This window comes from uncultured Aquimarina sp., assembly GCF_947492965.1.
In the GTDB taxonomy this organism is placed as follows: Bacteria; Bacteroidota; Bacteroidia; order Flavobacteriales; family Flavobacteriaceae; genus Aquimarina.
On record NZ_CANLOZ010000002.1, the window covers coordinates 288358 to 403700 of the forward strand.

Genomic DNA, 115343 nt, shown 5'->3' on the forward strand with positions numbered 1-115343 from the left:
TAATTCAGAGTTTGTTTATCTTATTTATAGGGATCATGAATCAGTAGACGGAGATTTAGTACGAATCTTTTTGAACGATGATGTTATCCGTTCTAGTGTTTATTTAGATGCTGTTTTTCAGGGTTTTAAAATTGATCTTATAAAAGGTTTTAATAAAATTGATATTCAAGCTTTAAATCAAGGTACTTCTGGTCCAAATACCGCAGAATTCCAACTTCATGATGACCAGGGTAATATCATTACCGCTAATGAATGGAACCTTACAACAGGTGTAAAAGCTACTTTAATAGTAGTAAAGGAATAATTTTTTCATCCATTTTTATTCGACGATCTACCGTTTTTTTAAGTGGTTTCCACTACTTTTTATAACTTCATATAAAAGTTTTTACAATTTTTTTTAGAAATAATGTGATTTTTTAATCATAAGGTATACTTATATAGAAAATAGAATCTAAAAATGAGTAAGGAAGAAGAATTTACTCGCATTATTAAACAAAATGAAGGTGTTATTTTCAAAATAACAACCGTGTATACAGATCAATCTGAAGACCAACAGGATTTGTATCAGGAAATAGTGTATCAATTATGGAAAGCCTATGATAGTTTTAGAGGTGATGCCAAAATTAGTACCTGGATGTATAGAGTTGCCTTAAATACTGCAATAACTAGACTAAGAAAGGAAAAAAGAAAAGGAAGCAAAGTCGGGATTGATCAGGTAGTATTGAAACAGACAGAGAATTACGACACGGAATTCGAAGAGAAATTAAAGGTTGTATATGCTCATATAAAAATGCTTAATGATCTCGAAAAAGGTTTGATTTTATTACTATTAGAGGGAAAAAAGTACGAAGAGATAGCTACAATTACTGGATTAAGTGCTACGAATGTTGGAACACGTATTTCTAGAATAAAGCAAAAATTGAAGACGCAAATAATTAAAAAATAAATGGGGATGGAATTAGAGGAAATGCAAACAGTATGGTCTGATATAAGTGACCAATTAGAAAAACAAAAAAAATTAACCGATAAAATGATTATTATGATGACACAGGAACGATACAGAAAAAAATGGAACAAAATTGCCTATCCAGAGATTTTAGGAACTATTATTTGTTATGCAATGGCTATTTTAATAATTGTAAAGTTAAACACCCTTGATACTTGGTATAATGCAGTATTTGGAGTTAGTTGTGCCATTATATTATTAGTACTGCCAGTTTTGTCATTGCGATCCATTAATAAAATGAGTAGTATTAATTTTTATGAAAATACATATAAGGATACATTAATTACCTATACAAAACACAAAAAACAATTCCAATCACTTCAAAAAGCTTCATATTATTTGAGTTTTTTATTGATATTTTTAATTCTTCCGGTTACCTCAAAAATAATAGGAGGGAAGGACTTGTTTGATGATGTAGATAAACTTTGGTCAATAGCATTTTTTATACCTTTTGGGATTATCTTTTTCATATTCTTCGCAAAGTGGGTAAAAAAGATATATGGTAAAAACATGGAAGCAGCAGAGAATATCCTTAAAGATCTAGAGGAATAAGATGTAGATAGCTTTATACAAAACAAAAGCAGTATTAATTTAAATACTGCTTTTGTTTAAAAGGAATTATAGGTTTTATGAAATCCATCCTTTATTGTTTGCATATGTAGAGAACCAAATTAAGAATGCTCCAAATACCACAATACAAATAGGCATATAAATTCGTTGACCAGTTAATGCTACAAAATCCTGAATAAAGAAATTATAAAATTGTTGGGCAAGTACAGTTACTAAGGAAATGATAAACAATATGATAGCCCATTTTTTCTTTATTAGTAATGCAATAGATCCAAGAGTTCCAGAAAACACAGCTATTGCAAAAACGGCAGTTACCCAAGCGGGAATATTGTTATAAAAGTTTTGATCTGCTTCTGGCATCGTTTTTAAGATCTCATCAGTCATGTATGCCTGTGCCAAATAGGCCATCACTCCCATAAGATTCCATAATAATGCAATAACGCTTATAATCCAGAACCATATGGGGATTTTGATATTTGTATTCATAATTGATTGGTTATTAAGTTGTTTTGTAAAAACAATGTAGTTATAAACATTGTAATACCAAAATTATGTATTACGTCTATAGAATTATTACTCGTTTAATCTTTTATTTTATGTAAACAACAGTTAGTTTTTGTAAATTTAAAAACTAACTAATTTTTATAATATGAATCTCTTAAGGCAATGGAACAAAGTATATCGTGTATGCTGTTTATTATTGATTAGTGTAATGATTTTATCAGTATCGTCTTGCAATAATAGAGAAGAGGTATTTGACAAGCATTTTGTTCATTCAGTATATATTTGGCTTAAAAATCCAAATAATCCAGACGATAGAAAGAAATTTGAAGTTGCGTTAGATAAATTTTTAAAAACCTCTAAATACGCAAAAACCAATTTTGTGGGAACTCCGGCAGGAACAGATAGGGAAGTAGTAGATAATACCTATACCTATAATATTGTTGTAACTTTTTCTTCTAAAGAAGAACAGGATTTATACCAAAAAGAAGATGCTCATCTTTTATTTATTGAAGAAGCTTCTTCTCTTTGGAATAAGGTACAAATATATGATGCTATTGGCTTGAATTAGATCTTATGCTATTAAGAACTTTGATCTAAATAAGATCCTAAATTGTCTAGGGAGTCATCCCAGAATTTTTCATAGAATTTTAGCCATTTGCTAACTTCTATTAGTGGTTTGGTATCCGCACTACAAAAGCGTTCTCTCCCTCTTGTACTTATAGTAATCAGACCGGCATCTTCAAGCGTTTTTAAATGTTTAGTAACTCCCTGTCGACTGATGTCGAATTGACTAGATACCTGAGTGATAGGAAGCGCGGTTGCTGTAACAACAAGAGCGTGAAAAATTTCGCGTCTTGTGGGATCTGCAATAGCCTTCAATATACGAGTGATTTTATCCTGCATGAACTTCTTGAATTAAATAATTTAAAAGACCAGTTAAGCAGTTATCCCATCCACCATTAAAACTGGTATACATCTCAATAGCTGTTGTACCAGCATAATTAGAAATCCCAGAATGTTCTAATACCAATTTAGTGCCTTCAGAAGTTTCAGTAAGTTCCCATTTCACTATGGTATCTACGTCGGTACCTTCAATTTTCCAAGTATAGATAAGGGTGTAAGGGGTTGCTTGTTTAATAATACCAATAATAGGTTCGCAATTTTCTTTATCTGGTGAGTTAAAGGTATAATGGTAACCTATTTCAGCATTGAAATCAGCAGGTAGAAACCAATTGGATATTTCTTCTTGTTTGGTAATAGCATTCCATATTTTGTCAATTGGATGTTTAAGAATACGTTCTTTGATAATTCGATCTTTCATGATGTTCGTTTTTTAAATGATTAATATTACGCAACTTTATGGTTGCTAATTTAATCAAAATTCTGCAATGCGCAACATTTTGGTTGCATTTATTTTAAATAGTACTCAAGTATTATCTATATTGATATGGTGTAAGTTAGCTTTATATCTCTGTAGTTACTCTTTACCAGTTGTTCCATACCATTTAGCAATAGTATTTTCTGCGGGTTTAAATCTTGGAGAAAAATCTAAATTGGTAGGCGCATTATCTTTTTTAGATTGTATGTTCCATTGCCAAATATATGATCCTGCAAACCAATCTTTGTCCCAAAATTCTTCAAAAAGCGCTTGGTAGGCGAGTTGTTGTGTTTTGTCAGACTTTTGCTTAGATAAGATACTAAATGCTGATCCCCATTCCCAAGGTTTAATGGTAGCAGAAACTTCGCTTTTATAACCTACTTCAGTAAACAAGATTGGTTTATCATGTTTTTTAGATAAACTTGATAGCGTTTTTGTATATCTTTCCCAACCCTTTTTGATTACATCTAGATCCGGTGATGAGACTTCAGTTAAAGGAAAATACGCCTGGATACCAATGTAATCTAATTCATCCCAAAATTCAACATTCTCAAACTCACCATCCCAATTCGCCGCATACGTTAGCTTACCTTGATATACATTTTTAATTTCTTTAACTAATTCGATCCATTTTTTTGGTTGATTTTCCAATGAACTTCTCAATTCTGTGCCAATACAAAATAATTCAACATTTGTATCTGCTGCCATTTTAGCGTAATGCAGCATATTTTTACGATAAGACTCAAACCAAATATCCCAGTTCTCTTTCTTAGTATGGTTTATATTGGATCTCCAACCAGTACCTAACCACAGGTGTGGTTTTAGCATGACGTGTATGTTATTCTCTCGGAGTGCTGTTATGGTTCTTAGATGAAGACTATCTCTTCTTGACCATTTACCAATTTCTTTAGGAATCCGCATTTCCAAGGATTCTTCGTCTTCTTGATCTAAAAATGGGACTACTGCTACCCATTCTATGTTCGTTTTAATAAGATCATCAATTGCATCAAAATCTTCATTAAACCAACCAAAAACACTCATACCGCGATGTTTTCCATCCTTTTGATACAAATCTTTAGAGATTCCTGTATTGTTTTCAACCGTTTGTATCCAATTGTAATCAAAATTCTCAAAACTGTTTTTAAAGATTAAGAGTTTATAAATTCCAAAAATTAAAACTAAAGGCATCAGAAGTCGTACTGAAAATTGTTTAGACATTATTTTGAAACCTCTTTTTTTGTAAACTCTTATAAAATATCTTAAGACTAAATAGATTAGAAATAATATCACAAAGAAAATGTGTATTACAATGGCAAACCTTGTTTTAACCAAAGCATTTCCAAATATTTCGAAAGATTCTGAAAATGTAAGCCCTTGATTCATAGCGCCAATTATAACAAGTGTTAGGCTAAGAAACCAAGTGAATATATATACCAATAATGCAGGAAAAATTTCTTTTTTTATATTATTTATTTTCTTCATTTATTTAAATGCAACCAGGTAATAATTATTTGTTTTTATGACTAATGTAGGATATAGTTCTCTTCATTATGTTATATAAGAAGCTTTAGATCATAAATTGTTACAGTTCATAATGTAAAAGTATTTTCCCATAAAAATTCATCAACTTTAATCGTCTCAATTTTCTTTTCATTTATCTTTGCAAAAGATATGAGATTTTTTTGTGTCCTTTTATCGATTTTCATAGTTGGTTTAACAATAAAACCATGCGAAGATGCTTTTGAGATAAATGAAGAGGGTAAATTTTCATTTTATGGAGATCATGATCATTCTCATGATGAGGAAGATTCTTGTTCGGAGCTTTGCATATGTCTATGTTGTGGGGTAACCATTACCTATGAATTACAAAAACAATATGTTTTAGAAATAAAACCTGAAATTATTTCTAAAGATGATTTCACAATTCAACCACAATATATATATCACTTTCTTTCTGATATATGGCAGCCGCCACGGTTTATGTCCTAATTTTTAATTGAATTCATTCGAATTCTATTTATAGATACATAAACTAATTTTAATTTTTATTTCATAATGAAAAATACAATATGGAGTATCATACTCCTTGTTTTCTCATTTGCATATGTAAATGGGCAAACACATAGTATTACGATAAAGGTATTATCAGAAGATACAAATGAACCACTAATTGGTGCAACAGTTTATTTAAAAGATATAGATAAAGGTAGTATCACTGACTTAGATGGTATTGCGGTAATAAATGATATTCCAAAAGGAACATACGCGTATAAAGTGTCTTTTTTGGGTTTTAAATCTATTGAAAACACAATTGAAATACCTTATCCAGAGATCTTAACAGTTTATCTTCATGAGGATGGAGAAGCGCTAGAAGAAGTAATTTTGGAATCTAATCGTAGCACAAGAACTTTTAAAAGAATTCCTACTAGAATTGAATTTATTGGAGGAGAAGAGTTAAGCGAAAAGAATGCAATGAATGCTACAAATATTTCTATGGTATTGAGAGAAAGTACAGGAATACAAATGCAACAAACTTCATTAAGTAGTGGCAATGCTAATATTAGAATTCAAGGTCTTGATGGAAGATATACACAACTTCTAAGAGATGGTTTTCCTTTGTATTCAGGTTTTTCTAGAGGTTTAAGTATTCTACATATTCCTCCTTTAGATCTAAAGCAGTTTGAGATTATTAAAGGAAGTTCTTCTACACTTTATGGTGGTGGTGCCATCGCTGGTTTGGTAAATTTAATTTCTAAAACACCAGAAGAAGAGCCAGATATGGATATTATGTTAACACAGACTCATGCTTTAGGAACTACAGGAAATGTGTTTTATAGTAAAAGGAATGAAAAGTTTGGAGTCACTTTATACGGATCTGGTCATTACCAAAAGGCTTTTGATCCAGATGATGATGAGTTTAGTAATCTTCCTGAAACAAAATCAATTGCTATTAACCCAAAGTTTTTTTATTATCCATCGGATAAAACAACCTTTTGGTTCGGAGTCAATGCCACCTATGATGATAGGTTGGGAGGTAATTTAGATGCTATAGAAAATAATGCAGATAATCTATATACTGAAGAAAATATTTCAAGACGTTTAAGTACACAAACCTTATACAAAAGTAACATTGATGCTGAAAAATCATTTTATATCAAAAATAGTTTTTCCTATTTCGATAGGGATTTAACTGTACCTACCATTAATTTTAAAGGAAACCAGTTAAACTCATTTACAGAGGCTGTTTATAAGAATATAGGAGAAAGAACAGACTGGGTTTTTGGAGCTAATTTGTATACTACTGATTTTGACGAAGAGTCAATAGGTCTGCAGCGTGATCAAAGTGATCTTACTGCTGGATTATTTGTAAATAATATCTATGATTTTACTGATGATTGGATATTAGAAACAGGTTTTAGAGCAGATTATGCTCAGGATTGGGGCTTTTTTCCACTACCAAAAATTTCATTACTATATAAGGCTAATCAGTCATTCTCCAGTAGAATTGGTGGAGGATTAGGATATAAAATCCCAGATATATTTACCGAAGAAGCAGAATTTATCAATTTTAATAATATACTAGGTATTGCTAAGGATAATTTAGAGGCTGAAAGATCTTATGGCGTAAATCTTGATTTTAACTACGAAACTTATCTAACTGATGAGATAAATTTTTCGGTAAATCAACTGTTCTACATTACTGCTATTCAGAAGGGATTGTTACTTACAAATACGGGTACTGGATTTTTTCAATATGAAAATGCTGATGATAATATTGTAAGTAGGGGAGCTGAAACTAATATAAAGTTCAGTTATAGAGATTTTAGATGGTTTCTGAACTACGCATTTATTGATACTAGGTTAAATTATCTAGATGGTAATCCACAAAAGCCTTTGACTGCAAGACATAACGCTGGTAGTGTTATCATGTATGAAAATGAAAAATGGAGATTAGGTTTTGAATCGTATTATATTGGAAGACAATTATTATCTGATGGAACTGAAACTACCGATTTTATTAAAATGGGGCTTTTAGGAATGCGTAATTTTAATTGGGCCACCGTTTTTGTGAATTTTGAAAATTTTACCGATCGAAGACAGAGTAGATTTTCTCCATTAGTTTCAGGATCAAATGATAATCCAACTTTTGCAGAAATTTATGCGCCAACCGATGGTTTTATCCTAAGTGTTGGTATTATTATTAAACCATTTGGTCAAAAACATCATCATTAATATATTCTAGAACATAGAACATCTTAGTTGTGGTTATAGTAAGATGTTCTATGTTTTTGAGTATTCACTTGTTTTTTTACTCCTAACGAGATAAAGGAGTCTAGTTTTTAGTAGTTACTTCTAACTTATACCCAACACCATGAATGTTTACAATCTTAACTTCAGCATTGTTAGTTAATTTTTTACGCAATTTAGAAATAAACATATCCAAACTTCTACCAACGATAACTCCATTATCTTCCCAAACTTCTTTGATAAGTTGTTCTCTTTTTACAATCTGATTCGGTTGACGGGCAAGTAGGTTTAAAATTTCACTTTCTTTAGTTGTTAAACTAATTTCGGTTTCATCTTTAACTAGCTTTTGTTGGTCCGGAAAAAATAGAAATTCTCCAATAATCCTGTGATTAGAGTTCACTTCTGTAGTGTTATTTTGTTCTTTTCTTTTGAAAAATGTCAAGCTAGACATTGCAATCAAAAGTAAAACTAATAGAGAAAAAGTATATACATTACCTACACTACCATATAAAGAGTGATCGGTATCATCTAGCATCATTACTTTGATGGTATAGCAGCTTTCTGGAAGATTTCTACCGATACAAGAAATACTATTTTCTTCAATAGGTCTTAACACTTCATAGCTGTAAGACACTTCTTTAGTAGTACAATCTATTAGTTCTGTAATGTAATTTTGTGGAAGTTTCGTTTTTTTCAATTCTACATCTATAATCTCTACCAATTCTTCAGGGTTAATGGCAATTTCCTTTTGAAAAGATATTTCATATGTTTTATCAGATACTCTTTTTATTGGTAATACCAAGGAAGTAGTATCATTATTTTTTAGCAGCAATTGATTTCCAACTGACCTCAAAGCTACTTTTACTTTTTCTGGATAGAATGATATTTTTTTTGAGGAGAAACTAAATACCGTTATACAGCCAACTAATACAATAAGAAGAATAGCTACAACTTTTACCTTTTTTTTCATGAATATGGCTTATTACTCTAATATTTACATATTATTTACAATTGTGATACACTTTTTTACAACTCATTTATATAGGTAAGCGTATACCAAAACTACTTTAGCTTAAAGTAATCAAAAAATAATATCTATGAAGACTAAAGTAAGAATTCAAGCGAATAAATTGAGTGATTTATTTGTTAAAATCTATCTATCCATAATTACAATTACATCGCTATATGCTTGTTCGGAATCAAATGATTATATAACAACAGACTCAGGATTGAAATATAAAATTACAAAAGCGGGCAATGGGCCTAAAGTAATTGCTGGTCAGGAAGTGCTAATCCACGAGACAACGAGATATATGAATGATTCTCTTGTATATACTTCTAGAAGTAGACAAAATCCATTAAAAATTTTAGTAGGGGGAAATCAGGTGATTAAAGGAGTAGAAGAAGGTTTACTTGGAATGCAAAAAGGTGAAATTAAGGAATTAATAGTTCCTCCAGCTTTAAGTAAAAGAACAGGTAATATAACATTTCCCCATCCAGACTCTACATTACACTATGATATTGAATTAATAGATATTATAGATCAAAATCCAACATCATTATTAGATTCGATCACTGTAATGAAAATATCAGTGGATAGTAGCTCACTCAGATGGGAAGGATTTAATAAACTACATACAGGTGGTCATTATGGTACTGTTAAATTTTCAAGTGGCGAATTTTATAAAAAGGACGATAAAATTGTAGGAGGAGAGTTTATTGTAGATATGAATACTATTGTAAATATAGATGGTGGTTATAATGAGGGATTAGTAGATCATTTAAAAAATGAAGACTTCTTTGATACAGAGAAATATCCAATCGCTAGGCTTTATATCAGAGAAGTACTGTACAAGACTAATTCTGAAGTAACAATACAAGCAGATTTAATGATAAAAGACATCAATAACACGATATCATTTGATGCCAATATCGATGAAAATGATAGTAGAGTAAAGTTTCAAACAAAGTTTGCAATTGATAGAACAAAATGGGGTATAACGCATGCTTCAGGAAGTATTTTTGGTGGTGTAGCGGATAATCTTTTATCTGATGAAGTACAATTTGACGTGGTAATTTTAACAGAATAAAATCTCTAAAAATCAAATAGATTCTGTGTAATTGACAAACCATAAAAAAATCCTGACATATTTTATGATAAATAATCTGCATAAATCCATAAAAGGAGTTAGTTTTGCAGCCCTAGAAATAAGAAAATATGTCGGATTCAACTACGGAATTACAGGAAAAAAAGACTGGTAAGGATTTATATAGTTATCAAAAAGGTGCTATAAATAAAATTTTTAAGTGTTTTGAAGATGCTAGAGAGGATTATCATTTGTTGTACCAATTACCTACAGGTGGAGGAAAAACAGTTATTTTTTCCGAGATTGTTAGGCAATATCTAAAACACCATAATAAGAAGGTATTGGTGATGACCCACCGTATAGAGCTATGTAAACAAACATCTAGTATGCTTACTGGTTTTGGAGTGGTGAATAAAGTAGTTGATAGTAAAGCGAATTTAGATGATCAAGCTAATTATAGCTGTTTTGTAGCAATGGTGGAAACCTTAAATAATAGGTTGAATGAAGACAAATTAGATATTTCTGATATAGGATTAGTGATTATTGATGAGGCCCATTATAATTCATTTACCAAATTATTTAAGTTTTTTGAAAGATCTTTCATCTTAGGAGTAACGGCAACTCCATTGAGTTCTAATGTAAAACTACCAATGAAAGATAATTATGATGAATTAATTGTTGGTGAAACGATAGAATCTCTAATAGAGAATGAGTTTTTGGCTAGAGCAGAAGTGTTTGCCTATAATATGGGACTTACCTCTTTAGAGGTTGGATCCAATGGAGATTATACGGTGAAATCTTCTGAAGATTTATATACCAATAGTTCTATGCTGGGTCAATTAGTACAGGCATATGAAAAACATTCTAAAGGTAAAAAGACCTTAATCTTTAATAATGGAATTAACACATCCTTGCATGTATATGATACGTTTAGGTCTGCTGGATATGCTATTGCTCATTTAGATAATACAGCAACAAAAAAACAGCGTAAACAAATATTGAAATGGTTTAAAGAAACTCCCGATGCTATTCTTACGTCTGTAAGTATTCTTACTACAGGTTTTGATGAGCCTACAGTAGATACTATTATTTTAAATCGGGCGACCAAATCCTTGACTTTATATTATCAAATGATCGGAAGAGGATCACGTATACTCAAAAATAAATCAACATTTAATGTGATTGATTTAGGAAATAACTATCATAGGTTTGGACCTTGGGGAGCAGATTTAGATTGGCAAAAAATATTCAATTCTCCTGATTATTATATGGATAAACTTCTTAATGATGAGGAAATTGAAAGTAAGTTTAAACATGAAATGCCAGAAGAGTTAAGAGCAGAATTTGCAAACTCTAAGGAAGTATATTTCGATATTAAAGAAACTTATAAAGATTCTGTACGAAACGGAGAGTCATCAAAGGTTGTACTGGAAAGATCTATTGCTCAGCATGCCAAAATATGCATAGAGAATAGCGAAGATGTGTATGATGCTATTGCACTTGCAAAAATGTTAGGTGATGATATAGATCACAGAATTCAGAGTTATGCAAAATGTATAAGCAGAAGCACCCATAATTTTTTATCTTGGTTAAAAGATGATTATAGAAAAAAATTGAATGCTTATTTACGTGAAAACTTCGATGAAAAATTTGAAGAAATACACGGAAGACCACCAGAATAGGGGTGGTTTAAATTTCTGGGAATTTCCAGGCGATAAACCGACTTATTTTGTTTCCAATGGGCATGTCAACAGTTTTGTAGTTTGCTTTTAGTTTATCGAGTTGTTTATGAATTTTTTTTAAGTTTTCTTTTTTCGAAACCAATGATGTGAACCATCCTACTTGATTTCTATAGGATACGCTTTGTTTAATCATTCGTTTTGTAAAGAGTGCTTCGCCACCATTACACCATAATTCGTTTGCTTGCCCGCCGAAATTAAGATTAGACTTTCTGATCTTTAGGTTTTTAAGTTTCATAAGAGTGCCTTTGGTTGCTTCTTGTTCTGAAGAATGAAAAGGAGGATTGCACATCGTAAAATGATAGTACTCATTTGTTTTTATGATGTTTTCAAAAATAAATGCATTATCCGTTTGATGTCTAATCTCAATTTTTTTATCCAGATTAGGTGTTAGTTGAATATTATTTCTTGCACTCGATATGGCAGTAGGGTTTATATCTGAACCTACCATTTTCCAATTATATATTTGAGATCCCAGAATTGGATAAATACAGTTAGCTCCAACTCCTATGTCTAAACCTTTAATAGGAGCGTTGATATTTTTATATTCGATTAAATCAGCAATATGATGAATATACTCAGCTCGACCTGGTATTGGAGGACATAGATACCCTTCTGGGATATCCCAATCTTTCAGATTATAATGATGAATTAATATAGCTCTATTTAATTCTTTTACAGATTTTGGATCTGAAAAATCGATAGTCCGAGAACCTTTAGGGTTAAAAATAACATATTTTTTCAGTCCGTTATTAGCTATACAGAGTTTATCAAAGTTATAAGGTGAATTATGAATGTTATTTGAGTGCATAATTTGACTAAAGCTTTTTCAAAGCTAAAATATTTATATACGTTACAATAATAACGATAAATAAAGTTATTATCGTTTTTAAATCAACAGGTGGAATAAAGAAAGACGTTAAACCAAACATCATTATGAAGCATAATTTGGTTTGTTTTAAACTTTTTAGAGGAATTTTAATACAATTGTTAGGTGAAAAACATAAAAAATTCGTTGAAATACCATTTAATATCGTTGAAATACCATGTTAATTTTGTTAAAATTACTGTTTTATTGTGTTAAAATTGTGTTTTCAACCAATTTCAATACGATTTATTTAAACTGTAGCTTATTTACGGTCTAGCCGTAATAGTAAAATTTTAACATTTTAGTGTTAAAGCATCGGATCTATTATATTTAAAAGGCTTAACCAAAAAATACTAAGCAAATATTAACATTTTTCATTAACACATGATATTTGTTAAAAAAGTAATTAACAGTTTGAAAGTCAATGTTATTAAAACTTTGTATAGGGGAAAATACCCTATTTTGTGTTTGTATAATTTTCTACCTTTGGATTGATCGATCGACACAATCATTATTACACAAATCAATATCAGATTTTAAAAGTTCTTTTTAATAACTGAAATAATCTTAACGAAGGCTTATTTAAATAGGGATCATATTCCTTAATTAAAACCATAAAGAATAAGTAGGTTTTTTCCTTCTGTTCTTATGAATTTAGTATCAATCAACAACAACAACAACAACGAAGGCCATGAAATTTTTAAGAGTATTATTAGTGTTATCGATTTTTGCATCTTGTGCTACAGAAGATGATTATGTACCATATGAAATAGAACAAGTGTTTTCTGAAAATCTAGATAAAGTAATTAAAGTAGATATTATATATGTACAACCATCAAACAAATCCAGTAAAGTTTCTTATGGTCTAAATGAAAATCATTTTATTACTAATTTAAATGGAAGCTTTTTTCATAGATATGGAATTGGGTTAGAGATGGGAGAAGTAAAAACACTATATAACGATGAGTTATATGACTTAAAAGACAATAGAGGTGAGGAATCTAGAGTGTTTTTAAGAGAAACTCAGGACTTTTATAATACCAATAGAATAAATATATATGTTATGAAAAGATCCAATACAGTTGCAATTGCAGGTATAGGAAAAGATAAGAGAGCTTTAATAACAGATGAGTTTTTATACACATCTACAGCTCCACATGAAATAGGACATGCACTTGGGTTACATCATTATCCAGAGGAAGGAAATATTATGAGTCAAATTAGACCATATTTGAGAAAGGATTTCACAAATGCGCAAGTGGATACTTTGAAAGAAACATTAGATAAAATATCAGAATAAAAGAATTTATATTAAATCTTAAACAACAACAAGCCCCAATCAAGGCCCCAATTCTTTCGAACTAACCCTTTAGTGAATGTGCACCATTCAGAACAATTTTACGACAATTATCAAGTAAGTTTGTTCAGAGCAAATCAAACGAATTGTATGAAAAATTCAGTTCGTTTGATTTTTTAGTAAAAAAAGTTAAATATTATAAAAAGTCTGTGTTTACCGGTAGAAGTACCATATTTATTCAATTATTAAAAATACCCTACATGGGTATTTTTTATTTTTGGCATTTCCATTTCAAAAGTTCTAATCTCGAACTCGTTTCGCTTCAAACGTCTTGAATAATATACCCTTATAAGCTCTTATAAAACAGATGTCTTTATTATCGGGGTCTATCCAAACTTTTACATCATACGTTTTTCCGCTATCAGCATTATAAATGGTCCCTCCAGTTAATTCCCCTTCATTATATGTGAGATTATTTAGAATATCCATTCCAATAAGTTGGCGCTTCCTTAAAGAGGGGTTAGGATTTTTGTTATCTAATCCATTAAAATTAGATATAGGATTTTTTGCTCTTGTTTTTATTTTCCCAAAAAAAGTGTTCCCATCCTTATAAATCTCGATAATTGAGCCCCCTTCTATTTGCCACATATCGATATAAGCGTCAGGTGTAATGATAGGCTGGGTGGGTAAACAAGCAATAAGTAAACAGAACAAAAACCTCATTAAAGAAAATATAACTAGTCAATTTATTTTTCCTAATATAAGTATAATTCCTGAAACCTATTTTTAAAGAGGTGAAATAGGCATATCACAAATCTAGGAAATACTTTATTTTCCTATTAAAAATATAGAATGGATATCAAACTTTTAATGAAAGTGTCTTAGATTATTTCTTATCTAAATCTAAAATATCCTTTATTTCTACCTCCATATAGTCAGCTATCTTTTGTAGTCTTTCAAAATCTTTAGCAAGGTTTTTACGCTTTACTACATAATCTCCTGCCTGCGGGCTAACTCCTAATGTCTTAGAAATACCGTATACCGTTTTGGCTCCTTTACTTTTCTTAAGGAGTTTTTTCAAATTCTTATTTACCATAATTCAAATATACAAGGGAATTTTTAATATACAAATAAAATTTTATTAAAAATATATTTGATTAATAAAAATATATATGTATATTAGCTCCAAGCTAAACCAAAAATCATCACCTATGAAACGCTCACTTATTGCTGCACTTTTAATTGTTTCCGTGGGATATTCTGCAACGAATCCCATAAATGAAAATGATAAAAACAAAAAGGGAAAAGAGTCTAAAAAAGAAGAAAAGTCTGTAAGTTCTAAGAACTTTCACTCTGTTAAAAAATGGAAGATTACCATCGAATATGTAAATGGAGCTGTAATTTCTAAGACCATTACTTTGAATAATGATATATCAAGAAGTCCTTTGGAAAATGCTTTTCAGGAAGCTGAGAAATATATGAAGACACTGAAAAATGTTAAGAGTTATAACGTATCACCAGTATCTAAAAATAACTTCGTGTTATTGGCAGGAGGAAAATAAATTACAATATTAGTAGCCTCAAAACTACTACGGAGATTACATTACCTACTTATGAAGAGACAGCTTTTTTAGCTGTCTTTTTTATTAATATATTGAGAATTCTAAGATGTGTTCTTGATTTGTAGCGTTGACATCTTCAGTATTATCAATCTCATTATCAAAAAGACGAGAAAGATTGTTACCTGCCAGATCTTCTATAGTTTTATTGAAGTTTATTTGGTAGTTTCCTAATTTCCATTTCTTTTTAGGTAGGAACTGAATTATCCTTTCATTATTTGATAACTCCCATGTACCTCTGATTATCTGGTTTTTATAACTAATGTTAATATTTTCTAGAACACTTCCATAATCTAAGGGTTCATAGCATTTAATAATTAGGGGAGATAGTGATTCTTTTTTTGGATGCTCTATATGCCATTGCGATATGTTTGGTTTAGAACGATCGGCATCTATGATAGAAAAACTTTTTATATAATCCTTTTGCATCGATACACCATTACTATCTTTTATATTTTTTGAAATTATTATCCTATAATTTTCTCGAGGTGTAAAGACTGAGCCTAATAATTGGTTAGGTATCAGTTTTCGTTTTTGTCTTCCCGGTTCGATCCATAACGTTACCAGAGTTTTATCCCTATTAATTAATATATTTTCTAGTGGTAATATAGCTCTAGATAGGGTGTCTCCTTTAGCGTTTATAAAATGAAAATAATCATATACGTTATTTCTATTTATTGGGTTTGAAAACTTAATGTACCATTTTAAAATATTCGACGGTAGTTTGGAAGATGTTGGATATATCTCTTCTACAGATAATTTTTTGTAGTTTTTTGGTATAGGTATTTTGAAATAAGTAATAGAATGGTTGTAAACCAAGGTGTAAATCCGATCCCATCCTAGCGGTACTACAGGAGTAAAATGTAATGAATCTTCTTGAAAAAAAGTCTTGCCAAGGATTGGAGTAGTACTAGTGATCAAATCTTCTTCTATTTCTCCATTATATAAGTATAGCTTCTTTTCTAAAGAATCATCATGATTAAGTATTGTGATTTTATCTTTGGTAAAAATGAAATCATATTTTTTCTGACTTAAAAGATCAGATGATAAGATGAGTAAAAAAATAAAAGTGTACTTCAAAGCCTAAACTATTAAGTGTACTAATAGCAATAAGAAACTAAGTTATTTTACCCACCAACTATTCCCTGTTTTTAAAGCAAGGTTTCCATTGGATTCACGTTGAACAATAATGAAACCATTATCACCCATTTTATCCAGTTGTTGAACATTTACATACGGTAAGTTTACATAGTCAACACCTTCGGCAGCTCCTTTTTTTACTACAGGTTTAGTTAATTCTCCCTGAAACGATTCTAAATCTTTAAAATCCATTTTCATAAGAGGTCTATTGGTATTAGCTATTAGCAAATAACGATTCCCTTCGCTAGCAATTTCTATCATATCTACTGGAGAATTTCCACTTCCTAATTCTGCCACAGTTTTCCCTTTATGATGCTTACCTTGTTTTATTTTGTCTATCGGAAATACAACTAAAGGAGTACAAGTATAACTAGCTACAATCTGTGAAGTTCCGTTAACAGTTGTTGGAATAAATGTTTTAATAGGCGCATGAGTTTCATATTTACCATGAGCAGCGTGATAAATTTCTAAAGAGCTAGATTCTTGTTTTTCATTAAAAGGAAAATCAATAGCACTAAAGGTGGAGGCAAATTCTTGGTTACTTAGACCAGATAACAGTAGTTTCCCGTCTGTATATTTAATATCTGCAATCGCCCATTTTCTTAAACTACGACCACGTCTATCTTTAGCTTCTTTATCTATTGGGTTTGTCAGTGACACCTTACTAAACGATACATTATCTAACGGTACTTGCTTTAATACATTTTCTTCAACTCTTAATAATATTGGAATACCTGAACTATGATTAATAGATAAGTATATATTATTGTTGTTCGGATTAACAACCATATCCGTGATTTGTACCTGATCTATCGTTGTCCCCATCATGTCGGCTATAAGCTTGTCTATATTATCTAATTTAACTTTAGAATTATCTAATTTAGGATGTTCACTAAGATCTACAGCTATAATTTGTGCTGCATCACTATCACCAATAAATAATATACCTTCTGGACCAAAAGTCATTTTGTGAATTGAAGAAATTTCTGGATTTCCTGTCTTAAAATTGGATTTCAAATATGTGTTCGCTTGTGCTTTTTGAAGAAAAAAAGAAAATAGTAATGAGATGATAAAAGTGATGAGTGTTTTCATGAGAAGTGATTTGTGTGTTTACCGTACATTGCTCTAAAAGTACTAAAAATCAAGTGTGTGAAGCGTTAAAGATATCCCAATACTATTATGGGATAACATATTCGAATCAAAAAGCTTTAACTATTTCGTGTCATTAAACATAAACAAATAACTAACTGAATAAGGTTTCTTTTACAGATTCATAGTATGTAGAACTTACAGGTATTTTAGTATTATGTATTAAAAGATCTTTTCCTTTTAGAGCACTCACATAATTTTTGTTAATAATAAAAGAACGATGAACTCTCATAAAAAAGTGAGGTAATTTTTCTTCTAATGATTTTAATGTTTGATGGCTCATTATCTTTTTATTATCTATATGATATATTACATATTCACTATCACTTTCTATAAATAAAATGTCCTTATATTTTATTTTATGCAAATCATATCCTGATTTTATAGTAATGGTGGCGTCTGTTTCTTGTGAATGGCTTTCTTTTTTAACTTTATTGATTGCTGTAAGAAATCTATTGAAAGTAATAGGTTTTAGTAAATAATCTAGCGCATTTAATTCAAAACCTTCTAAAGCATATTCTGAATATGCAGTGGTAAATATAATCTGGGTTTTAGAAGAAATCATTTTAGCTAAATCAGTACCTTTTAAATCAGGCATTTGAATATCTAAAAACAAGATATCAATGGTTTGACTTTTTAAAATTGGTATGGCATCCAATGGATTTTCCAAAGAAGCTACAATCTCTACATAATCCAAACGATCTATATATGTTTTTAAAAGCGTTCTTGCTAATTCTTCGTCATCGATTATAATACATTTAAGCATGATTTGGTAAATTTATACGTAATTCTACTTTAAATATTTGATCTTTAGTATCAATATGTAATGTATGTTTTTCAGCATACAGTATATTTAATCTTTTCTTCACATTTTCTAATCCAATTCCTCCAATTTTATCTTTTATCATGGTGTCTTTAGGAATACTATTTTCAACTTTAAAAACTACTACTTCTGCAGAGGAATATAAATAAATATCCATAAAAGAATTTTCAGGTTTCTCAATATTACTATGTTTAAATGCATTTTCTATAAACGGAATAAACAGCATAGGAGCAATCAATATTGAAGGATCAGAGACCTCGAATTCTGTATTAATATTATAAGGTTTACTGCTTTTTAAAGAAAACAATTGAATATAATTTTCAATATATGCTAGTTCTTTTTTGATAGTTACAAAAGGACGGTCACATTCATATAATACATAACGAAGCATTTCTGATAAATAACTGATACTCTGTTGTGTTTTATCGGAATCAATTACGGATAACGCATATATGTTATTAAGAGAATTAAATAAAAAATGTGGGTTGATCTGTGATTTTAACAATTTAAGTTCGGTTTGCAAATTTTCATTTTTGCTTATGATCATTTCCTCTTCTTTTCGTTGTGCAAATAAAAAAGTCTCTAAAAAGGTAGCTATTAAATATGCAATCATTAAACTCGAAAAGTGAACCATAAATATCGAAGGAGGATTTACTCTTTTTGGTGGATTTACTGGTCTATTTCTTCTAATTGGAGGTTTACGATTATCATTCGGAGTTTCGGATCTTCGAAATGGCATATGACTTTTTGATCCAGAGAATATAGATGATGATGTAAATGCAGAAACTGATATTAGAATTATGGATATGATGGTGAAGAGGATGTATTTTCTTTTAAACAAGAACTGTTTTGCTATATAAAAAATTAATAATCCTATTAGTGCAACTTGGAAACCAAAGACTACTGTATTCTCAAGAAGAAATTTATCATTCCTTTTCTGTAAAATCGATAAAAAAATCCAAACTGTAGCCCAGAGCCCTGCTTGGCATAAGAATCGTATAGATCTTGTCATATTACAAATTAAGTGAAAATAAAATATTTATTTTCTAAAGTAATATATTCTAAAGCTTCTGTAATAAACTGTTTATAGAATTAAATAGGGTATTCACTGAGTATATGATTAGATTCACAGAAAACACTGCTTTCGCATTATACTTTTGGCGAAATTTAAAGTCTATACAAGAAACTAAAACAGAAAAAATATGAAAAGTAGCTTGTTTAATTTAGGACTTATAATGACCGGTATTTTTGTTTTTACTTCTTGTCATTCAAATGCACAATCCAATGATAATAAAAGACAAAAAGAACGTCCTTCCGTAGAAGAAATTTTCAAAAAAATGGATGCTAATGAAGATGGAAAATTAGCTAAAGATGAGATAAAAGGACCATTAAAAAGAGATTTTGCAAAAATAGATCTTGACGAAGATGGGTTTATTACCAAAGAGGAATTAGAGAAAGCCCCAAAACCTGAAAGAAAAGGACCTCCTAGAGATAATCGATAATTCAGTCAATAATTTATTAACTAAAACCTGAAAAATGAAGAGTATATTTAAAAATGGATTCGCCAAAGTCTCTTTATTGGTGATTATTCTTATTTCTATTGGAATTATTGCTTGTAGCGGAGATGATAATAATACGTCCACAACAGATGATGATGGGATGGTAGCAGAACTTCATGATGCTTTCGCAGCGTTTGATACCGATAATGTAACAGTTATGCTGAGTGGTTCTAATGTAATTATAGAAACCAATGGAAGACCAAATCATACGTCTCCTTATTGGTCTAACACGACAGCAAGAAGTCTTATGGGACCCAATGGAGAAGTAATAGAAACTCCTGCCGCCTCCGAGGATCATCCTTTATTTATAGCTCCTACGGTTACTTCGTTTGAACAAATGGCACCAGGAAATATTGATAATTTTAATGGTTCTTACTCATTAACTGTTCCATCATCACCAGAGTTAGCAACAAGTTCCACAGCTACTGGATTAGGAGCTATTGGTATCGCAGTAAGCGGTGCAGTAATTTATAATGACGAAGAAGGACCTAACATTCCTCTGGATAATGCCGTTGGATCTTTAGATTATACTGCTGCTCATACGGGACCACAAAGCTATCATTATCATTTAGAACCAAAGGCATGGTCTAACGACGATGATAAGTTGATAGGTATTATGGCAGATGGTTTCTTTTTGTATGGTAGAAAAGAGCCTTCTGGAGAATATCCTTCGGATTTAGATGAATCTGGTGGACATACGGGTGCAACGCTATATTCGGATACAGAAGAATATCATTATCACATCCAGAACGAAGTATATCTTAACGAGTTTTATATTCTTTTTCCAGGAGATTATCAAGGAACACCTAATAACATTCAGTAATGAAGTTGCTTTCGTTCTTTCTGGTGATAGTTGTTATGGGTTCTTGTTATGATACCAAGGAAGACGTTAAAATAGTATCTGAAGACATTCCTGTGTTTAACGTGGTATCCAAGGACCATCTAAACTTGAAAAAGAATCTTGGGTTAGTATACTATAAAAATGAACCTTTTAACGGTATTTCAGAATCCTATTATACAGCTAATAATAAAGCAGAAATGGCAACATATAAAAAAGGGAAAAAGCATGGGATATATCGAAAATGGTTTGAAAATGGAACATTAAGTTTTGAAGCAAATTATGTCGAAGGTAAAAAAGATGGTATAGTTAAATCATGGTGGAGTAACGGGAATTTACGTTCCGAATCCAGATTTAATAATGGTATTGTAGATGGACTTCAAAAACAATGGTATAAAAGTGGAAACAAATTTAAAGAACTGACTATTGTAAATGGTAAAGAAAAAGGGCTGCAAAAAGCTTGGCGCGAAAATGGAAAAGTCTACAATAATTATGAAGCTAAAAATGGAAGAATCTTTGGCTTAAAACGAGCGAATTTATGTTATGAATTGGAGGATGAAATTATTCAATATAAAAAATAGATTTTACGTATTCATCATCTGTTGCTTTTGTGTAAGCTGTAAACAAGAAGAATGGAAGTCTAGTAGAGTAGAGGTGTTGCCCTATTATCAAGATGCTAGTTTTACGCCAAATTGGTTAACACCAAATGCTAAAGAATTAGAAGGTTTTCATAAGATACCTAACTTTTCTTTAGTGAATCAACTAGGTGAAAAAGTAACTGATGAAACATTTAAGGATAAGATTTATGTTACTGATTTTTTCTTTACCAGTTGTCCAGGAATTTGTCCTAAAATGACTACCAACATGTTAGTATTACAAAAAGAATTCGAAAATGATGAAGAAGTTTTGTTGTTATCACATTCGGTAACACCTGAAAGAGATTCTATAAATGTTCTTAAAGATTATGCAGATGCCAAAGGTGTGATGAATGATAAATGGCATCTGGTAACAGGTAAAAGAGATGATATTTATAATCTAGGTAGGAACTATTATTTTGTAGAAGAAGATTTAGGAGAAACCAAAGCAAATGATGATTTTCTGCATACAGAGAATTTTGTATTAGTAGATAAAAACAAACATATAAGAGGTATTTATAATGGATTGAATAAGACTTCAATTAAGCAACTTATCGCAGATATTCATACCTTAAAATCTGAAAAATATTTTTAAAATAGAAACTACCCCAGAACTTTAGAAACGTACCACATGGTTGTTTTTTGTATCTATAGATAGATTGTGTTCAAATTCCCGGTAACTGGAGAGTTACTGGGGATTTGTTTTTATTCTAGAACCAAAAAAAAGGCTGAATTTCATAAAAATCCAGCCTTCATAAACAACCAATTATCTAACATAAACCATTTATCATAGCAATTTTATCCCCTGTTTCTATAGTAATTAGTTCTGTTGAAAATTGATTAATAACTGACATTGATAATTTTATTTTTGTTCATCATTGCATTATCAAAATCAAGAAAATGTGTATTTGCCATAACACATAATTCATTATTCGAATTAAAAAATCGACTTTTCATTTCTATTTTTTTCAAGTTTTTATCCGAACAAATAAGCTCTAAGTTGATACAAAATTCTTGTAAAAACATTAGTGGCTTAATTAAAACTAATGAGTTTAATGATGTCACTGGTGTATAATCTATTTTTTTTGAGGTTTTGTTTTTAAGACCATTTTCAAAAAGGAAAGTTTTAAATATTGATGCAACATATTTTTGATAGGCAGAGGTTTCCATTACCATAAAATCGTCAACATCTTCTCCTTTTACTTTGTACTCTTTTTTAAAAATTTTAGTTTGTAATAACATAAATATCAGAGTTTTATTAGAAGCTGTTAAATACCAGAGTTTTTTATCTGCTTAAGTTTTTTCTTTTTCTTATTGCCCACTTGGAATGCTCTGGATATATTGAATCCTAAATGTATATCACCTTCGAAAAAATTATCCGTGGATTCCGTAATAAAGCTTTTTTCTATCATCGTTATAGAATTAGAAAGAATAATCTGGAAAACATGTCCACCTGTTTCGATATCCACACCAAATGCTAAAGAATTGGATGCGTCTATAGACTGTAGAGGATTCGCAGTATAATAGTATTCTCCGTTTATAGAAATTCTTTTAGTTATCTTGACTCTACTGCCTATCCCTACTGCAAAAATTCCGTGTGGATCATCATTAATCGCTACTGAGTTTCTATGTACATAAGTAGGCGTGATTTGTAATGAAAAAGCAGGACTGAACTTTCGTGCTATTAAAATTTGAGAAACATAAGATAATTTTTGGCTAAAAGTAGGTTCATCTTCAGGGTCAAAATCTTTTAATGTTCTGTAAGCAATACTAGAAAATATAGTAGCTGTGAAAGGAAAAGACTTTTTACCAGTACTTTGTTTTAAAAACTTATATTTTATAAATCCATCATACGTTTTATCAAAACTACTTCTTCCAACACCTAGCATTATATTATCAGTTAATCCATATTCGAATGCGAATCGAATATTGGATTGATCTAGTCCATATAATTCATCGGCCCCAAGATTAACTCTTCCAAATCGATGAGATATCAAAAACTCTAGAGTTCCTTTTTTTCTATTCTCTACCGAATGACCATTTAAAATTCTGGTTCCTTTAAATGTAGCAGTGGTATAGTTTTTTGCTTCTGTAGTCTCTTCTTCTAAAATATCCATTAGATCTTGAGCGAATGCTTGGATATTAATGGCTAGCAAAAAGACAATAACTGTCAATTTTTTCATGTTATTTTTGATAAGGTTTGTGATCAAATTCATACGTTACCTTTATAGTTTTAGCAATATTATTGGCTACTACAGAAGGTATTTTAATTCCAAAGTCTGCTACTTCGATTTCAAAATCTCCCTTTAGTGAGATATCTTTTTCTGTAGAATTGATATTACCTTGTATTTCCATCTTCTTAGTTACACCATGAATTGTTAGGTCACCTATAATATTAACTTTGGTTTCTTTGTTTGTTAAGGTTTCGAAGTCTAAGATTTTTCCTTTGAAAGTAGCTTTTGGATAACGATCTGATTCTACATAATTTTCATTAAAATGTTCTTGCATCAAGGCTTTTTCAAATGAAAAAGATTTCATTAAAATGGCTATAGCTATAGTACCCGAAGAAGTGTCAATAATGCTAAGTACTTGATTATTATCTGCTTTTATATCTTCTATTGGAGTGGAAGAATAAAAGGATGTATAGCCTTGTTTGGTTAAGAATTTACCTTGTCCTACTACAGTAATAGATGATAATAGGAAGGTGAATATTATAAGTATGGTTTTCATTTTGTTAGTGTTGTTTATGGTACGATTACACATTTTACGAGTATGACATCCATTAAATATCCTGTACAGATGCCTTTAATGCTTATTTCTTGACCTGTTTTTAAGTTTTTTTCATTTTTTGAAAGATGACAAATGATACTACCTATAGTATTTTCATTGCCTAGTGTTATAATATCATTACCATCTTTTCCTTTCTCTATTGCTGTAATAGTTCCATTAACTTGTATTAGTTCTTCTAAATACATTGTGTTTGCAGTACTTTCATCATTGATAAAGTCCGACAGTAGTGCTTCTGAAGCTAATGACAAACTAGGTTTGGATTCAGCAATATTTATAAATGGTTTGTTGTATATTTTTACAGTAATGATAGAAACTACCAGTATCGCTGCGAAAAAATAGAGTATTAAGAGTTTTTTTGTCTTTTTAGTCATATCGAACGATTTAGTTGTTTAAAGCTCCATTGTCTATCCAGCAACGTATAAGCTCAATTTCGTTGTTACTTAAACTACCTCCTAAAGGCATCGTTCTGTTTACAACTTCTCTTCGTACTCTGTTTGCATTATTACTAATATTTTCAAAAGTTGTTAAGTCTGGCGCCTGATTACCGCTACCTCCATGACATCGTATACAGTCGTTATTAATGATTGGTTTTATATCAGATGAAAAAGAGATTTCATCATCGCAGACTTCAATTGCTACAGTTTCTTCTTCAACATTTGTTTCGCAAGAGTAAAATATACTTACAGCTAGAAGACATATTAATTTGATTTTGGAAAATGATTTCATTGTTTTTTGTGAATTTAGAATAAGAGGAAGCTTAACTTCATAAGTAAAGTACCGTCTTCCTCTTATGACCAACTAACTACTTAATGATTATAAAAATGAATCAAACTAAAATGTTATAATGCTGTTGTATCGGTATTAACTATTGGCCAGATTCCAGGCGTAGGAACACTGATTCCGTAATTATCTCCTCTTTCTACATCTTGACCAAAATAATACAGAGGTCTTCCTTTGTAGGTTACTTGAGTTCTTCCGAATACATCTATAGTTCCAAAGTCGTTACGATCTAGGATACTTGGTATGTTATTAATATCTAGGCTTATGATTGGCCAGATTGGATCATTAGAGAAATCATCTGCTGTGTAATTGTTCGTGTCTTTAGTATCATTTACAAAAGCATAGATTGTTCTTCCAGTACTGTTAGTGATGTAAAATGTAAGTCCATCTCCTTCAGTATAATCACTAGTAAAGTTTAGATCGTTTCCATCAGCGTCTCTTCCTACCAATTGTGCTTCTGCATACATTAAAGAATAATCTGGTTTTGCGATATACCAGTTGTTTCCAACTTTATCCCCATTTGTGTCTCCTGCAGCATTGTCATTTACAAAATAATATAATGGCCAACCTTTGTATGTGTTTTGTCTTTCTCCATCAGCTCTGGTAATTACTCCAAAGTCTGCAGCATCTAATCCTGCATCAAGTGTTAAATCAGCTTCATAAAATATAGGCCACGCAGTTTTACAATCACCGTTACATTCAGATTGTCCTTTTGTATCTCTTGAAAAGAAATATAGAGACATTCCTTCAGAATCTGTAAGGATGTTTCCAAAGGTAGCATCGTTTGCAAGTTGTACTGCATTAGCTGTCGTTGGTGGATTAGGATCAATAATATTTTCTACGTCGTCGCTACTACAGCTAGTTAATATTGCTATTGATGTTAGTAATAGATAAAATGATTTTTTCATTGTAATAAGTTATTTATGATTTATGCCACAAATAACCGTCAACACTGGGCTCAGAAACAAAATAAAATGTATGAGAGGGAAAAAAAAGGGTTAAAAAGGAAAAAAAAGAGGGTGAAATAATTACGATTTTTGAATAAATTCAAGAATCACATCTGAGTTAAAATGAAATTAGAATTCATCTTATCTATAATATCAAAAAGTTAGTATGTAGATATTTTGGAATCTAAAAAACGAATAAAACTTTATTAAATATTTAGCCATTGTCTAAATTCTGATGCTTTGTTTTTACTAATAATAATTTCGACATCAGCGTTGTTAATTAAAATTTTAAGCTGGCTATTTCCGTATTTAATAATTTTTGCAATGGCACTTATGCTAATTATAAATTGTCTATTTGCTCTAAAAAATACCGAAGGATCTAAACTAGTGAGCATATCATCAAGACTCACGTTACTAGTTGATTTTTTTCCATCAAAACAAACTACATATGTTATACTATTCTCTGTATATATATATGCTATTTGATCGATTGAAACAGGAACTAATTCGTTTCGGATATAGGTAAGTATTCTTTTTTTACTCGGGTCATTAGCTAAATCGGAAGAAGAGTCATTTGGCTCGACTACTTCATCCTCAGTTTTATCTACAATCCTTTGTTGGTATGCAATGAGATCTGTATTCAATTTGGAAAGGTTGAGTAATTCACTTTCTAAGTCAGTGTTTTTCTGTTCCAATTGTTTTTCGTAGTAACTACCTATAATGCGAACTACAATAAATGAGGAGAGAATAATTAATCCACCCATTAATATAAATATGGTATAAAAACTAGTCTTTAATTTCCGGACTTGTCCTTTTACTTTATTAAGATTAATTTGTGCTGCAACAATAAGATCAGAATCTTTAACAGGAGCAATGTAAACAATCTCCGTCTCTAGCTCATTATTAGGAATACTATCATTTTGTTTCCTTTCGCCTAAAAGTAAATCATATAATTTATCAGAACTGTTTTCTTCGTTAAGTGAGGTTAGGAGAGATTGATCAGAATTTACTTTTTGTCCAACCTTTGTAATATCAGGATTACAAACTTCTTTACCAGACCAATCAAATACACAGACAAAAGAGGTCCCATTATGCGTGTTTTCAATTACTTTCTGAAGATTGCTTATTATTTTTTGTCTCTCAATACCATCATTGATTTGGTAATGCGTAAGTTTAGAAATTTCATCAGCTTCACGCTTACTGGATTCTAATTGTATTTCTATTAATTGATTAGCGCTTACTTTTACAAAATACTTTACTCCAAAAGAAGCAATAATTAGGAATATTACGGCAATAGAAACAAAAGTTAAAAAATATAATCTGTCTTTTCTCATTATTGCTTAGGGGTATCGTATCGTTTAGCCGGGTATTTCTCCAAATTTAAAACGAAAATACAATATTTTATAACTAGTTAGTTTTAGATAAAAGAATTATTGATATTTGGCTTACTGCCTTTTTTTTCCTTTTCAACTCCTATTTTTCTTTTTCAGAAACTTTTTCTTTTGATACTCTATGATTTCCTATTACTTTGTTTTTCAAATCTACAGTGTCCATAAACTTTGATATTCTAAGTGACTAAGAAAATTAAAATAGCAATGTTCCTTTTCATTTCCGTATGCTTCCTGAGTATATCTGTGTATTATCTGATTTTTGGTGGAGAATATATAAATGTTGTAGCAACTGAGCCAGAATTACATTTGAGCTCTACATCGCTAGTTGCATCGTTTAGTAGAGATGAGCAAACTGCCAACGATAATTATAAGAATAAAGTAGTAGAAGTAACTGGCAGCATCAAAGAAATTAGCTATTTAAATAATAGAAGCACATTGATATTAGAGGGAAATACAAAAAGCTCAAGTATCATATGTGATATACAACCAAACCACAAAATGAAATTAAAAAAACTTAAAGAAGGTGATACAATTACCATTAAAGGAGTCTGTAAAGGGTACCTTAAAGATGTTATTTTATTAAATTGCGTGCTTACTAATCAAAATACTAATGAATAAAATTCTTATTCAACTATTTTTCTTGCTCAATTTTGTGCCATCAGACAGTATATCTGAGCAAGTGATTACGCGTCAGGGACAAGTCTCGTTCTTTTCGTATACCTCTGTAGAGAATATAGAGGCTAAAAATAATCAAGTATTAAGTATTATCGATTTATCCAAACAAGAGATTGCCATTAGTATGCTAATGAATGCTTTTGTTTTTAAGAAATCTTTGATGCATGAACATTTTAATGAAAGTTATATCGAATCTGACTTGTATCCGAAAGCTACTTTTAAAGGTAACTTTATAGATTTTGATCCGAATATTGAAGGATCTCAAACCAAGTTTGTAAAAGGTACTCTCACGATAAGAAACATCTCCAAGGAAATGGAGATTAAAACTAATATAGAAAATATAGACGGTAAATTTATAATTACCGGAGATTTTGAACTAACCGTTAAAGATTTCGAAATTAAAATTCCACCCATTCTTAGACCTAACATAGCCAAAGTTATATCTGTTACATTTAGATTTGAATATCAGCCTTATGAAGAATAATATATTTTTTCTCTTATTAATTATATGTGTTGGTTTTAATAACATGGCACAAGCTCAGGATTTACTGGAAACCTTGGAAAAAGAATATCCGGATACTCCGCAATATGAAATAGCAACTTTTAAATCTACAAGAATTGCGATAGGACATTCAATAGAAAATAGAAAAAAGGGAGTTTTACAGATAATGGCAATGAATAGATGGTGGAATGTTCCTAATCATCAAGGACAAAGTTTTGTAGCTGATAAATGGAGTGCAAGACTTGCTTTAGAATATGGTATTTCGGATAGACTGTCTACTGGTTTTGGTTGGACAACTTTAGAAGATGTTTACGACGGATTTTTAAAATATAACCTAATTAGACAACGAAAAAAGTCTAAAAAGTCTTTTTTGAGTATCACATTATTTCAAAATGCTTCTTATCGAAGTGAATCTAACGGAAGATCGGCAATCTATGGAGGTTTTGAAGACACTTCGTTCCAGGATCGTTTGGCTTTTACAAGTCAGGTGTTAATTGCCCGTAAGTTTACACCACAGTTTTCGGCACAAATTTCTCCAACGTTTATTCATAGAGGATCATCATTATCTGATGAAGATCCAAATAATCATTTTGCTGTTGGTATTGGAGGAAGATATAAAGTAGGAGGGCATGTGTCTATAGTGTCAGAATATTATTATGTAGCAAATCCTATTCAATCTGTGGATACTTTTGGTGCTTTTGCTTTAGGAGTTAATTGGGAGTTAAGTGATTTAATGTTACAATTTCATATGACCAATGCATGGAGCACTGTAGAAGATGTGTTTATTACCCAAACTCCTAATAACTTTAATTTACAAGACGGTAATTTTACTTTTGGATTTACGGCTACTTTTGCATTGCATCTTAGCCAAAAAAAACCTTAAAATAAAAAAGAGGCTTGATGATGTTATTCAAGCCTCTTCTTTAAATTAAAACGTAAATTTTAATTGGTCTTTTCTACTGCTTTGTCAACAATGATACGATTTTCTCTATTAGCTAGTTCCCAAGCGGTATAGAATATTAATCGTGTTCTATTTTCTAATAAATCATATTCGATTTTATCTGGAGTATCACTTGGCTGGTGATAATCATCGTGAGTTCCATTAAAATAGAATATAACAGGGATATTGTTCTTTGCAAAATTATAATGATCTGACCTGTAATAAAAACGATTAGGATCATTTTCATCGTTGTAAGTATAATCCAATTCTACATTCGTGTATTTTTGATTTACTTCTTCTGATATAGTATGAAGTTCGGTACTTAATTTATCACTTCCGATTAAGTATATATAATTTCTTTTTCCTTCTTTTCTTTTAGGATCTGTTCTTCCTATCATGTCTATATTAAGATCGGCAACTGTATTTTCTAAAGGAAAAATAGGATCTATATCCGTATAATAGCGAGAACCCAAAAGACCTTTTTCCTCACCAGTAACATTTAAGAACACGATAGAGCGTTTAGGTCCATTGCCATCTTTCACTGCTTTGGAGAAAGCTTCGGCAATTTCAACGATAGCTACAGTACCAGATCCATCATCATCCGCACCATTGTATACCTTACCATCTTTTACACCTTCATGATCTAAATGAGCCGAGATTACGATAAACTCATCTGGTTTTTCAGAACCTTTAATGTAAGCTGCTACATTCTCGGATGTTATTTTTTCAGAAACATTTTTATAATCTACTGTTATATTGGTTTTCAACGTAGTAGATTTTTCATTAGATTCAATATCACCAACAAAAGCTTTGGCTAAATCTGTATTGATAAGAAAGAAATAAGGTTCTTCTTCATTTCCTACTAGTGACATTCTGCCAGATGAGCCGCTAAACTGAGCAACTGCCATTTGATATACTTCTGGGAAATAGAATAAAATAGCTTTTGCTCCCTTTTCTTGTGCAGCAGCACTTTTAGCAGCAAATTGTTGTCTCATATTAGACCATTTAGATCCTTCTGACGTGCCAGTAACGATATAAGTACCATCTGCATTTTTAGGTTCTCCAGACTTTATCAATACAAATTTGTCTTTTACATCAACATCTTTATAATTAGAGTATTTCTCATCATCTATACCATATCCTGCGTATACAATCTGATCTAAAGAAAATTTATCTGTTTTACCTGATGTAAGTGATATGAAATCATCTTTATACGAAAATGGTTTCTCATTTACTGTTATTGTCACCTTTGGAGTACTTGATACTTCTAAAGGAACTTCCTGGAAATAATTTCCATCGCTTTTAGCAGCTTGCACTCCATGTTTGATATATTGGTCCTTTAGATAATTTACAGCTAATTTTTGTCCAGGTTCGCCAGTTTCTCTTCCTTGAAATTCATCGGAAGCATAGGTGTATAGCGCGGTTTTTAGATCTTCGGAAGTAATAGTTTTTGCATAAATAGATGGATCATTAGCAACTTTAGTTGTACTCTTGGTAGTTGCTGTTTTTTTTGTTCCACATGCCACAACGAACAGCGCTATGGCTAAAACGGAAAATAACTTTTTCATAAAAGATGTGCGAATTTTAAATTTTTGATGTCCCAAAAATACAAGAAATTCTAAATGATTTTGTTAATGCAGTACCAAAATAACTGTACTATAGAAGGGTGTTTACGATTTTGATAATTTTGTTATGCTCGAAACTTTACTGGATTTAGAATTGAATTATATTCGTAAATTCGTCATATTGAGCTAAACATCCTTAATTCACACAATATAGGTTGTTTACTTAAAATTATAATATTTAGGGAAAAGTTCAGAAATCTTTAATTCTGGATAACTGATCAAAAAAAGGGGAGCATGTCTAAAACTACTCAGTGTAAAAATTGTGAAAAACACTTTGATGAATCATTCGATTACTGTCCGTATTGTGGTCAGGAATCTGCGGATAAATTAACTTTTGGTGTATTATTTAGCAACACTATTGGTAACTATTTTGCGGTAGATGCACGTTTTTTTAAGAGTTTTATTCCATTAATGGTTAAACCGGGTATTCTAGCTAGACGATTTGTAGATGGGAAACGTCTTTCTTATTTGCATCCTGCACAATTTTATTTATTCATATCTGTAGTTTTCTTTTTTATTTTTTCTTTTACCGTTAGAAAAGCCGATAATGATTTAACTCAAAAGTTTCAAAAAGAGTTTAGAGGAGAAATAGCGATAGACTCTTTAGATTTTAAAAAAGACTCAATCGGTATAGAAATTGCTAAAAAAGCGCTTAAAGAAAACGCTGTTCTTACCAATATTGCTAAAGAAGATCTTAATGTTATAGATTCTGTACTTACTGCAGAGCAAAAGAATCCAAAATCAACTTTTAGTTTTTCACAAAAAAAATTGGACTCTTTAATTAGATCTGGTGCTCCCTTAGAAGAGAAGCTTGCGCATATGGGATTGAATGAAGGAGATAGTTTAATTAAAAGGAAGTTTTTTACACAAATCCTAAAGCTTTATGAGCAAAAAGGTGGTGGAATCTTAAAAACTTTATATGATACGATTCCTATTACTATGTTTTTAATGCTTCCTTTATTCGCGTTTTTATTAAAGATATTTTATTGGAAAAAAGGAACTTTTGCTCATCATATGGTCTTTAGTTTCTACTTCTTTACTTTTATTTTCACCTCTTTATGTTTCCTGATTTTAGGAAATATGATATTCGAAATTCCTGTTTGGTTAAAACTACTCTTTTTCTTTTCGTTTATTATATATCTGATGATTGCGCTAAGAAATTTTTACAAGAGTAGTCGGATATCTACATTTTTCAAAGGAATCTTAGTTACCTATGTTTATGTTATGATTATTGTACCAATTGCTTTTACTGGAATTATTCTTGTTTCTATATTTTTATATTAATTATTTGGTTATATGGAGTTTACTATAAAAAATACTTTTTCAGAAGAACTACCAGCAGATCCTGTTCAGGAAAATTACCGTAGACAGGTCAGAAATGCCTGTTTCTCATATGTAACTCCTAAAAAGACAAGCAATCCAAAGATTCTACACGTTTCTGATGAAATGATGAAAGAATTAGGATTTTCTAAGGAAGATATAAAATCTGAGAAGTTTTTAAAGCTTATGACAGGTAATGAAATTTTGGAAAACTCAAGACCCTATTCCATGCATTATGGAGGGCATCAATTTGGTAACTGGGCTGGTCAGCTGGGTGATGGACGCGCCATTAATCTAGCAGAAATTGAATATAATTCTAAGCGTTGGGCAATACAATTAAAAGGAGCAGGAGAGACCCCTTATTCTAGAAATGCAGACGGATTAGCAGTTTTGCGTTCGTCTATCAGAGAGTATTTATGTAGTGAAGCAATGTTTCACCTTGGTGTTCCAACTACCAGAGCATTATCATTAGCAACAACTGGTGATCAGGTATTAAGAGACATCATGTATAATGGGAATGCTGCCTATGAGAAAGGAGCTATTGTATCTAGAGTTGCACCTTCTTTCATTCGTTTTGGAAATTTTGAAATTTTGGCAGCTCATAAAGATGAATCCACTTTAAAAGCGTTGACAGATTACACCATAAAGCACTTTTTTCCTGAAATAGAAGCTGGAACTAAGGATGGATATATCTCATTTTTAAAAGAGGTGAGTAATAGAAGTTTAAAAATGGTAATAGATTGGCAACGAGTAGGCTTTGTTCACGGAGTGATGAATACTGATAATATGTCAATCCTCGGTCTAACGATAGATTATGGGCCATATGGTTGGTTAGAAGGATATGATCATGGTTGGACTCCTAATACTACCGATAGGCAATTTAAACGATACCGATATGGAACACAGCCGGAAATTGTTCTCTGGAATCTGTATCAATTGGCAAATGCTATATATCCTTTAATAGAAGAAATAGAACCCATAGAAGAAATCTTACATGATTATCAATACACTTATAAAAAAGTATACCATGATATGATGTCTTCTAAAATAGGATTGTACAATCCACAAGCGGGAGATGAATTATTGATAAAAGATTTGGAAGAAATTTTACAGCTAACAGAAACGGATATGACTATTTTCTTTAGAAATATTGGTGATTATGCCAAAGGTGATGCTAATAATTATATGAAAGTTATAAAAGATGCTTTTTATAATATAGTAGAAGTAGAAGGAACTATTCTGGAACGTTGGAATGATTGGTTTTCGAGATATGATCAAAGACTAATTATAGAATCTTTGGATGATTCGGAAAGAAAAAATAAAATGAATGCCATAAATCCTAAATACGTTTTACGGAATTATATGGCTCAACTGGCTATTGATGATGCCGATAAAGGAAATTATGATTTGATAGAAGAGTTGTATCAAATGCTAAAAAAGCCCTATAGCGAACAACCTGAATATGAGAAATGGTTTGCCAAGCGTCCTGATTGGGCAAGAAATAAAGTAGGATGTTCTATGTTATCCTGTAGTTCATAGTTCGCGTATGTTGTTAGATGCTATTAACAGAATTCCAGAAGGATATTCAGAAGTTTTATATAAAAAGAAAAAATATAGCGTTACAAAAGATATCTATAATAATGGAAAATCTTTTAAGATCTACGCAAAAGAATTACAAGGAAATGATTTTATAAGTCTAAATTACTACATCACTTCAACAGCAGAATTATTAAAACCATGTGAAATGTCTGATCAAAAAGTAATTAGCTTTTTAATGCAATTGAAACCAGTATAAACATCTGTTTTATAATTTATTGTGTCTGTTAATGTAAACTTATACTTTATTTATTTTTCTCCTGGATGATAGGTTTTTTTAGCGCGTTTTAATACATCTTCTTTATAATAAGCAGCTTCTTTAAACTGTACATCTACATACGGTTGTATTTGATCATCGAAATGTACTGAAGTAGGATCACCGCTTTGTCCACCAGCTAAACTTGTTTTTGCTCTCACCTTATCACCAAATTCTACTACCGCTACAAAACTGTTACCTCTAGTACCGTATATTTTTTTTGTATTATTCGTATAACGAACTCCGTAGGCTGCCAAGGCACCCCAACGTCCAGAAGCAAAACCAACCGCAGTACTTGGTTTATTATCATCAAATGGTTGTCTTATATCTCCATTAATACGTTGAAAACGATTTACTTCGCCCCAGGGCAATATATCTCCAAAATCATTTTTAAGCTGCGCTACCGTTTCCTTAAATATGGCAATTCTTTCTTCCAAAGGAGATTTAGTACCAAAATAGGTGAGGAGTTGCATATCACTAATGCGTTCTTCCGGTCTTTTTCCGTGTCTTGCATAATTAGTCCCATAAAAATGTGCCAAAGTCATCGCTTTAGATTCTTTGGAAGTTTTGTAATCCCAATTTCTCAACATCTCTATATAGCTACCCAAATCTTTTGTTTTGTCAACTTTGTCATAAGCTTCTACAAGACCAGGAATCAACTTAGAAAAAGCTGGAAGGTAAGGATCATATGCTAATTTTATAAGACTATCAATAGTGTAATCTTTTTTATTTTTTAATAATTCAATAGCGTGTACTCCTCTAAAATTTTCACGATCGATTGACATATACCTTGGATAATCTTGTTTTTTAGGACTAAACTCTAAAGCAGCGGTATAAGGAGTAGAATTACAGTTTTGTAACCAACCATTTTTAGGATTAAGAAGTGTAATGGTTTCATCTACTGTATGTAAACCGTTCCAATCTGTTTTTGGATTACTACCATCCACAGGTTTCGTATAATCAAACGAAGTATCTCTAACTGGGATAAAATTACCATGGAAATATGCAATATTACCTTCAGCATCTGCATAGACAGTATTATTGGATGAATTGGTTCGTATATCCATCATGTCTCTAAAGCCTTTATACCCATCCTGTTTGGTTCTAATATATGACTGTTCTAATGCTTTGACAGGTTCCCACATTAATGCAGAAGCTACCCATTTACCGTCTTTCATATGGGTAATAGGTCCATGATGTGTACGATATGCAGGAAATACTTTTTCTACTAAAGAATCTCCTTCTTTATATTTTAGTGTAATATCATATTGTTCTACAGGTTTCCATTCTTCACCATATTTATAAACAGGTTTGCCATCTTTTTTATTGGTTGTTTCAACAAATTCATCGATTACATCTGTATACGTAGAAGTATGCATCCAACCAGTTTTTTCATTAAATCCTTGATACACAAAAAACTGCCCCCAAGTTACTGCGCCATAAGCGTTTAACCCTTCTTCGCTTACTACATGTACTTCTCCTCTAAAATAAAATGAGGTATGTGGATTAATTAAAAGCATTGCGTTGCCAGATTGTGTAAGTGCTCCAGAAATTGCAATACCATTGGATCCTTGCGGTTCCAACATTTCTTTTTCCTTCGCTATTTCAGTTTCTTCTGAAATTGGTATTTCTATACCTTTTTCATACATCGCCTTAATTTTGCGAGTAGAAACACGTTCGATATCACCACCGATAGATCCTTCACTAAAATACATAGGCATCCATGGTTCAAATTTCGTTAATAATCTAGGTTTAACCTCTGGATGGGTTTTGAGGTAGTAGTTGATACCATCTGCAAAAGCAATACACAACTCTTTTAACCATTCAGGGCTTCTTTCAAAATTAGCAATTGCTTCTTCCTCAGTCATGAACAATTTAGCTCTAATGTCACTATAAATTGCTTTTTCACCTTCTATCTCAGCAAGTCTTCCTGTTGCCCAGATATAATTTTGTTCTACACGATTAAAATCATCCTCGCACTGTGCATATAATAATCCAAAAACTGCATCTGCATCTGTTTTTCCATAAATATGTGGTACTCCAAAATCATCTCTCATGATTGTAGTATTTGTAGCATAGTTTTGCCAACGTTGCTCTTCTTCAGTGAGTTCTAAATTTGTATTTTTTGTTTCTGTTTTACAGGAAACTAATAAAAGTGTAAGACTAAAGATGACGAACTTAAATTGTCTCATTTTCGATGGTTTTATAAATATGTAGTAGGAAATTTTTTATTGTAAAAGCGTGTGTACACCATTTTCTAGACTAAAAAGAGCATCAATTTCTTTTTGGGTTAGATTTTTGTTAAAAATAGAAAGCTCATCCATAAGACCAATATAGCCTAATCCCAAATAAATGTTTGATTTTTCTAATTCCCAAGTAAATGGATCTGTAATTCCGTTTCTTTTACCTTGTAGTTTTCCATTCAGATATAAAGACGTCTGTCCATTATCAGAATTTAGATTTGTAAAATTGATGAAGACATGAGTCCAAGATCCAGTTGCAAAAGGAGGATTGGTCACTGGAACTAATTGACTTAAAAAGTCCCTGTCATCATTATCTGATAATGTCGTATCCTTTTTCCAGGAGGTTTTATCTCCAATTACTCCAAGTCTAAAGTCTCGCGGATTTTCTTTGGTAAAATCAACCCAGATAGAAGCATCATTATAACTTACATCTGTAATCTGAATTGGGTCGCAATATCCAGGTTTTAAGTCTGTTGCTGGATCTAATTGCAACCAAAATGAAATTGCTCCGCTCCAGTTTTTATTAGTAAAATTTATATTGTTTTTACTAGGGTAATAGATGTATCCTTTAGTTCTATCTTTATAAAGAAGAGCATTTCCTTTCAAACCTTTATTTTCTGCTATTGAAATTCCTTCTTTATGTATACCTGCCTGTGCAGAATCTATGGCTTTTCGAGAAGGTACTGTGTATAATTTAGGATCTCCTAAAGCAAAATCGGCATCTACACCATTATCAAAAGAAGCATAAAAGGTAAGTGCTTGCTTCAATACTATGTTAGTGCTATCTATTTTAACCTCTTCTTTTATAGATTCTTCCTTTTTGGAAGTGTTTTTCCCGCATGAAAAGAATATAAAAGATAAAACAAGAGTTATAATAGTACTGTAGCGAAGATTAGTCTTTAGAGTATTCATGAGATGATTTATGTATATGGTTCTAAATATATAAAATAATACCCATCAAATAAATTGATGGGTAGGGTAAGAGTACGTTTTATGGAAATTTTATGAAATTGAATTATAGGCAGAATTACAATAGTCGAAATGAATATTGATATGTCTATGTTAATCCACCTGTTTTAAAAGACACATTCTAATTCTATTAATTTCTTAATTGTTGTATTCTCATGATTAGTCCAATACTTCCAATTATTATTGAACTTATAATGAGCGTAAATATGTACAAAGAGTTATGCTGTAATCCTCCAAAGTAATCCATGAACGGGATTTGATTTATATTTCCATAAGTGATAATAAAAAATACAATTTCGAATAGTTTTTTCCCTTTCGTCAAAATACCAGATGTAATTGCTATTAAAACAATAAAAATTGCACCAATAATAAGATGTAGTACAGATTGTACGTCCAGTACTATCATATGCTTTATAAGTAAAGGAAGTGCTAATAGTATCATCATTAATGCTCCAGCCAATACTTGTGAAACCAGTAGTCTTTTTATGGGTTTATATGAAGTAAAGGCGAAATACTGTACATTATGATGCATTTCTTTAGATGATATTTCTGATAATCTATGTACTTGTAAAAACCAAAGAATAGGTAACACTATGGTATGTGCAATGGAAATAGGTAATACTGCAAGCAATGTTATACCGATTAAATTAAGTATCCATAACCATTTTTTGCCTTTGCGATATAGCAGTAGTAGTTCTGTTTTTATCAAAGAATAAATACCATAATTGCTTGTTGATTTTACTAATAATGTATGCTTTATTTCATGAGAATTATTTTCTTGTTTATATGAAGAAAATATAGCTTTCTTATTAATCTTATTAGTGGTACGAAATCTATCAAAAAATGGTGATATAATGCAAAGCACTAGAAATGCTAATGCACACCATCCGATTCTACTTATTATAAAGGTATTAGGAAATTCAATTCCGTTAAACTCGAATTTTTTATTTTCAGTTATGTTTCCTAAAACATAGCCTATATTTAGTTCGGTATCATGATCAACAGGTAATAACTCTCTAACGCTCATTTCCATTTGATCCATTACTATTTTGGTTCCAAAGGGATCTAATAAATATGTATAAGAAGAGCTATCCGAAAACGAAGGGAAAGCCAAATAAGAAAACAAAAAGAAGAATCCTATATTTTGGATTATAGAGTATTTCTTAAAAATAACTTCGAAAACTACCGCAATAACTGAAATGCAAAATATTGCTGGGATCGGAATCAATATATATGGAATTATAAATTGTAAGATTTCAAATGAATACCCTTCATTATATAGAATAAATAATAATATACTCATCAAAAATATAATCACAATAATCGTACTTAGAATTAGAAAATTACTTACGAACTTAGAAACTAAATATTTGAAATTAGTAATCGGTGTAGCAGCTGTAATATGCCCAATTTTGGTAATAGTGTCTGTTTTAATTGCACTATTGACCAAGTAAAATCCAATTAAGGATAAAAAAATACTGGTCATTATTGCAGTAACATATCCAAACCAAGCCGAATTATAAAATCCAACGTAATCTGCTATTCTAATTGTAGAATAAGAGGCATTTGGCTCAGGAACAAAAGTGTATGCTATTGCTAAACTAATACAAAGAGTAATTAGAAAGCTATAACTTCTAGTACGCTGTAAATAATCGTATTTTATAATATTAATAAATGTTTTCATGAGATACAATCTTAGTAAGCGTAATGAACTCCTATGTGTACGTTACTGAAAACGATAGACATAATTATGAGTATCATAATAGCTACAAGGGTTAATAGTATTGTTGTTTTTTTCTGTGATGATTTTTTCATTTTACTAAGTTCTTATTAAGTATAATTGTAGTTTTATAGATTAAGTATTCTAGGTATTTAATGTTAGTAAGCATAATATACTCCTACATGTACGTTCTTTAATATTATAGCGATGATGACTAGAATCATTATGGTTGTTATTATTATTGATTCGGTCTTTTTTTTGTTTGATGAATTTTTCATTTGCTTATGTGTATTAATTTTTAGTTGATTTTTGTTAAGTATAAATAGGCGTCTTCTAGATTTGGTGTTTGGGCTATAGAATCCTTGATAGGAATTTCAGAAATGTATCTAACAGCTATTTTTTGTTCTTTTCTAGCGGTGCTAACCACGATATTATTTTTCTTAAAGTTATCCAGTTGTTCTTTTGGAATAAGCACTTCAAAAACCTTTTGATCTACTAGTTGAATAAGCTTTTCTTGTGTGTCAAAAGACAACAATGATCCGTTTTTCATGATAGCAACCTGATCTGCTATAGTATCTATATCAGATACGATGTGTGATGACAGGATAACAATACATTCTTGTGATAAATCAGATATCAAATTTCTAAAACGTACTCTTTCTTCAGGATCTAGTCCAACTGTTGGTTCATCAAAAATGACAACTTTTGGATCATTCAATAAGGTTTGAGCGATTCCTATTCGTTGTTTCATACCTCCAGAGTAACTTCCAATGGGTTTTTTGGCAGCATCTAATAAGTTTAGACCATACAATAGTTGTTCTATTTTTAGCTTAATATTTTGATCCGAAATCCCTTTTAATGCAGCTATGTATTGCAAAAATTCAAAAGCATTTAGATTAGGGTATACTCCAAAATCTTGCGGTAAAAAACCTAGTTGCTTTCTCATATAATTTGCATCTTTTATAATGTTGTTTTTATTAAGTATGATCACACCTTCGGTAGGTTTGCTGGCAGTCGCAATCATTTTTAATAGGGTAGATTTTCCCGCTCCATTAGGTCCTAATAGCCCCAGTATTCCTTTTTCGATATTTATGGAGAAATCTTTTAACCCATATTTGTTTCTACCATATTTTTTGGAAACATTCTTTACTTCTAGTCTCATGATCTTTCCGTTTATTTGTTTAAACTTACTTTACTGATTGTAGTTGTAAAGCCATTTTGACTAAAAGACAAACTATCATGGTTATTCTCTATTTGGGTTAAAACAACTCCTACAGTAGTATCATAGAGTGATGTTTCATCCTTTTGTGATAGTTCGCTTGTAACCCCTTGTTCTTCGGATACCAAATACATTTTATTATCCTCCAATGTTATTTTTAAGGTTAAATTCGCTTCTTTAAGTAAATACGTACCTGTATATTTTTTGAAATTATCAAGATTGATACTTTTAAAATTTTCTATGGGAGTATCGTTTATATAAGCTAGTAAATCATTTGTTATCGCTTTTTTGAATGGAATTGTTTTACAATTAGTAAATGCTAAGTATAGATCTTTGGTATTCGGATTATATTGATTTCTAAATGCATATCCTATATTATTTCCTCCATGTCCGTAATAGGTAACGCCATCAACATTGAATTTAAATAATCCTAAACCATATTGTTCATTTCCAGATTCCATCATCATTTTCAGAGTTTCTTTTTTTAGTAATTTTTCTGTTTCAAAAAGAGATTCATAGAATATCTGCATATCGTTTAATGTTGAAGCAATACTACCAGCAGCATAGGCGATATTTGCAAAATAGCGATAGTCCAAATATTCGGTTACATCCTTGTCTTGAAAATATGGTGTTGCCAAATTTGGAAGATGTTTGTGTACATATGGATAGGAATTTTTCATCTGTAAAGGAGTGAAAATTCGCTCTCTTAATAAGTCAAAATAATTCTGGTCTGTTACTTTTTCTATAATTTTTCCTAATAAAAAATAATTCGTATTACAGTAATCAAACGAACCAATCATTTTTGGATCATTCTTTTCTACCTGATCTAGTAAATTTGCGTTGTATAATTCATCATTTTTTCCATAGAAAATATCTACAACGTTTTTGCCTATTACTTCATCTAAACCACTTTCATGAGTTAGTAAGGACTTTATTGTTAATGAACCATCTACATTTTTAATGGGAGTGAGATATGTTCCAATACTATCAGTAATTTTTAGATTTCCCTTCTCATATTCCTGAAGTATCAATATCGCAGTAAAGGTTTTGGTAGCACTACCAATATTAAAAACACTATTTGCAGTAAGGTTATAGTCACCAAGACTTAAGGTTTCAGTTTTATTCTTCTTATTGGTAAGAATTGCAATTCCTTTATGCTGTTCTTTTAAAATAGTATCATACTTTGTAGAAATTACCTTGATATCATTTGTTTGACTATATCCGATGTGTTTGATAAAGAAGAGAGCTAATAGAATTATTAAGTACTGTAAAGTTTTCATGTTTCTTAAATTTTATATTTGTTCACATCAAAACTCATTTAATTTGTGCTGATACTGAAAAAAGAATGATGAAAGGTCTTCGAAACGTGATCTTAGGAGAAAAGTCATCTCACCCTTAAAATGAGACAACTTAAACTGAAAATGATATATTACATCATGAAAATATGTTGTTTCAACCTTTAAAACATATTTTTGAGTACTAATTTTTAAAGGAATATGGTAACAAAATTTGATGCTTGGATAGACAATAAAATAATACAGAACATTATTATATGGTTGTTTTTATTGATCATCTTTATCATGGTCATTCAAGCAGATAATAGATTCTTAGTATCTATTGTACTTATTGGCTTTATAATGCCACCGATATATTTAAACAATCTAAAAATCTTACCTTTATTTTTTACTAAGAAACGTTCTTTAGGAATTACATTTTTTATATTAAATATTTTAGTTTTTACACTTTTGGGAGTATCCCTTTTAAGTGATTTCTTCGAAAAGTTTCAATGGAAAATGTTGTTGAATGTATTTGGTGCGGTTTTATTAATAATTCTGTTTGGTACCGCATTAAAACTGGCAAGAGATAGTTTTTATAGAAGACAAGAAGAAAAAGAAGCAGAATTAAAGTTATTAAAAGCACAACTAAACCCACATTTTTTATTCAATACACTTAACAATCTATATGGGTTGTCGGTAATAAAATCAGAAAAGCTTCCAGATTTAATGTTGCAACTTTCAGATTTATTACGATATAGTCTTTATGAAACTAAAGAGACCTTTGTTCCGTTAGACAAGGAGATTCAATATCTTAGAAATTACATATCACTAGAACAGATTAGATTAGAAGATAAGGCAGATATTCAATTAGATATAAAAGGATATGACTCGGCTAACAGAATAATTGCTCCGATGTTATTAATAGTTTTTGTAGAAAACGCATTTAAGCATTTAGGAGTATTAGAAGATACAAAGAGTATCGTTTCCGTTTCTATAGAAATAGAGGAGAACTCTATTGTTTTTAAATGTTCAAATACAATAGATACCATAATCGTTCCGGAAACCGATATAGAAAAAGGCAAAAGTGGTATTGGTTTACAGAATGCAAAAAAACGTTTAGATTTGATATATCCAGAAAAGCATGCATTACAAATTAAGCAGGATAACGGTTTTTATATTGTTGAATTAACCCTAGATGTATAGCGAAATCATCTGAATAAAGCTGTTAATTATAATTCGTAAGTGTTTCCGTAAAATGATTAAACAATAAATTGTAAAGAGAATAAAATAAATACATGAAAACATTACAATGTTTAATAGCAGATGATGAACCGATTGCGCGCCAGATAATAGAAAGCTATATCAAAGAAATACCCTATTTAGAGCTTGTTGCTACTTGCAAGAATGCTTTCGAAGTAATGAGCTATTTACAAAGTAATTCTGTAGATATATTGTTCTTAGATATCAATATGCCAAAACTTTCTGGTATTAGTCTGTTAAAGACAATGCAACAAAAACCTAATGTTATTATCACAACTGCTTATCCAGAATATGCTGTAGAAGGATTCACTCTTTCGGTTACTGATTATCTGCTAAAACCATTTTCATTAGAACGATTTTTACAAGCTGTTGGCAAAGTAGTGCAAGCTACACCTATTCAACAAGATACTATCGTAGTAGAGAAGGAGAAAAAAGCAAGTGTTGTTTATGTAAAAAGTGATAAAAAGATTATTAAATTAGATGTAGACAGTATCTATTATATTGAAGCTTACGGTAATTATATAAAGATCTATACGGATCAAATGATTTTAACACCAGTGACATTATCTGATTTTTTAGAAAAGTTGTCAGGTGATTTTGTAAGAACACATAAATCATTCGTAGTAAATTTTAACAAGTTAAAAATGATTGATGGGAATCAAATAATACTGCAGAATGATAGTAAATTACCGATTAGTAAGTCATATAGGAAATCGGTTTTAAGCAAAATTGATGAAGTATAATCCCAATATTACTTATTTTAAAGTATCCTAATTAGTAACCTTTTAGGGGAATTATATAAATTTAAAATATTACTAGTACATTTACTTTTTCAACTATAAATTCTCATTTAATGAAAACAAAAATCATCAATCTATTTCTTTTAAGTTCTGCGCTTTTTATAGGCTGTAAAACTGAACAGAAAGAAGAAACGAAATTAAAACCTCATGAATCTTTAACAGCTCCAACTGCTAAAAAAATCGCAGAAGAATTAACTGCACATGGCGATACTCGAATAGACCATTATTTTTGGATGCGTCTAAGTGATGAGCAGAAAAATGCAGAAACTCCTGATGCACAAACACAGGATGTTCTAGATTACCTGAATGCAGAGAATGATTACAAAGATGCTGCAATGAAACATACAGATAGCTTGCAGAAAACATTGTTTGATGAGATTGTGGGAAGAATTAAAAAAGATGATTCATCAGTTCCTTACAATGATAATGGGTATTCTTATTATACCAGATTTGAAAAAGGAATGGATTATGCCTTGTATTGTCGTAAAAAATTAGAAGATGATGCCAAAGAAGAAATTATGCTTAATGGTCCAGAAATGGCAAAAGGACTGGCATATTTTGCATTAGGAGGATTATCCGTCAGCCCAAATAATGAAATGATATCCTATGGAATTGATACAGTATCAAGACGTCGATATACTATTCATTTTAAAAGCTTAGTAGATGATCAAATCCTTTCAGATAAATTGGTAAACACTACAGGAAGTGTTGCTTGGGCTAATGATAATAAAACAGTATTCTATACTTCTAAAGATTCGATTACGCTACGAGCAAATAAAATTTACAAACATGTTTTAGGCACGGATCAATCTCAGGATGTATTGGTATTTGATGAAAAAGATGATACCTTCAGTACGTTTGTATATAAATCCAGATCAGACAAATATATTATCAGTGGTAGTTATCAAACTTTATCTACAGAATACAGATATTTAGATGCTGATACTCCGAATGGAGAGTGGAAAATAATACAGCCAAGAGAAAGAGATTTAGAATATGGTGTAGCACATTTTGGAGATCATTTTTATATAAGAACGAATTTAGATGCAAAAAACTTCAAGTTGGTAAAAACCCCAGTTAATGCCACTACAAAAGATAATTGGGTAGATGTGATTCCTCATAGAGATGATGTGCTGTTACAAGGTTTTACTCCTTTTAAAAACCATTTGGTACTAAGTGAACGTAAAAATGGTCTTAGTACTATTCGAATTAGAAAATGGGATGGAAATGACGATCATTATATCTCTTTTAATGATCCAGCTTACGTAGCATATCCATCTACAAATTTAGATTTTGATACCAATATTGTACGATATAGTTATACTTCTTTAACAACTCCTAGTAGTGTTATTGATTATAATATGGATACCAAAGAGCAAACTGTTTTAAAAGAGCAGGAAGTATTAGATCCTAATTTTTCAAAAGATAATTACGTATCCGAAAGACTATATGCCACAGCAAGAGATGGTGTAAAAGTGCCAATATCTTTGGTGTATAAAAAAGGAACACAAAAAAATGCTAGCACACCACTTTTACTGTATTCTTATGGTTCTTATGGAAGTAGTACGGAACCAAGGTTTAGTTCTACTAGATTAAGTTTATTAGATAGAGGTTTTGTATATGCGTTAGCTCACATTAGAGGAGGAGAAGAAATGGGACGCCATTGGTATGAGGACGGAAAATTACTTAAAAAGAAAAATACTTTTACCGATTTTATCGATGTTGGAGATTTCTTAGTAAAAGAAGGATACACTAGTGCTGATCATATGTATGCTTATGGAGGTAGTGCTGGTGGTCTATTAATGGGAGCAGTACTTAATATGAAACCAGAACTTTGGAATGGAGTAGTAGCTGCCGTACCATTTGTAGATGTGGTTTCTACTATGATGGATGAAACAATACCTTTAACCACATTTGAATTTGATGAGTGGGGAAATCCTAAGAATAAAGAATATTACGAATATATGAAGTCATATTCTCCATATGATAATGTAGAAGCAAAAGAATATCCAAATATTTTGATCACAACTGGGTATTGGGATAGTCAGGTGCAATACTGGGAACCAGCTAAATGGATCGCTAAATTAAGAGAGTTAAAAACGGATAACAATCTATTAATTATGGATTGCGATATGGAAACTGGTCATGGAGGAGCTTCAGGACGTTTTGAACGTTATAAACGTACCGCTTTAAACTATGCCTTTATGCTAGACTTAGAAGGAATTAATAAGTAGTATATTTGTTCATCTTTTTATAAAGAAACCAGCAGGGATATATTCTTGCTGGTTTTTTTATCAATTAATGATTTTGTCCAATAATAAACTATATTTTTTGAAACCATTCCAAACATCTAAAGAGTATACAAGATTTTTTACAAAGGTTTTATTGATAAATCTATTAGTATTATCGTTCCCTTCTTGTTTTAGTCAAACCAACGCTAAAGATTATCAAGGAAGCTTATCTAAGCGATGGTTCATACAAAGCGATAGTATTAAACGTTTTAAAATTGAACCGTACAAACCTGTGTATTTTTTGGGTGCAAATTATACAACAGATATCAATAACTTTCCTACTAGCGATAATCCGCTTAATATTGCGGAAGAACCATCCGATTTTTCTGATACTGAATTGAAATTTCAATTAAGTTTTAAGACAAGAGCTGTTAGAGATATATTAGGAAAGAAAATAGGTGGTGATGTGTGGATAGGATATACTCAATCGTCTAGATGGCAACTATATAGTGCCAATATTTCCAGGCCGTTCCGTGAAACAAATTATGAACCCGAAGTAATGTTGGTATTTCCTACCAAATATAGAATTTTTGGATTAAATGGTGTACTTGCAGGAGTTGGTATAAATCATCAGAGTAATGGAAGATCAAATCCTTTATCTAGAAGTTGGAACAGAATAATATTACAGTTTGGTTGGGAAACCCCTTCTTGGAGTTTTGTTTTAAGACCTTGGTGGCGCTTGCCCGAAAATGCTGCGGAAGATGATAATCCAGGTATAGAAAATTATGTAGGAAGAACGGAATTTTTAACTGTCTTCTCAAAAGGTAGACATGATCTAAGTATTTTGGCTAAACATTCGCTGAGAGGAGGTAGTAATAGTAGAGGTAGTATAAGACTTGATTATGCAATTAAAGTTTTGGGCCAATTACAGGTACACGCACAGATATTTCATGGGTATGGGGAAAGTTTAATAGATTTTAACCATAAACAGACTACTTTTGGAATAGGGTTGTCTCTTTTACAGTGGCGATGATATCATCAAGTTTTTAGATTTTCCAAATATATAAAAAGGCTGTTCACACTACATGAACAGCCTTTCAAACATACTTAATAGCTGACTAAATATATTTTTTACTTATTGATTACAAATCTCTTTGTGATCGCAAATCCGTTAGGACTCGTAAATCTTGCGAAATACATTCCGGATGCTAGTTGCGAAACATCGATAGATAAAGAATCTACATTTGGATTAATTTTCTTGGCTACTGCACCAGTAGAAGAGAAAATTTCTATTTGCGTAAAACTACCTCCCACAATTTCAATGTTTAATTGAGAACTTGCTGGATTTGGATATAAACTAATGTTGCTATCCGCCTCCTCAGTGAAGGTTAATAGCTGTTCACGACTGGATCCTAAAATCACTACATAATCTTCAACTTCTCCATATGTAAATGATTCGCAAGGATCAGGAATGTCATTATATTTCATGGATACACGCATACGAGTAGCACCAGAAGATGCGCTTGCAGGAACTGTAAAAGATCCAGTATTACTAGTATCTGTTGATGGCGCTTTACTAAATACCAACTCACCAGCATCATTAAAATCTCCATCTCTATTATAATCAATCCAAACAGCATAGGCTTCATTATAAATTGTTCCTGTCCATGTTGGAGTAATGGTAATTGTATTTGTACCGCTTAGGCTTGTAGTTAAAGAAGTATAATCTCCATATCCTCCAGATTCTGCACCTGTAGCATTATCAATACTTCCTATTTGTACTCTGGAAATAAACTCATCAGATGTAATTCTACCATTGGAATCACAATATCCTGTTGGAGGATCGGTATCTCCTGATCCTTCCGCTAGATTAATAGTGTAATCTTCAACTTCTCCATATGTGAATGTTTCACAAGAAGTAGGAATGTCATTATATTTCATAGAAACCCTCATTCTAACAGCAGTTAATGAAGTGCCAGTAGGAACAGTAAAAGATCCAGTATTCGTAGCATCTGTGGATGGTGCTTTGCTGAATACCAATTCTCCTGCATCATCAAAATCGCCATTATTATTATAATCTATCCAAACAGCATAGGCTTCTGCATATATAGTACCTGTCCAAGTAGGAACAATAGTAATATCATAGGATTGACCTTCATTTAAAGTGGTAGCTATACCAGTAAAATCTGAATAAAACTGTGCTCCAGATGTGTTATTAATAGTATTTAACTCTACTCGGCTGATAAATTCATCATTTACATTAGTACTTGCAGAGTCACAATAGGTAACACCACTTGAATCATTGGTAGTAAAGGTTGCTGTTGCGGCTCCAGATACATTTCCAGCAGCATCTTCTGCAGTAACGGAAGCATTGTAAGATGTTAATGGAGATAAACCAGTTACATCAAAACTTGTTGTGGTAGATGTTCCTATGGACGTACCATCAATCGAAATGTTATAACGTGCTACCGCTACATTATCAGTAGACGCTGTCCAGTTTAAAGTTGCTCCTGATGATGTAATATTAGAAGCTGTGAGATTCGTTGGATTTGATGGTGCTTGCGTGTCAGGAACTCCTGGTTCTATTTCGAATCTACCAACAACACCTCTTCGGCTATTATTAATATATTCATTAATAAACCAGAATGAAGAATCATCAGAAGGGTCAACATCGATTTTACTATAATCTCCATATCGGATACTTGTAGTAAAGTTTCCATTTCCATTAGCGATTAAACCTTCTGCACTAGTCATTGTTCCAAGTGGATCAGAGCTTAATCTTCCTGTAAAATAAGAGCTTACTCTTACTGTGGTTGGAGTAGTAGGTCCAGACATAGAAGTATATCCCATTCCAATATTTCCTTGACCATCCATTGCTAAACTAGCATTCCAAGCATGTCTACCATCTGGTGCTGTATAGGTACCTTCTTGGTACAGCGACCAAGGTTGATTATCACCACTTTGTCTAAATTCGTACCAACGAATACCAGCTAATTCTCCAGCACTAGCATCAGTATCTACTACAAAATTAAATACTGCCGAATTGTGTGTTGGGAACTTTCTAAATTGTGCCTGATTCATAATAGTAGCTTGTAACGCATCAATGGATATCCCACCGCCAGGCTGTGCTAAATTAGAAAAACTTCCTCCATCGAAAACACTAATAAAAGGAGTTGTAGTGATTTCTTGAGGACTGGATACAGTGGAGCTTCCAGGATTATTCCAGTTTACATCGGCTGTCCAAACTTTTATATGATCTACAGAAACCCCGCTCCAGGCGTTGTCTTGTAAATATACTATTGTTGCTCCACCAGGAGCTGGTAAGTCTCCGTTAGTTACATTTAATGCCTGAGGGCTAAAAAAACCACTAGTTACGATTCCAGGAAGATTAAAACCAATAATTTGTGCACCTGGATCACCTGCTAACATAGCATCTCTTTCTAAAGCCCATAATTTGTTAGTTCCTCCAGTATTTTCTGTGATATAATATCCATCACTCCAAACAGAAAGTTTTTGATAATCCTGAATTCCAGAAATATTGTAAACGAACCATCCAGCAGTAAGTGGATTTGGACCATCAGAAACAGCTACCTGAGCGCCAGATCCCAAGAAAGAAAGTACCCATCTATCCGCAGCATTGTCATAAGATACTGTTAGATCACAGCATCCTCCAGATGGAAATATAGCAGGATTCGGAGCTGTTTGTCCTAGTAGTTGATTACCTGATTTATCGAAAATCATAAATCCCGTATTATAAACTACAAATACATGATTAGGGCCAACTGCTAATGATGGATCTGTTGGATTAGATCCAGAAGTATAAGAGTCGAAAACTAAATTAGCAGGAGCTCTTTGTACACTCTGTTCTTGTTGGTGTTTGTTTAAAACAAAATAATCATTTTTGGATTGAGGATCTTTTCCTGCCACAATCTGATTGCCCAAAGATCTTTTGTCTTTTGCTTCTTTTACAGAATCGTCAGATGGACGTAAGTCTTGAGGTCTGGATTGCATGGGAGCTACGTATTCTACGGAGGAGACTTTTCCATGATAGAATGCTTTAGTTTTTCCTTGTTGCGCCTCGACAGTTACTGTGGCGACAACAAACATAATTACGAATGCAAGTTTTAATTTCATTTGTGTAAAATTTAAGTAGTTAATTACCCTAAAGTTAGCACAAAAGATATTGTTATTTTAACATTATTTTATCTTTTTTAAGTACCTAATGGTTAGACCATAAGGAGGTTGAGTAATAACCTTTTTTTTGCTTAACAAATTAATTTTGTAACCTTTTTTTAATTCGTTTTGTCCAATAATTGTGAATTCACAATCAAATAATTATTCATATTCAAAATCAAAAAAAATGAATCAATCAAAACGAACAATCAAAATATTATTAGTACTCTTTTTTGGATTCTATATGCATCTAAATTGGGCACAAAATGCAAAAGCATCTTTTAGGATTCCTGATGGTCGACGTATAAAAACTTCAATTTTAGATGCTCATATTCAGAAAGCTATAGATTCTATCAAACTTCCTGGGCTTTCTATTGCAATTGTAAATGACGGAAACATTGTATATCATAATGTTTTTGGAGTAAAAAGTTACAAAACGAATGAGCCAGTTACCAAACAAACTACTTTTGAAGGAGCTTCTCTTTCTAAACCATTATTCGCATATTTTATCATGAAAATGGTCGAAAAAGGAGAATTAGATTTGGATAAACCTATATATCCATATTTAAAACCTATTTTTCCAGAAGGAGTTATTGCAAAAGACTCTTTTGAAGCGTATAAAACATTGACCCCAAGGATTATATTGTCACATGGTACAGGGATTCCTAATTGGGTAAAAGGAAAACCTATCTCCATTGCATTTAAACCAGGAACTGATTTCTCTTATTCAGGAGAAGCCTATCAACATTTAGGAGCTGCTTTTGGAACAAAATTAGGAATTGGATGGGGAACTGAATTAGATTCTTTAATTATAAAAGAAGCTTTAGCCCCAATAGGAATAAATAGAAGTCTTTATACTTGGAATACAATCTATGATAAAGATGTGGCTTACGGACATATGAAAGGAAAAACCAATCCTGAAATTAATAGATATAAAAAGGTTGGACCAGGTTTTAGTCTACACTCTGATGCAAAGGATTATGCCATGTTTCTAATAGAAATGATGAACCCTAAAAATATAAGTACGAAAACCAGAGATGAGATGCTCAAAGAGCATAATCATTTTAAGTTAAATAATAAAATTTTAAAGGAGACTGGACAAACCGGATGGGGACTAGGTTTTTCACAAAAGCCTACTCCCAATGGGCTTATGCATTTACATACTGGAAATAATCAAGATTTTCAAGCATATGCTATGTTTATACCAAAACAAAATTATGGTTTCGTAATGTTTGGAAACTCGGATAATTTGTTTCCTTTATTAGAAACGATCGAAAAGATATTAGGAGAACATTTTTAAATTTAAAAATTATGAAAGATTTAAATGAAGTATTTGTGTTTATTACAATGATAGTTGCCATTGTAGTAATTGTATTTATAATCGCTAGATATACATATTTGGTCAAGAAAATACTTATTGAAAAAGGTGTCTACCAAGAACATAGAAATAATAAATTGAAGTATTTGGATCTAGGATGTATTGTTTTTGGATTAGGAATTGGACTCCTGATTTCATCAGTTTTTACAACTTTTGGATTGTCCGAGGATGCTACAGATTTATTGGTATGGGGGACTATTCTTGTTTTTGGCGCTACAGGCTTAGTTGTCGCACATTTTATAAGAAAGCGACTTGAAGAATAGTCAAATACAAAGAGATTATAATCTTATCCGCAAGGTTATCGATGGTGATACATCCGCTTTTAGACAACTTATTTTTGCCTACAAAGATGTATCACTATCACTTGCTATATCAATTCTAAAAGATGCTGTAGTTGCAGAAGATGTTTTACAAGAGGTTTTTATAAAGGTATATGATAAGTTACATACCTTTAAATTTAAAGCATCTTTTGCAACCTGGTTATATAGGATAGTAGTGAATACAAGCTACAATGAGTTGAAGAAAAGAAAAAATATGGTTAGTATTGATAATACGTCAGAAGTAGATTCAATGGTTCATCGTCAAAAAGAATATTTAAAAGATGCTGATCAAAAAAAGTATATTAATATGACGTTGGAAAAATTAAAACCTGATGAAGCATTGGTACTAAGACTTTTTTATTTATGCGAATATAAAATAAAGGAGATAGAAGAGATTACGGGGTTTAGGAGTTCTAAAATAAAAGTAAACCTGCATAGGGGAAGAGATAATTTTGAATTCCATTTAAAGCAAATACTAGGAGACGATTTAAACAATTTGTTATGAAAGAAGAAAAATTTAAAGAATTAATCAGTAAAAGTACTATTGAAACTTCTGATGATTTTGTAAATAAAGTAATGCAGGGTATTCAATTACAAAAAGAAGTGAAAAAACAATCACTTTTTTGGTCTTTTCCAGTGATCATAATAGTTTGTAGTGCATTAATTTTAACGATTTTAGGGATGCTGTTTTATACATTCAATACAGAGTATGCAATATTTAGTTCGATTCCTAAAACACCAATATTTTTAGTTATTATTGGGATTGGACTTTATTATATAAATCAATTAATAAGATTTCAACATTACAAATAGAATGTTTGATCATAAAATAAAAAAGCCTTGCTAGTAATACTATGCAAGGCTTTTGTTAATAAATTTGATATGTTAGTATGCCATTTCTACAATTTCGGCAGCAACTTCTGGCGTGATATCCTGATGCTCTCCTAGAGCAGTCATTCCATGATCCTTTAAATTCTTAGCTACTTTTTGTGAGAAACCGTCATAATCATCGGTATAGGCACTTAATTTGGTTTCGATTCCTAATGATTGAAAGAATTCCTCTGTTTTTTGAATAGCCTTTTTCGCTTTCTCTTCAGTAGTCCCTTCGGATATATTAAAGATTCGTTCAGCATATTGTGCAAGTTTTTCCTTTTTTTGATCAAACTTCTTAGTGTATGCACTTGGTAAAATTACAGCCAATGTGCGTGCATGATCTATTCCATAAAATGCAGTAAGCTCATGAGCAATCATATGAACACTCCAATCCGTTGGTACTCCTTTTTGTATATATCCGTTTAGAGCCATAGTGCAACACCACATAAAATTAGAAGCTGCTTTGTAGTTACTAGGATCTTTAATGATTTCAGGAGCAATTTCTATTAATGTTTGTAGAATTCCTTCAGAAAAACGATCCTGTAGTGGAGCATCAGCAGGGTACGTCATATATTGCTCCAAAACATGTGTGTATGCATCTGCAACGCCATTTGCTAATTGTCTTTTGGGTATACTATGCACAACCGTTGGATCACAGATAGAGAATTGTGGAAATAATCCTGGTCCACCCATTACCATTTTTTGATTTGTCTCTGATCTACTTACTACAGCACCGCTATTCATCTCGCTTCCTGTAGCTGGTAACGTAAGTACTGTCCCAAATGGTAATCCTTCGAATGTACGAATTCTTTTAGCCAAGATATCCCAAGGATTATCACCTTTATATAATGCTGCAGAGGATAAAAACTTTGTTCCATCAATCACGGATCCACCACCAACTGCCAGCATATAACCGATATCTTCGTTTTTAATTATTTCTAAGGCCTTTAATAAGGTTGTATACTCAGGATTTGCTTCGATACCAGAAAACTCAATAACTTCATGATCTTTGAGCGCCTCTGTTACTTGTTCATAAATTCCATTTTTTTTAATGCTTCCTCCACCATATAATAGTAATATCTTTTTGTCTTTAGGTACTTCGGTAGTTAATTTCTTAATTTCTCCTTTACCAAAAATTATTTTGGTAGGAACGTATAATTCAAAATTTCTCATGTTTTTATTTTATTATGCTGATTAATTATCGATTTCTATGTACTCTTACAAAGTTCGAAATAAATCTTCTTTAAATTATTGATCTATGGTAAGAAAAACTAAAAGAATGCGACAAATACTGTTATAATTATGTAAATATTAAATAGTTTGTTAGTTGAACTAATTTAATAATTTTAGTTTTACCCCGATGATAGCACCAGAAATACCAAAGAACGAAAAGTATAGACAAATTGCCGTTGAGAAGTACGGATTACTAGATACATTATCAGAAGAAAATTTTGATAATATAACATCTATTATGGCATATGTTTGTGATGTTCCTATATCTCTAATCACTCTTTTGGATAAAAAGCGTAATTTTCTAAAATCTCATTATGGAGTTCCGTTTAACGAGTCACCAAGAGAAATTTCTTTCTGTGGGCACGCAATTAACTCGGATGATCCTATAACGATCATAAAAGACTCTAGGGAAGACGAACGTTTTATTGGAAATCCATTGGTCACCGAACATAAAGCTATTTTTTATGCTGGAGCGCCATTAATTGATGCTGATGGTTTTAAACTTGGCACTTTATGTGTGTACGACACAAAACCTAGAGAGTTAACTTCTGAGCAAAAAGAAGCTTTATTAGCTATGTCTAAACAGGTGGTTAATCTTTTTGAGCAACGTTATCAGAATTTAAAACTCAGGCAGCTTAGAGATAAACTAGAAAAAAGAAATGAAGATTTAAAAAAGTTTGCTAGTGTAGTTTCTCATGATCTAAAATCTCCACTAGCAAATATTATTTCCCTTACAGAATTATTAGAAGATGATAATAAAGATATACTTAATGAAGAATCACTTCAGTATCTAGAATATCTGAGGACATCTTCATATTCTTTGAAAGATTATATCGATGGAATTTTAAACTTTTATAAAAGTGATGATTTGGTTCAAAACAAAAAAGAAAACATCCATATAGATAATCTTTTAGAAGAATTAAAACAAATTACTGATTCTGAGCATAAAGCTACTTTTCATATAAGTGGAAATACGAACGAGTTACTGGTAAATAAATCTGCGTTAATGCAAGTATTGGTTAATTTGATCACTAATGGGATTAAATATAATTCAAAATCTGAAATAGTAATTGATATAAGCATCGAAGAAACCAGTGACCAATATGAATTTTCTGTAACAGATAATGGGAATGGAATACCACAAGATTATTTAGAGAAAATTTTCGACCTATTTACTGTAGTAGGAGTGGAGGATCGAGATGGAAATGTAGGTACTGGAATTGGATTAGCGACCGTAAAAAAAATCGTTCAGAATCTTGGCGGAAACATTGCTGTAAGTTCTACCGAAAAACAAGGAAGTACTTTTACTTTTACTATTCCTAAAAATTAAAAAATACTTTATTCTTCAATAGACTAGATGATCTTCTTTTAGAACAGCTAACAATCATATACCGATAAGATACTTACTGAATAGAATAGCGGTTCCACAGAAGAAGGGTGTTATTTCATTGAGAATATTGAATTCGTTTTAAACTTATTTGATTTTCATCCGTCATTTAATGTGTAGTTTCTAAAGTTATCCACTATGAAAAAGTACATATTAAAATCAATACACCCATTAACTATAATAGCTTCTTTCACTTTTGTGTTGTTTTTCTTAGCGATAAGCAACAATAAAACCATTGGTTATTTAGAATTTTCAGTAGTGCAGTTTGATAAAATTATGTCTACCAAATCGTTAGGCAATAACATTTCTTTAGGAAGCTGGACTAATAGAATTAAAGAGCTGTTTATTATTAATGATATGAGATCCATAGATAATGTCTATATGTTATTAGGGATGAGCTTACTATTAATACTAATACTGGTGTGGATATCTATATTTCCAACAGTCGAAAAATTTTAATCGTTAAAGCTTATTACGCCATGATAAAAAGAATCCTTATTCTTATCTTCTTTGTTATACATATGAATAGTATGTATGCTAATATTTTGAATAATATACATTATGCAGACACCACTGTTGTTAATAAAGAGACTGAAACATATACTGTGTACAGAGGTGAAAAGAATTTATACATCTCCATTAAAACTTTTGATCATAAAATAGCTAGGTCAATTCTACGCAGAGGAATTCATATATATTTTGATAATAAGGGAAAAAAGAAAAAAAATGTATCTATCACTTACCCTGTAATAAAAGAAAATAAACCGCCATTAAGAAAGAGTGAAGACTTTAACCATGAACGAGAAGAGATTCCTGATCCTGATGTTTTATTTGATCAAATATCTCATATGATAGATAAAGATCTTCCACAGAATGCTATATATAGTTTTTACGACTACAAAAAAGAATTCAATATTCTCTTGAATAATGAAAAAATAACTATTGATATTTCTGTAAATAAAGAAGAAAATAGTTTTAATTATGAAGTAGAAATTCCTAAGAAGCTAATTCATGAAGAATCAGACAAGAATTTAGATAAGCTGATGATTGGAATAGAAACAGTAAAAAATAAAAGGAATAGAAATGATCAAGAAAGATCTTCCAGACAGTCTCAGAGAAATGTTCAAAGAAGAGGAGGGAATGGTGGTGGAGCGCTTGGAGGAAGACAAGGAAATGGTAGATCAAATAATAGAAATCAATCTCCAAGAACAGACGGTAATAATATTTCATCAGAAAATGGAATTGAAATATGGTTTAAGGCACTATAGTTAAAAAAAATATAAAGTTTTAGTATTTGTTTTAAGAATGCAAATGTGAGTTTTTATTAGTTAGTTTTGTTACAAGCTTCGTAAGTGATTACGAAGCTTTTTTGGTTAATAATTATCTTCCTATTTGATCATTTACTCTGACGGAATGATCATTTACTCATTGTTTGAGCTATGTTTTCAATTATTTAGCGGCATGAACTTAAAAATATAGAACATGTCTAAGAAATTTAAAATTTTAAAATGGTCACTGGGAATTTTAGGAAGTTTGTTTATCGCGTTATTTCTTTTTGGTTGGTGGTTTATGAGTCTTATACCGTCTTCTGAAGATAAAATCGATATTACATCTTCTACCATGTCTGATTTACCATATTTATCCAAGAATATTGTACCAAACCGAGGTAAAATTCTAGCGATTGTAACTAGTACTAATGTTATGGGTAGTACAGATAAAGATACAGGATACGAACTTACTGAATTAGCAAGAGCATATTACGTTTTTTTAGCCAATGGTTTTGAAGTGGATATTGCGAGTCCTCTTGGCGGAGAACCTCCCGTAGTTATTGATGATGAAGATATGGGAGCGTATGATTATGCTTTTTTAAATGATACTAATGCACAGAATAAAGTAAAAAACTCTCTTCCTGTGGATAAAATTGACCCTACGATGTATGAAGCTGTATTTTTTGCAGGAGGAAAGGGAGCAATGTATGATTTTCCAGAAAATAAAAGTATTCAGAATATTATAAAAACTTTATATCAGTCTAATAAGGTTATTGGAGCAGTGTGTCATGGACCTGCAGCATTGGTAAATGTTACTTTAGATTCTGGAAAATCATTGATAAATAATAAGAAAGTGTCTGGTTTTACAAATGATGAAGAATTGTTGTTGATATCAGATGCTAAAGAAATTTTTCCATTTCTTTTACAAGACAAATTACAAGAACAAGGAGCTACCTTTTCGGAAGGAGAGATGTATTTAGAAAATGTAAGCCATCATGAGAATTTAATTACAGGACAAAACCCTTGGTCTACTTGGAAATTAGCTGAAACAATGATTGTACAAATGGGATACGTACCTAAATACAGAGAAATTACTGCCGAAGAAAACGCAGTAAAGATTTTGAAAACGTATCACACTCAAGGATCTGAAGAAGCCAAAGAATTGATTGATCAATTATATGATAATGATAAAAAGAATATTGAGAGAGTGTTAATCGCAAAACATGGTGTTATTGCGGCAATGCAGGGAAAATTAGGAGGTTTTTTTAGTCTTACAGGATTAACTTCTTATATCAAATCTAAAGAAAACTAATATTATAGTGATAAAAAGATCACTTTCGTGATATAGTATTTTCTAGGAAGTTTAATATAACCTAAATTTGAAAAAAGCGATTTATTGGATTTTTCGGATATCTTATTAGTCATTATCAGTAGTGCAGGATTATTGCATGGGATCTTGTTTGCTTTTTATTTAATATTCATAAAGAAAAAGAGAGCGTTAACAAACATTTTATTAGGGCTTATACTAATATTTATGGCTTTTAGAATTGGGAAATCAGTAATGCTTAATTTTGGCAATGATCTAGAGCCGATATTCATTTTTATTGGATTAGCTTTTTTATTATTAATAGGTCCGATTTTAAGATGGTATGTGTTAGCAATGACAAATCCTGATTTTTCCTTAGACAGAATTTATTTTCTAGAATTAATGCCGTTTGTTATGATTTTTGTCGCCAGCCTTTTCATTTCGACAGAGTGGTATGAAAATAGTCAAATGGCAATCGTAGTATTTGGGAGTGGACTTATTTTTATATATCTGCATATTGCTTTTTATATAGGAAAATGTCTTCATATGGTTAAAACCAAAAAGAATGACTATAAGATAACTGTACAAACAAAGTCTCAAAAAATTATATTTAATTGGTTATATCACTTGCTAATTGGATGCATACTTATTTGGATCACCTATGTTTTAAATATTTTAGATAATACAGTTCCCTATATTATAGGGCCAATTGTATATTCAATCGTAATCTATTATCTAAGTTACAAAGCTTTTCAAATGAAAGTAATTGAAATAGATGGAGATGCTTTCGCAGTGAATGAAAGTCTTTCTTTATTTAATAGAATTTCTCGACTTATGGTAGAAGAGAAGTTATACTTAGATCAAGAGTTGTCTTTAGTTAAATTAAGTGAGATAGTAGACAAAACAAAACAACACACTTCGTCAGTGATAAATCAATATGCCGAAAAAAATTTTAATGATTATATTAATTATTATAGAATTCAGGATGCAAAAAGAATGTTTTTAGATGTCGTAAATAATAAGTTTACAATTTCTGCTATCGCTTTTGATGTTGGTTTCAGTAGTCTGTCCTCTTTTAACGCGGCGTTTAAAAAATTTGAAGGTATAACACCTTCCAAATTTAGGGAAAGCAAGAATAGGAAATAAAAGGAATTATTTTTTCCTTCTTTTACTTTTCTTTGGTTGTTTATTAGATCCCTTTCCTTTAGAGGTTGCTGAAAACGTTTTTTCTTTTTTTAATTCTCTAAAATGTTCGATGATTTTGGATTTAACTTTGAAATGTAAAACACTTGTTCTTTTAATATAACTGTAATAAGAACCAATGATGAGTCCTAAGCCCAAAACTATTGGAATAGATCCATTTTCTATAAAAGGGAATTGTGTATATAGATTTATAGCAACTCTAGGTTCGAATGAAATCAATACATAAAGTCCATATGCCAATGCCAAAATTCCTAGGATTAAAAAAGTATAGATTTTGGAGTTAATAGCTTTTAAAATATCCTTTTCCATTTTCTGAATGTTAGTATCACTTAAAAATGGGTTATTACGTTCTTTTTCCTCTTTGATAAGTAATAAAAGGGCTTCATTATAAAAATCAAAAGAAACTCCATAACTTCTTTTATCTAAATCCTCTTCGGTTATATCATATTTCATATGAGCGTAATATATCTATAAAATAATAGTCGATTATAATACATAATCGACTATTATTATCTATTGTTAAGGTTTTATTTCAACGTTACACCACTAAAAATAGGTGTTTCGCTTGGTAAACCAAGTTTATTTCTAACAACCTGACCAGCTTGAAGTCCAGATACAATGGCACCTTCATAATATCCAACATTCACTCCAAAATTAATCCAATCACCAGTAATTATTAAATTATCAAAACCTGATTCATCAGCTTTTAAACGGTACTTATTGGATCCAGGAAGTGATAAAGTATATCTATCAGTAGGATTTACATTAGCTCTGAAAAACTGAGTTTTTAATCTTGCATAGTCTGTTTTAGCGGTTTTAGAAAAATCATGAATCACATCAAATTTCATTCCTTCTGGATATTCTAAAGTTGTTGCATTCTTAAAAAACCAACCCATTTTGTCTCGCAACCACTGTTCGGATATCCGCATTATGCGTTCTAATTGTTCATGCGGATAATTATGATCCGAAAAAGGAGGAATGACTTCAGGATCTAGGAAGGAACCAGTATAATATATTAAAACTCCTGGTTTTTGATCACCCCAATCTTCGTAAGGTAATACCTGTGACATATCAATAAACGAATATTGAGGATCCGCATAGGTTATAAGATTAGGAAGCGCCCCCTCAGGAAAGCCCCAATCTGGTAAGTGCATCCCTAATTCTTTTAAATTAGGTGTAATCCATAATTGCATAGACATGGTTGGAATACTCTTAACATGCGTATACATATTATTCCAAGCAGTATTATTAGCTATAATTTCTTTACAAATCCCTTCATTTCCACCAAGTACATCGATTGGTATACCTAAAACCGTATAATCAAAATCTTTACCTTTTTCTAGGGAGAATTCTTTTACATTTTTCCATCCGCACCAGGATTCTTCAAGATCAAATTTACCTTCTTTTAAAGCTTTAGCTTGCTCATCATCTATCTGATCATACAATGGTTCTCCAGGCCAAACATCTAGTCCTTTCAATTTGTATGTTGGGGTATATGTTCCATCTTTTAGGGTAACTTGCTCTGCCATAGATATTTTCTCTATGGATCCAGTATCGGAATAATGAACTTGTTCAACTTTATGGAAAAACTTAAATTTCACACCTCTATTTTTCAATACCAAATAAATAGGAGTAATCATGGTATCTGCTGTACCAGCTTTAAATTTCCACACAAAAGATCCTTTATATCCTGCAGAGTTTGTTAAAAAATGAAGTCCAACACCAGCAGCTAAACTTCCTTGCTGATCAGCTCCAGTAAGGTTATGGAAAGTTCCTGTGTATAAAAATCGAACCATCGCAGAACTCAATAGTCGATCACTAGCGCCATGACTTTTTAGCCACTCACGATAATCCAAATCATTAATTTTTTCATAATCTAATTCATGAGTTTCTGGATTATACACATCAGCAAAAGTACCTTTCATATTTACCATGCCAAATTCTACGAAAACTGCCAGCCAATAAAAGTATTCGTTATGATCTGCAATAGAATCAATTAATTTAGTAACCCATTTAGCAAGTACATGGAATATTTCATTTATTATAGAATGATGATCTTTTCTTGTCGCATGATCATGACCTTCTTTTACTAAATTATCTACTAATTCTGAAACATAGTGTAATAATTTTTCTCCTTCATGTTTAAATACTTTTTCTTTTACAAAAGCTTCAAATTTGGATTTGAAATCAGACCATAATGAATGATGTTCTGGAGCATTAATGTTATGTAAAGAGGCATCTGCTTTTTTAATAATACTATCTTTATTAGGATCAGTACCAAAAAGAATTTCAGCGACGAGTCCGATAGCCTTTTTTACGATTGCAGAAAATGGTAATGGACCACCTTGTCCTGGAATGTATTCGTTTGATGGGAAAATGATATTTTTTTTAATCCATTGATTAGTTTTAGGATCGAAATGAGTAAGTAGGGTAGTATCCTCACGATCAAAAGCCTCATCCCACGATTTAAATGGACTATCAGGCATTAAATTATGTTTCTCACATTCTTTGTAAGAATCCTGAATTAAGCGAAAAGCATTTTCGTACCATCCTTGAGCTATATGGATTCCATGTTCTTGGATTCTTTCATTTTGACCTCTACCAGTGGCTGTTTTACCTCCTAAGCGCCAACCCATTTGATAAATAGTTATTTCATAGCGATCTTGCCAATTTTCATAACTACTTAATTCATAGGCAGCTGTTAGGGATGACATACCACTACCTAAGATGGCGATTTTCTTTTTAGATGATTCTGTGTTTTGCATTAGTTTATTAGTTTTTAGGAATATGGATTTTTTTGGTTGTTAACTTATCATTGAAATGTGTTTCATTCAATTCATTTTCACTTATTGGGTAAATAGGTTTACCGTTTTCTATAAACTTGGTAACAATGGGAGAGTTATTCCATTGAGCTGCTTCCTCGTATAATTCATCAAGATGTGGCAGTATAAATATTTTATCAAATATTGTTTCTACGATTCCAAAGAAGTTATGAGCTTTATGAGTAACGTATTTAATATCCTCTCTAGATAATGGATAATGACTAGGATAAAAAGCTTCTATATCCGTAATTAAGGAAACGGCACAACCTCTTGGATTGCCAAAGATTTTTCCTAATATTCCAAAACTTACTCCTTCTACCATCGATTGTGCATATAATAATCTGTAGAGCACTATATTCACAAAATATTGTTCGTATATATTCTCTTGAAAAGCGATCTCATCAGCTTCTTTATAACCAGAAATGATGCTAGAATTATGCGCTCTGTACCATGTACATTCATTAGGTAATTGAATATAATCTAACCAAAAGGTAACTGGAACAGGTAGATCTTCAAATGTATCTCCAGATTCTTTGATCAATTGAGCTAGTGTCGCCAAATATAAAAAATGACTATTCACGGCTCTCCACCATGGACTTCCGGATGGCTTACCATCAATGGGATTAAGAGTGCCCCGATTTATTTCCCATTTTATAAAAGCTAATTCAGAGTTTCCTAAACCTTCTTTTCCTTTTATAATGGGGTGACCATATTTCTGATAAAATTCATATCGTAATTGGTAGCGACCTTGTGGATTATCAGATACATTATCTACAATCCTTTTGGCATTATCCTTTAGTATTTCTAACTTGTTCATATATTCGCAAAAAAAGCTTTATAAACTTACAAGTTAAATTGTTAAAAACAAGAAATAATTTAGTAAATTAAACAAGTAATTTTTATACAAATTCCCCATACCCACAATTAGGAATGATGATAAAATTAAAATATTGTTCAGGGATAATACTATTGCTATTATTCTTACCGTTGATTTCATTGAGTCAATCTACTGTGTCCCTTAAGGATACAAAAGAACTAATAGATATTGGTAAAAAAACGGATTACTTGGAGGACCCTAATTCTGATTTCACCATATCAGAAATAGTTTCAAGTGAATTTAGAGATAAATTTAAACCAAATTCTCAGGAAACTATTAATTTTTCTAGTACAGCTTCTTCCTATTGGTTACGATTTAAAGTTACTAATGAGACATTAGAGACATTTTATCTTAATATTGGTTCGGCATATATTGATTCTATTTCTCTATTTGAATTTGATGAAAAGGGAACATTACTTTCTTCTAGATACACTGGTGATGATTTACCTTTTTCAACTAGGGAGGTTGAAGTTGGAAATTACCTATTTAAACTAGATATCAATAAAGATACTACCCATATATTTTATCTAAAGGTAAAATGTGATCAGCCTTTATTCTTTTTATTACGAGTGGGTACACTACCAAGTTTTGCTGCATATGAGCATGATCTAGATTTTTTGCAAGGAATCTATTTTGGTTTCATGTTACTGATATTCTTGTATAACTTGTTTTTATACATATCTATCAGAGAAAGAATTTATCTTTATTATATCGCTTATGTATTGAGTATTACTTGGTTTGGTGCATCTGTTTTTGGTTATTTCTTCGAATATTTTTGGGCGGATTATCCATTTTTAAACAAGTGGGTAGTAATAAGTGCAGGATTAACCATGATTACAGCTACTTTATTTACCCAACAATTTTTAAATACTAAAGAATCTGGTTCTCGTTTACATAAAATATCTATGATCTTTTTGATTATTGGTTTTTTGGTCTGTGCTCTTGTTGTTTTAGGATTTAAAATAGAAGGATTGAAACTGTCGCAAGTAGGACTTTTGGCCATGGCTGCATATTTCTTGGTTTTAGGTATTCGTTTTAAGTTAAAGGGATTTCGACCAGCGATTTACTATTTACTAGCTTGGGGAGCACTAATTATGGGCATTTGTTTTGCGATTTTGGAGTCTTTAAATATTACTCCTGTAATGACTTATTTAAATGCAATGCAAATCGGTTCGGCATTTGAAGTATTACTACTTTCATTTGCTTTAGGAGATAGAATCAATATGTATAAAAAGCAAAAAGAAAAAGCTCAACTAAAAGCTTTAATCTCTGCAAAAGAAAATGAAAAACTTATTCAGGAACAAAATTTCATATTAGAACAAAAAGTAGAGGAAAGAACAGCTGTTATTGCATTAAGAAATAAAGAACTTGTAGATCTTAATAAAGAAAAGGATATGCTGGTGAGTATGGTAGCTCACGATCTTAGTACACCCTTACATCAAATGAAAGGTTCTATCTGGCTTTTAGATATTCCTAATATGACATTATCTGGAGATCAAGAAATGTATCTCAATGAAATTAATAATTCAGTTGATCGTTTGACAACGATGATCGGACGTATTCTAGATACGCAAGCGTTAGAAACGAAGACCATTAAATTGGTAAAAGAGACTTTAGATATTGTGGAATTAGTTGAATATGTAGGAAAATGTTTTGATCTTATCGCTAAGGATAAGCAAATTACCATAGAGGTAGAGGCGATGATGGGTACTCATCTCGTAGAAATCGATAAAAATTATATGATACAAGTATTAGAAAATCTGCTTTCTAATGCTATTAAGTTTTCAAATAAAGAAAAAGTTGTTGTTTTAAAGGTTCATTCGTTCGATGGAAAAACTTATGTTACCGTAGAAGATAACGGGCCAGGAATAAGTGAAGAAGATCAAAAGAAACTTTTTGGTAAATTTCAAAAACTTACTGCCCAACCCACAGCTGGAGAATCATCAACGGGGTTAGGATTGTCTATTGTTAAGAAGTATGTAGAAGCTATGGGAGCAACTATACATTGCGAAAGTACTCTGGGCAAAGGTTCTCAGTTTATCATCACACTCGAATCTAAAAATGGTTTATTAAAAGTCGGAGGATAGTTTCTAGAACTATATTTTTCTTTTATAACTTTATTTTTAGACTGGATAAATTGTTTATCTATTAATAAATCAGACATAATATAGTTTTACTGTAATAAATGATTATAAAATTAGTTAATTGCTTGTTAGCTTAATTTTTATTCTATTTTTGTATCCATTATACATCTTTCTTATTAAATCTGAGATAGTAAAAGAAAGAACTATAATTATGAGCCACAGAAACCTACTATATACTTGGATTATAGGATGTTTGTTAATTCTTCCTTTTAATTTATTTTCTCAGGAATTATATACGTATTCCGGAAAATTTGAACTAGGATCTTATAAAGGAGATGCTAACTTTTCTTATAACATTATCGAAAATGACACAGTTCTCAATGGGGTCTTTCAATTTAGTAGTGCCAGCTTAAAGGATTTGTTAGAAAATAAAGATTCTTCATTTTCAATTACCGGAAATTTCGAAAATGATTATGCTACAGGTCCATGGAAATTTTCGTTTAATCTATTTGAAACAGAGAGTAAAAGTAGTGTCGAAGATCTACAATATGTTGTAAATGTTAGTGGAGAGCAGCGGTTAGCACAAGGTAATCTTATCGAAGGAAAACCTGATGGTACATGGATCTATACTGCTCAAGAAATTCAAGATTCTAAAGTCGATAAGGTAACTTTTAAAAGTACAATCGATTTTGATAATGGAATCCCTCAGCGTAGTTTTCGTATTGAAGATGAGGAAAAAGAACTTGTAGGTAGATTTTTAAGAAACGGTATTGCGCACGATCAATGGACCTTATATTCCGATCAAGAAATAGACGATGCAGAATCTTGGTTTTTTAGTGAAGGGATTCTCGAACGTATTCGGATTACGTCCAGAGGACAAACTATCAATATAGAGATTTATCCCAATACAAATATTACAGGAAAAACAATCACATTAGATAATACCTATCTCGAAATTTTAAAGTTGAAATTGGGGGCTGATAATGCTTCCAAAATTACCGATAGTGGTATTCTCTCATTGCTTCAGAAAAATGATTTGTATTATCAGGAGATTGATACCATTGTATCCGGAATCAGTAAAGCTCCATTTACTCCTCAATTTAAGGTTAGAATACCATATTTTCCGTTGAATAATAAGGAAACAAAGAGTTTAGACTTAATTGCAGATTACTACAAAAAGGCCAATGCTATTTGCGTTTCTCTGATAGAGGACACTCAAATCTCTATTCTAAAATTGTCTGATGAACAGGTTTTTAAACTAGATGAAGAGGTACATCTAATTTCAAACAAAATTGTAAAACCTTTAGGGCAGGTCTTAGAATACAATACCAAATCTTTACTACCATTTTTCTCTAGGAGTGAAATTATCAATAAGGTTTGGGAAAGAGGACTTCCATCTCTTAATTCTCAAAATACTCCAATAGTAAACCAGATAGAGAGTTCAAAAGCTAGAACTATATTGGAAGTAGAACAGTTAGCTAAAGAAACGTTTACATACTTAAGTACTGTAGAAGAGATATTAGCAAAGAAAATTAATAGACAAAGAAGAGAACAAAAGGCAATTGACTTAGAGAAAAAAATGATTAGTCAATTACAGTATTTAGAGGTATTGGAAAAATCTTTTGAGACAGATACGATTCCTGAAGCTTATATAAATACACTAAGCACTATAAAAAGTAATGCGAGAAGTAAGCTGAATAGGTATGCTTCTATGGAAGATCTCGAGGAAAAATTAAAATATGCCGAAGAGCTAGTAGTTTGTTTTGATGCTTTGGATAATATAGGAGAAACTATTTTAAAATTACCAAATCAACAAAATGAGATAAAGAAAAAGTATCAAGATGATGTTTGGAATCCGTTTACTTCTACTGTAATGACAGAAATGGTAAAAAAACGTATTACCCAAGCGTATGAGAATGTCTTGATACCGTATTTTCTGGAAAAGGTAGAACAAGATATTAGTTGTGATGATTCTATAAAATGGATACAGACTGTTCATAAAACGCATCAACGTATGCATGAAATGCGTGAGGAAAACACAAGAAAATTAGAAAAAAAACTAAGGAAAGAAAAAGATCCTTTAATAATTCTGGAACGTTTTCAAGTATATCCTATTAATAAAGAGAAAGAATAGATGAAAGGAAACTTACGTATATATCTTGTTTTTATTCTTCTCTGTAGTTATTCAGTTCAGATAAATGCGCAAGAAGATCCACCGACAGAATCAGAATTTAAGGAACCTGTTACAAAGTTATGGATCAATACCTATGGTAATATTAGGATCGCTAAACGTTTCTTTTGGGTAGCACAGACTCATTTTAGATTTGAAGAAACGGAACAGACTCCTTTTGTTGGACAAGTTGCTCAAATTTATAATCGTCATGCTATTGGTTATATCTATTCTAAAAAGTTTAATTTTAGTCTAGGAGGTGTTTTAAGATTGAATTTTAATACAGATCCTTCCTCTCCAGATCGAAATTTGGTACCAGAATGGCGTATTTGGCATCAATATATGTTTGCGATGCCACTTTCTAATATGATGTTTTATCATCGTATAAGGATAGAGCATCGTTGGACTCAGGATTTTGCCGAGGGAAGTAATTACGATTTTAGAAATAGATGGAGATATATGTTTAAAGCGAAAATTCCTTTAAATTCTCCAACATTAGCTCCCAAAACATTTTATCTTTCTCCAGAGGCTGAGCTAATTATGCAAAGTGGAAAACCAGTAGTTGGAAGTCCTTTCGAAGATCTTAGACTACATGCTTCATTTGGTTATATATTAACTCCAAGAATGACCGTAGCAGCAGGAATTATGTATTCTCAAGGACAAACTTTGAGCGACGGGACAGCGTATAAACAAAACTGGACAGCGAGATTGCATTTATATTTCTCTCCAGATTTTAGAAAAGTAAAAAATAAGCTTCCTTCGATACATTTGGATGATTAATATTTATATTTATAGATAAAGCTTCTGCAATATGAAATTAAAAAAGACAACATTAGTTTTATATGGTTTACTACTAACAGCAGTTATTGTAGCAGTGAGTGGAAAGTTTAAGGAACAAAAACTACTTAAAGAGCTTAAGGAAACTCAAGAAAAAGAATTACAGATTTCTGAACAGATTGATTCTCGAAACGATTTATTAGAAATAGACTCCTTATTAATTAAGGGCAATTATGTTGCCGCATTAAAAGCTTATAAGAATAAAACTATTAACAATAATAGTGAACATCTTCAATTACGGATACAACTAGCAGAAAGATTTATTGCTTTATCTCAGGCAAGTACCGTTCAAGATTCATCTGTTGTAGAATCTATAGAGGAATCAGAAGCAGTAATACAAACAGATTCACCTTATGAAATTAGAAAATATGATTCTTTAAGTTTTGTATTAGCCAAAGTAAAGGCACAACTAAATCGAGTAAAAAAGAAACAACAAAAGAAGTCGTATGGTGAGTATTTAACTTTTACCAATAGAAAAAAGCACAAGGTTCATTATGTGGGTCAGGTAAAAAACGATAAGGCAAGTGGATATGGGATTGCATTTTTTGATACTGGAAGTAGATATGAAGGAGAGTGGAAAGAAAATCTAAGACATGGTGAAGGAGCTTTTTATTGGACGGATGGTCAGTCTTATGAAGGACAATATTTAAATGATCGTCGTAATGGAAAGGGAACGTATTCTTGGCCTAATGGTGAAAAATATATTGGGTTATGGAAAGATGATCAAAGAAATGGAGCAGGGATATTTTATGGAAAGAATAATAAAGTAATTACCGAAGGTGTTTGGAAAAATGATAAACTGGTAGAAGAAAATAAAAGTAAAAAGTAATGCTTATGTAAAAGAAAAAATCGTTCATCAAATCAATAATCAATAATCAAAAAATGAGAACAAAAATGTTATTACAACTGGCAATAATCTTATTGTCAAGTCGGTCTGTTTGTCAATCCCAGAAAAGTATTAAAAATGTAAACAACATTGATCTTACTACTGAAATGTTGAATTCTTTTTTGGTTTCTCAAATGGATTCATTAAAAATTCCCGGACTTTCTATAGCAATTATTAATAATGCAGAAGTAGTACATCATAAAACTTTTGGGTATGCAAACTTGGAAAAGAAAATTCCTGTAACGAAAACAACTATTTTCGAAGCGGCTTCCATGTCTAAATCTGTATTTGCCACCTTTGTAATGACTTTTGTAGAAGAAGGTAAATTGGATCTAGACCAACCATTATACCAATATTTACCTTATGATGATATTGCATATGATGAACGGTATAAGCAAATAACAGCCCGTATTGTATTAAGTCATCGATCCGGGTTTCCTAATTGGAGAGAAAATGAGGATGATAAAAAGCTAAAAATAAAATTTGATCCTGGTACAGATTATGGATATTCTGGAGAGGCTTACCATTATTTAGCAATGGTTTTGAAGCATATTGAAAATACAGATTGGGATGGATTAGAAAAAGCATTCCAAGAAAGAATAGCCATACCCTTAGAACTAGAGCATACTACATTTATAGAAGATGCATATGCGTTAAAACATAAAGCTGAACCCTATAATAGCGATGGTAAATGGATCAATTGGAAAGAAGACTATTGGTATAAAAAAGATAAAGGTGTTTTTGTGGCACCAGCTTCTATTAGATCAGAACCTCTGGATTTCTCTAAATGGATGATAGGGATTATGAATAAAAAGATTCTTAAAGAAGAAAGTTATCAGGAGTTGTTAAAACCTCATTCTACCATCACTACTTTACCTAGTGGAATTAAGTTATATTATAGTTTAGGTTTTATGACTGCAGGTGGTACTTATCAAAATAGCTTTTTTCATGGCGGTTCTAATGATGGATTCACTTCTTGGTATATGATGGATGTTGAAAAGAAATTTGGCTACGTTTTATTTACAAACTCCATGTTTGGAGAAACATTAGGTAATATACTCTTGGATTATTTCGAGAAAGCATCTTATTAAATGTGTAAAACTAAAATATATAGTTCAAATATTAATTGGGTTTATTCTGATTTAATATTTGAATTATTTGGTGTAACGATTGCTTAGCTTCTTTCATCACAGGAAGTAATGGCCAAATATGTGGCATTCCTTTTCCTTCAAATGCTTGTATATCAATCGAAGCTTGTTTCATTTTTTCTAATGCCAATTTTTCATCAGGGTACATGATATCATATTCTCCAAGAAACAACACAGTTTTAGGAAAACCTACAAAGCTGCCGTATAATGGAGAAATCATGGTGTCTTTAAGATCTACATTTCTTGCACACATCTTTTTTGAACTTAAAATACCAACTTTAGAAAGCATAGGATCCATCGGATCAATTATATCAATTTCGGGATTAGACATCGTGGCATCCATAACCGGAGATATTAAAAGAATCTGGTAGGGTAGTGGTAACTGTTTAGAAATTAATCTTTGTATTAATGATGTTATTAAGGTTCCACCCACGGAATCACCAATAAAGGAGATTTGATTAGCTTTGTGATCTTGTAGTGCAGTATCGTAAACAGCGTCTATATTGTGGGATATTTCTATAATATCAGATTCTGGAGCTTTCGGATAATTACACATCCATATTTTGTAATCTGTCTTTTGTACAATAGTTTTTATTGAATCCCAATGATGCTTCGCTGGACCAGAAACAAATGCGCCACCATGAATAAATATAAGTAGCTTATTAGGATTACTATTACAGGTGATCTCAGTGATAGTCGAATTAGAAACTTTAAATTGTTTCGTAATATTTTTTTTAAAAAAACTTCCTTTCGGATTATAAACATCCTCTTTTCTAATTGTTTGATACGCGACTGGATCTTGACTAAAGCTTTTCTTGATGCCTTTTAGTTTTAAAACTGCAATTGTTAGATAATATGTCAGGCTTTTTTTCACAAATCTTAATTTTTCAAAAGATAGGAAAAATCGTGTAAATCTTATAGCATCATTCCATTTGGAATCATAAATTGAGAACAGCGAGTGACTTTGTTTTGCTTTATCTTCTTCTACCAGAATAAGTGATAGCTTCTCCTTTTCCAAATGCATAGCTTAGTCCGAAAGTAAAGAAACGTCCACGTTGCCCAAAGTTATAAGTTTCAAAAGTAGGTTGGTTTACGAAACGCTCCTGAATTCTGGAAGCAAATACATCTCTTATGCCAAGATTAGCCACTATTTTTCCCTTTAGTATTTTCTTACGTATTCCTATATCCATAAAAGCAAATCCACTTTGTTTTCCTTGTACAGTTTCAAAACCAGATCTGTAATTTCCATTAAGCTCTAAATCAATATCAGCAGGAAATCCAATTTTTGAACCTAATCGAGTGGACCACTGATTTCCTGTAAAATCAAAAACTTGTCCTTCAAAAGATCCTTGACGATCAAAATAATTAAAATTGAAATCTCCTGTAAAGGTTAACCATTTGGTAGGACTATATTTTCCATTAGTTTCAAAACCTATAGATGAATTAGTACCAATATTTTCAGGTGTAGTAAAGTTTACATTATCGATAAAAGTAGATACACGTTCTACCACGTCTGTTGTATAACGATGGTACAAACTAGAACTCATACTGGCTTTACCAATTTTATAAATACTCGTTAATTCATACGAATTGGTAAACTCTGGTTGTAGGTTTGGATTACCGGTTCTTATATTAAAATTGTTTCTAATATTAAAAAAAGGATTTAAGTCCCACAGACGAGGTCTAAAGATCCGTTTGGAGTAACCCGCTTGTAATGAAAACTTTTCGCTAAACGTATAGGACGTATGAAAACTAGGAAAATAGTTTGTGAAGTTTTGTGAATTACTCTCATTGGTATTGGCTAATAAGGTTCCTATGTCTGTATTTTCTACTCGTAAACCCGCTTTTACACCCCAATTTTCATTTTCGTAAGCACCAGTAGCATAAACCCCCAATACCTTTTGATTCCATTCAAAATCATTGGTTAAGCTCTCATTTATGACATAGGTTCCATCTATTAGATCTTCTACTTCAAAATCGTTCCCAACATCATTTATTACATATTGTGCACCAGCTTCGATAGTATATTCTTTGCTTAATGGGTTGGTATAGTCTGCTTTGAAAGTGAAATCAGCCTGTTGAAAATTAGTTGACGTTCGTTGATTACTGTCTACATCCGAACCTTCGAGCGTAGTATCTACAAATAGTGAAGATTGATCTTTTCCAAAGAAACTTCCTAGCGCACTTAATTGGAAAGTGTGGTCTTTATTATTTTTAAACTGTTTTTTCCAATTAAATTCATATTGCCACTTGGGGTTTGTGGCTTCTGTATCTTCATTTCGTATCCAGCGAGATACTAAATCATTATTGGTATCAAAAAAGCTAAAATTGGTTTCCGATGGTTGATCTTCTATCTCATAAGCAAAATTTCCTGATAATGTGAGTACATTGTACTTATTTAAATGATAATCAGTTCCTAGTGTAACATTAAAAAAGGTTTCATTTCTAAAATTTTCTCCATCACTAAATATTACTTCATTATTTTCTAAATTTCTATTGATCGCTTCATTTTCTCTCGGTAATGAACGATAACCAGCACCTATTTGAGTAAACAAATTAAATTTTTCGGTTCTACGATTTAAACTAACACCTACATTATGATTATCGGGAACACCAGTATTAAGAGATATGGATCCATTCCATCCTTTTTTCTCTTCTTTCTTTAAAATAATATTTAAAATTCCCGAAGTACCAGAGGCTTCGTATTTAGCCGAAGGGTTGGTAATCACCTCAATACTTTGAATCATATCTGCAGTAATAGTTCCCAATGCATTACTAGATTCATCTGCTAACACCGAAGGTTTACCATTAATAAGTATTTGAACTCCGCCACTACCACGAAGACTAATTTCTCCTTCTATGTTCACATTTACAGAAGGTACATTATTAAGTACTTCCAAGGCGCTTGCACCAGCTGTACTTAAATCTTTTCCTACGTTAAAGACACGTTTATCTAGTTTAAATTCGGTTTTAGAAACCTCACCTCTTACCACAACTTCATCTAGCATTTGACTATCTTGATAAAGCTTTATAGTACCAAAATCTACTTTATTTTCTGATACTGTATAATTTCTTACTTGAAGGGTTTTAAAACCAATAAAGCTGATCTCGAGATAAAAATCATTTTCTACCGTTTTTAGGTTAAAATAACCATCATCATTCGTTATTGCACCCGTAATGGTAGATTTACTGCTTTTAGAATTTAAAACAACAGTAGCGTATGGAATAGGTTGTCCAGTTTCTGCTTCTACTAGTAAACCGGTAATTTGGATTTCACTATTTTGAGACCAACTAACACCAGTATATAACATTAAAATAAGAACAAACTTTATTTTTCTTTCTAATAGCATTGTAATTTTTTTATCAAAGAAAGGGAGAAGTGAAAACTTATAAAAATCAATTTGGATAAACAACTGTTATAAGCCTGCAAACGACATGATATTCATTTATCTGTTAGGAATTGTTGTTTGTAGTATACTTTAAGTGGGTTATAGTAGTTGGTCTTATGTTAGAGATACAAAAGGTTATATTTGTTGGATTATCAATGACAATATGAAATGTATATTTTTGAATAAAGAAGTTTGGTTTCAGCTCATACTACACGTTGTCGTATTTACTTTTTATTCTTTCGATCGTCGTAATCCAGAAATTCAATTTTATCAGTATGTCTTTTTTCTAAATTTTGTGATTGCTGGTTTGATTATAAACTATATATTACTTCCGAAGTTCTTATACCCAAGAGCTTATTTAAAATTTGCTTTCTATGTTTCTTTAGTAGTAGCTAGCGTTATTTTTGTAGAAGAAGAGATTTTGGAAAAAATATATTTTCCAGATACGCGAGGAACTAGATTTTTGGGGATCGTTTTCAATCTTATGGGCACACTACCAACCTTATCTATTTTAGCAGGATTTAAATTTGGATGGGATGCGCTTATTAAACAGAAAGAGGTAAAAGAACTAAGAGATTCTGTTAAAGAAAGTGAGTTGCAATTTTTGAAATCTCAGATCAACCCTCATTTTCTGTTCAATAATTTGAATAATTTATATTCCTATGCTATTGAGAAGTCACCAAGAACACCAGAAATTATCTTGGAATTATCGGGTGTATTACGATATATGTTATATGAATGTAAGTCTGAATATGTTTCGCTCTCAAAAGAAATAGAGCAATTAGAAAACTTTATTAATCTTGGACGATTACAAATTGAAGGACGAGGAAGTGTTAGCTTTACAAAAGAAATAGCGCATTCAAATTTCAGAATTGCTCCATTGATATTGGTAGTTTTTGTTGAAAATGCATTTAAACATGGTAGTTCCAGTCAAACGGAGGGTATTGAAATAGATATCACCCTAAATATAACAGAAAAAGGAGTACTTCATTTTACCTGTGCGAATACTTTTAAATCCGACAGTAATACAAATAATTTGGATAGCGGTATTGGTTTAGAGAATGTTAAAAAAAGACTTGTGATTATGTATCCAAAACTTCATACGTTGGTGATAAATTCCAATCAAGAAAAGTATAAAGTTGAATTAACTATTGATCTAAAAAACGCTAAATAACAATGAATTGTATTATCATAGAAGATCAATTACCAGCGCAACGTATCCTTAAAAAATACATTGAAGATATTGGCACTCTAAAATTAGTAGGTGCATTTACGGATGCAATAGAAGCTATGATTCTTATGAAGCCTCAAAAAATTGATCTTATATTTTTAGATATACATTTACCAAAAATCTCTGGAATAGATTTTCTTAAAACCCAAGTCAATCCTCCACAAGTTATATTAACTACAGCTTTTCCTGATTATGCCTTGGAAAGTTATGAGTTCGATGTAGTTGATTATTTATTAAAACCATTTTCATTCCAACGGTTTGTTAAAGCAGTAGCTAAGGTAAAATCTAACTATGATGATACAGTTTTGAATAATCAAAATTCTGAAACTGCGGATGCTCAAGAATTATATGTTAAAATAGGATTCGATTACGTACGGATATTGATTGATGAAATTACACATATTATATCAGATGCAGATTATACAGAATTACATACAATCAATAAAAAACACGTTTCTTCAGAAACATTAAAGCACTGGGAAGAACTGTTACCAAATACTAAATTTATAAGAGTTCATAAATCTTACATTATCAATACTTCTAAAATTGAAAAGGTATCTGGAAATCAAATCTTTTTATCAAATCATAGCATCATACCGTTAGGTAGAGCTTATAAAGAGAATTTTATAAAAAATATTTTATAAGAACTACCTTTGGATATATATATTCTAAACTTTTAGCTTACAGGAGTTAGTATAGCTATTTCCTCTTCAGTAAATATTCTTGATTTTATAACAAATCGGATTCCCAAGGGAATTTCTAAAGAAAAACTAGATCCTCTTCCTTTTACAATATCGACAGTTAATTGTGTATGTTTCCAATACTCAAATTGATCTTTAGACATATAAAACTCACAATTATGTATCGTTCCAAGATATACATCCGTATTATTCAGCATTAATTCTCCTTTTGGAAAACACATAGGAGAGGAGCCATCACAGCAACCGCCACTTTGGTGAAACATGAGCGGACCATGTTCGTCTCTCAAAGAGTTAATGATCCGCTTCGCTTCTTCTGTTATTAAAACACGCTCTACCATATTAGAAAAATCCTAAAGCATTTTTGTCATGAGAAATAAGCATATTCTTTGTTTGTCTATAATGATCAAGCATCATTTTATGTGTTTCTCTACCGATTCCAGACTTTTTATAACCTCCAAATGGGGCATGCGCTGGATACAAATGATAACAATTTACCCAAATTCGTCCCGCTTGTACTTGTCTAGAAATCTGATATGCTTGATGTGTGTCTCTGGTCCATACACCAGCACCAAGGCCATACAAGGTATCATTAGCAATTTCTAATGCCTCCGCTTCATCTTTAAAAGTTGTTACACATGCAACTGGTCCAAAGATTTCTTCTTGGAATACGCGCATTTTATTATTTCCTTTTAGTAAAGTGGGTTGAATGTAGTAACCACCTTCTAAACCTTCATTATAAGCAGCCTCACCACCAGTTAGTATTTCACAACCTTCATCTTTACCAATATTTATATAGTTTAAGATTTTTTCATATTGATCATTAGACGCTTGTGCACCCATCATAGTGGTAGGATCAAGAGGGTGTCCTAGTTTTATAGCTTCTACGCGTTCAATGACACGTTCTATAAACTGATCATAAATACTTTCCTGAATTAATATTCTCGATGGGCAAGTACATACTTCTCCTTGATTCAGAGCAAACATAACCGCACCTTCTAAACATTTATCAAAAAATGCGTCATCTGCGTCCATGATACTTTCAAAAAAGATATTTGGACTTTTACCACCCAATTCCAATGTTACAGGAATGATATTTTTACTCGCATATTGCATGATCAACTGTCCAGTTGTGGTTTCTCCTGTAAAAGCGATTTTATTAATTCTCGAACTTGAGGCTAAAGGCTTACCAGCTTCTATTCCAAAACCATTAACCACATTAAGAACTCCAGGAGGTAGAATACCTTCTATAAGTTCTAGTAAAATCATAATACCTACCGGAGTTTGCTCTGCTGGTTTCAAAACAACACAATTACCTGCAGCCAAAGCAGGCGCAACTTTCCAGGTAGCCATAAGTAGTGGAAAATTCCATGGAATTATTTGACCAACTACTCCAAGAGGTTCTTTCACATTCATAGATATTGTAGAAGCATCTAACTCACTTACGGATCCTTCTTCTGCTCTAATAACTCCGGCGAAATATCTAAAGTGATCAACCGCTAGCGGTAAATCTGCAGCCATCGTTTCTCGTAATGCTTTTCCATTATCCCATGTTTCTGCTCTTGCTAATAACTCTAGATTTTGCTCCATTACATCAGCAATTTTAAGGAGCATATTGCTTCGCTCGGTAGCGGAATTGTTATTCCATGAAGGAGCGGCCTCCCATGCAGCATCGATGGCAAGATCGATATCTTCTTTTGTAGATCTAGCTACTTTTGTAAAACTATTGCCATCCACAGGAGAGATGTTTTCAAAATATTCACCTTTAACAGGAGATGTCCATTTACCTCCAATATAATTGTCATATTGGTTTTTGAACTGAGGCTTCTTAAAAGCCATTTTTTCGTTAGTACTTACAGTGCCCATAGTAATAAATTAAGATTATTTGTTATGTGTTTTCAAGATACTTTGTTCATTGTCAAAATAGTTGAACAATTCTATGAACTATATGAACAATTCTATGAATAAGTAAATTATCATCAGAAAATCATTATCTTTAATATAGTATCATTAGAATTACTACAAAAATTTTGTTAAATCTATAATTTTAGCAATGCAATTGTCTGATTCCTTTTATAAATCTAGAAAGCTAGTGGATCTGGTAGAAAATCAAACCTCTTATATTTTAGAAGACTCTGCTATGCATATCTTCGAAACACATTCCCGAGCAGAAATGGTACAGCTTCAGTTTACTACTCCTGTTTTGGCAAGTATGTTTAGAGGAAAGAAGGTGATGCATTTACGAGATAAACCTTCTTTTGAGTTCTTGCCTGGTGAATCCTTAATACTACCTGCAAACGAATTGATGAGTATTGACTTTCCAGAAGCTCAGGAAGATAATCCAACCCGGTGCTTAGCTATGGAAATAGGAGAGGAACGATTAAAGAGTGTTATTCGTTTAATGAATGAATGCATGACCAGACCGGATGGAAATGAATGGAACATATTAGATTATAATTTTCACTTCACAAATGATCAAAGTATTTATCAGATATTACAACGTTTAGTGTATTTGTATACCGAAAATCATCCTGCAAAAGATTCTTTCGTTTCCAATATGATTCAAGAACTGATTATTAGAATATTGCAGGTAGACACGCGTAAGACCTTTCAAACAAAAACGAAAGAATTAGCAAGTGATTATAGATTGGCTTATGTTATTCAGTATATTAGAGATAACATCTGTAATCCTCTAACTATAAAAGAGCTAAGTAAGGAAGCTTGTATGAGTGAAAGTCACTTCTATAAAGTGTTTAAACAAGAAATGGGTATCTCACCAACAGATTTTATTAACGAAGAACGCATTCAAAAAGCCACACAGTTACTGGCAAATCCTATGTATAATCTAAAAGAAGTGTTTTTAGCATGTGGATTTACCAACCGTTCTTATTTTAATCGGATGTTTAAAAGAATAAAAGGAATCAATCCCAGTAAATATAGAAATAGATTTGCATAAGTTTATGGGCATTTATTTTGTTTTAATGTCTACAAGGCATTATGTTCTATTGGCATGTCTTTATTAGATATAATGTGTTTTAAAAAAATCATAAAATTCTCTTACTGAGCTTTTAATCATCGCTTATTTAGTATTTTTCACATCATCATCTATTTACTCTTTAGAATAACACTAAAATTTATGTTTGTGAAAAACGCTCTTTACACGCTTCTCTTACTTTTTTTTATAACTCAAATTTCCACTGCTCAAGACCGAATTACTGGCGAACCTTTTGCTACACGGTCCGAAGTATTAGGCCAAAATGGAATGGTTGCTACCAGTCATCCATTAGCAACTCAAATTGGTTTAGATATCCTTAAAAAAGGAGGTAATGCTATTGATGCAGCTATTGCTGCGAATGCTGCTTTAGGATTAATGGAACCTACTGGATGTGGTATTGGCGGTGATTTATTTGCAATTGTTTGGGACGGAAAAACTAAAAAACTATATGGATTAAATGCTAGTGGAAGATCGCCAAAAGGACTCACTTTAGAATATTTTGAGAAACAAAAGATGAGTAAAATTCCATCCCATGGAGCTTTGCCAGTAAGTGTTCCTGGTGCGGTAGATGGATGGTTCGAATTACATAATAAATTTGGATCTAAACCAATGTCAGAAATTTTGGCACCTGCAATTAGTTATGCAGAAAGTGGATTTCCCTTAACAGAATTGATAGCTTGGTATCTGCAGAGAAGTATTCCATTCTTTGAATCCAAAGGTTTTCCAAATATAAAAGACACGTATATCAATCAAAACGGAGGAAGCCTACCTAACGAAGGCGAAATTTATAAAAATCCATATTTAGCAAATACCTATAGAAAAATTGCTGAAGGTGGTAGAGATGCTTTTTATAAAGGAGACATTGCAAAAACTATTGGTAAGTTCATTAAAGAACAAGGTGGATTTTTATCCGCAAAAGATCTAGCAGATCACAAATCGCAATGGGTAGATCCAGTATCTGTAAATTATAGAGGTTATGATGTTTGGGAACTACCACCAAATGGACAAGGTATTGCTGCTCTTCAAATGTTACAGATTTTAAATGGATTTGATTTTTCAAACATAGAATTCGGAAGTACGGAACATCTTCATTTATTTACAGAAGCAAAGAAGCTTGCTTTTGAAGATCGTGCGAAACATTATGCTGATATGGATTTTTATGATGTACCTGTTTCGCAACTTTTATCAGAAGAGTATGCCAACAAAAGAAGAGAGGAGATTGGCAAACGTGCAGGAAAATATAACGCCGGTGAAATTTCGGCAGGAGAAACAATTTACATGACGGTTGCAGATAAAGATGGGACTATGATTTCTTTAATCCAAAGTAACTACAGAGGGATGGGATCTGGAATGGCTCCTCCGAAATTAGGTTTCATGTTACAAGATAGAGGTGAGTTATTTAGTTTGAAACGTGGTCAGGCAAATACGTATGAGCCTGGAAAACGACCTTTTCATACTATTATTCCCGCTTTTATAACAAAAGATGGAAAACCATTTGTGAGTTTTGGTGTAATGGGAGGAGATTTTCAACCTATGGGGCATACACAAATCGTAATGAATCTTATAGATTTTGGAATGAACTTGCAGGAAGCAGGTGATGCTCCTAGATGGGATCATACTGGTGGAGCAAGCCCAATGGGGCAAACTACAGAAAATACAGGAACTATCCGAACAGAATCAGGAATACCATACACTACTATTAGAGGTCTAATGGATAAAGGACATAGAATAGGAACAGCAAGAGGTGTTTATGGAGGATATCAGGCAATTTTATGGGACGACAAAAATAAAGTGTATCATGGTGCTTCGGAAAGTCGGAAAGATGGTCAAGCAGCAGGATATTAACCATTTTTATTGATAAATATCTATCACAAACATTCCTTGTTTACACATAAGTCAGATCACACTAATCAAAAAGTATAAACAAGATATGTTTTAATAATAATATCATCATTTACGTATAGAAATCAACTTAATATACTAACTCTAAAAAATGAATTCAATCTTTAAAATGGGCTTTATGCTCGGAGCAATGTTATTGTTATCTACATTACAAGCTCAGCAATTAAATGACAAAACTTTTAACGGATTACAGTTTAGAAATATTGGACCAGCATTTACTTCTGGAAGAATCGCTGATATTGCAATTCATCCAAAAAATGAAAATATATGGTATATTGCTGTTGGATCTGGTGGTGTCTGGAAAACTACTAATTCTGGTACTACTTGGAAACCAATTTTTGACAAACAAAAATCTTTTTCTATTGGAGCTATTACAATAGATCCTAATAACCCACACACCATTTGGGTAGGTACTGGAGAAAATGTAGGAGGACGCCATGTAGCTTTTGGTGATGGTATTTATGTAAGTCATGATGATGGAGCTACTTGGAAAAATATGGGTTTAAAAAAATCAGAACATCTTTCTAAGATTGTAATTCATCCAGAAAACTCGAATATTATATGGGCTGTTTCTCAAGGACCATTATGGACTGCTGGAGGTGAGCGTGGAGTATATAAGTCTACTGATGGTGGAGTTTCCTGGAAAAGAACATTAGGAGATAGCGAGTGGGTTGGAGCAACAGATTTAGTAATTGATCCAAGAAATCCAGATGTTTTATATGCTGCTACCTGGCAACGTCATCGAACAGTTGCTGGTTATTTAGGAGGTGGTCCTGGTTCTGGACTTCATAAAAGTACAGATGGAGGCGAAACCTGGACAAAGCTAACCAGTGGAATTCCTAGTTCTAATCTTGGTAAAATAGGTTTGGCAATTTCTCCATTTAACCCTGATGTAATTTATGCGGCAATAGAGTTGGATCGAAGAACAGGTGGTTTATTCATGTCTACAAATAGAGGTGCTTCTTGGACAAAGCAGTCTGATGCTATTTCAGGTGGTACAGGACCTCATTATTATCAAGAATTATATGCGTCACCACATCATGAAGGGAAGTTATTTCTTATGAGTAATTATGTTCAGATTTCTGATGATCATGGAAAAACATTTTATAACATGAACGAGAAAAACAAACATGTAGATAGTCATGCAATGGCATTTAAATCATCAGATCCTAACTACGTGTTATTTGGTACAGATGGAGGTTTATATGAAAGTTTTGATCTTACTAAAAGTTGGAAATTTATTAGAAATCTACCGATAACGCAATATTTTAAATTAGCGGTTGATGATTCAAAACCATTTTATAAAATTTATGGTGGTACTCAAGACAATGGCTCACATGGAGGACCTTCTCAAACCATGAGTTCTGATGGAATTGCTAATTCTGATTGGTGGAAAACACTAGGAGCGGACGGACACCAATCTGCTATAGAACCGGGTAATCCTAATATTACTTATGGAGAATTTCAACAAGGAGCACTTTGGCGAATCGATCAAACCACCAAAGAAACTGTATTTATTCAACCGCAACCTGCTGAAGGAGATCCTTATGAACGTTTTAATTGGGATGCTCCAATTTTAGTAAGTCCTCATAATCCCAAGCGTTTGTATTTTGCATCTCAGCGTGTATGGCGCTCAGAGAATAGAGGAGATGATTGGACACCTATTTCTAAAGATTTAACTCTAAACCAAGAACGAATTACAATACCTTATTACGGAAAACAACAGAGTTGGGATAACGCGTGGGATGTTTTTGCAATGTCAAATTACAATACAATTACTTCCTTGGCAGAATCACCGAAACAAGAAGGCTTAATCTATGCTGGAACAGATGATGGTATGATACAAATTACTGAAAATGGAGGAGAGACTTGGAGAAAATTTAATTTGAATACAGTAAAAGGATTAGGTAATATTCCTTTTGTAAATGATGTTCGAGCGGATTTATTTGATGCTAATGTAGTGTATGCTGCCGTGGACAATCATAAATATGGCGATTATAAACCATACATACTTAAAAGTACTGACAAAGGTAAAACATGGAATTTAATCAACGGAGATTTACCAAATCGTTTGCTAATCTGGAGATTAGTTCAAGATCATCTTGATAAAAACTTGTTATTCGCTGCTACTGAGTATGGTATTTACTTCACCTATAATGGCGGAACAAATTGGATACAATTAAAAGGTGGAGTTCCAACAATATCATTTAGAGATCTTACTATTCAAAGAAGAGAAAATGATCTTGTAGGAGCCTCTTTTGGTAGAGGATTCTTTATACTTGACGATATAACACCGTTGCGTAATTTCAATCCTTCTGTTGTCGCTGCTGAAGCTACTTTATTCCCTATAAAAGAAGCATTATGGTATAAGCCTTCAAGTAGAGTAGGAAGTCAAGGAGATTCTGAATATATAGCTCCTAATCCTGCGTTTGGAGCACGTTTTACATATTATCTAAAAGATAAATTCAAGTCTTTAAAAGATGTTCGAAAAGAAAGAGAGAAGAAGAATACGGATTTTCCTGGTTGGGATACTTTAGAAAAAGAAAAGAATCAGGACGGACCTGCTGTTATGTTACTTATTAAGGATGCTGAAGGAAATTTAATCAATACCGTAAAAGGAACTAATAAAAAAGGATTTAATCGTGTTAACTGGAAGTTAGATTACCCTAATAAGCGTGGAGAAAGGCTTCAGGAAAGAGGTAATAATAGAGGTTTTGGTAACAGAATTGGTGTTTTTGCCACGCCGGGAACATATACAGCAACCTTGATAAAACGTGTAGATGGAGTAACCACAGTATTACAAGGCCCTAAAGAATTTGAGGTGATACCAATGCATAAAGGAGCATTGCCACGTAAGTCATTTGAAGAAATGAATCAATTTAGAGAGCAAGTTTTTGCTTTTCAACAAGATCTAACAGCAACCAATCTAGAAATGACAACACAACTTCGGAAAATAAAGGCTATGAAACGAGCAGCTAATAAAACAAATACTTCCAACGATGCTTTGTTAGAACAAATCAATAAGGTTAGATTAAGCTTATTAGCTATTCAAAAAGAGTTAAATGGTAATCCTGTAAAGAATGAAATAGGAGAACGCTCTAATCCAACACCAAACGATGCAAATCGTATTGCTTTTTCTGCTTTATCTAGTACTTATGGCCCTACAGGTAATCAAAAAGCTGCTTTTAATCGTGCGAATAAACAATTACAACAGATCAAATTAAAATTAAAATCAGTATTAAATAGTAGTATTCCAGATATAGAAAAAAGTTTAAAACAAGCTGGTGCTCCTTGGATCGAAGGTCAAGGATTAATTGATAATTAGTATGACCAAAAAGTATTGAAAGTATAGGGAAAACTTAGTCTCGTAGCTACTAAAGAAAATCCTAAATAAAAAGCAACTCTCGTTTAATTGTAGAGTTGCTTTTTGTTTAAAGTAGATTTTGGTAAAGGAGATATTTTGAGGTAATTATAGACTTTGTAGTATTCGATTTTGTAATACCATTAACAATTTGTTAACAGGAAATGCTATTGTTTTTTTAATTCAACTTTAAAACTTTATTAACTATAAAAATATTGTTAAAATTGAGGTTTAATCTTGGTTACCCAATTTTAAATTATCACCAAATCAATTACTTAAGAACTAACATATACTACAAAATGAATAATCTTAACAACTCCAATCGTTATTTACGAAAGTTCGAAAAGAACCTACAAAAATTCTTAAAACCAATACCTTGGCAAAGTATGTTACTTATTGCAACTTTTTTTGTCCCTTTCCAATCTGTACTCACTCATGGTACCGTAACGTATCCTCCAAGTAGAGTTTATACTTGTTTTCAAGAAAACCCCGAAAGTCCCGATTCCCCAGCTTGTCAGGATGCTGTTATTGGATGGGGAACGCAAGCATTATATGACTGGAATGAAGTAGCAAGGATGGATGCAGGCGGTATGCACATGGATATTATTATGGATGGTAATTTAGCCAGTGCAGGACGTCCAGATAAATATGGAGGCTTAGATCAAGTACGTGATGATTGGGTAGCAACTCCTGTTACTCCAGGGCCATTAACCGTTACCTGGACCAATACTGCTCCGCATGAAACATTATATTATAGAGTTTATATTACTAAAAGTGATTGGAATCCTAATATGCCATTAACTTGGGATAGTTTAGAGCTTTTAGTAGAAACTGGACCAAGACCAGCATCAGAAACAGATAACATCGATGTTGTTTTACCTGCACGAACGGGGAAACACGTTTTATATAGTATCTGGCAGCGATCTCTTACACCAGAAGCATTCTATTCTACTAGTGACATCGATTTTGGTGCTACTAATGAACCAACTCCTCCAGTGGCTATTTTTACAAGTGATAATGGTCGTTGTGGTGGATCTGAAGTTAATTTTAGCGCAGCTGATTCTTATGATCCTAATGGTGATGCATTAACCTACACATGGGATTTTGGAGATGGGACAACTGCACAAGGTGTTGAGGTATCACATACTTACAGTGGTTTAACGAGTGCCGATGTTACACTTACCGTAAGTGATGGATCTTTCAGTAGTGGTAATACTCAGACTATTGATTTAATAGAAGATCCAGATTGTGTAGGTGTTATTTGTCCTTTTGATACTCCAAATGCTGAAGCTTTACCGACTTTGATCGGTTCTTATAGAGATATTTTCGTTTTAGGTGAAAATGGACCAGATTTAAGTAATCATAAGTTTGATATTAACTGGAATCTTACAAATGATGGACTATATCAGTTTTCTATTCAATCCCTTGGTGCAGTTAGTGTTTGGACGGATTTACGAGATAATTTAACACAAACATTTAAACAAGATGCTCCAGAAGCAACGTTAAGTGGTACAGGAATTCAAGGCTTTGATGGAGATTATTATGTAACTACAGATGGTGATAATTTTGTGATGGTTTCGAAATCTGGTGACTTTACTATATATTTTAGTACTACCGATACTGCACCTTCTTGTGCTTCGGTATTATCAGTGGATGAGTTTGATACTGGTGCAGTACTATTAAATAATTATCCTAATCCATTTGCGGGTATTACTAATATTCAATACATATTACAAGAACAATCATCTGTAAGTTTAAAGGTGTATACACTAAGTGGACAGTTAGTAAAATCAATTAATGAAACTACTAAAACTCCAGGAAAATATGAATTCCAAATTAATTTAGAAGGAATGAGCAACGGTGTATATCTTTACAAATTACAAACAGATAAGGGAGTTCAGACAAAACGAATGATTTTACAACAATAGATTCTTATTAGAACAAATAGTGATAAAAAGCTGCATTTATTTATGCAGCTTTTTTTATTACTCCGAGGTAATTAAACTATTGCTTTCAACTTGTTGTATCCAAGCCTTTATTTAAGAATATGTTTATCAATAGCTTTGGAATTGTGTTAGTTTTAACTAAGTCTAACGTACTATAATTAGTATATTTAATAAACTAAATAAAACTCATCTATGAAACGTTTTACTATTCTAACATTAACTGTATGCTTATCTTTTGTTTGTCTAATTTCCTGTAAACAAAAAGATACCTCTAAAACAGAAACTTCAGAAGAGTCTGTTACAGAGGAAACTAAAGAATCAAATTATAAAACAATACAAGTAAAAGGAGAAGAGGTAACGTATGCTTCTGACTCTACAAGTTTAAAAGGGTATATCGCTTTTGATGAAAACAATAAAGAAAAGCGACCTGGGATATTAGTAATTCATGAATGGTGGGGGCATAACGAGTATGTTAGAGAACGTGCTGATATGTTAGCCAGTCTAGGGTATACTGCTCTTGCTGTAGATATGTATGGTGATGGAAAACTAGCCGAACATCCTGACGATGCTATGAAATTTGCTGGTAGCGTGATGAAGAATTTACCAGAAGCAGAAGCTCGTTTCAATGCAGCTATAGAATTATTAAAAAAACATGAATCTGTAGATGGTGAAAAGATTGCTGCTATTGGATATTGCTTTGGTGGTAGTGTTGCATTAGCGATGGCTAATAGTGGAGCTGACTTAGATGCCGTAGCAGCATTTCATAGTGGTGTAAGTCTTTCTATAATGCCTAACGATAAATTAAAAGCACGAGTACTAGTGTGTAATGGAGCTGATGACCCTTTTATAAAAGAAGAAACAGTAACTGTTTTTAAAACTGCGATGGATTCTATTGGAGCTACGTATGAATATATCTCATATCCTGGTGTAAAACATAGTTTTACGTCTAAAGCAGCCGATGCAAATGCAGAAAAATTCAATTTAGCACTAGCATATGATGCAGAAGCAGATGAAAAATCTTGGAATAGTTTACAAGAATTATTGGCTGAAACGTTTGAATAATTAGGAATAAACCATTCTAAAAATATGCTGATGAAAGTACTTTAATAATATATTTTCATCAGCTTGTTTTATTTAAAATGGTATTAGGTCCATTCCTTAAATTTGAAAATAACTAGAGAATTATTTAATTACTTTTTCTAAAACTTCCCACACATTATCCGCAAGGATCTTTTGTCCTTCAGTGGTTGGGTGAATACCATCCGCTTGATTTAACGCTGCTATACCACCAACATCCTTTAGAAGGAAAGGAATAAGCGATAGATTATTCTTCTCTGCTAATTCGGGAAATATCGTTTTAAACTCTGTGGTGTATTCTGGTCCCATATTAGGAGGGAGTTGCATTCCTGCTAATATGATCTTAGTTTCTGGATTTTTCTTTCTTACTGCGTCAATAATTGCTTGGAGATTTGTTTTGGTTTCTGATAAAGGTACACCACGTAATCCATCATTAGCACCTAATTCTAAAAGAAATATATCTACAGGCTGTTTTAGAACCCAATCAATACGGCTTTTACCTCCAGCACTAGTTTCGCCACTTAATCCCGAATTAATTACGGTATAATTTAATCCCAAAGAATCAATTTTGTCTTGTAGCAACGCTGGATAAGCCTCGTTGATATCATCCAAACCATATCCAGCAGTCAAACTATCTCCAAAACATAGAATAGTTTTGGAAGATGTTATTGGATTTTCTGTACTTGTATTTTCACTACTTTTGAATGTTTCTGTAGGTTTGGTTTTAGAAGTATCTTTCCCGCAAGAAAGGAAAATACTTATTGCTAAAAAATAACAAAACTTTAAGGAAATCGACTTATAGTCGGCGAATAAATCTAAAATCATTTGCTTATTTTTCGTGTTTATCATTTCTAAAAAAATAGTATGTCAAAGATATTAAAGATCCATGAGCTAGAGAAGACTTATAATAGCGGTTCTAAAAAACTAACGGTTTTACATAACATATCTTTTGATGTGGAACAAGGAGCAACTTTTTCTATTGTGGGCCCTTCTGGAAGTGGTAAAACTACCTTATTAGGTATTTGTGCAGGTTTGGATCAACCAGATTCTGGTATCATAGAGTTATGTGGACAAAATTTAGCCGAATTAGACGAGGATCAACGAGCACAATTAAGAAATAAAGAAGTAGGTTTCATATTTCAGAATTTTCAATTATTGCCTACGTTAACAGCATTAGAAAATGTAATTGTACCTTTAGAATTACAAGGAGCTAAAAATGCTTCCAAAATAGGCATAGACCTTCTCAAGAAAGTTGGTTTGGGAGATCGTTTTCATCATTATCCATCACAACTTTCGGGTGGCGAACAGCAACGAGTAGCATTAGCTAGAGCTTTTTCCACATCGCCATCTATATTATTTGCAGATGAACCTACTGGGAATCTAGATGAAGAAACAGGAGAGAAAGTAATAAAATTACTTTTTGAACTTAATAAAGAGGCTGGTACTACCTTAGTGATTATTTCTCATGATCTAGATTTAGCAAATAGAACTCAACAGATTTTGCGATTAAAAGGAGGAAAGATCATTAGCAACGAGAAAACAGCATCCTAATGAATAGAGAAAATATATATTCTAAAGCAGGAGTTTTTTGGTTGTTTAAAATGGCTTGGAGAGACGGAAGAGCAAGTATTTCCAGGTTATTATTGTTTATGGCTTCGATTATCTTAGGAATTGCTGCGGTGGTATCAATACAATTATTTAGTACCAATCTAAAGCAAAATATTCAAGGGCAATCGAAATCTTTGTTAGGGGCTGATTATATCATTGATAGTCGACAACAACCAAATGAAAAGGTAAAGGCCATCATCGATTCATTAGTGCCCGATGCTTATGAGGTTAATTTCCCGTCCATGGCGGCATTTCCTAAAAATGGAGCGGCTAAATTAGTTCGTGTGCGGGGAATGGAAGGTAGTTTTCCATTTTATGGAGATTTAGAAACAACACCAGAAAATGCCGCTAGTACCTATCAACAAAAAGGAGGTGCTCTCGTAGATGCCACAGTATTATTACAATATGATCTAAAAGCTGGAGATTCTATCAAATTAGGAGTAGTTACATTTCCAATTATTGGAGCTATCAATTCAATGCCAGGTAGTTCTGGAATCGGAACAAGCGTAGCGCCAACGGTTTTGATTCCCTATAGATTCGTAGAGAAAACAGAATTATTACAGGTAGGAAGCAGAAAAGAATATCAATACTTTTTTGTAGATCCGGATAAAGATCTGGACGAATTAGAAAAAGTTTTAGATCCAATTTTAGATGATGAAAATGCAGATTTGGATACACATACGAGTAGTAGTAGGCAGATTGGTCGTAGCTATGATAATTTAGGTAGATTCCTAAATCTAGCCGCTTTTATTGCATTATTGCTGGGTTGTATTGGTATTGCTAGTTCAGTTCATATTTATATCAAAGAAAAATTAACTGATGTAGCTGTACTAAAATGTATTGGAGCGAGTAGAAAACAGAGTTTTTTGATTTACTTGATACAAATTGCAGTAATGGGATTGATAGGAGGGCTCGTAGGGACAATAATAGGGATTGGTTTGCAGTATGCATTACCAGCATTATTACAAGAGTTTTTGCCATTTGATATTGAAATTACCACAGCGCCTCAACCGATTATCATGGGATTATTGCTAGGAATGTTTATGTCCGTATTATTTGCGCTCTTACCGTTATTAGGGACATGGTTCGTATCACCATTAGAAGTATTACGAGTATCCGAAAAACCTGCTGTACGATCCAGAAAAACAAGAATAATTGCTTTTGGAGCGATTATTATATTCGTTTTATTGTTTGGTATTTGGATATTCGGAGATCTTAAATTTGCTTCAGCTTTTGTAATAGGTGTTTTTGTTACTTTTGCTATTCTAGCAGGTATTTCAGTATTATTCATAAAAGTTATAAAACGTTATTTTCCATCTTCTTGGGGATTCACAGCCAGAACAAGCTTATTAAATCTTTTTAGACCTAATAATCAAACAATGGTTTTGATTTTAGCTATAGGGTTAGGAACATTTTTAATTAGTACGCTGTATTTTACCAAAGATATTTTATTAGCTAAAACTCAACTAGACAACAGTGCAGATCAGGCAAATCTTATTTTGGTAGATATACAACCAGAACAACGTGAAGCGGCTATAAATACCCTAAAAGATAATAACTCTGAAGTTTTAAATAATCTTTCGATCGTTACGATGCGAATGCAAAAGATTAAAGGAATAGCAACTAATGATATTCGGAAAGATACTACATCCGCTATCAGAGAATGGGTTTTAAATCATGAGTTTAGAACTACTTTTCGGGATTCATTAATAGCTTCTGAAACTGTCGTAGAAGGAGAATGGATAAAAGAAATTGAATCAGGTGAAGATGTTATGATATCTATCTCCGAAGGTTTGGCTAAAGATGCTCAAATAGGATTAGGTGATAAGGTTGTATTTAATATTCAAGGAGTCCTTATGGAAACGATTGTTGGTAGCATTAGAAAAGTTGATTGGACTCGACTACAGCTAAATTTCATGGTTGTTTTTCCGAAAGGAGTCTTAGAACAAGCTCCGCAGTTTCATGTATTAACAACCTACGTACCGGACACTAATAAGTCCGCTTCATTACAACAAAAGTTAGTTAGTAAATTTCCGAATGTAACAGTGTTTGATCTCAGGCAAATTTATACAGTGATTGAGGATATTTTACAAAAAATCTCTTGGGTCATTAATTTTATGGCATTTTTTAGCATTCTTACAGGGTTGATTGTACTAATTGGTTCTGTACGCACCAGTAAATACCAGCGTATAAAAGAAAGTGTATTATTACGTACGCTAGGTGCTAAAAGTAAACAGATTCTTCGTATCACTGCTTTAGAATATCTATATTTAGGAATATTGGGTAGTTTAGCCGGGATCTTATTATCTCTTATTAGTAGTCAATTGTTAGCCACTTTATTGTTTGAAGAACCCTTTGTGCCTTCTGGAATTCCGTTTATGGTCTTTTTACCAGCAATCGTATTAGTAGTATTAGCTATTGGTTTGAGCAATATAAGAAGTGTACTCCAAAGTCCACCATTAGCAGTATTACGAAAAGTAGGATAATTTTTATTTTTAAAACCAAAATCTCCTATGAAAACGTATCTTTTTTCAATAACTATTTTTCTAATTAGTTTTAACGCGGTTGCGCAAGATAAATTGCAAAAGGATATAGATTTTGATGGAGTGGAGGATACCGTCTATATTGACCTTGATAAATCCACGATTGTATGTCTGTTATCCAGTATGCAATTTGAAAAAATAGAAAGTAAACCAATTGACATCTTAAATGAACAATCTTTTATAAAAGATGCAAGAAATGGATTTTACTTCGAAAATCATTGGATGCGTTCAGGTCATTCTAACCAATTTAGATTTGATAAAAAAACTAAAAGAATAAGATTGATCGGAATGAGTAGATATTCTTTTGGTAATGCTGCTAATGATGGAAGTGGTGAGTCTAGTGTTAATCTATTAACAAGTGATTATATAGGCAATTGGCATTATTATGATATGACAGCCAATAATAACGAAGGAGAACTCGTTAAAATTCCTTCGATAAAAACAAAAATGTACTTTGATAAAATATATCTAGAAGACTTTAATGATGAAGTATATTTTGGATTTGGAGATCAATGTTCGGACTTGTATTATGCACATAGAGAAAAGTTAAAAAAACAACGAGAATAAATATGTCTTATAACTATTATTGATTTACTGTGTCTTAAAGGAATATGAATAACTATACACCGCAAATATTAGAATATCAAGTTATAGATGGTGTTAAGACTAAGGTTAGGGCGTCCCGAAGTGGTTTAGGTTATGCTTTGATTCCTTAAGACTGTATGCTACATGTAGAGCAATTAATCTCCATAATATTCACAGTGATGATCTTAATAATACCAATAAATGTATAATAATATATTTTATATGTTTGTGACATCACCAATATTAATGATGAATGCATTGTAAAAACTGTGATGAAAATGTAAATAGTAACTATTGTGGTAATTGTGGCCAAAAGTCCACTGTTGGGGCAATTAATCTTTCGACTTTTATAAATGAAATATCAGAAAATGTTTTTCAAATAAATAAAGGGATCTTTTTTACATTAAAAGAATTATTTCTGAGACCTGGCGATAGTATAAGAGAGTTTATAAGTGGAAAAAGAAAAAAACATTTTAAACCTATTGCATATGCACTTACATTTTCTACAATTTACTTTTTGATATCTCGCTTAACGAATGAAAACACCTGGATGAATGATGTTATTTCAGGATTTACAAATGCCGCTTCAGAAATAGATGAGAATACCAAAGTACCTGTATTACTAATATGGTTATCTCAAAATTTTGCCTATGCGACCTTATTGTCGCTGCCAATTTTTTCTTTTGCTTCTTTTATCTGTTTTTGGGGACTAAGAAGGAATTATCTAGAACATATGGTATTGAACGCTTACATTACAGGACAGCAAGCTATTTTTTACACGATATTCTTATTACCTAAGGTCTTTATTAATGATATATATTTTTTGGAATTAATACCGTTTGTAGTTACTGTACTATATACATTTTGGGTGTTTTGGCAGTTTTTTAAAGAAGGCAATAAAGTACTTATTATTATTCGTTCATTTTTTACCTATTCTATCTATTTGTTCCTTAGTTTGGGAGTATTATTTATTATAATGGCAATTCAAAATATAGGAGGATCATGAAACACTTTATAATATTATTTTTATGCGCAAGCAGCTTTCAAGGTGTAGCTCAAGAAATTAATACAAATACCCAAAAAGAAGATACTATCATTTTTCCGGAAAAGTGTTTGGGAATATGGGAAGGAGTAATGAATATTTATCATAAAGGTCACTTAAGGGATAGTGTAAACGTAAGATTTACAGCTTCTCAGACAGCAAAAACAGGAACTTATATATGGAAAACAGAGTATCTCTCACCCAAAAAACCAATGGTAAAAGATTATAAATTGGTGGTCGATGATATCAATGAAGGTCGTTATCGGCTAGACGAAGGAGACGGTATCCAATTAATAGAATATGTTGTAGGCAATAAAATGCGTAGTTTATTTAAAGTAGAAGATATCTATTTAACATCGACTACAGAAGTAATAGGTGACCAACTAATTTTTGAAGTTACTTCTGGAAAAGAAATAGAAGAAGTACAAAACATCAAAAATTATTCTTTTACCAATGTACAACGTATGGTATTGTATAAAATTGAGTAGATAGTTAAGGTGTATTCTACAAATTTGATAAAGTATTACTGTTTAACTTTTCCTTTCTTAATAGAAAGAATTACATTGAAAAATTAACTCAAAAACAACAATGAATAATAACGAATTATATACACCAAATAACTGGTGGAAAAGAAATTGGAAATGGTTAATACCTATTATCGTTATTATATTAATTATTCCTATTTTACTTTTTTCTTCTGGATTTGGAGGTCACATGAGTGATTTTGCTCGATTATATTCAGACAAAGATCTCTATCAAAAAGCTATTGAAAAAGCGCAAAGTAATCAAAAAGTTATAGAACTTTTAGGTCCATTAGAACCCATTGATAAATTAGCCATATTAGAAGGAGAAGTCCAATATACTAATGATAACAAATCAGTAGATTTATCTATTAGAGTAAGTGGAAGTAAAAGAAAAGCTTCTATTGATATCGCTGCTGATAAAATCAACGGAATTTGGAACTACAGGAAAATTAATATTAGAATTAAAAAACCTGTAGAAGATAAGCAAGTGATAGAAGTGATTAATCAACTGGAATAAAGTATAGGGTAGAAATAAAAATGATAATAATTATAATTCGTATTTAATAATGCTAAAAACCATCATATTAACTTTCATTCTAGTGATATCTTCCTTACAACTATATTCACAGGATGATTATATCAAATTGGATAATGCAAAAACACAAAAACCAACCTATATTTTTAATAAAAAGATTATTGGGAATGAATATTTGTTTTTTACACTGGGAATGTCTGACTAAGAAATAAAAAAACAAATAAAAGATATATCGATATTAAAAGACAAACGAAATAGGAGGTCTTATGATGATTACAATCTTACAGAACATGGCCTTCTAATTGTAGATTTAAGCACTAAAATCTCTGGTAAGACACAAACTGAATTAAACGATTTTTTTGGATTAGCAAAGGGTAATAACATCTACATTGATGGATATTTATTAGAAAATAAAAAGTATAGTGTGGCGATATCTTCAATTTGTGAAATAGAAATAATAACAATTTCCAATACAAATGGAAAAGAAGATAAGTTTCTAAATATCTGGACATTACCTAAAAACGAACGCTACAGAAAAGACAATAACTAACAATTGATTTAATTATAACCATTTACATGAAAGGGGAACTAAAGGGATTACTAAAAGAGATTATTTCCATTACCATTGGTATTTTAATTGCATTGTACATCAATAATTGGAATGAAGATAGAAAAGACAGCAATTATATTGAAAATATTTCAGCATCTATTCATCAGGAACTATCCGAAACTAGAGAGGATATTGATAAAAAAATAGTTCAACAACGTATGCTAATAGATACCCTTAACTTCTACCGAAAAGATGATCAAATGTCTTTAGATAGAGTTATTACTAAAGCAAAAGGGATATTTATTCCATCGATAAGAATCAATTCTTGGAAAGCTATTGCTAATTCTAAAATTGAATTAATGGACTATAGCACGGTTTCTACTTTAGCCGATATAGAAGAACAAAAAGAATTATTAAAAATAAAATCTGAAAAATTGCTGGATTATCTTTTTGCCAACTATCGAAAAACTGGAGAAGAACAAAAGGAATTTATGCAAATATTGATGTCTGAAATTATAAGTACCGAAACCTTTTTAAAACAATCGATTGATGAAATTATAAAAGAGGATAAAAGTTTGGAAAAATGATAATAAAGATTCAATATCTTATAAAGTTAAAGACTTTTAATTAATATAGCGTTTATAAAGTTTAAAAATGAATTTGATTTTCAAACATATAATTTTCGGACTTCTAACATTTGGATTGATTGGTTGCAATTCAAATGAAAAGAAGAGTCAATCAGGTGAATCTATAACTTATCCCGATATCAAAATTATTGGAGCTATGAGAAATGTGATGTGGAAGGGAGAATTAAGTGGTAAAATTGACCTTGATACAATTGCTAATAAAACTGGACTTTACGGAATTGGACCTGAAAGTCATTTGATTGGTGAATTACTTATTAACAATGGAATAAGTTATGTTTCTAAGGTTAACTCTGATTCAACAATGAATGTTATAAATACTTACAAAGTTTCCGCCCCATTTTTTGTATACGGGAATGTAACAGAATGGAAAGAATTTGAATTACCGTCGAATATAAAAACAATTAAACATTTAGAACAATTTATTTTTGATCTGACAGCTAGTTTTAAAAAACCTTTCGTTTTTAAATTAATAGGACGAACTTCTAAAGCTATTATTCATATTCAGAACTTACCGGAAAACACTAAAGTTACTTCACCAAAAGAAGCTCATCAGGGTCAAACTAATTACAAACTAACTAATGAAGAGGTGGAAATTGTGGGTTTCTTTTCAACCGAACATAAAGGAGTTTTTACACATCATGATACATTTTTACACATGCACCTGATAACAAAAGATGAAAGTAAAATGGGGCATTTAGATGAATTAGAAATTGAAAAAATGAAATTGTATCTACCAAAAAAATAAAATTTATCAAAAAATAATAAATAATGCGTTTAAAATATCATTTTAATCTTCCTCCAGAAAGTGATGTTATTTTGCGTAATAGAACGATTACCACATATTATGCTCAGTTATATCAAAGAGAACCTTCTTTGTATAAATGGGCAGGCATGGCTGCATTTGCTTCTTTTCATATTGGTGAAAAATTGAACATTTGGGATTGGGAAGCGACTCCTATCAAAACTCTTTCTGAAACCTGTAAAAAGAAAAATAAATCTTTGGAAGATGATTTTCAGATCATTAGAATCATTAATAATAAAATATTCTCAGAAATAGGAACTGCATTATTAACATTTAGTCAAATGGAATATCAAGTATTTCGTAATCAGCTGGTCTTAGAACGAAAAAATGAACTTATTATAGAAGCTTTTGATAAATTACAAGAAGCTAGAACAAAGATGCAGAATGATACTGTTGATCAAGAAGCTTATGATTTAGTTTGGGACGCAAATTTGCAAATATTATGGCATGAACAATACAAGGTAGTGCAACCATTATTTGATAAATTGAGTTTGGTTTTTTCTGGAGCAATGTCAATCATCGCAAGTTTTGATTATCGTATTCATCATAAACAAACGAATTGGAGATTAGCTTCTAGGTTTATTTTATTTATGTTTTCTAAAGGTTTTAAAGTTCTTTTACATAATGGAATACTTCCCGATGTTACCAATATTAAACATCGATGGTTCTGGATATCTTCAGATTTATTTGTAAAATGGAAATCTGCTGAAAGCAACAAACAACTTATTACTGAAGAGATGCAAATATTATCTTCTTTAGAGCTTCGAAAACTTGATATTCTAACACACATTAATCAGAAGAATACGTGATTTTGAGACTAAAAAGAATTAAGGTTATTAAACTTATACAACTTCACCAAAACTAAAATACAAAGTTTAACCAATCGGTTAATTATCTAAAAAGAAGAGTAACAAATCCATAAGTAACTCGTCGACAGAATAAACGAGAAATTATGGGTTTCAATAGGTTTCAGAAATTAGGAGGAATTTGTGCAATAATACTTGGTATTATTTATATAGTAGCTTTTATAATCTATGGCGCAGTGCTAGAATTTCCAGATGCTGATGCGATTGCAATAGAAAAATTAAAGTTCTTATCTGATAATTACCATATCCTTTTTATTACCAATTTTATTAGTTATGTCTTATTTGGAATGCTATTAGCCGTATTAGTAGTTTCCACACATCAGCGTATAAAGGATCATTTTCCTAATTTTTCACAATTAACCTCAGTTTTTGGTATCATCTGGGTAGGATTGGTGATTGCGAGTGGTATGATTTCTAATATTGGTCTCGATTCAGTTATTACTTTAGGAAATACTGAACCAGAAAAGGCAATGTCAATATGGTCGAGCATAAGTATCGTTTCAGAAGGTCTTGGTGGTGGTAATGAGATAGTAGGAGGGATCTGGGTATTATTATTAAGTTTTTTGGGATCTAAAAAAGAAATATTTTCTAAACCTGTAAACATTCAAGGTTTTATAGTAGGGTTAGCAGGTGTTTTAACGGTAATTCCAGTAAATATATTTAAAGAAATCTTTGGTCTTAGTCAAATTATATGGTTTATAAGTATTGGTATTTTTATGATACGTAAACCGTTGGAAGATTATAAGATTAGAACGAAAACCATTAAATAACTAAACTACTAAATCTCAATCGTTCTTCTGATTATAATTTTTATGATATGCCCTAATAACAAAAACTATCCAAATCAAAAAAATAGTGGTTACGATTATTGAATATATAATTACAGGATCCATTAGGGATTGTTTTTAAAATAGTTAAGAAAACCTAAGATGGTAGGAGCCCATAAACCTATAAATATAGCTTCCTGTTTTCTACCAGCACTAAAAGAATAATGTGACAAACAAATAACAAATATCACCGTTAGTAGCATTATCACATTCATTACACCTACCTTTTTTATAAAATTTTTGATCATACTTGGATATCGTATTAAACCTTCTGTAAATAACTAACTAAAAAACATAATTTGTTTAAACTTTAGTTAAATTAGTTAAACAAATATACAATACGAATTATCTTTATAAAAATTTTCTAACCAAAAAATTACAGGTTAATACCGCTAAAACAAATACAATGAATTTCATTACTAAGATAAAAACCAAATCCAAAGTATCTCAAAACAAAGGAAATACAAGTAATTCATCTATCTATGATATCAAGATAAATAGTCTAGAAGGTAAGGAAATTAATCTTGCTGATTTTAAAGGAAAAAAGATATTCTTTGTGAATGTTGCTTCTAAATGTGGATTTACAGGACAATATAAAGATTTACAAAAATTATACGATACATATCAGGATACATTGATGATTATTGCTTCTCCATGTAATCAATTCGGAAAACAAGAACCTGGAGATGCTTCTCAAATTCAATCGTTTTGTGAGCGAAATTATGGAGTAACCTTTTTAGTTACTGAAAAAATTGATGTTAAAGGAACAAATCAATATAAGTTATATGAATGGCTTACTAACAAGGACTTAAATGGTAAGAAAAACTCTAGTGTAAAATGGAATTTTCAGAAATATCTAGTAAATGAAAAAGGTGAATTTATTGATTTCTATTTTTCCATTACAAAACCTATGAGTTCATCCATCACTAAATATTTATAGAGATTATTATTAACATTTTGAACTTATAATAAGAGAGTTGTCAATTAAGTTTTAATATTTTGTTTAATATTTTTAACTAAAGTTTAAACAAAAACATAACAATTGATGCAATTACTTGAGTACCTTTGAAATAAAACGCTAATTATGAAAAAACTTATTATCACAACATGTTTGTTTGGAGGGCTTTTAATTTTTGCATCATTCACTCATTTTTCAACCGAAAATACGTCTGAATATGCTACTAAAACAACTCCGACAGAGAAGGTAACTAAAGAAAAGAAACCAACTATTGTTGGTGTAGCAGCATCAAATGAGAATTTTACCACCTTAGTCGCAGCAGTAAAAGCCGCAAACTTGGTAGAAACTTTAAAAGGAGATGGACCATTTACAGTATTTGCTCCTGTTAATGATGCTTTTGCAAAACTACCTGATGGAACAGTAGATGGTTTATTAAAACCAGAAAGTAAGAAAACATTAACTGCTATTTTAACGTATCATGTAGTTTCTGGAAAATTTGTAGCTGCTGATGTAATCAAAGCGATTAAAGATGGTAACGGTTCTTTTTCAATAACTACTGTCCAAGGAAATAAATTGGTAGCTTCTTTAGATGGTGACTCCGTTGTTCTTACGGATGCAAAGGGAGGAACATCAAAAGTTGTTCTTACTGACGTTGAAGCTTCAAATGGAGTTATCCATGCTATTGATACTGTAGTAATGCCATAAGGAATAGAACGATATCTTAGTATTTAGTTAGATTCTGATATTAGTTAAAGAAATCCTCGTAGTCTATGAACTATGAGGATTTTTTTAAATAAGCTATAAATCAGTCCAAATCTGTCGTGTTTTCAGACTATAATTAATGAATAGAGTAATGAATATATAGACAAAGAGGAATAGAATCAGATTACAATTACTTAAATAAAGTTTTCAGGTTGTTTTTATATACCTTGCCAATCGGTATTACAAAATCTCGAATTAAAATTCTATTTCCTTCAATTTCATTAATATGCTTTTTGGCTACGATAAAAGACTTGTGGGTTTGCAAGAATGCATTTGTGGGTAGTAAACTTAACATATCAGATATCTTTTCTCGAACCTGAATTTCGTTCATTTCTGTAACTACTTTGATATAATTACCAGTAGCTTCAATAAATAAAATATCTTCGGTTTTTACCTGTATTAGCTTTTTATTAGCACGTAGAAATAAGCTTTCGTCCTCTTTTTTAATGTTTGGAGTAGGAGCAATGCTTTCTTCATTTTTAACTTCGATCTTATTAATGGCCTTGATAAAACGTTCAAAACTAAAGGGTTTTAAGAGGTAATCTACAATGTTAAGTTCATAACCTTCTACAGCGTATTCCTGATAAGCAGTAGTTACAATTATATTTGGAGGATGTTTTAATGTCTTCAAGAATTCGAATCCTTTAAGCTTAGGCATATTCAAATCTAAGAAGATGATATCTATTTTATGCTTGGCAAGACATTCGATGGCTTCTATAGCATCATAACAATGCTGTACAAAGTTAAGATTAGGCAATGCATCACAATATCCTTTTATAATATCATGAGCAATATGTTCATCATCCACTATAATATACTTCATTATATCTCTAATCTAAGTTTTGCAGTGTAAATATCGTGATTAATTGAATTCGTTAATTCATGTTTTTTAGGATACGCTAAGGTTAGTCTTCTGGTAAGATTTTGTAATCCAATACCTTTTTCTCCTTTTATTTCTTCATCAAAATTATTTTCAATTTCAAATACGATACTACTTTGTTTTGATGTAATGGAAATATTCGCAAATGCATTCGTACGTAATACTTCTAATCCATGTTTAAAAGCATTTTCTACCAAAATGATAAATAACAAAGGCATGATTTTAAGTTCTTCATTATCAATATCCACTTCAAAATTTATTGTGATATCCTTATGATAGCGCATCTTATGCAATTCTATATAGTTATATATAAAATCAATTTCTTGCTGTAGACTCACATATTCTTTTTGTCCTTCGTAGATACTATAACGCATCATATCTGATAACTTCAGAATAAGTGTTTTTGCCTTTTCACTGTCTTTATCTACTAATCCGTACAAATTGTTCAACATATTAAAGAAAAAATGAGGATTTACCTGAGATTGCAGGTGCATAAGCTCCGTTTTCTTCTTCTCATTTTTTAGGTTAATTAAAAACTTGATGTTAACAAATAGCCAATGAAAAACAGCAATACAGACTGCTACAAAATATAAGAAAAGGAATTCTATAAATCCTTCTAGCTTTCCAAACGAATCATTAAAAAAGACAATAATCAACCCTATAAAGACCAATAAGATTCTAATTACTCGAATAGAAAACACCTTTTTTATGGATGACCATTTAAAATTCATACTTCAATATTACCTAAATAAAGTACTGCTTGCAAATTAGTTGGCAAACGTATCAAAAATGTATCCGAACTAATGAAATAGTGACACAAACGTCTCTTATCACGACTAAGGTTACGTACGCAACATTCCATCATGAATACATCCCAATTTCTTTTTCGGGAAATGGATCACTACTAAGTTTGTCTATATCAATCTAAAAAACGAACAGTTATGCAACTGATAATCGATAACATTAGTAAAACCTATGATAATGGTGTACAAGCATTACAAGGTATATCATTAAAAATTCCAAAAGGAATGTTTGGTTTATTAGGACCAAACGGAGCAGGAAAGTCTACCTTAATGAGAACCATTGCTACCTTACAAAATGCGGATAGTGGTCATATCTCTTTTAATGATTTGGACATTTATAAGGATAAGAATGCGATTCGGAAAGTACTAGGATACTTACCACAACAATTTGGAGTATATCCAAAAATGTCGGCAGAAATACTACTTAATCATCTTGCTGTGTTAAAAGGGATCACCAACAAAAAAGAACGTAAAGAAGTTGTACATGTACTTTTGGATAGAACGAACTTGTATGAAGTTAGAAAACAGAATCTTGGTGGGTTTTCTGGTGGAATGAAACAACGTTTTGGGATTGCCCAAGCACTTTTGAATAATCCAAAATTATTGATTGTAGATGAGCCCACAGCAGGACTAGATCCAAAAGAACGTAATCGGTTTTATAATCTTCTTAGTGAAATAGCGGAAAATACCATCGTCATATTATCTACCCATATTGTGGATGATATTAAGGAGTTATGTCACCAGATGGCCATTATCAATAGAGGAGAAGTGATCCTAAAAGGGAAACCATTAGATCTTATTGAACAAGTACAAGGAAAAGTCTATCAAAAAACTATTGATAGATCAGAATTTGATACGTATAAAAACCAATATCAGGTGATCAATGAAACCTTTTTTATGGGTAAACCTGTTGTTCAGATTATGAATAATTCAAATCCGGGTAATGGATTTGAGCCTATAAACGCAGGTCTAGAAGAAGTGTATTTCTCACAAATCAATCAATCAAAATAGTATACTATGTGGCACGAAATATTCAAGTTCGAGTTAAAATATAGAATGCAACGCCCAGAAACCTTTGTGTTTTTCGGATTTCTATTATTATTTTCCATAGTTGGTGTAGATTTTATTTTCCAAGGTGTAGAAACGGGTTTAGTGAAAATGAATGCGCCAATGATCATAGCAAAAACTATGGGTGCGATAACAGGTATTTTTATGATTATGGTATCCATGATTATGGGAGTTCCTGTACTGCGAGATTATCAGTATCATACGGAAGCTTTATTATTTACAAATCCAATTACAAAATGGGATTATTTGTTAGGTAGATTTCTAGGCTCTTTAACTGTTTTAGTATTCATATTTACAGGTTTAGTAATTGGAATGATGATTGGTTCACAAATGCCTTGGCATAAAGAAGAAGAGATGCTAGCATTTAGTATCTTTCCTTATATACAATCATTTGCAGTCGTTGTAATACCAACTTTGTTTTTTGGTGCAGCTACATTTTTTGTTACCGGAATGTTGAGCAAAAAAATGCTGGTAGTGTATACCCAAGGGATTGTGGTGTTTGTATTGTTTTTGCTTACTAAAGCAATTAAAAATGAATATCTACAAGGTTTATTAGATCCTTTTTCTCTTACTACATTAACTCAGTACGCTAAAGAGTATTCGGTTTCAGAACTCAATTCACTAGCTATTACGTTTAACGGAATATTATTACATAATAAATTGTTATGGATGGTTTTAGGAATTGGGATTTTAAGTTATGGATATTATAAATTTTCATTTAGCGCTCTCACCAAAAAACCTAAAAGAATATTGAATAAAACAGTTAAAAAGAGCAAAAATTACACAAATACAAGCCTTTTGATCCCTAATATGAGTATACACATAGATTTTAGATCGCAGCTCATACAATTGTACGAACTTTCTAAATTCTATATTCTTTCTTTAGTAAAGGAAGCCTCATTTTGGGCAATTGTACTATGTGGTATGATCATAATCATGATCAATTCCGTGAATTTAGGTACTGTTTATGAAGTAGATAGTTATCCCGAGACACATTTTATCATTGCAGAATTGCAAGAAATGTCTATGTACTTTTTTATCATCATTTTATTATTCTATTCAGGTGAATTAATTTGGAAAGAAAGAAACAATAAACAATATCTTCTTAATGATGCCACACCAATATCTGATGTAATTACTTTAGCAAGTAAGTTTGTCGCACTACAAAGTATATATATCATTCTAATGCTAAGTTTAATAAGCACAGGTGTTTTGTTTCAAGCATTTAGTGGGTATTATAAATTTGAATTAGGAGTTTATTTTTCAGGTTTTTTTATAGAAATATATCCTTTTCTTATGCTCTACACATTCATTACTTTTTTCTTTCAAGTGATTAGCAAAAACAAGTATTTGGGGATCTTTTTAACCTTAATCTTTTTTCTCTTAACTATTGGATTAGAAGTATTTGGTATCACTCATAGTCTATTAAAATTTGGTGGTAAACCATTGGGTACATATTCTGTAATGAACGGATATGGACATTTTCTAAAACCGTATGTATGGGTGAAAGCATATTGGATCATCTTTGGTGTTATTGTTTTTGTGATCAGTGCTTTATTACTAAATAGAGGAGTGGCTATCTCGCTACCTAGTCGTATAAAAACTATTAGCAATCGAATTACAAGACCTATTAAGTACACGAGTATCGCTCTTTTTTCAGTCTTTTTTATGTTAGGAAGTTATATTTTCTATAACATCAATATTCTAAATACTTATTGGACAGCTAATGAGCAACAAACCTTTAGGATGGAGTATGAAAAAACATTAAAACGATTCGAATATATTCCGCAACCAAAGATTACCGCAGTAGATTTAAATGTGGAATTATATCCAGAAAATAGAAGTTATGAGATCAATGGAACCTACACATTACAAAACACTACAGAAGAACCTATTCATGAAGTTCATATTCAGAAATTAATTGCATCGCATGTATCTTTAGATACCATTTCTTTTCAAGGTGGTGCCATTGCTAATACAGCATATCAAAAATTTGAATATACGATCTATACCTTGTCGAAACCTTTAGCGCCTTCAGATTCTATAGAAATGAAATTCACACAGTCTTTTGCTCCAAAAGGATTCGAAGAAGATCATTCAGATACTCAAATAGTACATAATGGAACTTTTTTCAACAATAGTATATTACCAACATTAGGCTATCATAAAAAGTACGAACTACGAGATAACGATCTACGAGAAGAATTTGGATTAGCTACTAGGACATCCAAAGCGGAAATTAGTGATACAAAAGAATTGGTGAATTCTCGTTCTGGGAGTGATTCTGATGGAATATTGTTACAAGTTCGTATGGGAACGAGCAAGGATCAAACGGCTATTGCACCAGGAAATCTAATTAAACAGTGGAAAGAAGATGAAAGAAACTATTTTATCTATCAAACGGAACAACCAATTATCAATTTCTATGCTATCACCTCTGCAAAATATGAAGTAATACAAGATCAATGGACATCTACAGAAACAACCATAAAACCAGTGGATTTAGAAATCTATTATGATAAGAATCACTTTTATAATTTAGATAGAATGATGAGCGCCATGAAAACCTCATTAAGTTATTTTAGTAAACATTTTAGTCCGTATCAATATGAGCAATTACGTATTATGGAGTTTCCTCGGTATGCTGAGTTTGCTCAATCTTTTCCAGGGACGATTCCTTTTTCTGAAGGAATAGGATTTGTATTAGACATAGATGATAAGACGGATGTAGACATGGCTTTTTATGTGACTGCCCATGAAGTAGCGCATCAATGGTTTGGAATGCAAATAGAAGCGGCTAATGTTCAAGGACAAAATTTTGTATTAGAAACATTATCCCAATATGCAGCGCTTATGGTATTACAGCAGCAGTATCCCAAGGAAAAAGTAGCTCAATTTCTTGCATTACAAGAAGAATTGTATCATGAGAAACAACGGAAGGCTATTTCCGAACCATCACTTGCGTTGGTAACGAATGAAGATTTTGTGTATTATCATAAAGGAGCTTTGGCCATGTACAAATTACAAGAAGAAGTAGGAGAGGAGTCAGTAAATCTAGCATTACATCGGTTTATCTCCGATTGGAATACCCATAATGGAAAAATAAGAGCCAAAACAGATAGATATGCTACATCACAAGATGTGTTGGACTACTTCAGAATGGTTACTCCAAAGGATAAACAGCATCTAATCCATGAACTATTTGAAACTACTAAAAATGTAAATGAGCTCCAATGAATATTTCGATAGTAAGCGATTACAATAAAAAAACATTAGATGGCAATGGAACCAAACCTGATATCATTATAGAAAGAAGTGAAAAGCAAGTATTCGAAGGAGAAGATTATCAGTTACAAACACTCATCAATATGATTTAATTTGCAAACTATATCCAGTAAGAACTCTGAACATATTTAGAAATGCTACTAATCATTATAATTTTAGGTTTATCAAAATCAAGATAAAATTGATATAAATTAAATCTTACCTTTACTCCTCACTAAATAACTAAATGACACAGGTGATTTCAGAAAACTATAGTTTTGCTAAAAGAGCAATTTGGCGTTTTGTCTTTTTGTATTTCCTGCTATATATATTCCCTTACGGTTTTGAATACATTTATGGACTCAATACAGAAAACATATCCTTTTGGAAGGAAATAACTATTTGGTTTGGAGAAACATTTATTGGCTGGAAATTCAATAGAGAACGTTTATTAAATGGTTTTGATTCGGAATATGACTATTCTAGGTTTTTACTGATAGCAATACTTTCTCTTATACTAACCTTCTGTTGGCTTCTTATTGATTCCAAATTAAAGAAATCTTATACTAGCAAAATTAAAGTCTTAACCCATACAATTCTACGATATCATGTAGGATTTACTTTAATTTTATATGGTCTATCCAAAGTGTTTTTGCAACAATTTGGGACTATAAATATTTCTAATTTAGAAACAAAAATTGGAGACTTGTCTGGGATGCGATATCTATGGCACTTCATGAGTTATTCGGATTTTTACACTATTTCTTCCGGACTTATTGAGGTTATTGGTGGTATTCTTTTGTTTTTCCGAAGAACAACACTTATTGGTACATTCATCTTATTTATAGCGATGGCTAATGTCGTATTGTTAGATATAGGATATGATGTTCGTGTAAAAATGTTTGCGATTCATTTGTTTTTAATGACGATTGTTTTGATGAGTGATCACATAAAAGGAATGTTTCAATTTTTTATTAGCAGTAAACCTACAGTTCCCAAGAAATACGAACCACTTTTTAATGCTATTATATCCAAACGAATAGGATATATTATAAAAACTCTAATAATGGGATATTTTGTAATAACTACTTATTATGAATTTTCTGAACGAATAGACAGAAGTAATGATCCCTATCCTGAGCTTGCAAGTATGCATGTAATAAATACTTTTGTAAAAAATGGGGATACACTTTTGCCTAATGATCACCTTAATAATCACAGATGGAAAAAGATGTTGGTTAATGGACATTGGCGAAGACCAGAAATGGTTTCTATTACTTTAGAAAATGAAGAGAGTATTAGTTTTACTTTCAAAGCGGATACAATAAAGAAACAACTATTTTTAACACCTTTAGGTGATTCTACACAACTAGAGTATACTTTTGACTACAAAAAGATAAATCAAAATCAGTATGAATTTCTTGGTATTTACAAAGGTGATACGATAAGACTAGAAACAAAAGCAAAATTCCTTAAAGATTATAAACTCACTAAGCATGGTATAAGATGGTTAACAGTTTTTGATCAATTATAGGAATTGATTTACAAATCTTAAAAATAAATAACATTACAACCAACGGCATTACCATTCAAAAATAGAATACGACATTTCAACATATTCTTGTTTCATGGCAACATAAGTTCTGAGATATTTGAACTAGGTTATAAGGCTAACAATGGTGCTTTTTTTGGTTTGCGTGCTATTCAAATAATTCCGTTATTCGTGTATGTATGGTATCAAAGAAAAGAAAACTAGATGTTAGCACTTTTGAATTTCTATGTGTTTTAGGAGATAAACGATTGTTTTCCCTACTTCAAGAAAGAACATATCTTTATTAAACTAGCATTTATGCCTTTATTCAATAAACAGAAACGCATACAATATTTAGGATTCGACGATGTTCGATCTTGTCTAATTGGTATTGCTATCATAAGTTTTATCACCAATTACCTTTTCAACACTACACCAGAACGTAATACATTCGATCTAATATTTATTGGTTATGCTGTTAATGTATTCTTTACCATCTGTTATTGGTTATTGATACGTAACATCTTAATCTTTTTGAGGAAAAAATATCCTGATTTTAAAGATGATAAAAAGCGTATTAGTATTCTCTTCCTATCCGTAGTTTGTACTGTTGTTATTGTGGATTACGTAGGAGGTGAATTAACAGCACGTGTCATCAGGTTATTTGGGTATTATTCTAATCATCGTGTAGAATTAAAAGTGCTAATTCCCATTATGATTATTACCATTATGGTCATGGCGATTTATGAGGCTATTTACCTCTATAACCGATTAAAAAAGTCTATACGAGAAGAAGAACAAGCCAAACAAGTAATGATTCAGGCGCAATTGGATACATTAAGAAATCAAGCTCGTCCTCATTTCTTATTCAATAGTTTAAACACATTGCGAGATATTATCGATCAGGATTCTAAAGAAGATGCTAAGGGTTTTGTAGATAATCTATCAGATGTGTACCGTTTTATTATTGAGTCTGGTAATTCTAACATCATATCGCTAGAAAAAGAACTAAAATTTGCTAAAGCTTATATTCATATACAATCAGAAAGGTTTGGAGAAAACTTGCAAGTACAATGGAATATTCCAGAAGATAAGCTTTCGATTATGATTGTACCTATGAGTCTACAGTTATTACTAGAAAATGCAATCAAACACAATGTAGTTTCCAGATCCAAACCATTGATTATAAATGTATCCACAAGAAAAAATAGGTTAGTGGTACGAAATAAAATTCAGGCCAAGTCTACCCAAACTCCATCTACAAAAATTGGATTAAAAAATATTGAAAAGCGATATCAATTAATAGCTGATAAAACACCTATCATTTATATTGATGGGGAGAATTTTATAGTTACATTACCCTTATTACATGCATCAAATCAAAAGAAAAATTATGAAAATAGTAATCGTTGAAGATGAGCCACGTGCAGCACGTCAATTGGAAAATTTATTACATAAAACTACTTTTGATTTTGAAATACTAAACGTAATTGATTCTGTTGAAGATTCTGTTTCCTGGTTTCAAAAAAATATGTCTCCAGATTTAGTATTTATGGATATTCAACTAGCAGACGGTTTAAGTTTCGAGATTTTTCAGAAAACAGAAGTGACAGCACCTATTATTTTTACGACAGCTTTTGATCAATATGCTATTCAGGCGTTTAAAGTAAATAGTATTGATTATTTGCTCAAACCTATCAAACAAAACGATTTAGACGCAGCGCTACATAAATTTTCAAAATCTCAAAACCCATCAAATCCTATTGAAGCTAATATTCTGAAAGAATTACTGAGCAGTATGCAAACCCCACAAGAAAGATCTGGAATATTGGTGAAGGAGGGAAGTGGTTTTGTACAAATACGCATTTCTGAGCTTTTATATATGTATTCACAAGATAGTATCACTTTTGGTATTACCCATAATAAACGATACATCATTGATGAAACAATGGATCAATTATTTGATTCTTTAGATCATGCTAAGTTTTACAGAATTAATAGAGGTCAAATCATTTCAAAAATAGCAATTCAAAAAATAGAACCTTATTTCAATCATCGTGTAAAACTAACCATATCAAATCCTAGAGATCAGGAATTCATTGTTAGTAGACAAAAAACAAGTGATTTTAAAGATTGGATGAATAGATAAATCACTATAGACTGAAAGTCATCATTTTCGATATCAATTCTTGCTCGTAGCTTTTAGTCCTTTCCTATTAAAAATTTTTAAAACTAACCACCAAGAGCTAATTGCCAATAGAGCACTCAATAATATTAGTAGAAACTGAAAATAGAATACACTAAAGTGCATAATTTTAAATATTTCTGAGATCAATAAAAACATCTGTGACGTTTCAACCAACAATAACTACGTTTCAGCATAAACAACTACTATATAGGATAGATTAAAACCATATTTGTGATGTAATTAATAATCAATCACTGAACGAATTCAGTTAAAAAAAATAACATCATGAAAAAAGTACTCATTATTATCCAATTACTATGCTGTTTACAGTTATCTGCACAACAAACAAATACGAAGCAATGGCAAGAAGACTTACGATTTCTTCAAAACACCATCCATAAAGACTATTCTTTTCTTTTTGTAAAAACTACCAAAGAAGATTTTGATGCACAGGTTGAAAAATTATATAAAGAAATTCCCAACTTACAAGAACATGAAATCCGAGTAGGATTAGCACGAATTGTTTCTTCATTTAAATATGGTCATACGCAGATTCCTTATGGTACAGTAACTAAAAGCGGAATTCTACCAATTAATATATATGATTTCAATGATGGAATTTATATTGAAGGTGTTCAAAAACAGTACAAAGAAGTATTAGGAGCAAAAATATTGAAGATAGGAGAGACACCTATAGAAAAAGCAATAGAACTAGTATATCCAGTAGTTCCAGTAGAAAATGAGCAATATTTTAAAGCCTATGGAGTACGATTTTTACTATCTGCAGAAGTATTACATGCGCAAGGAGTAATTTCTAAACTATCCAATAAAGTAACTTTAACACTTGAAAAAAATGGAAAAGTATTTACGCATGAGTTTACCACCATCGATAGAAAAGACAAACCAAGAACTTTCAATTTTACACTACCAACAGAGGATTGGCTTACAGCACGTGATACAGAAACAACACCTCTATATTTAAAAAATCTAGATGAAAAACTATATGATTTTGAATATTTAGAAGATAAAAAGACTTTGTATGTAAGACAAAGCTCAGTATTTAATGATCCTAAAGAAACCTTAGCAGAATTCTACAAGCGCCTGTTTGAGTTTATTGATGCAAATAACGTTGAAAAATTAGTGTATGATGTACGTTTAAACGGAGGTGGTAATAATTATAACAACTTACCATTGATCAAAGGGTTAATGGCTAGACCACAGCTTAATAAAAAAGGGAATTTCTATTTCATTATTGGTCGTGAAACCTTTTCAGCTTGCCAGAACTTAACCAATGAAATTACCAGGTATACAGAAGCAATTTTAGTGGGAGAACCTACTGCAGAAAACATTAACTTTTATGGTGATGCTAGAGCTGTACAATTACCAAATAGCAAGATCAATGCATATTTATCCTATTTGTGGTGGCAAGATTATCCTGCTTTAGAAAATAAAGATGCGACAGTACCAAGTGTTCCTGTTACTATGAGTTATGACGATTACGTACAGAACAAAGATGTAGTGTTAGAAGCTGCGTTGAACTTTAATGCAGAAGGTTTCCAGCCAAAACCTATGGAGTACATCACACAGTTATATATCACTGGGCAAGGAGCAAAATTAGCACAAGTATTGCCACAAATGGTACAAGATCCACGATACGCTTTCTGCGATTTTGAAACTGAATTAAATAAAAAAGGAAACATTTTATTAGAAAGTGGTCGTATGGCAGAAGTTCAAGGATCGATACAGGTATTCTCTATGATTATGCAGATGTACCCTAATTCTGCTATGACCTATAAAAACTTAGGTAGAGCATATTTAAAAGTTGGTGATATTAAAAAAGCAACCGAATTATTAAATAAAGCAATCTCATTAGACACTGATGGCGAACATGCTAAAGCAGCTAAAAAAACACTCTTAACTATTTCTAATTAAGGAAGAGATTGTCTAAAAAACAACATATCCCTTTCAAACTGAGCATGTCGAAGTTTTTAACCAATTGATTTTCAATTTATCTTCGACAGGCTCAGACTGACAAACAGAAGTTTTAAATACTTTTTAGACTTCTTTTTAATGATTATTACAACAATAAATGATTATACTAAATGCTTATTAAAAAAGGCTATAGTACGTTCCCAAGATAAATTCGCTGCTTTTTTATCGTATCGCGGAGTCGTATTATTATGAAAACCATGATTTGCATTTGCATACATATGTGCTTTATACGGGATATTATTTTCCTTTAATACTTTCTCATAATCTGGCCATCCAGCATTTACTCTTTTATCCAGTTCAGCATATTGCAATAATAAAGGTGTTTTTATTTTTTTAGCATCTTCAGCATTTGGTTGTCTACCATAGTATGGAACGGCAGCTTTTAGTTCTGGCAGTCGAACAGCCATCATATTAGAAATCCATCCACCAAAACAGAATCCAACCACACCAACATTTCCATTGCAATCTTCATGATTTTTTAGATATTCATAGGCGGCAATAAAATCTTCTAACATCTCATTACGATCTCTTTTTTTCTGAAGCGCACGTCCATCATCATCATTTCCAGGATATCCTCCAAGTGGAGATAAGGCGTCTGGTGCCAGAGAAATAAATTTTTCTTTTGCAGCACGTCTTCCCACATCTTCTATATAAGGATTTAGTCCTCTATTTTCATGAACAACAATAACACCTGGTAACTTAGTTTCATGATTTTTTGGCTTAGATAAAAGCCCTTTTATAGTGCCTCCACCTTTAGAAGAATCATACGTAATAAAGTTAGAATCAATTGTTGGATCCTTAGGGTTTACGAGCAATGTATCTATATAATTAGGAGATACAAAACTTAATAAAGAGGAAACTGTAACACCACCCACTGCATATGCGGATAATTTTTCTATAAACTGTTTTCTATTTAGACCATTATGCGCGTAATCATCATATAAGTCAAAAACTTCTTGTTGAATGTCTTCTTTTTTTAATTTTTCCATAAAAAGAGATGATTTAGTTAGAATTAGAGGAAATTACATCTTTTATGATCAAATTTTATTAAGATTTCCCTAAAATGAAAATAGTGTTATGTTTTGGCCAAAGTGTAGCACATACTTAATATGTTTTCGTACTACACCTATCAAGATGTGATGAATCTATCCATTTTGTATGCCAAGATCATGATTTAAGTAGGAAACTGGGTGTAAACATTAGACTTTTACGGCATATTAATATTAAAAAAGTCGAAATGAAAAAGTACATCTTAGTAGTAGCCATCTTGCTAACAATTCAGTTTACAAATGCGCAATCTAAAATAGATGAAGATAGGAATACATCAGTTATCAGTTTAGTTATTCTTAATGATAACGGAGATGTTTTAATAAAAAAAGCAACAATTGGTTGGATAACCATAGGTGCTTTTTACGAGAAAAGACACACGATCAATGAGGTAATCGATAGTATCTCTAATAAATATGGAGTGTCAATATTAAAACCAAACCTCAAAGGTGTTTTTACCTATAAATATGACTTTAATAATTCGCTAAGCGTACGACAGGTGTATGTGGCTAAATCTACTACCAACGATTTACCAACAAATAAAAATGTAGAATTCCGTTGGGCTCCAAAAGAGGAGGCTATAGAAAAATTTAAAAGTACGATTCCATCTTTAGGAGAAATGATAGCACAAGTTATTGAGTATCCCGAAGTAGTTTGGGGCGGATCTTTTTTAATTAAAAAAGAAAACAAGAAAAAGACTTCTACAATAACAGAGAATTTTTATCCCATAAGCGATGCTTCCACATACATAAAATCATCTCATGATCCTGCAGTAGTAAAAGCACTTCAAAAATATATGGAAGGTAGTTCTTATAATAAGAAAGAAATGCTATTAAGTGCTTTTGCAGACAATGCAGTGTTATATCTAACAAATAGGGAAGGGGATTTCAAAAGATATACTCCAACCGAGTACGCAGGTTTCTTTAAAAATGCCGAAAAAGGAAAGTTCAATGGGAGAGAAGCGAAAATTTTAGACGTTAAGGTTACGAAAGAAATAGCAACAGCAAAAGTAGAAATAGCAGGACCTAACAGAGAGTGGGTTTATATTGATTTGTTCTTGCTTAAAAAGTTTAAAAACGATTGGAAAATTATTAGTAAAACAGCGGCAAGGGTTGATGATATAAATTAAAGAAATACATTATTTTTGTTGTATACAATGTATAGACCCTGAAAATTTGTTAGAGAAAAGAAGGCAATTACCACAACAAGAATCTATAGATACAGATTATTTCATTTACTGTTTAGAAGCGGTGAATGATATAGAAACGCACGAAATTACCGAAGCTCAAAAAAAATTAGAACAATTGACTTCGCAATACGGAGTGGCTAGTATTTATAAAACCTGTGATACTATTGAAGGTTTAGAGGATAGCTTAAATACATTGGTTATGGATGATCATCATTTTACAAATTATGAAATCATCTATTTGGTCATAAAAGGTGAAGCCAATAGTATTTGTTTGAATGATTACTATTATAGTTTACAGGAGATTGCAGAAATTTTTGAAGGAAAATTACAAGGAAAGATTTTACATTTTTCCAATGCTAAAGTGCTTGATTTAGATGAAGAAGAAGCGCAATATTTCTTGGATATCACTGGTGCAAGAGGGGTTTCTGGCTATGGTCATGAGTTTAATGGAATAACGAGCTCAAATCTTGATATAGCATTCTTTAACTTATTTAAAGAAGATGACAATATGTTAGATGTGGTAGAAGAATTGCATCAAAGGCATTACAAAGTCTGTAAACTCCTTGATTTTAGGTTGTATTATTAAATAAGATTTTATTCTGTTTCCTATTTTATATAATATAAACGCTGAGAAATTCATTAAAATTCTTGAGCACAAAAATTTCAAAATAAAAATTTTACGAAAAATCGCGTATTTGAAAATTTCTGGAGGATTGTACGGAATATTGGATTTATACGAATTATTAGCTTAAGAAATAGTAATTAAGTTTTTACATATATTACATTATAGCTACGAATGAGCTTAACGTTACGCAAATTATTACATCTGCGAGAAGATGTGGCCGGGAATCGATATAAAACACTGGCGTGTTATTATATCTGTAATTATGTAAAATGCAAGCATCCGTCAATTTACTTCAATAAATACATTTGTACTATAATGTACTTGCGTTATGTCACTTTGCTTTGGAAAAAGCAAAGTTTTTTGTTCTACATTTTCTCTAAAAGTTTTCTAACGAAAGTTTCTTTAAAAAAAGGTAATGGAACACTTATTGCCCGAAACGACGGTAGGAGAGTAGAGGAATGTGTGTGGAATGGGAATATTTCAATATTTATAAATCTAGAATCGAATTTATTTTATCATCATCAGAATCATTACTTGTATCAGCTGATAATTCATTTTCCCTTTTCTCTAAGAGATAAATATTTTCATCTGTAACAGGTCCAAGAGTTGGACTAGAAATTGAATATTTATAAATAGACGTTTTTGATGGTGACTTTTCTCCAACAAAATTTAAAGCTATTTGGACTTCATTATTGTTTTCTGTCAATAATCCGGATGGGATTATTAGTCTAAAATCTCCAACTAATGGTCTGCCGTGACTCATTATTTCTTCTGAATTATTATAAAAGCCATCATAAGAGTTGCCATTTATTACAATAGTTCCTGGTCCAGCAATCAACTTAAAAGTTAAATTTAATTCATTAATATACTTAGATGAATTATAAACTAGTTTTCGTAAAGAAAGAATAAAATTATGGCCATCAGTATCAATTCTTTTTAGTCTAACATGCCCTCTAATTAATGGAAAGTCAGTGCTTTTCATCATAGCTTCTATTAAATAATGAGGAGCTATCTTAGTTTGACCATCTAAACGTATATAGTAATTATTTTTAAATTGATGTGGTCTTTGCCTACTTTTCTCCACTTCTATGACGAATACGGAATCTCCATTAGGCGCATCTAATTTCTGTACACGAATTCCAACAGCTAATGGTACAATAACACTTGAAATTTTATTTATTAATCTATCTCTATCTAGAGTTGTAGCAAATGGAGTTAAAGCCCCCATTGCAGAAGTGTTTCCTTGAGCATTTTTTCCTTCAACAGGAGCACCCCAAATAACAATTCCACCTTCAGAGTTTAATAATCCACAAATTGTTTTATATACTGCATTTTCTTTGTCATTATGATTACCTTGAGGTGGGTAAGATTTGAATTCTAAGTTCATTGTTTCTTCCTTTTCAGAATTAAAGAATTGAACTATATCATTGTAATTTAAAGTATATAAATCTTTACCAAATATTATTTGAGAGTATTTCATAGGTTAAATTAAGAGTATTTTATTATATTTTTTACGATTCCTTCGATTTTAAAATCTTCACTGGCAATAAAAGGTTTGTGTTTAATAGAGTTTATGGAATGAAGTATTACTTGATTGTCATTTTTATAGAATGTCTTAATAATAGCCACACCTTGATTGACGCATACAATAATATCTCCATTTGACGCAGTTTGTTTTTTTTGCGCAATAATATAATCTCCAGAACTAATATCCGGTTCCATAGAATCTCCTTTGGCTATAACGATAAAAGCATCATTAGCGGGGAACTTTAAAAGTTTAGAAGCTATAGGTATTCTATCAACTGGATTCCCGTCTAAAATACTACCATTAGATCCGCATTCAGCTAAGCCATATTGATTAATATAAGTTATCGGTTTTTCAGGATCTTCTAGTAATTGATAATCTCTAGGATTTGAAGGGTTTCTTTTTAAATAACCTTTT

107 protein-coding genes (2 of these 107 only partly in view) are annotated in these 115343 nt (G+C 31.6%); 67 read left to right on the top strand and 40 right to left on the bottom strand.

What is annotated here, in order from left to right:
- The 3 genes from Q1B37_RS05565 to Q1B37_RS05575 all read left to right on the top strand — a co-directional run.
- On the top strand, positions 1 to 304 hold the end of the coding sequence (locus Q1B37_RS05565) for a hypothetical protein (RefSeq protein WP_299601655.1). Its footprint begins 347 nt before the window's first position; only the last 304 of its 651 coding nucleotides appear in the window; its start codon lies beyond the left edge, outside the window; the stop codon is at positions 302 to 304.
- Between the two features lie 153 nt (positions 305 to 457).
- Entirely contained in the window at positions 458 to 946 is a 489-nt protein-coding gene (locus tag Q1B37_RS05570; RefSeq protein WP_299601652.1) for a sigma-70 family RNA polymerase sigma factor, read from the top strand.
- A 6-nt stretch (positions 947 to 952) separates the two neighbouring features.
- On the top strand, positions 953 to 1558 hold the full coding sequence (locus Q1B37_RS05575; protein ID WP_299601650.1) for a hypothetical protein: 606 nt from the start codon (positions 953 to 955) through the stop codon (positions 1556 to 1558).
- Positions 1559 to 1633: 75 nt separating this feature from the next.
- Here the strand turns inward: Q1B37_RS05575 and Q1B37_RS05580 are convergent, their stop codons facing one another.
- On the bottom strand, positions 1634 to 2062 hold the full coding sequence (locus Q1B37_RS05580; RefSeq protein ID WP_299896431.1) for a hypothetical protein: 429 nt from the start codon (positions 2060 to 2062) through the stop codon (positions 1634 to 1636).
- A gap of 163 nt (positions 2063 to 2225) precedes the next feature.
- On the opposite strand from Q1B37_RS05580, the gene Q1B37_RS05585 reads away from it, so the two are divergent.
- Positions 2226 to 2648: a Dabb family protein gene (locus Q1B37_RS05585; RefSeq protein WP_299896434.1), complete on the top strand. Its 423-nt coding sequence runs from the start codon at positions 2226 to 2228 to the stop codon at positions 2646 to 2648.
- An 11-nt stretch (positions 2649 to 2659) separates the two neighbouring features.
- Here Q1B37_RS05585 and Q1B37_RS05590 read toward each other — a convergent pair whose 3' ends face one another.
- The 3 genes from Q1B37_RS05590 to Q1B37_RS05600 all read right to left on the bottom strand — a co-directional run bounded on the left by Q1B37_RS05590 (position 2660) and on the right by Q1B37_RS05600 (position 4940).
- The gene (locus Q1B37_RS05590; protein WP_299896437.1) at positions 2660 to 2959 is read right to left on the bottom strand and encodes a metalloregulator ArsR/SmtB family transcription factor; all 300 of its coding nucleotides are present in this window, start codon (positions 2957 to 2959) and stop codon (positions 2660 to 2662) included.
- 13 nt (positions 2960 to 2972) lie between these two features.
- Positions 2973 to 3401, bottom strand: coding sequence for an SRPBCC domain-containing protein (locus Q1B37_RS05595; protein ID WP_299896440.1), 429 nt, complete (start codon positions 3399 to 3401; stop codon positions 2973 to 2975).
- A 156-nt stretch (positions 3402 to 3557) separates the two neighbouring features.
- Positions 3558 to 4940: a hypothetical protein gene (locus Q1B37_RS05600; protein ID WP_299896443.1), complete on the bottom strand. Its 1383-nt coding sequence runs from the start codon at positions 4938 to 4940 to the stop codon at positions 3558 to 3560.
- Positions 4941 to 5129: 189 nt separating this feature from the next.
- Between Q1B37_RS05600 and Q1B37_RS05605 the strand changes: the two genes are divergently transcribed.
- Positions 5130 to 5447 (top strand): DUF6660 family protein, encoded by a 318-nt coding sequence (locus tag Q1B37_RS05605; RefSeq protein WP_299896446.1) that lies wholly within the window; start codon positions 5130 to 5132, stop codon positions 5445 to 5447.
- Between the two features lie 66 nt (positions 5448 to 5513).
- Positions 5514 to 7691: a TonB-dependent receptor gene (locus Q1B37_RS05610; protein ID WP_299896449.1), complete on the top strand. Its 2178-nt coding sequence runs from the start codon at positions 5514 to 5516 to the stop codon at positions 7689 to 7691.
- A 100-nt stretch (positions 7692 to 7791) separates the two neighbouring features.
- Here Q1B37_RS05610 and Q1B37_RS05615 read toward each other — a convergent pair whose 3' ends face one another.
- Entirely contained in the window at positions 7792 to 8676 is an 885-nt protein-coding gene (locus Q1B37_RS05615) for a winged helix-turn-helix domain-containing protein (protein ID WP_299896450.1), read from the bottom strand.
- A gap of 127 nt (positions 8677 to 8803) precedes the next feature.
- Here Q1B37_RS05615 and Q1B37_RS05620 point away from each other — a divergent pair, with 127 nt between their 5' ends.
- Together Q1B37_RS05620 and Q1B37_RS05625 are read left to right on the top strand one after the other, a co-directional pair.
- Positions 8804 to 9796, top strand: coding sequence for a YceI family protein (locus Q1B37_RS05620; RefSeq protein ID WP_299896453.1), 993 nt, complete (start codon positions 8804 to 8806; stop codon positions 9794 to 9796).
- Positions 9797 to 9924: 128 nt separating this feature from the next.
- Positions 9925 to 11475 (top strand): DEAD/DEAH box helicase, encoded by a 1551-nt coding sequence (locus Q1B37_RS05625; protein WP_299601608.1) that lies wholly within the window; start codon positions 9925 to 9927, stop codon positions 11473 to 11475.
- Between the two features lie 7 nt (positions 11476 to 11482).
- Here the strand turns inward: Q1B37_RS05625 and rlmF are convergent, their stop codons facing one another.
- On the bottom strand, positions 11483 to 12343 hold the full coding sequence (gene rlmF / locus Q1B37_RS05630; RefSeq protein WP_299896455.1) for a 23S rRNA (adenine(1618)-N(6))-methyltransferase RlmF: 861 nt from the start codon (positions 12341 to 12343) through the stop codon (positions 11483 to 11485).
- 748 nt (positions 12344 to 13091) lie between these two features.
- On the opposite strand from rlmF, the gene Q1B37_RS05635 reads away from it, so the two are divergent.
- On the top strand, positions 13092 to 13700 hold the full coding sequence (locus Q1B37_RS05635; protein WP_299896457.1) for a matrixin family metalloprotease: 609 nt from the start codon (positions 13092 to 13094) through the stop codon (positions 13698 to 13700).
- A gap of 297 nt (positions 13701 to 13997) precedes the next feature.
- Here Q1B37_RS05635 and Q1B37_RS05640 read toward each other — a convergent pair whose 3' ends face one another.
- Together Q1B37_RS05640 and Q1B37_RS05645 are read right to left on the bottom strand one after the other, a co-directional pair.
- Entirely contained in the window at positions 13998 to 14420 is a 423-nt protein-coding gene (locus tag Q1B37_RS05640) for a DUF2147 domain-containing protein (RefSeq protein WP_299601600.1), read from the bottom strand.
- 163 nt (positions 14421 to 14583) lie between these two features.
- The gene (locus tag Q1B37_RS05645) at positions 14584 to 14778 is read right to left on the bottom strand and encodes a hypothetical protein (RefSeq protein ID WP_299896460.1); all 195 of its coding nucleotides are present in this window, start codon (positions 14776 to 14778) and stop codon (positions 14584 to 14586) included.
- Between the two features lie 130 nt (positions 14779 to 14908).
- Here Q1B37_RS05645 and Q1B37_RS05650 point away from each other — a divergent pair, with 130 nt between their 5' ends.
- Entirely contained in the window at positions 14909 to 15259 is a 351-nt protein-coding gene (locus Q1B37_RS05650; protein ID WP_299896463.1) for a hypothetical protein, read from the top strand.
- Between the two features lie 84 nt (positions 15260 to 15343).
- Here the strand turns inward: Q1B37_RS05650 and Q1B37_RS05655 are convergent, their stop codons facing one another.
- The 4 genes from Q1B37_RS05655 to Q1B37_RS05670 all read right to left on the bottom strand — a co-directional run bounded on the left by Q1B37_RS05655 (position 15344) and on the right by Q1B37_RS05670 (position 19440).
- The gene (locus tag Q1B37_RS05655) at positions 15344 to 16396 is read right to left on the bottom strand and encodes an Ig-like domain-containing protein (RefSeq protein WP_299896465.1); all 1053 of its coding nucleotides are present in this window, start codon (positions 16394 to 16396) and stop codon (positions 15344 to 15346) included.
- A gap of 42 nt (positions 16397 to 16438) precedes the next feature.
- The gene (locus Q1B37_RS05660; protein ID WP_299896468.1) at positions 16439 to 17548 is read right to left on the bottom strand and encodes a hypothetical protein; all 1110 of its coding nucleotides are present in this window, start codon (positions 17546 to 17548) and stop codon (positions 16439 to 16441) included.
- Between the two features lie 151 nt (positions 17549 to 17699).
- Positions 17700 to 18371 (bottom strand): LytTR family DNA-binding domain-containing protein, encoded by a 672-nt coding sequence (locus tag Q1B37_RS05665; RefSeq protein ID WP_299896471.1) that lies wholly within the window; start codon positions 18369 to 18371, stop codon positions 17700 to 17702.
- Positions 18364 to 19440, bottom strand: a complete 1077-nt coding sequence (locus Q1B37_RS05670; protein ID WP_299896474.1) for a histidine kinase — start codon at positions 19438 to 19440, stop codon at positions 18364 to 18366. Before Q1B37_RS05670 ends, Q1B37_RS05665 begins: the two co-directional genes overlap by 8 nt.
- A 190-nt stretch (positions 19441 to 19630) precedes the next feature.
- On the opposite strand from Q1B37_RS05670, the gene Q1B37_RS05675 reads away from it, so the two are divergent.
- The 4 genes from Q1B37_RS05675 to Q1B37_RS05690 are packed head-to-tail and all read left to right on the top strand — an operon-like array spanning position 19631 to position 22055.
- Complete coding sequence (locus Q1B37_RS05675) at positions 19631 to 19930, top strand: EF-hand domain-containing protein (RefSeq protein WP_299896477.1); 300 nt, start codon at positions 19631 to 19633, stop codon at positions 19928 to 19930.
- Positions 19931 to 19964: 34 nt separating this feature from the next.
- Positions 19965 to 20810 carry a YHYH protein gene (locus Q1B37_RS05680; RefSeq protein ID WP_299896480.1) on the top strand — a complete coding sequence of 282 codons (846 nt, stop codon included), beginning with the start codon at positions 19965 to 19967 and terminating at the stop codon, positions 20808 to 20810.
- Positions 20810 to 21406 (top strand): toxin-antitoxin system YwqK family antitoxin, encoded by a 597-nt coding sequence (locus Q1B37_RS05685; RefSeq protein WP_299896483.1) that lies wholly within the window; start codon positions 20810 to 20812, stop codon positions 21404 to 21406. The genes Q1B37_RS05680 and Q1B37_RS05685 overlap by 1 nt, the downstream gene beginning before the upstream one ends.
- Entirely contained in the window at positions 21381 to 22055 is a 675-nt protein-coding gene (locus Q1B37_RS05690; RefSeq protein ID WP_299896485.1) for an SCO family protein, read from the top strand. The genes Q1B37_RS05685 and Q1B37_RS05690 overlap by 26 nt, the downstream gene beginning before the upstream one ends.
- Before the next feature lie 245 nt (positions 22056 to 22300).
- On the opposite strand, the gene Q1B37_RS05695 is transcribed toward Q1B37_RS05690, so the two are convergent.
- The 7 genes from Q1B37_RS05695 to Q1B37_RS05725 form a co-directional block, all read right to left on the bottom strand.
- Positions 22301 to 22702 (bottom strand): hypothetical protein, encoded by a 402-nt coding sequence (locus tag Q1B37_RS05695; protein ID WP_299896488.1) that lies wholly within the window; start codon positions 22700 to 22702, stop codon positions 22301 to 22303.
- A gap of 26 nt (positions 22703 to 22728) precedes the next feature.
- Entirely contained in the window at positions 22729 to 23643 is a 915-nt protein-coding gene (locus tag Q1B37_RS05700) for a DUF5777 family beta-barrel protein (RefSeq protein ID WP_299896490.1), read from the bottom strand.
- 1 nt (position 23644) lies between these two features.
- Positions 23645 to 24190 (bottom strand): YceI family protein, encoded by a 546-nt coding sequence (locus Q1B37_RS05705; protein WP_299896493.1) that lies wholly within the window; start codon positions 24188 to 24190, stop codon positions 23645 to 23647.
- Between the two features lie 14 nt (positions 24191 to 24204).
- A complete protein-coding gene (locus tag Q1B37_RS05710) occupies positions 24205 to 24621 on the bottom strand; it encodes a hypothetical protein (RefSeq protein ID WP_299896496.1) in 417 nt (138 codons plus the stop codon).
- A 10-nt stretch (positions 24622 to 24631) separates the two neighbouring features.
- Positions 24632 to 24976, bottom strand: coding sequence for a cytochrome c (locus tag Q1B37_RS05715; RefSeq protein ID WP_299896499.1), 345 nt, complete (start codon positions 24974 to 24976; stop codon positions 24632 to 24634).
- Between the two features lie 113 nt (positions 24977 to 25089).
- On the bottom strand, positions 25090 to 25938 hold the full coding sequence (locus Q1B37_RS05720) for a hypothetical protein (RefSeq protein ID WP_299896502.1): 849 nt from the start codon (positions 25936 to 25938) through the stop codon (positions 25090 to 25092).
- A gap of 245 nt (positions 25939 to 26183) precedes the next feature.
- Positions 26184 to 27311 (bottom strand): LytTR family DNA-binding domain-containing protein, encoded by a 1128-nt coding sequence (locus Q1B37_RS05725; RefSeq protein WP_299896505.1) that lies wholly within the window; start codon positions 27309 to 27311, stop codon positions 26184 to 26186.
- 261 nt (positions 27312 to 27572) lie between these two features.
- On the opposite strand from Q1B37_RS05725, the gene Q1B37_RS05730 reads away from it, so the two are divergent.
- The 3 genes from Q1B37_RS05730 to Q1B37_RS05740 are packed head-to-tail and all read left to right on the top strand — an operon-like array spanning position 27573 to position 29428.
- Positions 27573 to 27986, top strand: a complete 414-nt coding sequence (locus tag Q1B37_RS05730) for a hypothetical protein (protein ID WP_299896508.1) — start codon at positions 27573 to 27575, stop codon at positions 27984 to 27986.
- A complete protein-coding gene (locus Q1B37_RS05735; RefSeq protein WP_299896511.1) occupies positions 27979 to 28527 on the top strand; it encodes a YceI family protein in 549 nt (182 codons plus the stop codon). The genes Q1B37_RS05730 and Q1B37_RS05735 overlap by 8 nt, the downstream gene beginning before the upstream one ends.
- On the top strand, positions 28517 to 29428 hold the full coding sequence (locus Q1B37_RS05740; protein WP_299896514.1) for a DUF5777 family beta-barrel protein: 912 nt from the start codon (positions 28517 to 28519) through the stop codon (positions 29426 to 29428). The genes Q1B37_RS05735 and Q1B37_RS05740 overlap by 11 nt, the downstream gene beginning before the upstream one ends.
- A gap of 59 nt (positions 29429 to 29487) precedes the next feature.
- Here the strand turns inward: Q1B37_RS05740 and Q1B37_RS05745 are convergent, their stop codons facing one another.
- The gene (locus Q1B37_RS05745; RefSeq protein ID WP_299896517.1) at positions 29488 to 31053 is read right to left on the bottom strand and encodes a M28 family peptidase; all 1566 of its coding nucleotides are present in this window, start codon (positions 31051 to 31053) and stop codon (positions 29488 to 29490) included.
- 291 nt (positions 31054 to 31344) lie between these two features.
- On the opposite strand from Q1B37_RS05745, the gene Q1B37_RS05750 reads away from it, so the two are divergent.
- The 3 genes from Q1B37_RS05750 to Q1B37_RS05760 are packed head-to-tail and all read left to right on the top strand — an operon-like array spanning position 31345 to position 34225.
- Complete coding sequence (locus Q1B37_RS05750) at positions 31345 to 32394, top strand: DUF3667 domain-containing protein (RefSeq protein ID WP_299601546.1); 1050 nt, start codon at positions 31345 to 31347, stop codon at positions 32392 to 32394.
- A gap of 12 nt (positions 32395 to 32406) precedes the next feature.
- Positions 32407 to 33969, top strand: coding sequence for a YdiU family protein (locus Q1B37_RS05755; protein ID WP_299896520.1), 1563 nt, complete (start codon positions 32407 to 32409; stop codon positions 33967 to 33969).
- 7 nt (positions 33970 to 33976) lie between these two features.
- Positions 33977 to 34225, top strand: coding sequence for a peptide methionine sulfoxide reductase (locus Q1B37_RS05760; RefSeq protein WP_299896523.1), 249 nt, complete (start codon positions 33977 to 33979; stop codon positions 34223 to 34225).
- Positions 34226 to 34275: 50 nt separating this feature from the next.
- On the opposite strand, the gene Q1B37_RS05765 is transcribed toward Q1B37_RS05760, so the two are convergent.
- From Q1B37_RS05765 to Q1B37_RS05785, 5 genes are all read right to left on the bottom strand, one after another.
- Positions 34276 to 36474 carry an acylase gene (locus tag Q1B37_RS05765; protein ID WP_299896525.1) on the bottom strand — a complete coding sequence of 733 codons (2199 nt, stop codon included), beginning with the start codon at positions 36472 to 36474 and terminating at the stop codon, positions 34276 to 34278.
- 36 nt (positions 36475 to 36510) lie between these two features.
- Positions 36511 to 37437, bottom strand: coding sequence for a LamG-like jellyroll fold domain-containing protein (locus Q1B37_RS05770; protein WP_299896527.1), 927 nt, complete (start codon positions 37435 to 37437; stop codon positions 36511 to 36513).
- 187 nt (positions 37438 to 37624) lie between these two features.
- Positions 37625 to 39178 (bottom strand): hypothetical protein, encoded by a 1554-nt coding sequence (locus Q1B37_RS05775; protein ID WP_299896530.1) that lies wholly within the window; start codon positions 39176 to 39178, stop codon positions 37625 to 37627.
- A gap of 334 nt (positions 39179 to 39512) precedes the next feature.
- Positions 39513 to 40376, bottom strand: coding sequence for an ABC transporter ATP-binding protein (locus Q1B37_RS05780; protein WP_299896533.1), 864 nt, complete (start codon positions 40374 to 40376; stop codon positions 39513 to 39515).
- 11 nt (positions 40377 to 40387) lie between these two features.
- A complete protein-coding gene (locus Q1B37_RS05785) occupies positions 40388 to 41713 on the bottom strand; it encodes a serine hydrolase (RefSeq protein WP_299896536.1) in 1326 nt (441 codons plus the stop codon).
- Between the two features lie 216 nt (positions 41714 to 41929).
- Between Q1B37_RS05785 and Q1B37_RS05790 the strand changes: the two genes are divergently transcribed.
- The 4 genes from Q1B37_RS05790 (at position 41930) to Q1B37_RS05805 (ending at position 47034) form a co-directional block, all read left to right on the top strand.
- On the top strand, positions 41930 to 42913 hold the full coding sequence (locus Q1B37_RS05790; RefSeq protein WP_299896539.1) for a histidine kinase: 984 nt from the start codon (positions 41930 to 41932) through the stop codon (positions 42911 to 42913).
- Between the two features lie 92 nt (positions 42914 to 43005).
- Complete coding sequence (locus Q1B37_RS05795) at positions 43006 to 43713, top strand: LytTR family DNA-binding domain-containing protein (protein ID WP_299896542.1); 708 nt, start codon at positions 43006 to 43008, stop codon at positions 43711 to 43713.
- Positions 43714 to 43823: 110 nt separating this feature from the next.
- The gene (locus Q1B37_RS05800; protein ID WP_299896545.1) at positions 43824 to 46004 is read left to right on the top strand and encodes a S9 family peptidase; all 2181 of its coding nucleotides are present in this window, start codon (positions 43824 to 43826) and stop codon (positions 46002 to 46004) included.
- Positions 46005 to 46101: 97 nt separating this feature from the next.
- On the top strand, positions 46102 to 47034 hold the full coding sequence (locus Q1B37_RS05805) for a phospholipase A (protein WP_299896548.1): 933 nt from the start codon (positions 46102 to 46104) through the stop codon (positions 47032 to 47034).
- A 98-nt stretch (positions 47035 to 47132) separates the two neighbouring features.
- Here the strand turns inward: Q1B37_RS05805 and Q1B37_RS05810 are convergent, their stop codons facing one another.
- Positions 47133 to 50135, bottom strand: coding sequence for a GEVED domain-containing protein (locus Q1B37_RS05810; protein WP_299896550.1), 3003 nt, complete (start codon positions 50133 to 50135; stop codon positions 47133 to 47135).
- 226 nt (positions 50136 to 50361) lie between these two features.
- Here Q1B37_RS05810 and Q1B37_RS05815 point away from each other — a divergent pair, with 226 nt between their 5' ends.
- Genes Q1B37_RS05815 through Q1B37_RS05830 form a run of 4 tightly spaced genes read left to right on the top strand, consistent with a single transcriptional unit; the run spans position 50362 to position 52685 of the window.
- Complete coding sequence (locus Q1B37_RS05815) at positions 50362 to 51474, top strand: serine hydrolase (protein WP_299896553.1); 1113 nt, start codon at positions 50362 to 50364, stop codon at positions 51472 to 51474.
- Positions 51475 to 51485: 11 nt separating this feature from the next.
- Positions 51486 to 51815, top strand: coding sequence for a DUF6249 domain-containing protein (locus Q1B37_RS05820; RefSeq protein ID WP_299601508.1), 330 nt, complete (start codon positions 51486 to 51488; stop codon positions 51813 to 51815).
- The gene (locus Q1B37_RS05825; protein ID WP_299896556.1) at positions 51805 to 52377 is read left to right on the top strand and encodes a sigma-70 family RNA polymerase sigma factor; all 573 of its coding nucleotides are present in this window, start codon (positions 51805 to 51807) and stop codon (positions 52375 to 52377) included. The genes Q1B37_RS05820 and Q1B37_RS05825 overlap by 11 nt, the downstream gene beginning before the upstream one ends.
- Positions 52374 to 52685 carry a hypothetical protein gene (locus Q1B37_RS05830; RefSeq protein WP_299896559.1) on the top strand — a complete coding sequence of 104 codons (312 nt, stop codon included), beginning with the start codon at positions 52374 to 52376 and terminating at the stop codon, positions 52683 to 52685. Before Q1B37_RS05825 ends, Q1B37_RS05830 begins: the two co-directional genes overlap by 4 nt.
- Positions 52686 to 52757: 72 nt before the next feature.
- On the opposite strand, the gene Q1B37_RS05835 is transcribed toward Q1B37_RS05830, so the two are convergent.
- Complete coding sequence (locus tag Q1B37_RS05835) at positions 52758 to 53918, bottom strand: iron-containing alcohol dehydrogenase (protein WP_299896562.1); 1161 nt, start codon at positions 53916 to 53918, stop codon at positions 52758 to 52760.
- 187 nt (positions 53919 to 54105) lie between these two features.
- Here Q1B37_RS05835 and Q1B37_RS05840 point away from each other — a divergent pair, with 187 nt between their 5' ends.
- The 5 genes from Q1B37_RS05840 (at position 54106) to Q1B37_RS05860 (ending at position 59085) form a co-directional block, all read left to right on the top strand.
- Positions 54106 to 55308, top strand: a complete 1203-nt coding sequence (locus Q1B37_RS05840; RefSeq protein ID WP_299896565.1) for an ATP-binding protein — start codon at positions 54106 to 54108, stop codon at positions 55306 to 55308.
- Positions 55309 to 55503: 195 nt separating this feature from the next.
- Complete coding sequence (locus Q1B37_RS05845) at positions 55504 to 55824, top strand: hypothetical protein (RefSeq protein WP_299896568.1); 321 nt, start codon at positions 55504 to 55506, stop codon at positions 55822 to 55824.
- A gap of 20 nt (positions 55825 to 55844) precedes the next feature.
- Entirely contained in the window at positions 55845 to 56633 is a 789-nt protein-coding gene (locus Q1B37_RS05850) for a hypothetical protein (protein WP_299896571.1), read from the top strand.
- 214 nt (positions 56634 to 56847) lie between these two features.
- Entirely contained in the window at positions 56848 to 57945 is a 1098-nt protein-coding gene (locus Q1B37_RS05855; RefSeq protein WP_299896574.1) for a type 1 glutamine amidotransferase domain-containing protein, read from the top strand.
- 222 nt (positions 57946 to 58167) lie between these two features.
- Complete coding sequence (locus Q1B37_RS05860) at positions 58168 to 59085, top strand: AraC family transcriptional regulator (RefSeq protein WP_299896577.1); 918 nt, start codon at positions 58168 to 58170, stop codon at positions 59083 to 59085.
- A gap of 6 nt (positions 59086 to 59091) precedes the next feature.
- Here Q1B37_RS05860 and Q1B37_RS05865 read toward each other — a convergent pair whose 3' ends face one another.
- The 3 genes from Q1B37_RS05865 to Q1B37_RS05875 form a co-directional block, all read right to left on the bottom strand.
- On the bottom strand, positions 59092 to 59595 hold the full coding sequence (locus Q1B37_RS05865; RefSeq protein WP_299601487.1) for a hypothetical protein: 504 nt from the start codon (positions 59593 to 59595) through the stop codon (positions 59092 to 59094).
- A gap of 74 nt (positions 59596 to 59669) precedes the next feature.
- Positions 59670 to 61907: an NAD(P)-binding protein gene (locus tag Q1B37_RS05870; RefSeq protein WP_299896580.1), complete on the bottom strand. Its 2238-nt coding sequence runs from the start codon at positions 61905 to 61907 to the stop codon at positions 59670 to 59672.
- Positions 61908 to 61914: 7 nt separating this feature from the next.
- A complete protein-coding gene (locus Q1B37_RS05875) occupies positions 61915 to 62781 on the bottom strand; it encodes a hypothetical protein (RefSeq protein ID WP_299896583.1) in 867 nt (288 codons plus the stop codon).
- A gap of 179 nt (positions 62782 to 62960) precedes the next feature.
- Here Q1B37_RS05875 and Q1B37_RS05880 point away from each other — a divergent pair, with 179 nt between their 5' ends.
- The 5 genes from Q1B37_RS05880 to Q1B37_RS05900 all read left to right on the top strand — a co-directional run bounded on the left by Q1B37_RS05880 (position 62961) and on the right by Q1B37_RS05900 (position 69909).
- Positions 62961 to 64928: a sensor histidine kinase gene (locus tag Q1B37_RS05880; RefSeq protein ID WP_299896586.1), complete on the top strand. Its 1968-nt coding sequence runs from the start codon at positions 62961 to 62963 to the stop codon at positions 64926 to 64928.
- Between the two features lie 208 nt (positions 64929 to 65136).
- A complete protein-coding gene (locus tag Q1B37_RS05885; RefSeq protein WP_299896589.1) occupies positions 65137 to 67059 on the top strand; it encodes a hypothetical protein in 1923 nt (640 codons plus the stop codon).
- On the top strand, positions 67060 to 67875 hold the full coding sequence (locus Q1B37_RS05890; protein ID WP_299896595.1) for a DUF2490 domain-containing protein: 816 nt from the start codon (positions 67060 to 67062) through the stop codon (positions 67873 to 67875). It begins immediately after the preceding gene.
- 31 nt (positions 67876 to 67906) lie between these two features.
- Positions 67907 to 68761 carry a hypothetical protein gene (locus tag Q1B37_RS05895; RefSeq protein WP_299896597.1) on the top strand — a complete coding sequence of 285 codons (855 nt, stop codon included), beginning with the start codon at positions 67907 to 67909 and terminating at the stop codon, positions 68759 to 68761.
- A gap of 53 nt (positions 68762 to 68814) precedes the next feature.
- Positions 68815 to 69909, top strand: coding sequence for a serine hydrolase (locus Q1B37_RS05900; RefSeq protein WP_299896604.1), 1095 nt, complete (start codon positions 68815 to 68817; stop codon positions 69907 to 69909).
- 31 nt (positions 69910 to 69940) lie between these two features.
- Here the strand turns inward: Q1B37_RS05900 and Q1B37_RS05905 are convergent, their stop codons facing one another.
- Together Q1B37_RS05905 and Q1B37_RS05910 are read right to left on the bottom strand one after the other, a co-directional pair.
- Positions 69941 to 70990, bottom strand: coding sequence for an alpha/beta hydrolase (locus tag Q1B37_RS05905; protein WP_299896608.1), 1050 nt, complete (start codon positions 70988 to 70990; stop codon positions 69941 to 69943).
- Positions 70941 to 73316, bottom strand: a complete 2376-nt coding sequence (locus Q1B37_RS05910) for a TonB-dependent receptor (protein ID WP_299896616.1) — start codon at positions 73314 to 73316, stop codon at positions 70941 to 70943. Before Q1B37_RS05910 ends, Q1B37_RS05905 begins: the two co-directional genes overlap by 50 nt.
- Before the next feature lie 217 nt (positions 73317 to 73533).
- Between Q1B37_RS05910 and Q1B37_RS05915 the strand changes: the two genes are divergently transcribed.
- Both Q1B37_RS05915 and Q1B37_RS05920 read left to right on the top strand, forming a co-directional pair.
- The gene (locus tag Q1B37_RS05915) at positions 73534 to 74529 is read left to right on the top strand and encodes a histidine kinase (RefSeq protein WP_299896619.1); all 996 of its coding nucleotides are present in this window, start codon (positions 73534 to 73536) and stop codon (positions 74527 to 74529) included.
- Between the two features lie 2 nt (positions 74530 to 74531).
- Positions 74532 to 75230 carry a LytTR family DNA-binding domain-containing protein gene (locus Q1B37_RS05920; protein WP_299896621.1) on the top strand — a complete coding sequence of 233 codons (699 nt, stop codon included), beginning with the start codon at positions 74532 to 74534 and terminating at the stop codon, positions 75228 to 75230.
- Positions 75231 to 75262: 32 nt separating this feature from the next.
- On the opposite strand, the gene Q1B37_RS05925 is transcribed toward Q1B37_RS05920, so the two are convergent.
- Both Q1B37_RS05925 and Q1B37_RS05930 read right to left on the bottom strand, forming a co-directional pair.
- Complete coding sequence (locus tag Q1B37_RS05925) at positions 75263 to 75625, bottom strand: DUF779 domain-containing protein (protein ID WP_299896623.1); 363 nt, start codon at positions 75623 to 75625, stop codon at positions 75263 to 75265.
- Position 75626: 1 nt separating this feature from the next.
- Positions 75627 to 77150, bottom strand: a complete 1524-nt coding sequence (locus tag Q1B37_RS05930) for an aldehyde dehydrogenase family protein (protein ID WP_299896626.1) — start codon at positions 77148 to 77150, stop codon at positions 75627 to 75629.
- 187 nt (positions 77151 to 77337) lie between these two features.
- On the opposite strand from Q1B37_RS05930, the gene Q1B37_RS05935 reads away from it, so the two are divergent.
- The 5 genes from Q1B37_RS05935 to Q1B37_RS05955 all read left to right on the top strand — a co-directional run bounded on the left by Q1B37_RS05935 (position 77338) and on the right by Q1B37_RS05955 (position 86550).
- Positions 77338 to 78240, top strand: coding sequence for an AraC family transcriptional regulator (locus tag Q1B37_RS05935; protein WP_299601456.1), 903 nt, complete (start codon positions 77338 to 77340; stop codon positions 78238 to 78240).
- A gap of 186 nt (positions 78241 to 78426) precedes the next feature.
- The gene (gene ggt, locus Q1B37_RS05940; protein ID WP_299896628.1) at positions 78427 to 80124 is read left to right on the top strand and encodes a gamma-glutamyltransferase; all 1698 of its coding nucleotides are present in this window, start codon (positions 78427 to 78429) and stop codon (positions 80122 to 80124) included.
- 148 nt (positions 80125 to 80272) lie between these two features.
- Complete coding sequence (locus Q1B37_RS05945; protein ID WP_299896630.1) at positions 80273 to 83506, top strand: glycosyl hydrolase; 3234 nt, start codon at positions 80273 to 80275, stop codon at positions 83504 to 83506.
- 335 nt (positions 83507 to 83841) lie between these two features.
- Positions 83842 to 85470, top strand: a complete 1629-nt coding sequence (locus tag Q1B37_RS05950; protein WP_299896632.1) for a lytic polysaccharide monooxygenase — start codon at positions 83842 to 83844, stop codon at positions 85468 to 85470.
- 210 nt (positions 85471 to 85680) lie between these two features.
- A complete protein-coding gene (locus tag Q1B37_RS05955) occupies positions 85681 to 86550 on the top strand; it encodes a dienelactone hydrolase family protein (protein ID WP_299896635.1) in 870 nt (289 codons plus the stop codon).
- Positions 86551 to 86670: 120 nt separating this feature from the next.
- Here the strand turns inward: Q1B37_RS05955 and Q1B37_RS05960 are convergent, their stop codons facing one another.
- Positions 86671 to 87390, bottom strand: coding sequence for an arylesterase (locus Q1B37_RS05960; RefSeq protein ID WP_299896638.1), 720 nt, complete (start codon positions 87388 to 87390; stop codon positions 86671 to 86673).
- 39 nt (positions 87391 to 87429) lie between these two features.
- On the opposite strand from Q1B37_RS05960, the gene Q1B37_RS05965 reads away from it, so the two are divergent.
- From Q1B37_RS05965 to Q1B37_RS06025, 13 genes are all read left to right on the top strand, one after another.
- The gene (locus Q1B37_RS05965; RefSeq protein ID WP_299601441.1) at positions 87430 to 88116 is read left to right on the top strand and encodes an ABC transporter ATP-binding protein; all 687 of its coding nucleotides are present in this window, start codon (positions 87430 to 87432) and stop codon (positions 88114 to 88116) included.
- Positions 88116 to 90659, top strand: a complete 2544-nt coding sequence (locus Q1B37_RS05970; protein WP_299896640.1) for an FtsX-like permease family protein — start codon at positions 88116 to 88118, stop codon at positions 90657 to 90659. Before Q1B37_RS05965 ends, Q1B37_RS05970 begins: the two co-directional genes overlap by 1 nt.
- A 27-nt stretch (positions 90660 to 90686) precedes the next feature.
- On the top strand, positions 90687 to 91283 hold the full coding sequence (locus Q1B37_RS05975) for a hypothetical protein (protein ID WP_299896642.1): 597 nt from the start codon (positions 90687 to 90689) through the stop codon (positions 91281 to 91283).
- A 271-nt stretch (positions 91284 to 91554) separates the two neighbouring features.
- Positions 91555 to 92307: a DUF3667 domain-containing protein gene (locus Q1B37_RS05980; protein WP_299896644.1), complete on the top strand. Its 753-nt coding sequence runs from the start codon at positions 91555 to 91557 to the stop codon at positions 92305 to 92307.
- Positions 92304 to 92831, top strand: coding sequence for a hypothetical protein (locus Q1B37_RS05985; protein ID WP_299896646.1), 528 nt, complete (start codon positions 92304 to 92306; stop codon positions 92829 to 92831). Before Q1B37_RS05980 ends, Q1B37_RS05985 begins: the two co-directional genes overlap by 4 nt.
- Positions 92832 to 92931: 100 nt before the next feature.
- The gene (locus tag Q1B37_RS05990) at positions 92932 to 93384 is read left to right on the top strand and encodes a cytochrome c oxidase assembly factor Coa1 family protein (protein ID WP_299896648.1); all 453 of its coding nucleotides are present in this window, start codon (positions 92932 to 92934) and stop codon (positions 93382 to 93384) included.
- Positions 93385 to 93826: 442 nt separating this feature from the next.
- Positions 93827 to 93952 (top strand): hypothetical protein, encoded by a 126-nt coding sequence (locus Q1B37_RS05995; RefSeq protein WP_299896650.1) that lies wholly within the window; start codon positions 93827 to 93829, stop codon positions 93950 to 93952.
- 26 nt (positions 93953 to 93978) lie between these two features.
- Positions 93979 to 94539: a hypothetical protein gene (locus Q1B37_RS06000; protein WP_299896653.1), complete on the top strand. Its 561-nt coding sequence runs from the start codon at positions 93979 to 93981 to the stop codon at positions 94537 to 94539.
- A 67-nt stretch (positions 94540 to 94606) separates the two neighbouring features.
- Complete coding sequence (locus tag Q1B37_RS06005) at positions 94607 to 95344, top strand: acetolactate decarboxylase (protein WP_299896655.1); 738 nt, start codon at positions 94607 to 94609, stop codon at positions 95342 to 95344.
- A 23-nt stretch (positions 95345 to 95367) separates the two neighbouring features.
- On the top strand, positions 95368 to 96210 hold the full coding sequence (locus Q1B37_RS06010; RefSeq protein ID WP_299896657.1) for a hypothetical protein: 843 nt from the start codon (positions 95368 to 95370) through the stop codon (positions 96208 to 96210).
- A 143-nt stretch (positions 96211 to 96353) separates the two neighbouring features.
- A complete protein-coding gene (locus Q1B37_RS06015; RefSeq protein ID WP_299896658.1) occupies positions 96354 to 97037 on the top strand; it encodes a hypothetical protein in 684 nt (227 codons plus the stop codon).
- A 463-nt stretch (positions 97038 to 97500) separates the two neighbouring features.
- Positions 97501 to 98034 (top strand): glutathione peroxidase, encoded by a 534-nt coding sequence (locus Q1B37_RS06020; RefSeq protein ID WP_299896661.1) that lies wholly within the window; start codon positions 97501 to 97503, stop codon positions 98032 to 98034.
- A gap of 144 nt (positions 98035 to 98178) precedes the next feature.
- Positions 98179 to 98757, top strand: a complete 579-nt coding sequence (locus tag Q1B37_RS06025; protein WP_299896665.1) for a fasciclin domain-containing protein — start codon at positions 98179 to 98181, stop codon at positions 98755 to 98757.
- Positions 98758 to 98944: 187 nt separating this feature from the next.
- Here Q1B37_RS06025 and Q1B37_RS06030 read toward each other — a convergent pair whose 3' ends face one another.
- Both Q1B37_RS06030 and Q1B37_RS06035 read right to left on the bottom strand, forming a co-directional pair.
- Positions 98945 to 99637 carry a LytTR family DNA-binding domain-containing protein gene (locus tag Q1B37_RS06030; RefSeq protein WP_366944300.1) on the bottom strand — a complete coding sequence of 231 codons (693 nt, stop codon included), beginning with the start codon at positions 99635 to 99637 and terminating at the stop codon, positions 98945 to 98947.
- On the bottom strand, positions 99637 to 100425 hold the full coding sequence (locus tag Q1B37_RS06035; protein ID WP_299601410.1) for a histidine kinase: 789 nt from the start codon (positions 100423 to 100425) through the stop codon (positions 99637 to 99639). The genes Q1B37_RS06030 and Q1B37_RS06035 overlap by 1 nt, the downstream gene beginning before the upstream one ends.
- A gap of 210 nt (positions 100426 to 100635) precedes the next feature.
- Here Q1B37_RS06035 and Q1B37_RS06040 point away from each other — a divergent pair, with 210 nt between their 5' ends.
- The 7 genes from Q1B37_RS06040 (at position 100636) to Q1B37_RS06070 (ending at position 110480) form a co-directional block, all read left to right on the top strand.
- On the top strand, positions 100636 to 101508 hold the full coding sequence (locus Q1B37_RS06040) for an ABC transporter ATP-binding protein (protein ID WP_299896668.1): 873 nt from the start codon (positions 100636 to 100638) through the stop codon (positions 101506 to 101508).
- Positions 101509 to 101514: 6 nt separating this feature from the next.
- Complete coding sequence (locus tag Q1B37_RS06045; RefSeq protein ID WP_299896671.1) at positions 101515 to 104802, top strand: M1 family aminopeptidase; 3288 nt, start codon at positions 101515 to 101517, stop codon at positions 104800 to 104802.
- A complete protein-coding gene (locus Q1B37_RS06050; RefSeq protein ID WP_299896674.1) occupies positions 104799 to 104942 on the top strand; it encodes a hypothetical protein in 144 nt (47 codons plus the stop codon). The genes Q1B37_RS06045 and Q1B37_RS06050 overlap by 4 nt, the downstream gene beginning before the upstream one ends.
- Positions 104943 to 105076: 134 nt before the next feature.
- Complete coding sequence (locus tag Q1B37_RS06055) at positions 105077 to 106363, top strand: hypothetical protein (protein ID WP_299896676.1); 1287 nt, start codon at positions 105077 to 105079, stop codon at positions 106361 to 106363.
- Positions 106364 to 106678: 315 nt separating this feature from the next.
- Complete coding sequence (locus Q1B37_RS06060) at positions 106679 to 107773, top strand: histidine kinase (protein ID WP_299896679.1); 1095 nt, start codon at positions 106679 to 106681, stop codon at positions 107771 to 107773.
- Positions 107754 to 108509 carry a LytTR family DNA-binding domain-containing protein gene (locus Q1B37_RS06065; protein ID WP_299896682.1) on the top strand — a complete coding sequence of 252 codons (756 nt, stop codon included), beginning with the start codon at positions 107754 to 107756 and terminating at the stop codon, positions 108507 to 108509. The genes Q1B37_RS06060 and Q1B37_RS06065 overlap by 20 nt, the downstream gene beginning before the upstream one ends.
- Before the next feature lie 324 nt (positions 108510 to 108833).
- The gene (locus Q1B37_RS06070) at positions 108834 to 110480 is read left to right on the top strand and encodes a tetratricopeptide repeat protein (RefSeq protein WP_299896685.1); all 1647 of its coding nucleotides are present in this window, start codon (positions 108834 to 108836) and stop codon (positions 110478 to 110480) included.
- Positions 110481 to 110641: 161 nt separating this feature from the next.
- Here Q1B37_RS06070 and Q1B37_RS06075 read toward each other — a convergent pair whose 3' ends face one another.
- Positions 110642 to 111529 (bottom strand): dienelactone hydrolase family protein, encoded by an 888-nt coding sequence (locus Q1B37_RS06075; protein ID WP_299896688.1) that lies wholly within the window; start codon positions 111527 to 111529, stop codon positions 110642 to 110644.
- A gap of 248 nt (positions 111530 to 111777) precedes the next feature.
- Here Q1B37_RS06075 and Q1B37_RS06080 point away from each other — a divergent pair, with 248 nt between their 5' ends.
- Together Q1B37_RS06080 and Q1B37_RS06085 are read left to right on the top strand one after the other, a co-directional pair.
- Positions 111778 to 112716: a nuclear transport factor 2 family protein gene (locus Q1B37_RS06080; RefSeq protein ID WP_299896691.1), complete on the top strand. Its 939-nt coding sequence runs from the start codon at positions 111778 to 111780 to the stop codon at positions 112714 to 112716.
- A gap of 46 nt (positions 112717 to 112762) precedes the next feature.
- Complete coding sequence (locus Q1B37_RS06085; RefSeq protein WP_299896694.1) at positions 112763 to 113362, top strand: DUF6642 family protein; 600 nt, start codon at positions 112763 to 112765, stop codon at positions 113360 to 113362.
- A 526-nt stretch (positions 113363 to 113888) separates the two neighbouring features.
- Here the strand turns inward: Q1B37_RS06085 and Q1B37_RS06090 are convergent.
- Entirely contained in the window at positions 113889 to 114788 is a 900-nt protein-coding gene (locus Q1B37_RS06090; RefSeq protein ID WP_299896697.1) for a helix-turn-helix domain-containing protein, read from the bottom strand.
- A 101-nt stretch (positions 114789 to 114889) separates the two neighbouring features.
- Positions 114890 to 115343: the 3' portion of a S24 family peptidase gene (locus Q1B37_RS06095; RefSeq protein ID WP_299896699.1), read on the bottom strand. 146 nt of this gene lie beyond the right edge of the window; 454 of the gene's 600 nt are visible here — the last part of the coding sequence; its start codon lies beyond the right edge, outside the window; it ends in the stop codon at positions 114890 to 114892.

Excerpts from the sequence above, each read along its gene's own strand:
- Q1B37_RS05570 (WP_299601652.1), top strand. The coding sequence starts at position 458 with ATGAGTAAGGAAGAAGAATTTACTCGCATTATTAAACAAAATGAAGGT.
- Q1B37_RS05575 (WP_299601650.1), top strand. The coding sequence starts at position 953 with ATGGAATTAGAGGAAATGCAAACAGTATGGTCTGATATAAGTGACCAA.
- Q1B37_RS05580 (WP_299896431.1), bottom strand. The coding sequence starts at position 2,062 with ATGAATACAAATATCAAAATCCCCATATGGTTCTGGATTATAAGCGTT.
- Q1B37_RS05585 (WP_299896434.1), top strand. The coding sequence starts at position 2,226 with ATGAATCTCTTAAGGCAATGGAACAAAGTATATCGTGTATGCTGTTTA.
- Q1B37_RS05595 (WP_299896440.1), bottom strand. The coding sequence starts at position 3,401 with ATGAAAGATCGAATTATCAAAGAACGTATTCTTAAACATCCAATTGAC.
- Q1B37_RS05600 (WP_299896443.1), bottom strand. The coding sequence starts at position 4,940 with ATGAAGAAAATAAATAATATAAAAAAAGAAATTTTTCCTGCATTATTG.
- Q1B37_RS05605 (WP_299896446.1), top strand. The coding sequence starts at position 5,130 with ATGAGATTTTTTTGTGTCCTTTTATCGATTTTCATAGTTGGTTTAACA.
- Q1B37_RS05610 (WP_299896449.1), top strand. The coding sequence starts at position 5,514 with ATGAAAAATACAATATGGAGTATCATACTCCTTGTTTTCTCATTTGCA.
- Q1B37_RS05615 (WP_299896450.1), bottom strand. The coding sequence starts at position 8,676 with ATGAAAAAAAAGGTAAAAGTTGTAGCTATTCTTCTTATTGTATTAGTT.
- Q1B37_RS05620 (WP_299896453.1), top strand. The coding sequence starts at position 8,804 with ATGAAGACTAAAGTAAGAATTCAAGCGAATAAATTGAGTGATTTATTT.
- Q1B37_RS05625 (WP_299601608.1), top strand. The coding sequence starts at position 9,925 with ATGTCGGATTCAACTACGGAATTACAGGAAAAAAAGACTGGTAAGGAT.
- rlmF (WP_299896455.1), bottom strand. The coding sequence starts at position 12,343 with ATGCACTCAAATAACATTCATAATTCACCTTATAACTTTGATAAACTC.
- Q1B37_RS05635 (WP_299896457.1), top strand. The coding sequence starts at position 13,092 with ATGAAATTTTTAAGAGTATTATTAGTGTTATCGATTTTTGCATCTTGT.
- Q1B37_RS05640 (WP_299601600.1), bottom strand. The coding sequence starts at position 14,420 with ATGAGGTTTTTGTTCTGTTTACTTATTGCTTGTTTACCCACCCAGCCT.
- Q1B37_RS05650 (WP_299896463.1), top strand. The coding sequence starts at position 14,909 with ATGAAACGCTCACTTATTGCTGCACTTTTAATTGTTTCCGTGGGATAT.
- Q1B37_RS05660 (WP_299896468.1), bottom strand. The coding sequence starts at position 17,548 with ATGAAAACACTCATCACTTTTATCATCTCATTACTATTTTCTTTTTTT.
- Q1B37_RS05665 (WP_299896471.1), bottom strand. The coding sequence starts at position 18,371 with ATGCTTAAATGTATTATAATCGATGACGAAGAATTAGCAAGAACGCTT.
- Q1B37_RS05670 (WP_299896474.1), bottom strand. The coding sequence starts at position 19,440 with ATGACAAGATCTATACGATTCTTATGCCAAGCAGGGCTCTGGGCTACA.
- Q1B37_RS05675 (WP_299896477.1), top strand. The coding sequence starts at position 19,631 with ATGAAAAGTAGCTTGTTTAATTTAGGACTTATAATGACCGGTATTTTT.
- Q1B37_RS05680 (WP_299896480.1), top strand. The coding sequence starts at position 19,965 with ATGAAGAGTATATTTAAAAATGGATTCGCCAAAGTCTCTTTATTGGTG.
- Q1B37_RS05685 (WP_299896483.1), top strand. The coding sequence starts at position 20,810 with ATGAAGTTGCTTTCGTTCTTTCTGGTGATAGTTGTTATGGGTTCTTGT.
- Q1B37_RS05690 (WP_299896485.1), top strand. The coding sequence starts at position 21,381 with ATGAAATTATTCAATATAAAAAATAGATTTTACGTATTCATCATCTGT.
- Q1B37_RS05695 (WP_299896488.1), bottom strand. The coding sequence starts at position 22,702 with ATGTTATTACAAACTAAAATTTTTAAAAAAGAGTACAAAGTAAAAGGA.
- Q1B37_RS05700 (WP_299896490.1), bottom strand. The coding sequence starts at position 23,643 with ATGAAAAAATTGACAGTTATTGTCTTTTTGCTAGCCATTAATATCCAA.
- Q1B37_RS05705 (WP_299896493.1), bottom strand. The coding sequence starts at position 24,190 with ATGAAAACCATACTTATAATATTCACCTTCCTATTATCATCTATTACT.
- Q1B37_RS05710 (WP_299896496.1), bottom strand. The coding sequence starts at position 24,621 with ATGACTAAAAAGACAAAAAAACTCTTAATACTCTATTTTTTCGCAGCG.
- Q1B37_RS05715 (WP_299896499.1), bottom strand. The coding sequence starts at position 24,976 with ATGAAATCATTTTCCAAAATCAAATTAATATGTCTTCTAGCTGTAAGT.
- Q1B37_RS05720 (WP_299896502.1), bottom strand. The coding sequence starts at position 25,938 with ATGAAAAAATCATTTTATCTATTACTAACATCAATAGCAATATTAACT.
- Q1B37_RS05725 (WP_299896505.1), bottom strand. The coding sequence starts at position 27,311 with ATGAGAAAAGACAGATTATATTTTTTAACTTTTGTTTCTATTGCCGTA.
- Q1B37_RS05730 (WP_299896508.1), top strand. The coding sequence starts at position 27,573 with ATGTTCCTTTTCATTTCCGTATGCTTCCTGAGTATATCTGTGTATTAT.
- Q1B37_RS05735 (WP_299896511.1), top strand. The coding sequence starts at position 27,979 with ATGAATAAAATTCTTATTCAACTATTTTTCTTGCTCAATTTTGTGCCA.
- Q1B37_RS05740 (WP_299896514.1), top strand. The coding sequence starts at position 28,517 with ATGAAGAATAATATATTTTTTCTCTTATTAATTATATGTGTTGGTTTT.
- Q1B37_RS05745 (WP_299896517.1), bottom strand. The coding sequence starts at position 31,053 with ATGAAAAAGTTATTTTCCGTTTTAGCCATAGCGCTGTTCGTTGTGGCA.
- Q1B37_RS05750 (WP_299601546.1), top strand. The coding sequence starts at position 31,345 with ATGTCTAAAACTACTCAGTGTAAAAATTGTGAAAAACACTTTGATGAA.
- Q1B37_RS05755 (WP_299896520.1), top strand. The coding sequence starts at position 32,407 with ATGGAGTTTACTATAAAAAATACTTTTTCAGAAGAACTACCAGCAGAT.
- Q1B37_RS05760 (WP_299896523.1), top strand. The coding sequence starts at position 33,977 with ATGTTGTTAGATGCTATTAACAGAATTCCAGAAGGATATTCAGAAGTT.
- Q1B37_RS05765 (WP_299896525.1), bottom strand. The coding sequence starts at position 36,474 with ATGAGACAATTTAAGTTCGTCATCTTTAGTCTTACACTTTTATTAGTT.
- Q1B37_RS05770 (WP_299896527.1), bottom strand. The coding sequence starts at position 37,437 with ATGAATACTCTAAAGACTAATCTTCGCTACAGTACTATTATAACTCTT.
- Q1B37_RS05775 (WP_299896530.1), bottom strand. The coding sequence starts at position 39,178 with ATGAAAACATTTATTAATATTATAAAATACGATTATTTACAGCGTACT.
- Q1B37_RS05780 (WP_299896533.1), bottom strand. The coding sequence starts at position 40,376 with ATGAGACTAGAAGTAAAGAATGTTTCCAAAAAATATGGTAGAAACAAA.
- Q1B37_RS05785 (WP_299896536.1), bottom strand. The coding sequence starts at position 41,713 with ATGAAAACTTTACAGTACTTAATAATTCTATTAGCTCTCTTCTTTATC.
- Q1B37_RS05790 (WP_299896539.1), top strand. The coding sequence starts at position 41,930 with ATGGTAACAAAATTTGATGCTTGGATAGACAATAAAATAATACAGAAC.
- Q1B37_RS05795 (WP_299896542.1), top strand. The coding sequence starts at position 43,006 with ATGAAAACATTACAATGTTTAATAGCAGATGATGAACCGATTGCGCGC.
- Q1B37_RS05800 (WP_299896545.1), top strand. The coding sequence starts at position 43,824 with ATGAAAACAAAAATCATCAATCTATTTCTTTTAAGTTCTGCGCTTTTT.
- Q1B37_RS05810 (WP_299896550.1), bottom strand. The coding sequence starts at position 50,135 with ATGAAATTAAAACTTGCATTCGTAATTATGTTTGTTGTCGCCACAGTA.
- Q1B37_RS05815 (WP_299896553.1), top strand. The coding sequence starts at position 50,362 with ATGAATCAATCAAAACGAACAATCAAAATATTATTAGTACTCTTTTTT.
- Q1B37_RS05820 (WP_299601508.1), top strand. The coding sequence starts at position 51,486 with ATGAAAGATTTAAATGAAGTATTTGTGTTTATTACAATGATAGTTGCC.
- Q1B37_RS05830 (WP_299896559.1), top strand. The coding sequence starts at position 52,374 with ATGAAAGAAGAAAAATTTAAAGAATTAATCAGTAAAAGTACTATTGAA.
- Q1B37_RS05835 (WP_299896562.1), bottom strand. The coding sequence starts at position 53,918 with ATGAGAAATTTTGAATTATACGTTCCTACCAAAATAATTTTTGGTAAA.
- Q1B37_RS05840 (WP_299896565.1), top strand. The coding sequence starts at position 54,106 with ATGATAGCACCAGAAATACCAAAGAACGAAAAGTATAGACAAATTGCC.
- Q1B37_RS05845 (WP_299896568.1), top strand. The coding sequence starts at position 55,504 with ATGAAAAAGTACATATTAAAATCAATACACCCATTAACTATAATAGCT.
- Q1B37_RS05850 (WP_299896571.1), top strand. The coding sequence starts at position 55,845 with ATGATAAAAAGAATCCTTATTCTTATCTTCTTTGTTATACATATGAAT.
- Q1B37_RS05855 (WP_299896574.1), top strand. The coding sequence starts at position 56,848 with ATGTCTAAGAAATTTAAAATTTTAAAATGGTCACTGGGAATTTTAGGA.
- Q1B37_RS05860 (WP_299896577.1), top strand. The coding sequence starts at position 58,168 with ATGGCTTTTAGAATTGGGAAATCAGTAATGCTTAATTTTGGCAATGAT.
- Q1B37_RS05865 (WP_299601487.1), bottom strand. The coding sequence starts at position 59,595 with ATGAAATATGATATAACCGAAGAGGATTTAGATAAAAGAAGTTATGGA.
- Q1B37_RS05870 (WP_299896580.1), bottom strand. The coding sequence starts at position 61,907 with ATGCAAAACACAGAATCATCTAAAAAGAAAATCGCCATCTTAGGTAGT.
- Q1B37_RS05875 (WP_299896583.1), bottom strand. The coding sequence starts at position 62,781 with ATGAACAAGTTAGAAATACTAAAGGATAATGCCAAAAGGATTGTAGAT.
- Q1B37_RS05885 (WP_299896589.1), top strand. The coding sequence starts at position 65,137 with ATGAGCCACAGAAACCTACTATATACTTGGATTATAGGATGTTTGTTA.
- Q1B37_RS05890 (WP_299896595.1), top strand. The coding sequence starts at position 67,060 with ATGAAAGGAAACTTACGTATATATCTTGTTTTTATTCTTCTCTGTAGT.
- Q1B37_RS05895 (WP_299896597.1), top strand. The coding sequence starts at position 67,907 with ATGAAATTAAAAAAGACAACATTAGTTTTATATGGTTTACTACTAACA.
- Q1B37_RS05900 (WP_299896604.1), top strand. The coding sequence starts at position 68,815 with ATGAGAACAAAAATGTTATTACAACTGGCAATAATCTTATTGTCAAGT.
- Q1B37_RS05905 (WP_299896608.1), bottom strand. The coding sequence starts at position 70,990 with ATGCATTTGGAAAAGGAGAAGCTATCACTTATTCTGGTAGAAGAAGAT.
- Q1B37_RS05910 (WP_299896616.1), bottom strand. The coding sequence starts at position 73,316 with ATGCTATTAGAAAGAAAAATAAAGTTTGTTCTTATTTTAATGTTATAT.
- Q1B37_RS05920 (WP_299896621.1), top strand. The coding sequence starts at position 74,532 with ATGAATTGTATTATCATAGAAGATCAATTACCAGCGCAACGTATCCTT.
- Q1B37_RS05925 (WP_299896623.1), bottom strand. The coding sequence starts at position 75,625 with ATGGTAGAGCGTGTTTTAATAACAGAAGAAGCGAAGCGGATCATTAAC.
- Q1B37_RS05930 (WP_299896626.1), bottom strand. The coding sequence starts at position 77,150 with ATGGGCACTGTAAGTACTAACGAAAAAATGGCTTTTAAGAAGCCTCAG.
- Q1B37_RS05935 (WP_299601456.1), top strand. The coding sequence starts at position 77,338 with ATGCAATTGTCTGATTCCTTTTATAAATCTAGAAAGCTAGTGGATCTG.
- Q1B37_RS05945 (WP_299896630.1), top strand. The coding sequence starts at position 80,273 with ATGAATTCAATCTTTAAAATGGGCTTTATGCTCGGAGCAATGTTATTG.
- Q1B37_RS05950 (WP_299896632.1), top strand. The coding sequence starts at position 83,842 with ATGAATAATCTTAACAACTCCAATCGTTATTTACGAAAGTTCGAAAAG.
- Q1B37_RS05955 (WP_299896635.1), top strand. The coding sequence starts at position 85,681 with ATGAAACGTTTTACTATTCTAACATTAACTGTATGCTTATCTTTTGTT.
- Q1B37_RS05960 (WP_299896638.1), bottom strand. The coding sequence starts at position 87,390 with ATGATTTTAGATTTATTCGCCGACTATAAGTCGATTTCCTTAAAGTTT.
- Q1B37_RS05965 (WP_299601441.1), top strand. The coding sequence starts at position 87,430 with ATGTCAAAGATATTAAAGATCCATGAGCTAGAGAAGACTTATAATAGC.
- Q1B37_RS05970 (WP_299896640.1), top strand. The coding sequence starts at position 88,116 with ATGAATAGAGAAAATATATATTCTAAAGCAGGAGTTTTTTGGTTGTTT.
- Q1B37_RS05975 (WP_299896642.1), top strand. The coding sequence starts at position 90,687 with ATGAAAACGTATCTTTTTTCAATAACTATTTTTCTAATTAGTTTTAAC.
- Q1B37_RS05980 (WP_299896644.1), top strand. The coding sequence starts at position 91,555 with ATGCATTGTAAAAACTGTGATGAAAATGTAAATAGTAACTATTGTGGT.
- Q1B37_RS05985 (WP_299896646.1), top strand. The coding sequence starts at position 92,304 with ATGAAACACTTTATAATATTATTTTTATGCGCAAGCAGCTTTCAAGGT.
- Q1B37_RS05990 (WP_299896648.1), top strand. The coding sequence starts at position 92,932 with ATGAATAATAACGAATTATATACACCAAATAACTGGTGGAAAAGAAAT.
- Q1B37_RS06000 (WP_299896653.1), top strand. The coding sequence starts at position 93,979 with ATGAAAGGGGAACTAAAGGGATTACTAAAAGAGATTATTTCCATTACC.
- Q1B37_RS06005 (WP_299896655.1), top strand. The coding sequence starts at position 94,607 with ATGAATTTGATTTTCAAACATATAATTTTCGGACTTCTAACATTTGGA.
- Q1B37_RS06010 (WP_299896657.1), top strand. The coding sequence starts at position 95,368 with ATGCGTTTAAAATATCATTTTAATCTTCCTCCAGAAAGTGATGTTATT.
- Q1B37_RS06015 (WP_299896658.1), top strand. The coding sequence starts at position 96,354 with ATGGGTTTCAATAGGTTTCAGAAATTAGGAGGAATTTGTGCAATAATA.
- Q1B37_RS06020 (WP_299896661.1), top strand. The coding sequence starts at position 97,501 with ATGAATTTCATTACTAAGATAAAAACCAAATCCAAAGTATCTCAAAAC.
- Q1B37_RS06025 (WP_299896665.1), top strand. The coding sequence starts at position 98,179 with ATGAAAAAACTTATTATCACAACATGTTTGTTTGGAGGGCTTTTAATT.
- Q1B37_RS06030 (WP_366944300.1), bottom strand. The coding sequence starts at position 99,637 with ATGAAGTATATTATAGTGGATGATGAACATATTGCTCATGATATTATA.
- Q1B37_RS06035 (WP_299601410.1), bottom strand. The coding sequence starts at position 100,425 with ATGAATTTTAAATGGTCATCCATAAAAAAGGTGTTTTCTATTCGAGTA.
- Q1B37_RS06040 (WP_299896668.1), top strand. The coding sequence starts at position 100,636 with ATGCAACTGATAATCGATAACATTAGTAAAACCTATGATAATGGTGTA.
- Q1B37_RS06045 (WP_299896671.1), top strand. The coding sequence starts at position 101,515 with ATGTGGCACGAAATATTCAAGTTCGAGTTAAAATATAGAATGCAACGC.
- Q1B37_RS06050 (WP_299896674.1), top strand. The coding sequence starts at position 104,799 with ATGAATATTTCGATAGTAAGCGATTACAATAAAAAAACATTAGATGGC.
- Q1B37_RS06055 (WP_299896676.1), top strand. The coding sequence starts at position 105,077 with ATGACACAGGTGATTTCAGAAAACTATAGTTTTGCTAAAAGAGCAATT.
- Q1B37_RS06060 (WP_299896679.1), top strand. The coding sequence starts at position 106,679 with ATGCCTTTATTCAATAAACAGAAACGCATACAATATTTAGGATTCGAC.
- Q1B37_RS06065 (WP_299896682.1), top strand. The coding sequence starts at position 107,754 with ATGAAAATAGTAATCGTTGAAGATGAGCCACGTGCAGCACGTCAATTG.
- Q1B37_RS06070 (WP_299896685.1), top strand. The coding sequence starts at position 108,834 with ATGAAAAAAGTACTCATTATTATCCAATTACTATGCTGTTTACAGTTA.
- Q1B37_RS06075 (WP_299896688.1), bottom strand. The coding sequence starts at position 111,529 with ATGGAAAAATTAAAAAAAGAAGACATTCAACAAGAAGTTTTTGACTTA.
- Q1B37_RS06080 (WP_299896691.1), top strand. The coding sequence starts at position 111,778 with ATGAAAAAGTACATCTTAGTAGTAGCCATCTTGCTAACAATTCAGTTT.
- Q1B37_RS06090 (WP_299896697.1), bottom strand. The coding sequence starts at position 114,788 with ATGAACTTAGAATTCAAATCTTACCCACCTCAAGGTAATCATAATGAC.